Annotated in this window: 110 protein-coding genes, 4 tRNA genes, 2 pseudogenes and 1 riboswitch (1 of these 117 running past the window's edge); of the genes and pseudogenes, 50 read left to right on the top strand and 66 right to left on the bottom strand. The window is 58.4% G+C overall.

Annotated features, from left to right (window positions below; translation table 11 throughout):
- Positions 1-220, bottom strand: partial view of a chemotaxis protein CheV gene (locus H8F22_RS21565; RefSeq protein ID WP_059182310.1) — the start only. The gene continues 713 nt to the left of window position 1, outside the view; 220 of the gene's 933 nt are visible here — the first part of the coding sequence; it begins with the start codon at positions 218-220; the stop codon falls past the left edge of the window.
- 82 nt (positions 221-302) lie between these two features.
- On the opposite strand from H8F22_RS21565, the gene flgA reads away from it, so the two are divergent.
- The 4 genes from flgA to H8F22_RS21545 all read left to right on the top strand — a co-directional run bounded on the left by flgA (position 303) and on the right by H8F22_RS21545 (position 2,914).
- The gene (flgA, locus tag H8F22_RS21560; RefSeq protein WP_081743963.1) at positions 303-1,064 is read left to right on the top strand and encodes a flagellar basal body P-ring formation chaperone FlgA; all 762 of its coding nucleotides are present in this window, start codon (positions 303-305) and stop codon (positions 1,062-1,064) included.
- 167 nt (positions 1,065-1,231) lie between these two features.
- The gene (flgM, locus tag H8F22_RS21555) at positions 1,232-1,558 is read left to right on the top strand and encodes a flagellar biosynthesis anti-sigma factor FlgM (RefSeq protein ID WP_027923951.1); all 327 of its coding nucleotides are present in this window, start codon (positions 1,232-1,234) and stop codon (positions 1,556-1,558) included.
- Positions 1,559-1,607: 49 nt separating this feature from the next.
- Positions 1,608-2,075 (top strand): flagella synthesis protein FlgN, encoded by a 468-nt coding sequence (locus H8F22_RS21550; RefSeq protein ID WP_027923950.1) that lies wholly within the window; start codon positions 1,608-1,610, stop codon positions 2,073-2,075.
- A gap of 92 nt (positions 2,076-2,167) precedes the next feature.
- Entirely contained in the window at positions 2,168-2,914 is a 747-nt protein-coding gene (locus H8F22_RS21545) for a flagellar brake protein (RefSeq protein ID WP_027923949.1), read from the top strand.
- A 67-nt stretch (positions 2,915-2,981) separates the two neighbouring features.
- Here the strand turns inward: H8F22_RS21545 and H8F22_RS21540 are convergent, their stop codons facing one another.
- The 4 genes from H8F22_RS21540 to H8F22_RS21525 form a co-directional block, all read right to left on the bottom strand.
- Complete coding sequence (locus H8F22_RS21540; RefSeq protein WP_027923948.1) at positions 2,982-4,355, bottom strand: MFS transporter; 1,374 nt, start codon at positions 4,353-4,355, stop codon at positions 2,982-2,984.
- Between the two features lie 69 nt (positions 4,356-4,424).
- Positions 4,425-5,666: a glutamine synthetase family protein gene (locus H8F22_RS21535; RefSeq protein WP_194940734.1), complete on the bottom strand. Its 1,242-nt coding sequence runs from the start codon at positions 5,664-5,666 to the stop codon at positions 4,425-4,427.
- Between the two features lie 199 nt (positions 5,667-5,865).
- Entirely contained in the window at positions 5,866-6,558 is a 693-nt protein-coding gene (locus H8F22_RS21530; RefSeq protein WP_059182309.1) for a sensor histidine kinase, read from the bottom strand.
- Entirely contained in the window at positions 6,555-8,159 is a 1,605-nt protein-coding gene (locus tag H8F22_RS21525; RefSeq protein WP_194940666.1) for a tetratricopeptide repeat-containing response regulator, read from the bottom strand. The genes H8F22_RS21530 and H8F22_RS21525 overlap by 4 nt, the downstream gene beginning before the upstream one ends.
- Before the next feature lie 207 nt (positions 8,160-8,366).
- Here H8F22_RS21525 and H8F22_RS21520 point away from each other — a divergent pair, with 207 nt between their 5' ends.
- On the top strand, positions 8,367-12,506 hold the full coding sequence (locus tag H8F22_RS21520) for a CheR family methyltransferase (protein WP_194940665.1): 4,140 nt from the start codon (positions 8,367-8,369) through the stop codon (positions 12,504-12,506).
- Positions 12,507-12,518: 12 nt separating this feature from the next.
- Here the strand turns inward: H8F22_RS21520 and H8F22_RS21515 are convergent, their stop codons facing one another.
- The 3 genes from H8F22_RS21515 to H8F22_RS21505 all read right to left on the bottom strand — a co-directional run bounded on the left by H8F22_RS21515 (position 12,519) and on the right by H8F22_RS21505 (position 14,696).
- A complete protein-coding gene (locus tag H8F22_RS21515) occupies positions 12,519-13,058 on the bottom strand; it encodes a hypothetical protein (protein ID WP_027923943.1) in 540 nt (179 codons plus the stop codon).
- Between the two features lie 131 nt (positions 13,059-13,189).
- Positions 13,190-14,527: a chromate efflux transporter gene (gene chrA / locus H8F22_RS21510; protein WP_027923942.1), complete on the bottom strand. Its 1,338-nt coding sequence runs from the start codon at positions 14,525-14,527 to the stop codon at positions 13,190-13,192.
- 92 nt (positions 14,528-14,619) lie between these two features.
- Positions 14,620-14,696 (bottom strand) — tRNA-Arg (locus H8F22_RS21505).
- 290 nt (positions 14,697-14,986) lie between these two features.
- On the opposite strand from H8F22_RS21505, the gene H8F22_RS21500 reads away from it, so the two are divergent.
- Entirely contained in the window at positions 14,987-15,217 is a 231-nt protein-coding gene (locus tag H8F22_RS21500) for a hypothetical protein (protein ID WP_194940733.1), read from the top strand.
- A gap of 22 nt (positions 15,218-15,239) precedes the next feature.
- Positions 15,240-15,419: a PA3371 family protein gene (locus tag H8F22_RS21495; RefSeq protein WP_027923940.1), complete on the top strand. Its 180-nt coding sequence runs from the start codon at positions 15,240-15,242 to the stop codon at positions 15,417-15,419.
- Here H8F22_RS21495 and phnN read toward each other — a convergent pair.
- On the bottom strand, positions 15,394-15,954 hold the full coding sequence (gene phnN / locus H8F22_RS21490) for a phosphonate metabolism protein/1,5-bisphosphokinase (PRPP-forming) PhnN (protein WP_059182306.1): 561 nt from the start codon (positions 15,952-15,954) through the stop codon (positions 15,394-15,396). The genes H8F22_RS21495 and phnN overlap by 26 nt on opposite strands.
- Positions 15,955-16,339: 385 nt before the next feature.
- Between phnN and H8F22_RS21485 the strand changes: the two genes are divergently transcribed.
- On the top strand, positions 16,340-16,666 hold the full coding sequence (locus H8F22_RS21485) for an Arc family DNA-binding protein (protein ID WP_003178899.1): 327 nt from the start codon (positions 16,340-16,342) through the stop codon (positions 16,664-16,666).
- A gap of 103 nt (positions 16,667-16,769) precedes the next feature.
- Here the strand turns inward: H8F22_RS21485 and mgtE are convergent, their stop codons facing one another.
- Positions 16,770-18,212, bottom strand: a complete 1,443-nt coding sequence (gene mgtE / locus H8F22_RS21480) for a magnesium transporter (protein ID WP_010457218.1) — start codon at positions 18,210-18,212, stop codon at positions 16,770-16,772.
- 318 nt (positions 18,213-18,530) lie between these two features.
- Here mgtE and H8F22_RS21475 point away from each other — a divergent pair, with 318 nt between their 5' ends.
- On the top strand, positions 18,531-19,049 hold the full coding sequence (locus H8F22_RS21475; RefSeq protein ID WP_027923938.1) for a hypothetical protein: 519 nt from the start codon (positions 18,531-18,533) through the stop codon (positions 19,047-19,049).
- Positions 19,050-19,068: 19 nt separating this feature from the next.
- Here the strand turns inward: H8F22_RS21475 and H8F22_RS21470 are convergent.
- From H8F22_RS21470 to ltaE, 7 genes are all read right to left on the bottom strand, one after another.
- Positions 19,069-19,145: transfer RNA gene (locus H8F22_RS21470), tRNA-Arg, on the bottom strand.
- 72 nt (positions 19,146-19,217) lie between these two features.
- Positions 19,218-19,294: transfer RNA gene (locus H8F22_RS21465), tRNA-Arg, on the bottom strand.
- A 107-nt stretch (positions 19,295-19,401) separates the two neighbouring features.
- Positions 19,402-19,492: transfer RNA gene (locus tag H8F22_RS21460), tRNA-Ser, on the bottom strand.
- Positions 19,493-19,554: 62 nt separating this feature from the next.
- A complete protein-coding gene (csrA, locus tag H8F22_RS21455; protein ID WP_002554426.1) occupies positions 19,555-19,743 on the bottom strand; it encodes a carbon storage regulator CsrA in 189 nt (62 codons plus the stop codon).
- A gap of 188 nt (positions 19,744-19,931) precedes the next feature.
- Positions 19,932-21,173, bottom strand: a complete 1,242-nt coding sequence (locus H8F22_RS21450; RefSeq protein WP_027923937.1) for an aspartate kinase — start codon at positions 21,171-21,173, stop codon at positions 19,932-19,934.
- Positions 21,174-21,264: 91 nt separating this feature from the next.
- Entirely contained in the window at positions 21,265-23,889 is a 2,625-nt protein-coding gene (gene alaS / locus H8F22_RS21445; protein WP_027923936.1) for an alanine--tRNA ligase, read from the bottom strand.
- 146 nt (positions 23,890-24,035) lie between these two features.
- Positions 24,036-25,040, bottom strand: a complete 1,005-nt coding sequence (ltaE, locus tag H8F22_RS21440) for a low-specificity L-threonine aldolase (RefSeq protein WP_027923935.1) — start codon at positions 25,038-25,040, stop codon at positions 24,036-24,038.
- 195 nt (positions 25,041-25,235) lie between these two features.
- A riboswitch (FMN riboswitch) is annotated at positions 25,236-25,407 on the top strand.
- A 101-nt stretch (positions 25,408-25,508) separates the two neighbouring features.
- Between ltaE and H8F22_RS21435 the strand changes: the two genes are divergently transcribed.
- Positions 25,509-26,018: a 6,7-dimethyl-8-ribityllumazine synthase gene (locus tag H8F22_RS21435; RefSeq protein WP_027923934.1), complete on the top strand. Its 510-nt coding sequence runs from the start codon at positions 25,509-25,511 to the stop codon at positions 26,016-26,018.
- Between the two features lie 50 nt (positions 26,019-26,068).
- Here H8F22_RS21435 and astE read toward each other — a convergent pair whose 3' ends face one another.
- The 7 genes from astE to H8F22_RS21400 form a co-directional block, all read right to left on the bottom strand.
- Positions 26,069-27,079: a succinylglutamate desuccinylase gene (gene astE / locus H8F22_RS21430; protein ID WP_027923933.1), complete on the bottom strand. Its 1,011-nt coding sequence runs from the start codon at positions 27,077-27,079 to the stop codon at positions 26,069-26,071.
- Between the two features lie 12 nt (positions 27,080-27,091).
- Complete coding sequence (locus H8F22_RS21425; RefSeq protein ID WP_027923932.1) at positions 27,092-27,379, bottom strand: hypothetical protein; 288 nt, start codon at positions 27,377-27,379, stop codon at positions 27,092-27,094.
- Between the two features lie 26 nt (positions 27,380-27,405).
- On the bottom strand, positions 27,406-28,752 hold the full coding sequence (gene astB, locus H8F22_RS21420) for an N-succinylarginine dihydrolase (protein WP_194940664.1): 1,347 nt from the start codon (positions 28,750-28,752) through the stop codon (positions 27,406-27,408).
- Between the two features lie 164 nt (positions 28,753-28,916).
- Entirely contained in the window at positions 28,917-30,386 is a 1,470-nt protein-coding gene (gene astD, locus H8F22_RS21415; protein ID WP_177327614.1) for a succinylglutamate-semialdehyde dehydrogenase, read from the bottom strand.
- Entirely contained in the window at positions 30,383-31,408 is a 1,026-nt protein-coding gene (gene astA / locus H8F22_RS21410) for an arginine N-succinyltransferase (RefSeq protein WP_027923929.1), read from the bottom strand. The genes astD and astA overlap by 4 nt, the downstream gene beginning before the upstream one ends.
- A gap of 84 nt (positions 31,409-31,492) precedes the next feature.
- Complete coding sequence (gene aruF / locus H8F22_RS21405) at positions 31,493-32,512, bottom strand: arginine/ornithine succinyltransferase subunit alpha (protein ID WP_027923928.1); 1,020 nt, start codon at positions 32,510-32,512, stop codon at positions 31,493-31,495.
- Between the two features lie 197 nt (positions 32,513-32,709).
- Positions 32,710-33,930 carry an aspartate aminotransferase family protein gene (locus H8F22_RS21400; protein ID WP_059182301.1) on the bottom strand — a complete coding sequence of 407 codons (1,221 nt, stop codon included), beginning with the start codon at positions 33,928-33,930 and terminating at the stop codon, positions 32,710-32,712.
- 286 nt (positions 33,931-34,216) lie between these two features.
- Here H8F22_RS21400 and H8F22_RS21395 point away from each other — a divergent pair, with 286 nt between their 5' ends.
- Positions 34,217-39,082 carry a leucine-rich repeat domain-containing protein gene (locus H8F22_RS21395; RefSeq protein WP_194940663.1) on the top strand — a complete coding sequence of 1,622 codons (4,866 nt, stop codon included), beginning with the start codon at positions 34,217-34,219 and terminating at the stop codon, positions 39,080-39,082.
- Between the two features lie 2 nt (positions 39,083-39,084).
- Here H8F22_RS21395 and argR read toward each other — a convergent pair whose 3' ends face one another.
- The 7 genes from argR to acs all read right to left on the bottom strand — a co-directional run bounded on the left by argR (position 39,085) and on the right by acs (position 47,122).
- Positions 39,085-40,065 carry a transcriptional regulator ArgR gene (gene argR, locus H8F22_RS21390; RefSeq protein ID WP_027923925.1) on the bottom strand — a complete coding sequence of 327 codons (981 nt, stop codon included), beginning with the start codon at positions 40,063-40,065 and terminating at the stop codon, positions 39,085-39,087.
- 243 nt (positions 40,066-40,308) lie between these two features.
- Positions 40,309-41,073 (bottom strand): ABC transporter ATP-binding protein, encoded by a 765-nt coding sequence (locus H8F22_RS21385; RefSeq protein WP_007943885.1) that lies wholly within the window; start codon positions 41,071-41,073, stop codon positions 40,309-40,311.
- Positions 41,074-41,100: 27 nt separating this feature from the next.
- The gene (locus H8F22_RS21380; protein ID WP_194940662.1) at positions 41,101-42,213 is read right to left on the bottom strand and encodes a M14 family metallopeptidase; all 1,113 of its coding nucleotides are present in this window, start codon (positions 42,211-42,213) and stop codon (positions 41,101-41,103) included.
- A gap of 1 nt (position 42,214) precedes the next feature.
- Entirely contained in the window at positions 42,215-42,913 is a 699-nt protein-coding gene (locus H8F22_RS21375) for an ABC transporter permease (RefSeq protein WP_027923923.1), read from the bottom strand.
- Positions 42,910-43,599: an ABC transporter permease gene (locus H8F22_RS21370; protein ID WP_027923922.1), complete on the bottom strand. Its 690-nt coding sequence runs from the start codon at positions 43,597-43,599 to the stop codon at positions 42,910-42,912. Before H8F22_RS21370 ends, H8F22_RS21375 begins: the two co-directional genes overlap by 4 nt.
- Before the next feature lie 91 nt (positions 43,600-43,690).
- Entirely contained in the window at positions 43,691-44,467 is a 777-nt protein-coding gene (locus H8F22_RS21365) for an ABC transporter substrate-binding protein (protein WP_027923921.1), read from the bottom strand.
- Between the two features lie 699 nt (positions 44,468-45,166).
- Positions 45,167-47,122 carry an acetate--CoA ligase gene (gene acs, locus H8F22_RS21360; protein ID WP_027923920.1) on the bottom strand — a complete coding sequence of 652 codons (1,956 nt, stop codon included), beginning with the start codon at positions 47,120-47,122 and terminating at the stop codon, positions 45,167-45,169.
- 495 nt (positions 47,123-47,617) lie between these two features.
- Here acs and H8F22_RS21355 point away from each other — a divergent pair, with 495 nt between their 5' ends.
- From H8F22_RS21355 to H8F22_RS21335, 5 genes are all read left to right on the top strand, one after another.
- Positions 47,618-47,881, top strand: coding sequence for a DUF2790 domain-containing protein (locus H8F22_RS21355; RefSeq protein WP_027923919.1), 264 nt, complete (start codon positions 47,618-47,620; stop codon positions 47,879-47,881).
- Between the two features lie 188 nt (positions 47,882-48,069).
- Positions 48,070-48,384, top strand: a complete 315-nt coding sequence (locus H8F22_RS21350) for a hypothetical protein (RefSeq protein ID WP_027923918.1) — start codon at positions 48,070-48,072, stop codon at positions 48,382-48,384.
- Positions 48,385-48,901: 517 nt separating this feature from the next.
- Positions 48,902-50,152, top strand: a complete 1,251-nt coding sequence (locus tag H8F22_RS21345; protein ID WP_007943877.1) for a ribonucleotide-diphosphate reductase subunit beta — start codon at positions 48,902-48,904, stop codon at positions 50,150-50,152.
- 81 nt (positions 50,153-50,233) lie between these two features.
- Positions 50,234-51,205: a hypothetical protein gene (locus H8F22_RS21340; protein WP_194940661.1), complete on the top strand. Its 972-nt coding sequence runs from the start codon at positions 50,234-50,236 to the stop codon at positions 51,203-51,205.
- Positions 51,183-51,374: a hypothetical protein gene (locus H8F22_RS21335; RefSeq protein ID WP_194940660.1), complete on the top strand. Its 192-nt coding sequence runs from the start codon at positions 51,183-51,185 to the stop codon at positions 51,372-51,374. The genes H8F22_RS21340 and H8F22_RS21335 overlap by 23 nt, the downstream gene beginning before the upstream one ends.
- Positions 51,375-51,492: 118 nt before the next feature.
- On the opposite strand, the gene H8F22_RS21330 is transcribed toward H8F22_RS21335, so the two are convergent.
- Positions 51,493-53,169, bottom strand: a complete 1,677-nt coding sequence (locus tag H8F22_RS21330; RefSeq protein ID WP_194940659.1) for a DUF6119 family protein — start codon at positions 53,167-53,169, stop codon at positions 51,493-51,495.
- A 476-nt stretch (positions 53,170-53,645) separates the two neighbouring features.
- Between H8F22_RS21330 and H8F22_RS21325 the strand changes: the two genes are divergently transcribed.
- The 5 genes and pseudogenes from H8F22_RS21325 to H8F22_RS32690 form a co-directional block, all read left to right on the top strand.
- Positions 53,646-54,179: a BRO-N domain-containing protein gene (locus H8F22_RS21325; protein WP_194940658.1), complete on the top strand. Its 534-nt coding sequence runs from the start codon at positions 53,646-53,648 to the stop codon at positions 54,177-54,179.
- A gap of 110 nt (positions 54,180-54,289) precedes the next feature.
- Positions 54,290-55,003 (top strand): HNH endonuclease, encoded by a 714-nt coding sequence (locus H8F22_RS21320; protein WP_194940657.1) that lies wholly within the window; start codon positions 54,290-54,292, stop codon positions 55,001-55,003.
- A 190-nt stretch (positions 55,004-55,193) separates the two neighbouring features.
- A complete protein-coding gene (locus H8F22_RS21315; RefSeq protein ID WP_194940656.1) occupies positions 55,194-56,384 on the top strand; it encodes an S-type pyocin domain-containing protein in 1,191 nt (396 codons plus the stop codon).
- Positions 56,385-56,394: 10 nt separating this feature from the next.
- Positions 56,395-56,646 (top strand): pyocin S6 family toxin immunity protein, encoded by a 252-nt coding sequence (locus H8F22_RS21310; RefSeq protein ID WP_194940655.1) that lies wholly within the window; start codon positions 56,395-56,397, stop codon positions 56,644-56,646.
- Between the two features lie 50 nt (positions 56,647-56,696).
- Positions 56,697-56,936, top strand: a pseudogene (locus H8F22_RS32690) (toxin); the annotation flags it as partial.
- Positions 56,937-57,004: 68 nt separating this feature from the next.
- Here the strand turns inward: H8F22_RS32690 and H8F22_RS21305 are convergent.
- Both H8F22_RS21305 and arsA read right to left on the bottom strand, forming a co-directional pair.
- On the bottom strand, positions 57,005-57,403 hold the full coding sequence (locus H8F22_RS21305) for an aspartate carbamoyltransferase (protein ID WP_228758892.1): 399 nt from the start codon (positions 57,401-57,403) through the stop codon (positions 57,005-57,007).
- Between the two features lie 174 nt (positions 57,404-57,577).
- Positions 57,578-59,335 (bottom strand): arsenical pump-driving ATPase, encoded by a 1,758-nt coding sequence (gene arsA, locus H8F22_RS21300; RefSeq protein ID WP_194940653.1) that lies wholly within the window; start codon positions 59,333-59,335, stop codon positions 57,578-57,580.
- Positions 59,336-59,483: 148 nt separating this feature from the next.
- Between arsA and H8F22_RS21295 the strand changes: the two genes are divergently transcribed.
- Complete coding sequence (locus H8F22_RS21295; protein WP_194940652.1) at positions 59,484-60,488, top strand: hypothetical protein; 1,005 nt, start codon at positions 59,484-59,486, stop codon at positions 60,486-60,488.
- Here H8F22_RS21295 and H8F22_RS21290 read toward each other — a convergent pair.
- Entirely contained in the window at positions 60,474-61,646 is a 1,173-nt protein-coding gene (locus H8F22_RS21290; RefSeq protein ID WP_059182292.1) for a hypothetical protein, read from the bottom strand. The genes H8F22_RS21295 and H8F22_RS21290 overlap by 15 nt on opposite strands.
- Before the next feature lie 101 nt (positions 61,647-61,747).
- The gene (locus H8F22_RS21285; protein ID WP_194940651.1) at positions 61,748-62,563 is read right to left on the bottom strand and encodes a sulfite exporter TauE/SafE family protein; all 816 of its coding nucleotides are present in this window, start codon (positions 62,561-62,563) and stop codon (positions 61,748-61,750) included.
- 112 nt (positions 62,564-62,675) lie between these two features.
- Here H8F22_RS21285 and H8F22_RS21280 point away from each other — a divergent pair, with 112 nt between their 5' ends.
- From H8F22_RS21280 to H8F22_RS21270, 3 genes are all read left to right on the top strand, one after another.
- On the top strand, positions 62,676-63,443 hold the full coding sequence (locus tag H8F22_RS21280; RefSeq protein ID WP_194940650.1) for an AraC family transcriptional regulator: 768 nt from the start codon (positions 62,676-62,678) through the stop codon (positions 63,441-63,443).
- 93 nt (positions 63,444-63,536) lie between these two features.
- On the top strand, positions 63,537-63,854 hold the full coding sequence (locus tag H8F22_RS21275; RefSeq protein WP_027923907.1) for a helix-turn-helix domain-containing protein: 318 nt from the start codon (positions 63,537-63,539) through the stop codon (positions 63,852-63,854).
- Positions 63,855-63,865: 11 nt separating this feature from the next.
- Entirely contained in the window at positions 63,866-64,138 is a 273-nt protein-coding gene (locus H8F22_RS21270) for an XRE family transcriptional regulator (protein ID WP_155953731.1), read from the top strand.
- A gap of 43 nt (positions 64,139-64,181) precedes the next feature.
- On the opposite strand, the gene H8F22_RS21265 is transcribed toward H8F22_RS21270, so the two are convergent.
- Positions 64,182-65,711 (bottom strand): amidase family protein, encoded by a 1,530-nt coding sequence (locus H8F22_RS21265; RefSeq protein ID WP_194940649.1) that lies wholly within the window; start codon positions 65,709-65,711, stop codon positions 64,182-64,184.
- 113 nt (positions 65,712-65,824) lie between these two features.
- Positions 65,825-66,901: an MBL fold metallo-hydrolase gene (locus tag H8F22_RS21260; RefSeq protein WP_194940648.1), complete on the bottom strand. Its 1,077-nt coding sequence runs from the start codon at positions 66,899-66,901 to the stop codon at positions 65,825-65,827.
- A 214-nt stretch (positions 66,902-67,115) separates the two neighbouring features.
- Between H8F22_RS21260 and H8F22_RS21255 the strand changes: the two genes are divergently transcribed.
- Together H8F22_RS21255 and H8F22_RS21250 are read left to right on the top strand one after the other, a co-directional pair.
- Positions 67,116-67,733 carry a TetR/AcrR family transcriptional regulator gene (locus tag H8F22_RS21255; protein WP_027923903.1) on the top strand — a complete coding sequence of 206 codons (618 nt, stop codon included), beginning with the start codon at positions 67,116-67,118 and terminating at the stop codon, positions 67,731-67,733.
- A 120-nt stretch (positions 67,734-67,853) separates the two neighbouring features.
- Positions 67,854-68,387, top strand: a complete 534-nt coding sequence (locus H8F22_RS21250; RefSeq protein WP_027923902.1) for a DUF1003 domain-containing protein — start codon at positions 67,854-67,856, stop codon at positions 68,385-68,387.
- A 7-nt stretch (positions 68,388-68,394) separates the two neighbouring features.
- Here H8F22_RS21250 and H8F22_RS21245 read toward each other — a convergent pair whose 3' ends face one another.
- Positions 68,395-69,336 (bottom strand): LysR family transcriptional regulator, encoded by a 942-nt coding sequence (locus H8F22_RS21245; protein WP_194940647.1) that lies wholly within the window; start codon positions 69,334-69,336, stop codon positions 68,395-68,397.
- Between the two features lie 15 nt (positions 69,337-69,351).
- On the opposite strand from H8F22_RS21245, the gene H8F22_RS21240 reads away from it, so the two are divergent.
- Positions 69,352-70,050, top strand: a complete 699-nt coding sequence (locus tag H8F22_RS21240) for a CTP synthase C-terminal region-related (seleno)protein (RefSeq protein ID WP_194940646.1) — start codon at positions 69,352-69,354, stop codon at positions 70,048-70,050.
- A gap of 5 nt (positions 70,051-70,055) precedes the next feature.
- Positions 70,056-70,364 carry an antibiotic biosynthesis monooxygenase family protein gene (locus H8F22_RS21235; protein WP_027923899.1) on the top strand — a complete coding sequence of 103 codons (309 nt, stop codon included), beginning with the start codon at positions 70,056-70,058 and terminating at the stop codon, positions 70,362-70,364.
- Positions 70,365-70,480: 116 nt separating this feature from the next.
- Here H8F22_RS21235 and H8F22_RS21230 read toward each other — a convergent pair whose 3' ends face one another.
- Positions 70,481-70,807 carry a DUF2025 family protein gene (locus tag H8F22_RS21230; RefSeq protein WP_027923898.1) on the bottom strand — a complete coding sequence of 109 codons (327 nt, stop codon included), beginning with the start codon at positions 70,805-70,807 and terminating at the stop codon, positions 70,481-70,483.
- 237 nt (positions 70,808-71,044) lie between these two features.
- Here H8F22_RS21230 and H8F22_RS21225 point away from each other — a divergent pair, with 237 nt between their 5' ends.
- The 3 genes from H8F22_RS21225 (at position 71,045) to H8F22_RS21215 (ending at position 73,936) form a co-directional block, all read left to right on the top strand.
- A complete protein-coding gene (locus tag H8F22_RS21225; RefSeq protein WP_194940645.1) occupies positions 71,045-72,172 on the top strand; it encodes a glycerophosphodiester phosphodiesterase in 1,128 nt (375 codons plus the stop codon).
- A 153-nt stretch (positions 72,173-72,325) separates the two neighbouring features.
- Complete coding sequence (locus tag H8F22_RS21220) at positions 72,326-72,631, top strand: PepSY domain-containing protein (protein WP_027923896.1); 306 nt, start codon at positions 72,326-72,328, stop codon at positions 72,629-72,631.
- Positions 72,632-72,757: 126 nt separating this feature from the next.
- Positions 72,758-73,936 (top strand): GAF domain-containing sensor histidine kinase, encoded by a 1,179-nt coding sequence (locus H8F22_RS21215; protein ID WP_194940644.1) that lies wholly within the window; start codon positions 72,758-72,760, stop codon positions 73,934-73,936.
- Here the strand turns inward: H8F22_RS21215 and H8F22_RS21210 are convergent.
- The gene (locus H8F22_RS21210; RefSeq protein WP_027923894.1) at positions 73,933-74,370 is read right to left on the bottom strand and encodes a hypothetical protein; all 438 of its coding nucleotides are present in this window, start codon (positions 74,368-74,370) and stop codon (positions 73,933-73,935) included. The two genes, H8F22_RS21215 and H8F22_RS21210, sit on opposite strands and share 4 nt — an antisense overlap.
- Positions 74,371-74,481: 111 nt before the next feature.
- Entirely contained in the window at positions 74,482-76,104 is a 1,623-nt protein-coding gene (locus tag H8F22_RS21205; protein ID WP_027923893.1) for a methyl-accepting chemotaxis protein, read from the bottom strand.
- Positions 76,105-76,422: 318 nt separating this feature from the next.
- On the opposite strand from H8F22_RS21205, the gene H8F22_RS21200 reads away from it, so the two are divergent.
- The 4 genes from H8F22_RS21200 to H8F22_RS21185 all read left to right on the top strand — a co-directional run bounded on the left by H8F22_RS21200 (position 76,423) and on the right by H8F22_RS21185 (position 81,020).
- Positions 76,423-77,445, top strand: coding sequence for a transporter (locus H8F22_RS21200; RefSeq protein WP_027923892.1), 1,023 nt, complete (start codon positions 76,423-76,425; stop codon positions 77,443-77,445).
- Between the two features lie 165 nt (positions 77,446-77,610).
- Positions 77,611-79,230: an inorganic phosphate transporter gene (locus H8F22_RS21195; RefSeq protein ID WP_027923891.1), complete on the top strand. Its 1,620-nt coding sequence runs from the start codon at positions 77,611-77,613 to the stop codon at positions 79,228-79,230.
- 204 nt (positions 79,231-79,434) lie between these two features.
- Positions 79,435-80,301 carry a 2OG-Fe(II) oxygenase family protein gene (locus H8F22_RS21190; protein WP_027923890.1) on the top strand — a complete coding sequence of 289 codons (867 nt, stop codon included), beginning with the start codon at positions 79,435-79,437 and terminating at the stop codon, positions 80,299-80,301.
- The gene (locus H8F22_RS21185; RefSeq protein WP_007946102.1) at positions 80,298-81,020 is read left to right on the top strand and encodes a TylF/MycF/NovP-related O-methyltransferase; all 723 of its coding nucleotides are present in this window, start codon (positions 80,298-80,300) and stop codon (positions 81,018-81,020) included. The genes H8F22_RS21190 and H8F22_RS21185 overlap by 4 nt, the downstream gene beginning before the upstream one ends.
- A 229-nt stretch (positions 81,021-81,249) precedes the next feature.
- Here the strand turns inward: H8F22_RS21185 and H8F22_RS21180 are convergent, their stop codons facing one another.
- Positions 81,250-81,687, bottom strand: coding sequence for a multidrug/biocide efflux PACE transporter (locus tag H8F22_RS21180; protein WP_027923889.1), 438 nt, complete (start codon positions 81,685-81,687; stop codon positions 81,250-81,252).
- Positions 81,688-81,777: 90 nt separating this feature from the next.
- On the opposite strand from H8F22_RS21180, the gene H8F22_RS21175 reads away from it, so the two are divergent.
- Positions 81,778-82,632, top strand: a complete 855-nt coding sequence (locus tag H8F22_RS21175; protein ID WP_059182283.1) for a LysR family transcriptional regulator — start codon at positions 81,778-81,780, stop codon at positions 82,630-82,632.
- A gap of 22 nt (positions 82,633-82,654) precedes the next feature.
- Here H8F22_RS21175 and H8F22_RS21170 read toward each other — a convergent pair whose 3' ends face one another.
- From H8F22_RS21170 to H8F22_RS21155, 4 genes are all read right to left on the bottom strand, one after another.
- A complete protein-coding gene (locus H8F22_RS21170; protein ID WP_027923887.1) occupies positions 82,655-83,890 on the bottom strand; it encodes an RNA polymerase sigma factor in 1,236 nt (411 codons plus the stop codon).
- The gene (locus H8F22_RS21165; protein ID WP_027923886.1) at positions 83,890-84,381 is read right to left on the bottom strand and encodes an SRPBCC family protein; all 492 of its coding nucleotides are present in this window, start codon (positions 84,379-84,381) and stop codon (positions 83,890-83,892) included. The genes H8F22_RS21170 and H8F22_RS21165 overlap by 1 nt, the downstream gene beginning before the upstream one ends.
- Before the next feature lie 27 nt (positions 84,382-84,408).
- Positions 84,409-84,753 (bottom strand): YciI family protein, encoded by a 345-nt coding sequence (locus H8F22_RS21160; RefSeq protein ID WP_194940643.1) that lies wholly within the window; start codon positions 84,751-84,753, stop codon positions 84,409-84,411.
- Positions 84,754-84,820: 67 nt separating this feature from the next.
- The gene (locus H8F22_RS21155) at positions 84,821-85,246 is read right to left on the bottom strand and encodes a YybH family protein (RefSeq protein WP_194940642.1); all 426 of its coding nucleotides are present in this window, start codon (positions 85,244-85,246) and stop codon (positions 84,821-84,823) included.
- A gap of 139 nt (positions 85,247-85,385) precedes the next feature.
- Here H8F22_RS21155 and H8F22_RS21150 point away from each other — a divergent pair, with 139 nt between their 5' ends.
- A complete protein-coding gene (locus H8F22_RS21150; protein WP_059182281.1) occupies positions 85,386-85,871 on the top strand; it encodes a GNAT family N-acetyltransferase in 486 nt (161 codons plus the stop codon).
- A gap of 134 nt (positions 85,872-86,005) precedes the next feature.
- On the opposite strand, the gene H8F22_RS21145 is transcribed toward H8F22_RS21150, so the two are convergent.
- The 3 genes from H8F22_RS21145 to H8F22_RS21135 form a co-directional block, all read right to left on the bottom strand.
- Positions 86,006-86,494 (bottom strand): GNAT family N-acetyltransferase, encoded by a 489-nt coding sequence (locus H8F22_RS21145; protein ID WP_194940641.1) that lies wholly within the window; start codon positions 86,492-86,494, stop codon positions 86,006-86,008.
- Between the two features lie 315 nt (positions 86,495-86,809).
- Positions 86,810-87,298 (bottom strand): GyrI-like domain-containing protein, encoded by a 489-nt coding sequence (locus H8F22_RS21140; RefSeq protein WP_059182279.1) that lies wholly within the window; start codon positions 87,296-87,298, stop codon positions 86,810-86,812.
- 67 nt (positions 87,299-87,365) lie between these two features.
- Positions 87,366-88,028, bottom strand: coding sequence for a LysE family translocator (locus H8F22_RS21135; RefSeq protein ID WP_027923880.1), 663 nt, complete (start codon positions 88,026-88,028; stop codon positions 87,366-87,368).
- 139 nt (positions 88,029-88,167) lie between these two features.
- Here H8F22_RS21135 and alaC point away from each other — a divergent pair, with 139 nt between their 5' ends.
- Positions 88,168-89,379, top strand: a complete 1,212-nt coding sequence (gene alaC, locus H8F22_RS21130; protein WP_194940640.1) for an alanine transaminase — start codon at positions 88,168-88,170, stop codon at positions 89,377-89,379.
- A 155-nt stretch (positions 89,380-89,534) separates the two neighbouring features.
- Here alaC and H8F22_RS21125 read toward each other — a convergent pair whose 3' ends face one another.
- Together H8F22_RS21125 and H8F22_RS21120 are read right to left on the bottom strand one after the other, a co-directional pair.
- Positions 89,535-90,887 carry a GntP family permease gene (locus tag H8F22_RS21125; protein ID WP_027923878.1) on the bottom strand — a complete coding sequence of 451 codons (1,353 nt, stop codon included), beginning with the start codon at positions 90,885-90,887 and terminating at the stop codon, positions 89,535-89,537.
- 82 nt (positions 90,888-90,969) lie between these two features.
- Positions 90,970-91,503, bottom strand: coding sequence for a gluconokinase (locus H8F22_RS21120; RefSeq protein WP_027923877.1), 534 nt, complete (start codon positions 91,501-91,503; stop codon positions 90,970-90,972).
- 214 nt (positions 91,504-91,717) lie between these two features.
- Here H8F22_RS21120 and gntR point away from each other — a divergent pair, with 214 nt between their 5' ends.
- A complete protein-coding gene (gntR, locus tag H8F22_RS21115; RefSeq protein ID WP_027923876.1) occupies positions 91,718-92,749 on the top strand; it encodes an HTH-type transcriptional regulator GntR in 1,032 nt (343 codons plus the stop codon).
- A 100-nt stretch (positions 92,750-92,849) separates the two neighbouring features.
- Here the strand turns inward: gntR and H8F22_RS21110 are convergent, their stop codons facing one another.
- A complete protein-coding gene (locus H8F22_RS21110) occupies positions 92,850-93,725 on the bottom strand; it encodes a LysR family transcriptional regulator (RefSeq protein ID WP_027923875.1) in 876 nt (291 codons plus the stop codon).
- Positions 93,726-93,846: 121 nt separating this feature from the next.
- On the opposite strand from H8F22_RS21110, the gene H8F22_RS21105 reads away from it, so the two are divergent.
- The 3 genes from H8F22_RS21105 (at position 93,847) to H8F22_RS21095 (ending at position 95,619) form a co-directional block, all read left to right on the top strand.
- Complete coding sequence (locus tag H8F22_RS21105; RefSeq protein WP_194940639.1) at positions 93,847-94,278, top strand: PACE efflux transporter; 432 nt, start codon at positions 93,847-93,849, stop codon at positions 94,276-94,278.
- 15 nt (positions 94,279-94,293) lie between these two features.
- Positions 94,294-94,926 (top strand): glutathione S-transferase family protein, encoded by a 633-nt coding sequence (locus H8F22_RS21100; protein ID WP_027923873.1) that lies wholly within the window; start codon positions 94,294-94,296, stop codon positions 94,924-94,926.
- A 138-nt stretch (positions 94,927-95,064) separates the two neighbouring features.
- Positions 95,065-95,619 (top strand): hypothetical protein, encoded by a 555-nt coding sequence (locus H8F22_RS21095; RefSeq protein ID WP_027923872.1) that lies wholly within the window; start codon positions 95,065-95,067, stop codon positions 95,617-95,619.
- A gap of 116 nt (positions 95,620-95,735) precedes the next feature.
- Here the strand turns inward: H8F22_RS21095 and H8F22_RS21090 are convergent.
- Positions 95,736-95,903, bottom strand: a pseudogene (locus tag H8F22_RS21090) (fatty acid desaturase); the annotation flags it as partial.
- 338 nt (positions 95,904-96,241) lie between these two features.
- On the opposite strand from H8F22_RS21090, the gene H8F22_RS21085 reads away from it, so the two are divergent.
- The gene (locus H8F22_RS21085) at positions 96,242-96,676 is read left to right on the top strand and encodes a GNAT family N-acetyltransferase (RefSeq protein ID WP_059182273.1); all 435 of its coding nucleotides are present in this window, start codon (positions 96,242-96,244) and stop codon (positions 96,674-96,676) included.
- Between the two features lie 18 nt (positions 96,677-96,694).
- On the opposite strand, the gene def is transcribed toward H8F22_RS21085, so the two are convergent.
- The 3 genes from def to H8F22_RS21070 all read right to left on the bottom strand — a co-directional run bounded on the left by def (position 96,695) and on the right by H8F22_RS21070 (position 98,555).
- Entirely contained in the window at positions 96,695-97,234 is a 540-nt protein-coding gene (gene def, locus H8F22_RS21080; protein WP_027923869.1) for a peptide deformylase, read from the bottom strand.
- Positions 97,231-98,190 (bottom strand): YihY/virulence factor BrkB family protein, encoded by a 960-nt coding sequence (locus H8F22_RS21075; RefSeq protein WP_027923868.1) that lies wholly within the window; start codon positions 98,188-98,190, stop codon positions 97,231-97,233. Before H8F22_RS21075 ends, def begins: the two co-directional genes overlap by 4 nt.
- 173 nt (positions 98,191-98,363) lie before the next feature.
- On the bottom strand, positions 98,364-98,555 hold the full coding sequence (locus H8F22_RS21070; protein WP_027923867.1) for a CsbD family protein: 192 nt from the start codon (positions 98,553-98,555) through the stop codon (positions 98,364-98,366).
- A gap of 200 nt (positions 98,556-98,755) precedes the next feature.
- Between H8F22_RS21070 and H8F22_RS21065 the strand changes: the two genes are divergently transcribed.
- A complete protein-coding gene (locus H8F22_RS21065; RefSeq protein ID WP_027923866.1) occupies positions 98,756-99,133 on the top strand; it encodes a hypothetical protein in 378 nt (125 codons plus the stop codon).
- Between the two features lie 88 nt (positions 99,134-99,221).
- On the opposite strand, the gene fadD1 is transcribed toward H8F22_RS21065, so the two are convergent.
- Positions 99,222-100,922 carry a long-chain-fatty-acid--CoA ligase FadD1 gene (gene fadD1 / locus H8F22_RS21060; RefSeq protein WP_059182272.1) on the bottom strand — a complete coding sequence of 567 codons (1,701 nt, stop codon included), beginning with the start codon at positions 100,920-100,922 and terminating at the stop codon, positions 99,222-99,224.
- Between the two features lie 361 nt (positions 100,923-101,283).
- Positions 101,284-102,972 (bottom strand): long-chain-fatty-acid--CoA ligase FadD2, encoded by a 1,689-nt coding sequence (gene fadD2 / locus H8F22_RS21055; protein ID WP_059182271.1) that lies wholly within the window; start codon positions 102,970-102,972, stop codon positions 101,284-101,286.
- 245 nt (positions 102,973-103,217) lie between these two features.
- Here fadD2 and H8F22_RS21050 point away from each other — a divergent pair, with 245 nt between their 5' ends.
- Together H8F22_RS21050 and H8F22_RS21045 are read left to right on the top strand one after the other, a co-directional pair.
- On the top strand, positions 103,218-104,162 hold the full coding sequence (locus H8F22_RS21050) for an alpha/beta hydrolase (RefSeq protein WP_027923863.1): 945 nt from the start codon (positions 103,218-103,220) through the stop codon (positions 104,160-104,162).
- Positions 104,163-104,204: 42 nt separating this feature from the next.
- A complete protein-coding gene (locus H8F22_RS21045) occupies positions 104,205-104,675 on the top strand; it encodes a MaoC family dehydratase (protein ID WP_027923862.1) in 471 nt (156 codons plus the stop codon).
- Between the two features lie 57 nt (positions 104,676-104,732).
- Here H8F22_RS21045 and H8F22_RS21040 read toward each other — a convergent pair whose 3' ends face one another.
- A complete protein-coding gene (locus tag H8F22_RS21040) occupies positions 104,733-105,200 on the bottom strand; it encodes a ferritin-like domain-containing protein (RefSeq protein ID WP_027923861.1) in 468 nt (155 codons plus the stop codon).
- Positions 105,201-105,404: 204 nt separating this feature from the next.
- Between H8F22_RS21040 and H8F22_RS21035 the strand changes: the two genes are divergently transcribed.
- Positions 105,405-105,641, top strand: coding sequence for a DUF3820 family protein (locus tag H8F22_RS21035; protein ID WP_007949456.1), 237 nt, complete (start codon positions 105,405-105,407; stop codon positions 105,639-105,641).
- 17 nt (positions 105,642-105,658) lie between these two features.
- Positions 105,659-106,840, top strand: coding sequence for an aminotransferase class V-fold PLP-dependent enzyme (locus H8F22_RS21030; RefSeq protein ID WP_027923860.1), 1,182 nt, complete (start codon positions 105,659-105,661; stop codon positions 106,838-106,840).
- Between the two features lie 2 nt (positions 106,841-106,842).
- On the opposite strand, the gene H8F22_RS21025 is transcribed toward H8F22_RS21030, so the two are convergent.
- From H8F22_RS21025 to zwf, 4 genes are all read right to left on the bottom strand, one after another.
- Positions 106,843-107,568 carry an intradiol ring-cleavage dioxygenase gene (locus H8F22_RS21025; RefSeq protein WP_027923859.1) on the bottom strand — a complete coding sequence of 242 codons (726 nt, stop codon included), beginning with the start codon at positions 107,566-107,568 and terminating at the stop codon, positions 106,843-106,845.
- Between the two features lie 214 nt (positions 107,569-107,782).
- Positions 107,783-108,448 (bottom strand): bifunctional 4-hydroxy-2-oxoglutarate aldolase/2-dehydro-3-deoxy-phosphogluconate aldolase, encoded by a 666-nt coding sequence (locus tag H8F22_RS21020; protein WP_007949453.1) that lies wholly within the window; start codon positions 108,446-108,448, stop codon positions 107,783-107,785.
- 17 nt (positions 108,449-108,465) lie between these two features.
- Positions 108,466-109,179 (bottom strand): 6-phosphogluconolactonase, encoded by a 714-nt coding sequence (pgl, locus tag H8F22_RS21015; protein ID WP_027923858.1) that lies wholly within the window; start codon positions 109,177-109,179, stop codon positions 108,466-108,468.
- Positions 109,166-110,635, bottom strand: coding sequence for a glucose-6-phosphate dehydrogenase (gene zwf / locus H8F22_RS21010; RefSeq protein ID WP_194940638.1), 1,470 nt, complete (start codon positions 110,633-110,635; stop codon positions 109,166-109,168). The genes pgl and zwf overlap by 14 nt, the downstream gene beginning before the upstream one ends.
- Before the next feature lie 226 nt (positions 110,636-110,861).
- On the opposite strand from zwf, the gene H8F22_RS21005 reads away from it, so the two are divergent.
- Positions 110,862-111,722, top strand: a complete 861-nt coding sequence (locus tag H8F22_RS21005) for a MurR/RpiR family transcriptional regulator (RefSeq protein WP_172825977.1) — start codon at positions 110,862-110,864, stop codon at positions 111,720-111,722.
- A 79-nt stretch (positions 111,723-111,801) separates the two neighbouring features.
- Here H8F22_RS21005 and H8F22_RS21000 read toward each other — a convergent pair whose 3' ends face one another.
- Both H8F22_RS21000 and H8F22_RS20995 read right to left on the bottom strand, forming a co-directional pair.
- Positions 111,802-112,656: a D-hexose-6-phosphate mutarotase gene (locus H8F22_RS21000; protein ID WP_027923856.1), complete on the bottom strand. Its 855-nt coding sequence runs from the start codon at positions 112,654-112,656 to the stop codon at positions 111,802-111,804.
- 114 nt (positions 112,657-112,770) lie between these two features.
- On the bottom strand, positions 112,771-112,934 hold a 164-nt coding region (locus tag H8F22_RS20995), incomplete at its 5' end, for a carbohydrate porin (RefSeq protein ID WP_194940381.1).

Here is a 112,934-nt window from a genome sequence, read left to right as displayed (position 1 = left end):
CAAGAATCGGAATGGTCGCCCCCCGGATATTTGCCACACCGCACACGACAGGACTGGATTTTGGCATCAGCGTGAGTTTTGGGCATTGCAGCACTTCCCGAACCTTGAACACGTTGATCCCATAGAGTTGCTGGCCGTCGAGACGGAACAACAGCAGCTCCAGGCGATTCTGCCCTACCAGTTGCGTGCGCTGGTTTACCGCATCCATTACACCAGCCATGCACAGACTCCTACACCAACGCTTAAGTGTGTTGCGACGCACGTTCATTGCTAAACGGCACGGCGCTTGCTTTTTAACTCTTATGAACACAGAACTGACATTTTTCCGACGCCTGACATCAAACGCTCGCCACGTGCTTTGCGCGATGTCGGCCGTCTGCCTGTTCAACGCTGGCAGCCCTGCCCTTGCTGACGCAGTTACCTTGCCTGACATGCTTATCGGCGTCACTCAGGGCTTTCTTGAGTTCACCGTAGAAGACTATTTGGCGACCAGTCAAACCGAAGGCCGTTATGAGATCGAGGTCAAGCAGCTCGATCCGCGCCTGCGCATGCCCATGTGCGACAAGGAATTGACAGCCACTCTGGAGAGCCCGGCGATCCCGATTGGCCGGGTCACGGTCAAGGTTCGTTGCGACAGCACCTCGCCCTGGACGGTGTTCGTGCCCGCTCAAGTCCGCCTGTTTCGCGACGTCGTCACCACCACGCGGCCCCTCAAACGCGCCGGCTATATCGAGCCGGGCGACGTCATGCTGCGCGAACGCGACATCAGCCTGATCGGCCAGGGATACTTCACCTCCATCGATCAGACGATTGGACAAAAACTTACCCGACCAACGGTCGCCGATCAGGTGCTGACGCTGGTCCATCTCGAACAGGCCGAAGTCATTTCCAAAGGTGACCAAGTGGTGATTACCGCCCGCAGTGGTACGCTCAGCGTGCGCATGCCGGGCGAAGCCCTGTCCAATGGCGGCTTGCGTGAACAGATCCGGGTAAAAAACCTCAACTCCCAACGGGTCATCAAGGCGCAGGTCATGGCGCCGGGCCAGGTGGAAGTGGCCATGTAGAAACTCTGCGCTTGCGAAAACATGGCGCTGGCCGTGGCTGTTCCCTAAACTGTGCCTCACGCAGGAAATGCGCTGGCGCATGCAGGCTCGTTGATAAATGGGCCTAAAGTTTTTGCAGGAAGAGCCGAAAACATGGCAAGCGTCCAAATTCCCAGAGGTTTTTTATCATGGTCATCGATTTCAGCCGTTTGAACAGTTCCTCGTCACTGACCGGCAGTACGCGTACCAGCGCCAACAAGGACACTGCCGAAGCCGGCAAATCCGCGCCGCTGAATACCCCGGCCGAACAGGCCAGTACCGCCAAAAGCGGGGAATCGGTACACCTCAGCAATGAGGCTCAACAGTTGCAGAAGGTCACTGACAAGCTGCGCGATCAGCCTGCCGTCGACAATGCCCGCGTGGCCGAGTTGAAAGCAGCGATTGCCGATGGCAGCTATAAAGTCGACAGCAACCGTGTAGCCAGCAAACTGCTCAACTTCGAAGCCCAGCGCTAGGCCCCCGGCCTGCGCCAGGCTTTTGGACGCTTAAACCCCAAGGCCAGCCATGCACGACACTAATTTACTGCAACTGATCATCGACGACTTTGCTCCAGCACAACACTTGCTGGAGTTACTGCAAACCGAGTCCCTCGCCTTGCATGGTCGCGACATGCCACTGCTCGAAGACATTCTGGCGCGCAAACAGGCAATGATCATTCTGCTCGAACAGCATGGCCGCAAGCGCAGCGAAGTCCTCGCCAGCCTCAATCTGCCCACCAATCGCAAGGGCCTGGAGCAACTCGCCAGCGAATCCAGCGTCGGTGACCAGTTACTTGCGCAAAGCGATGCCCTGACCGACCTTCTGGCTCAGTGCCAGGCCATCAACGTCAATAATGGTCAGTCGATCCTGGTCCAGCAGGCCGCCACGGCCAATCAGCTGAAAATCCTCACCGGCGGCGAACCACCCGCGCTTTACGATGCCCGCGGATCAACCGCCAAGCTAGCGAAGCCGCGCCCGCTCAGTCAGGCGTGAACCTGTTGATGAGTTCGCACTTTCAAGACGCGCTACATGATGGCAGTATGCTGGCCATGCGCAGTCACATTTTGTCCGGAGAACGATGAACCGTGCCCAATGCCTTAACCGCGGAAGATGCTCCGCAGCCACCCAAGGTGCTCTCCACGCCCATGGAGATCGCGGGTAACCTGCGGCAACTGCAAGAAAGCCATGACCCGCTGATCATTACGTTCCACGAACGTAACCAGCGCTTCCAGAGCTATCTGGTTGAGGTTGACCGTGACAACAACATGATTGCCCTGGATGAAATGGTGCCCCGCGATGGTGAGCGCTATCTGCTGGCAGGCGAATCGTTTCGGGTCGAAGGCTTCCACGACGGCGTGCGCATCGCCTGGGAAAGCAACGGCCCGCTGAGCATCGACGAACTCAGCGACGCACGCTGCTATCGCGGCAAACTCCCTGACGAAGTCGTCTACCATCAGCGCCGCAATGCCTTCCGGGCTGCATTGAAACTGGCGCAATTGGTCAATGTCGAACTGGGCGGTGAAAAGCTCAAGTCGCCCATCAAAGGCAAGTTGCTGGATATTTCCGCCACCGGCTGCAAGCTGCGCTTTGAGGGTGACATCACCAGCCGACTGCAATTGGGCCAGGTCTACGACCGCTTCGTCGCCGACCTGCCCTTTGGCAGCATGACCACCCCGGTGGAACTGCGTTACCTGCACTTCGAAGAAAGGATCTCCACCACCTTCGCCGGCATCCGCTTTCACAACATGAGCGGGCTGGTGCAGCGCCAGGTCGAGCGATTCGTGTATCAGCTTCAACGTGAAGCACGGCGCTTCGATAAAGACGATCTCTGATACACCGCGTCAACAAAAAACGGGCAGCCCCTTGCGGTGACTGCCCGTTTTTTTATGCATCAAAAAATCAAGGCCTGGCTTCAGTGAAACTTTGTTCGCGACCGGCGTCCGGGTCTTCCGGTGGCGTCGGCTCACCTTCCAGTTCCACCTCTGGTTCCGGCTCCGCTTCCGGATGCGGCGGACTCTGCATCTGCTCTTGAACGATCTGCTCGTCGACACGCGGGTCAAGGCACACCACCAGCGGCGAGCTCGACATGCTGTCCGGCATGGCGACGTGATGCAGCGGCGCATCGTCGACCTGATGCAGGTTGGTGACCGCTTTCGGACGGATCCGCCACACCAGCACCAGCGCGAAGAAACTGAAGAACGCGTAGAGCATGTGGCTGCCGAACAGCTTCATCAGCACCCCGGCGACCAGCGGCCCGATACTGGCGCCGACGCCGTAGGTCACCAGCAGCATCGCTGTCAGCGAGACCCGGCGATCACCCTCGACATGGTCATTGGAGAACGCCACCGCCAACGGATACAGGCAGAACTGCACCAGCGAACAGAAGAACCCGGAGATGAACAAGACCTCCAGCGGCACCTTCTGCAGAATCGCCAGCGGCAACGCGGCCAGTGCCAGGCTGAAGGCAAAACAGCGGATCAACAGCGCCCGGTCATAACGATCAGACAGCCAACCCAGCGGCCACTGCACCAGCAGGCCAGCAAAAATACAGCTACCCATGAACAGACCGACCTGCTCGGTGGACAACCCCTGCTGCGACGCATACAGCGGCGCCAGACCGTAGAACGAACCGACGATCAGCCCTGCCCCCAATACCGTGCTCAACGACTGCGGTACACGTTTGATAAAGAAGCGCGGCTCCATCGGCGCGGGGTGCAACGGCGCCGGGTGAATCCGTCGAGTCAGGGCCACCGGCACCAGGCACAGGGCAAAACACAAGGCGACCAGCATCAGCAGCTCCAGGCCCAGGCCTGGATGCATGACCAGAATCAGCTGACCCAGCACCAACCCCAGGTAGGAAGCGATCATGTAGCCGCTGAAGACCATGCCGCGCTGCTTGGCATCGGCCTGCTCGTTGAGCCAGCTCTCAATGACCATGTACTGACACATCATCCCCAGGCCGACGATCACCCGCAGGAACAGCCAGGCCGGCAGCCAGTCGATCAATCCATGACCGAGCACCGCCGCACCGACGATCCCGGCACACGCGGCATAAGCCCGAATATGCCCGACCCGGGCAATCAATCGGTGACCGATCTTGCCGCCCAGCACCAGGCCAAAATAGTTGGCCGCCATCAACGCACCGACCCACAAGCTGTCGACGTGATCGGCCGCCAGGCGCAAGGCCAGGTAAGTGCTCAACAGGCCCGAGCCGATCAACATCATCAGCGAGGCGAAATACAGCGCTCGAAAGGATTTCCAGATTTGGCGCATCGGCGTTCCGAGCGGCTCCTTGCAGTGAAGATCAGGCTACCGAAACGATAGCCCGAAGACGACGAAGCGTCAGGCCTGAGCAGCTAAAACACGCCGTTCCCAGGGAGTAATTTCATCAAAGAAGCTGGTCAGTTCCATGGACTTCGAAGCGACGTAGCCTTCGATGAACTCAGTGCCAAACAGTTCCTTCGCCAATTGGCTACGTTTCAGACGCTCAAGAGCCGCATGCAAGGTACACGGCAACGAAAGATTATCCGGCACGTCGAATTCGCCCTGGATCGCCTCGGTCGGCTCCAGCTCGTTTTCAATGCCATGCAACCCGGCGGCAAGGCTGGCGGCGATCGCCAGGTACGGATTGGCGTCCGCTCCCGGCAAACGGTTTTCGACCCGACGAGCGACCGGTGAACTGGCCGGAATGCGCAACCCGGCGGCGCGGTTGTCGTGGGACCAGCAGGCATTATTCGGCGACGCGTACGGATGGCACAAGCGCTGATACGAGTTCACGTTCGGTGCAAACAACGCCGTGAAATCGGCCATGCCGGCCTGCTGGCCACCGATGAAGTGACGGAAGGTCGCGGTCGGCTGACCGGCCTCGTCGCTGAACACGTTACGCCCGGTGTTGATGTCGACAATGCTTTGGTGAATGTGCATCGAACTGCCCGGTGTGTGCGCCAGCGGCTTGGCCATGCAGACCACCGTCAAGCCATGCTTGAGCGCGACTTCCTTGAGCAGGTGCTTGAACAGCAAAGTCTGATCCGCCAGCAGCAGCGGATCACCGTGCAGCAGGTTGATCTCGAACTGGCTGACACCCATTTCGTGCATGAAGGTGTCGCGCGGCAGGCCCAACGCCGCCATGCAGGTGTAGACCTCACTGAAGAACGGCCGCAAACCGCTATTGGAACTGACACTGAATGCCGACTGACCGTCCTCGCGACGACCGTCCAGGCCCAGCGGCGGCTGGAACGGTTGAGTCGGATCGGGGTTGGGCGCAAACACGAAGAATTCCAGCTCGGTCGCCACCACCGGCGCCAGGCCGTGAGCCGCGTAACGCGCGATCACCGATTTGAGTTGACCGCGGGTCGACAGACTCGACGGTTCACCGGTCAATTCGTCCGCATCGCAAATGGCCAGCGCCCGGGGCTGTTGGCTCCAGGGCAAGCGATAGATATGCGCAGGGTCCGGCACCAACGCAAGGTCGCCGTCATCGCTGCCGTAAAAACGCGCGGGTGGATACCCGCCCATGATGCATTGCAGCAGCACACCCCGCGCCAACTGCAACCGACGTCCTTCGAGGAAACCCTCGGCCGTCATGACTTTGCCCCGGGGAACTCCATTCAAGTCCGGGGTGACACATTCAATCTCATCAATGCCCGCCAATCGCTGTGCGAGTGAACGATGGCCATCGGTAGTCATGACTCAATCCTTTGTTGTGCGAGCCGCGAACGGCGACCCGTACAAAATAGGCTTCGCCTGTTCAGAATTTCAAGCAGCGCCACACAATAAAGAACGCTCAGGGCAGGTAAAGGCTGAATACACCGCCGCCCAACGGGCCGCCATTGCTGAGCCGGGTGCTGCCGACGACGCCATTGCGCTGATGCATCGCGGCGATGCGCCCGGCAAAGTACAGGCCCAGGCCGGTGCTACTGCTGCTGTAGTTGATGCCTTGCACATAATCCGCCTGAAACTCGATCATCTCCGCCGGATAGCCGGCGCCATCATCATTGATGCTCAGCACCAGTTGACCGCCCTCGTCGCTGACGCTGATCAGCAGCGACTCGCGCGCGTAGCGAATGGCGTTGTTGATGATGTTGCCCAGTACCGAGGCGACCAGCTCGCGGTCGAAGAAACCCAGCGGGCTCAACGGGTCGACTTCATAGGTCGCAATAATGCCGCGACTGGCGAACACGTCTTGATGGCTGGCCAGTTGCGCTTCAAGAAAGTCATCCAGGTCATGGTAGGCCGGTTGCAACGGCAACTGATTGACCCCCAGTTTGTACAGGCCCAACAACTGCACGAGCATGCCGTTGAGGTGGGCGAACTCGTATTCGATGACGCCCTGCTCCGGGCTGTGCTGCTCCGGGTCGGGCAAGCGCGCCAGCCACTGGCTGTGCGCCTGCATCAGCATGGCCAGCGAGTTCTTCATGTCGTGCACGGTGGAGGCAATCACCGTCGAGAAATCCAATGCCGGGTTGTCTTGGCTCATCCGCCGAACGCCTTGATTTTCAGTTTCTGATAGCGCGGATAACGCGCGTCGGTGTCGGGCATCAAGCCGACCATTTTCAGGCAGACCCGACATTCATCGATTTCCGCCGATGGCACACTGGTGTCGGTGCCGTGCAGCAGCGACTGCGCCATGTTCAAGGCGATACTGATGTTTTTCGGCTGCATCGCCAGCGCCTTGCGGAACACCGACCGGGCTTCCACCAGGTTGCCGGTCTTGTACACCCGCACGCCCTCACGATTGAGCTCGGCGGCGGCGTTGCTGGAACTGAGGATGGTCGGGTCGTCGGTCAACTTGGCGATGCCCTTCATCACCACCGGATCATCACCGTAGATTTCCGCGCAATTCTTCAGCATCGAGGCGCCCGCGCTGGCTTGGCCAAGCATTTGCAACTGCTTGGCCACCAGCAGCGCCGCTTCGGCACTCATGAATTGCTCCATGCCGTCGAGACGCATCATCGCTTGTTCGGTGAGTTTCTCGGCGGTTTCGGCGTCGTTGAGCAACAGGCTGGTGGCTTTCATCAGCCGCGCACGAATCTGCAGGCCCGGGTCGGATGGGTTTTCCTTGGCCACCAGGCTGAGGGTCGTGTTGATTTCCAGGCGGGTGCGGGTATCCAGGCCTTTCTCACTGCCTTTGCTGATCAAGGCGTGAGCCAGACCGAGGTTGCTTTCCGCATCCTTGAAACGCGACTGCGCGCCCTGGGACACCGCCTGGCGATACGCCCTGGAGGCGGTGTCGAAATCTTCGTTGGCCATCGCCAGTTTGCCCAGCAAGGCTTGCCGGCGCACGGCCAGCGGCGACAGGCGAATGGCTTCTTCCAATACTTTCTGTGCGCCCTTGGTGTCGCCTTCGACCACCAGCACGTCGGCCATGCCGTCATACAGCGCCGGCATCATCGGAAACACTTTCAGGGCTTTTTCGTAGATGCCCTTGGCCTGGCTGACCTGTCCGCGCTTGAACAGCAACTGGCCCAACCCGGCAAACGCCCACGGCAACGGCCGATCAGCAATGATGCTGTCGTAAAGGCGCTCCAGCGCTTCGTTCTGATTCAAGTCGCGCAAGGCATCCGCGCGATAGCGCAGACACAGCGGCGAATAACGGATGTCCTTCTTGCACAGCTCGATGCAGGCATTGAGCACTTCCAGCGGCTTGCCACGGTCGAGGGCTTGCAGGATCGGCTTGAGCAGGTTCTTGCGCTGCTCCAGCCGCTCCAGACGCTGAGCCAGGCCCGAGCGGTTGAACGGCTTGGTCAGGTAGGCATCCGGTTCATGCTCCAGCGCACTGAGCACCATGGCCTGGCTGGTTTCGGCGGTGACCATGACGAACACGCTTTCATGGCTGATCAGCTTCTCGATCATCAAGTCTTCGAGGACCTGCTGACCGTTCTTCTTGCCGTCGCCGAGGTGGAAATCCTGCAGGATAAAATCGTAGGCCTTCTGCGAACACATGCGCAGCGCCTGCTCGCCGGAATCCGCGGTATCCACGTCCTTGACGCCCAGCTCTCGCAGCATGGACCTGACGGAACTGCGGAAATCCGAGAAATCATCGACGATCAGAAAACTCTTTTGGTGATACGACAGCATCGAAGATTTCCAGGCAGTTTTAAGAAGAAGAGCATGACCGTTCGGGTTATCGGCCAGCAGTGCCGATACCTTGAGACGTCGTGACGCTCAAGCGATGGCTAAATATTTGAAGGTGTTATGTAAAAACGGGATTATTCTGTTTTATCGACGCACGTGTTACCCCCGTTTTACGACAACGCCCCATGTCGCCGGTAGAAGGCAGAACAGATGACCAGCCCCCCCAAACAACCGGCCGGCGCTTCCGAGCGCAAGGCCCCACGCCCGAGCGACCTGGACTTCCCGGTGGTCGGCATCGGCGCGTCTGCGGGGGGACTGCAAGCCATCAAGCTGTTTTTCCAGAACATGCCTCAAGACAACGGCATGGCGTTTGTCATCATTCTTCACCTGTCGCCCGACCATCAGAGCATTGCCGACAAGATCATCCAGGAATCGACGAAAATGCCGGTCCTGCAGGTCACCGAGACCGTGCCCATCGAGAAAAACCACGTATATGTCATCTCGCCGGCCCAGCGCCTGGCCATGGATGACGGTTTTCTAAAGGTCAGCAGCAACGCCGCGCGCGAGACGCGGCATGCCTCTATCGACCTGTTCTTCCGCGACCTCGCCGAGGTCCATCGCGAGCGTGCGTTTTGCCTGATCCTGTCAGGCAGCGGCTCCGATGGCGCGGTCGGTTTGTCACGCATCAAGGAACACGGTGGCGTGACCATGGCCCAGGTGCCGGAAGACGCCGAATTCGACGGCATGCCTCGCGCAGCCATCGATACCGGCATGGTCGACCTGATATTACCCGTCACGGAAATGCCACAAAAATTGCTCGAACTGTGGCAAAACGCCAAGGAAATCACGTTGCCCATTGCCGGTGACGCGGAACTGAAAACCTTCCACTCGGTGTCGGAACGCGAGGCCGCTATCAATGAACAAATGCTCCACGACATTCTGATCCAGTTGCGCACCGGCACCGGCCACGACTTCAAGCATTACAAACGCGCCACCGTGTTGCGGCGGATCGAACGGCGGATGCAAGTCACCGCCCAGCCCGACCTGGGCGCCTACTTCCGCTACCTGCAAAACAATCCCGAAGAAACCAAGGCGCTGCTCGGCGACATGCTGATTGGGGTGACCAACTTCTTCAGAGACCGAGAGGCGTTCGAAGCGCTGGAACGGGATGTTTTACCGCAACTGGTCAGCGCCGCCGTGTCGGCGCAACCGGAAAAAGAAGAAATTCGCGTCTGGTCCGCCGGCTGTTCCACCGGCGAAGAAGCCTACAGCCTGGCGATCTTGCTCAACGACCAGCTGCAACTGGACGCCAGCAAGGCAACGATGCAGTTGTTCGCCACCGACATCGATGAACGCGCCATCAGCGTTGGCCGCGCCGGGTTGTATCCGCAAGCGATCATCACCGATGTGCCGCCGACGCGGCTGCGGCATTACTTCGTCAAGGAGGACGATCACTACCGGATCCGCAAGGAAATTCGCGAACGGGTGCTGTTTGCCAAGCACAGCCTGCTGTCGGATCCGCCGTTCTCGCAGATCGACCTGATCGTCTGCCGCAACTTGCTGATCTATCTGGATCGCGAAGTGCAGCGTGAAATCCTGCAGATGTTCCACTTTGCGCTGCGGCCTGGCGGGTTCCTGTTTCTCGGCTCTTCAGAGAGCGCGGACGCTTGCCACGAATTGTTCGCCCCGGTGGATAAACGCAATCGCATCTTCCGCGCCAAGACCGGTACCGCCAACAGCCGTCGCACGCCGACCATGCCCCGCGGCGGTTACGTGCGGGCGAGTACGTCCCGCGAGGCGCCGCCCCGCGCGGTGCCGCGCAAGCTGTCCTTTGCCGACATTCACCAGCGTGCGCTTGAGCTCGCCGCGCCGCCGAGCATGATTGTCGATGCCAACGCCGAAATCCTGCACATGAGTGATGGCGCCGGGCGCTTTCTGCGGCATGTGGGTGGCGAACTGACGCGCAACCTGCTGACACTGATCCTGCCGGAGCTGCGCCTGGAAATCCGCACCACGCTGTTTCAGGTGCAGCAGAGCAACCTGGTGGTCAAGTCCAGGGCCGTACCGCTCAAGCGCGGCAACCAGAGCTACATGATCAACCTCGTGGCTCAGCCTTATAAGGACGAAGAGTCGGATGGCGAGTACGTGCTGGTGATCTTCGAAGAAGTCGAAGTCGACCCGTCCGAACAGACCGCCACGACCCTGCTACAGACCGAAAGCCAGGTGCTGTCCAATCTTGAGCGCGAACTGCAACGAACCAAGTTGCATTTGCAGGACACCATTGAACAATCGGAAGTCTCCAGTGAAGAACTGAAAGCCTCCAACGAAGAAATGCAGGCAATCAACGAAGAGTTGCGCTCGGCCACCGAAGAGCTGGAAACCAGCAAGGAAGAGCTGCAATCGATCAACGAAGAGTTGCTGACGGTCAACTACGAGCTGAAAACCAAAGTTGAAGAAACCGACAAGATCAACGACTACCTGACCAACCTGATCGCTTCCACCGACATTGCCACGGTGTTTGTCGACCGCAACATGCGGATCAAATGGTTCACCCCGCGCGCCACCGACATTTTCAGCATGCTGCCGGTCGATACCGGCCGCTCGCTGCTCGACATCACCCATCGCCTGCACTACGACGGCCTGGCCAGTGACGCGGCGCAGGTGTTCGAATCGTTGAACATGATCGAACGGGAAGTCAGCAGCACCGACAAACGCTGGTACATCGCCCGCCTGTTGCCGTACCGCTCCAGCGAAGACCACATCGACGGCACGGTGCTGACGTTCATCGACATCACCAAGCGCCGCGCGGCGGAAGAAGATCTGCGCCTGGGTGAAGAACGCATGCGCCTGGTGGCCGAAAGCACCCGCGACTACGCGATCATCACCCTCGATGAACAGGGCATCATCACCAGCTGGAACAAAGGCGCCGAGCTGATCTTCGGCTACAGCAAGGCCGAGGCGGAAGGCGCTTTCTACGATTTCATTTTTTCCGCCGAAGACCGTGCCGCCGGGGTTCCTGAAAACGAACTGCTGGCAGTGCGCACCCAGGGCCGCAGCGAAGATGAACGCTGGCACTTGCGCAAGGATGGCAGCCGCTTCTTTTGCAGCGGCGAAGTGACCTTGCTCAGCGGCGACAACCTGCGCGGTTACGTGAAAATCGCCCGAGACCTGACCGGCCACAAACGTCAACACGAAGAACAGAGCCAGGAACTGGCCGAGACGCGCAATACCAATTACCTCAAAGATGAATTCTTTGCGGTCATGTCCCACGAGCTCAAGCACCCGTTGAACCTGATCCAGCTCAACGCCGAATTGCTGCGCCGCCTGCCCGTGACCAAGTCCCTGCCCCCGGCCGCCAAAGCGGTGAACACCATTTGTGATGCCGTCACCAGCCAGGCGCGGATCATCGATGATCTGCTGGACGTCGCCCGAGTGCGCACCGGCAAGCTAAAGCTGCAACCGGTCGCCGTCGACCTGGTCAGTGTGCTGCGCGATATCCATACCGTGGTCCTGAACGAGCAACACGAAACCAAGGTCGAGCTGCATGTGCCTTCAGGGCCGCTGATGGTCCACGCAGACCCGACGCGCCTGGAACAGATCATCTGGAACCTGGTGAACAACGCCCTGAAATTCACCCCGGCCAATGGGCTGGTTCAGCTGATTGCCGGTCAGGCCGGAAACAAGATACGGCTGGATGTCAAAGACAACGGCACCGGCATCGCTGCCGAAAACCTCGAACATGTATTCGATCTGTTTGGCCAGGCTGAAAAGCAACATGCCACGCATTCCCGCGAAGGACTGGGGATCGGGTTGTCACTGGTCCGCCAGTTGACCGAAGCACAACGGGGCACGGTCGAAGTGAATTCCCAAGGGCTGGGCGCGGGCTGTACGTTCAGCGTCTATTTGCCGATGGCCCACACCGATGACGCAGAGAAATCCTCCGCTCAGGTCAACGAAACCGCTGGCAGGTTAAGCGGGCTGACGATTCTGTTGGTCGATGACTCGGCCGAAGTGCTGGAAACCTTGAAGATGCTGCTGGAAATGGAAGACGCCGAAGTCATCGCTTTCGACCGGCCGGTAGCCGCTCTGGACGCGGCAAAACACACGCGCTTCGACTTGATCATTTCGGACCTGGGCATGCCGGTCATGAACGGTCACGAACTGATGAGCGCGTTACGCAAACTGCCTCAGGCCAAGGACGTGCCGGCGATTGCGCTGACGGGTTATGGCACCCGCAGCGACATTCAAAAGGCCCGGCAATCGGGTTTTAACCAGCACCTTGGTAAACCGGTGTCCTACGATGACCTGATCGAAACCATCGAGGCTCTGCGGCGCTCTTCGGTCCTCTGATCGGCCAGTTAACTAGTTCAAATAGGCGCGTTGCACGCAGACGCGCCGGTCAATGGCCTGGCGCAGGCGCTCCTTGTGGTCCGACCAGACCCTCGGATCGACCTTGCTGGCGCGCATCAACTCCAGCATGGCCGTCTTGGCCGCCAGGTATTCCGACCAGGCATCCTCGGAACGTATCTTCAAACGCTCGCGCTCGGTCATCTCCATGCGCCGCAGCGCCAGTGTCGGCTCATCGGTGATGACAGGACTGAGCGTCAATTGCGGCCGATGGGGCGCAACAAATGCCTGAGTGTCCGCCAGCCATTCCCTCGCTCGCTGCGCGCCCCACTTCAACGCCGTGCAATAGTGCTCACCGACGCGCCGATCGTGAAACTCCTCGCAGATTGCCCAGCCGTCGTCATCGTAAATACCCACAAACACCTGGGTGACGCCTTCGACGCTGGTCCGTGCCTGCACGTCAACCTGCAGGCCATTGCCGAGCACTTCTTCATGGGTGTGGAGCGGTAACCGACTGTTGGTCCATAACCAGAATTGAGCCCCCCTGCGTCGCATCGTTTCACCTCCTGAAATCATTTCAGGAGTAAGGCACAGCGATGACAGGTTTGCCATGTAGGTCGTCGGTTGGCCGGACATAAAAAAACCCTGTCGGATGGAGGTATCCGCCAGGGCTTTTTTTATTGTTTCTAACGCAACAGATGCACTGCCAGACCCACAAGTGCACAGGCCATCAGCACCTGAATGACGCCCCGCTTGAAGCGGAACAAGGCAATGGCCGCGGCGATCGCGATCAGTGCCGAGGGCCAATCGAGTTGGCCGCTGAAACCCTTTGGCCACAGCACGTGATAGCCGAAGAAGCACGCCAGATTGAGAATCACACCCACGACGGCGGCCGTAATCGCAGTCAGTGGCGCAGTGAACTTGAGCTCATTGTGGGTCGACTCGACCAATGGCCCGCCCGCGAGGATGAACAGGAACGAGGGCAGGAAGGTAAACCAGGTCACCAGGCAGGCAGCGACGGCTCCCGCGAGAAAAACATGGTCGCTGCCGAACACTTGAGCAACATACGCGCCGACAAAACTGACGAAGGCCACGACCATGATCAACGGTCCAGGTGTGGTTTCGCCTAACGCCAGGCCATCGATCATTTGAGTCGGTGTCAGCCAGCCATAATGCCCGACCGCCCCTTGATAGACATAGGGAAGCACGGCATACGCACCGCCAAACGTCAGCAGGGCCGCTTTGGTAAAGAACCACCCCATCTGGGTCAGGGTGCCTTCCCAGCCAAAGAGCACGGTCAAAATCCCCATTGGCAGGCCCCATAACGCGGCGCCGATCACGGCCAGCGTTGCCAATTTCAACCAACTGAACCGGGCATGCTCCGGGGACGGGGTGTCATCATCGATCACAGCCGGGCCAAAGGACTTTTTGGCAGCTCCATGACCACCGGTCCTGAACTTATCGGGCGCCAGGCGTCCGCCGACATAGCCAAGCACTGCGGCACCCAGAACGATCAGCGGGAACGGCACATTGAACGCGAAGATGGCGGTGAATGAAGCGGCCGCTATCGCCCATAGCCAATTGTTCTTCAATGCCCGAGAGCCGATCCGATGGGCCGCCTGCACGACAATGGCGGTCACGGCAGGCTTGATGCCATAGAAAAGCCCGGCCACCACCGGCACGTCACCGAAGGCGATGTACATCCACGACAACCCGATCAGGATGAACAACGACGGCAGCACAAACAGTGCGCCGGCAATCACCCCGCCCCAGGTTCGATGCATCAGCCAGCCGATATAGGTCGCCAACTGCTGCGCCTCTGGCCCGGGGAGCAACATGCAGTAGTTGAGGGCATGCAGGAATCGGCGCTCGGATATCCAGCGCCGCCGTTCGACCAGCTCTTGGTGCATGATCGAGATCTGCCCCGCAGGCCCGCCGAAACTGATGAAGCCAAGCTTCAACCAGAACCAGAACGCCTCACGAAGACTGATTGCGCCCGGCCTGGACAGCTTTTCTTCAACCATTAGCGCCAAAGCCTCTGGAAACGAACAAGCAGGGAATGTGCGATGCGGGCACTAACGGAAACGGCACCTTGCGCAAGGCGCCATGAAATAGATGGTGTCCCAGGGCAGGTTCGAACTGCCAACCTTCCCCTTAGGAGGGGGATGCTCTATCCAATTGAGCTACTGAGACACACGTCGCCCGCACGAAATGCGGTGCGATGGACGGCGTGCATGTTAACGGGCAAGCCCGGATTTGTCATGTCGTCCGTAGGGCTTTTTAAGTGTAGGCAGACGCCCCACCGGGCTGTGGCTTTGTTTACCGTGCAAATTGCATCCCCTCAAAATGCCATCATTGCAATTTGCAATGCCACCCCTTCTCAACGACAAGTTAATTCCTTGTTTTTAAAGGATTTAATAGCCGTTAAACTATTGGCACGCGGGCTGCTTCAGCTGTTCTCAAGAACAACCGAGGTGAGCCTCATGAATCGCGCCCTTTTACTCTCGAATGCGATCGCCCTGGCAGTCCTGGCGGGTTTTCATTTTGCCCCCGAGAACAGCGCGGTGCAGGTCGCTCAACGTATGCCGCATTACCTGCAGCTGCAAAAAGCCCCGCAATTGGCGGTCATGAGCGATCAGGGCGGGTTTATTCGCCAGGATGTGAGCCAGGAAGGCTCATCGGTATCGCAGGCTTCCGAACGCTTTGTATTTTGAATCACCCTATCAGGAGCACAGCATGTCCAAATCAGCCGCAGGATTTTTGATCCTTGCCTTACTGAGCGGCATTCTTCATTTGGCTTTGGTTCAGGAGGTGGTTGTCACCCTGCCGCTGATTGCCTGCGGCGTTTTCGCCGGGTTGTTTGTATTGGCGCTAATTGCCGGGCGAAAAATCAAGTTCGATCCGGTGCTGCGTTAAATTTCAGCAGATCGAGGAGATGGGCAACGGTCACGGCGAGCTCGCCAGAGTTATCGAGTCGATGGACTGGCATGTTGTCAGCCGCGAACTGTGTGTTGCGGTGTAGCCTGTCTTCTATGTCCGCCAGGCTCTCACGACCACGCCGCACCAGGCGTTCGCGCAACACTTCATCCTTGACGGTCAACAGTACCGGGATCAGATCGGGGTAACGCTGTAGCGCCTCGGCAAGATGAGCGCGAGAACCGTTGACCAATACATGCCGGCCCTCCTTTAGCCACTGATCGATCTGAATCGGAATCCCATAATCCAGGCCATTGGCCTGCCACGACAGCGCGAAGTCACCCGCGTCTTTCAGGTGCCGGAATTCCTCGCGCGAGACGCCGACAGCGTCCTCGCCCACCGACTCGGCCGAGCGCGTTATGACCCGGCGCACCACTTCGCAGTTCATCAACTGCAAAGGTTTTCGAGCCGCTTCAATGAGGCTGTCTTTGCCGGATCCGGAAGGCCCCATCATATAAATCAGCCTGCCATCCATCCTGAATCATCCCCCACAGCGAGTTCGCCCCTAGTAAATCGGCCAATTGCCACTATCCTGTATCAGACAAGGATCAAGGATCGAATCCGCATAGCATGCACCTTCAGACGTCTTCAGACATCATCTGCGGGAGCAAAGGACGCGGTCGGCAATGCGGCTCTGGGCAACTTTTCCAACCAGTCCACATTTCTGACAAGGGGTGCTGGCATTAAGCCTTTACCCGGCTCAATATTTGTCACAGAATTGACGCCAATGATATGGCTTCTTTGAGGCATGATGCGGGCCTCTTTCAATTCAGGTTGAACATTTGGCCAGTAAGCTTGTCCTACCAGACATCCTGCGGCCAATCCCGAGAACCGCTCCCCTGAACTAACCGGTTAAATATATGCGCCCATTGAAACAGGCAATTTATTCCAGCCGTACGGCTGACAAGTTCGTCGTACGTCTGCCAGACGGAATGCGTGAACGCATTGCCGAGGTGGCTCGCAATCATCATCGCAGCATGAACTCCGAAATCATTGCACGCCTTGAGCAGAGTCTTATTCAGGAAGGTGCACTGGGCGAAGAGTTGAGCATGCGCCTGGACAGCCCGGAGCTGTCATTGCACGAACGCGAATTACTGCAACGTTTCCGTCAACTGTCCCACCGCCAGCAAAACGCCCTTGTTTCGCTGATCGCCCACGACGCTGAAATGGCCGCAGACGCGTCCTGAATCACCCCGAAAGCTCAAGCCAGCATTATCGCTGGCTTTTTTTTGCCTGAAATTTGGCCATAAAAAACCCGCCAATTGGGCGGGTTTCTTAAAGCGGGTCAAGTCAGAGCAGGAAGATCGTCGCCAGCCCAAGGAAGATGAAGAACCCGCCACTGTCGGTCATGGCGGTGATCATCACGCTCGCGCCCATCGCAGGGTCGCGTCCAAGCCGCGCCAGGGTCATCGGAATCAAAACCCCCATCAACGCCGCCAGCAACAGGTTGAGCGTCATGGCGGCCGTCATGACCACGCCAAGGGACCAACTGCCGTAAAGCAGATAGGCCACCACGCCAATCACCCCGCCCCAGACCAGGCCATTGATCAGACCGACCGCCAATTCCTTGCGCATCAGCCGCGAGGTATTGCCGGTACTGACCTGATCCAGCGCCATCGCACGAACGATCATGGTGATGGTCTGGTTACCGGAGTTGCCACCGATACCGGCTACGATCGGCATCAATGCCGCCAGTGCGACCAGTTTTTCGATGGAGCCTTCAAACAGGCCGATCACCCGCGATGCAATAAACGCGGTAATCAGGTTTACCGCCAGCCAGGCCCAACGGTTGCGCAGGGATTTCCAGACTGACGCGAAAATATCTTCTTCTTCGCGCAGACCCGCCATGTTGAGAACTTCGTTTTCGCTCTCTTCACGAATCAGGTCGACCATTTCATCGATGGTCAGACGGCCGATCAGCTTGCCGTTCTTGTCGACCACGGGGGCCGAGATCAAGTCGTAACGTTCGAACGCCTGAGCGGCGTCATAGGCGTCCTCGTCCGGGTGAAAACTCACCGGGTCGCTGGCCATGACTTCCGAAACCTGTTTTTCCGGATCGTTGACCAGCAGACGCTTGATCGGCAGCACACCTTTCAGCACGCCGTCGTAGTCGACAACGAACAGCTTGTCGGTGTGGCCGGGCAGCTCTTTGAGGCGACGCAGGTAACGCAGAACCACTTCGAGACTGACATCCTCACGGATGGTCACCATCTCAAAGTCCATCAGTGCCCCGACTTGCTCCTCGTCGTAGGACAACGCGGAGCGAACGCGCTCACGCTGTTGACCATCGAGGGTTTCCATCAGCTCGTGGACGACGTCTCGCGGCAGCTCGGACGCCAGGTCAGCGAGTTCGTCGGCGTCCATGTCCTTGGCCGCGGCCAGGAGCTCGTGATCGTCCATGTCGGCGATCAGGGTTTCACGGACCGAGTCGGATACTTCGAGCAGGATGTCGCCATCGCGATCAGCCTTGACCAATTGCCAAAGCGTCAGACGATCGTCCAGCGGCAGCGCTTCAAGGATGTAGGCAACGTCGGCGGAGTGCAGATCATCGAGTTTGCGTTGCAGCTCGACGAGGTTTTGCCGGTGAACCAGGTTCTCGACCCGGTCGTGATGCGGACCTTCCTGGCGATGAGTCAGGTCTTCGACGACCCGCTGACGCTGCAACAGCTCAACAACTTGAGCGAGGCGGTCCTGCAGGCTTTCTTGCGTTTTCTTTACTTCAACTTCGGACATAGGCGAACTCCACTCCCAGCAGCGGGGCACGCCGGAAGGATCAATCAGTCAATTCATGATTGGTGAAACGGGGTACTGAGTAACTACTGGGTAAGTCCATGGAGGTATTCCACAAGCCCCGGCGGGGCTGACGGGCGCAATGATACACCGCCCAACGGTTTTAAACGTTAAAAAATCGTGGCTGAAACAAGCGCTTGCAAGCCAAACCTGAGCGCCACCCTATCTATCAAGTGCGACGACTCATTCTGAAAAGAAAACACACCATCTTCCAAAAATGTAGCAGCTACCCTTGGTATCGACCGTCAAGGAGGACGCCATATGCCATCGATTGCGTACTATTTTTTGCTGACCACCCTGCTCTGCCTGCCGCCCCTGTTGCACGCGAAGACTGTGCATCGCTGCGAAGCTGCCAACGGGCATGTCACCTTCACCACCTTGAGCTGTACGGCCGGAGAAAGCCTTTCATTGCAGGATGTGCGCACTTTCACACCCGGCAGCACGATGGCGCTCATGCCAGATGCCAACACCGGTGAAACATCAGGTATGAAAAACATCAGGAGAGAACCGATCATCGCGGGTCAGGCAGAAGACAAATGCGGGAACCTGATCAGCGCCAGGGAGCGACGCGAAGCGATCATCAATCAACGCGTCGTCGCAGGCATGAGTCAGCAGGACGTCGAGAGCGCACTTGGCAAGCCAGACAAGATCAATATCAGGAATTCATCAACGAGTTACCGCTACGACGCGAAGCGAGGCCGTAGCGCACAGGTCGAGTTTGATGAGAAAGGATGTACGAAAGGGAAAGCCAAATCCCAGACAGCAAAAAGCCCGCGTTAGACGCAGGCTTTTTGGTGTTTGGTGCACTCGACAGGATTCGAACCTGTGACCGCTCGGTTCGTAGCCGAGTACTCTATCCAGCTGAGCTACGAGTGCATTTTGTGTTTTTAAACCAGACCACAACTGGCTGAAGCAAAGTCGCTCGCATTACTGCAAACAACTCTTAAATGGTGCACTCGACAGGATTCGAACCTGTGACCGCTCGGTTCGTAGCCGAGTACTCTATCCAGCTGAGCTACGAGTGCATTTGTTGCCGCGCATTATAGGCCGTTTAATCTCTATGTCAAACACTTTTTCTAGTAATTTCAACAACTTACCGAAGAAGCCAGATTACAACGTACTACGCAAATAATGGCGGAGAACGGGGGATTCGAACCCCCGACACCCTTTTGAGGTGTACTCCCTTAGCAGGGGAGCGCCTTCGGCCACTCGGCCAGCTCTCCGCAACACGGGGCGTATCTTAACCAACCTTTCCCCCGTTTGCAAACATAAAAAACGATAAAAATTAATGGCTTGGTTCTTCGTCCTTCTCTTTCTTTATACGCAGGTAAATTTCCTCACGGTGCACAGCAACCTCTTTCGGGGCGTTCACACCGATACGCACTTGATTTCCTTTGACGCCGAGCACGGTCACGGTGATTTCGCCATCACCAATAATCAGGCTTTCTGCGCACCGACGGGTCAGAATCAGCATACCTTTCTCCTAACGCATTTCATTTCAGGGACAACAGTCTGCAAAAAAAAGGCACTCGACCCACAACCAGAATGATCGCAGCCCTACATGCCTGAGTATTGACCAGCGCGAGCAAAAGAACAGTTTTAGGCCGCGCCATTCAAAAAAAGACAAAGGGCGCGGTCAGACCGCGCCCTTTGGTAAACGCATCACTCGCCCTGACGGGCCGGTGCGTCCAGTTCGAAAGCTGTGTGCAGAGCGCGCACAGCCAGTTCCAGGTACTTCTCTTCGATCACAACGGAGACTTTGATTTCCGATGTCGAGATCATCTGGATGTTGATGCTTTCTTTCGCCAGGGATTCGAACATGCGGCTGGCCACGCCTGCGTGGGAGCGCATGCCGACGCCGACGATCGATACCTTGGCAATCTTGGTGTCGCCCACGACTTCACGGGCACCCAGCTCGCCAGCGGTTTTTTCCAGCACGGCTTGCGCCGCCTGGTAGTCGTTGCGGTGCACAGTGAAGGTGAAGTCGGTGGTGTTATCGTGCGCGACGTTCTGCACGATCATGTCGACTTCGATGTTCGCGGCACTGATCGGGCCGAGAATCTTGAATGCAACGCCCGGGATGTCTGGCACGCCACGGATGGTCAGCTTGGCTTCATCGCGGTTGAATGCGATACCGGAAATGATCGGCTGTTCCATGGTTTCCTCTTCATCAATAGTAATGAGGGTACCCGGACCCTCCTTGAAGCTGTGCAGTACGCGCAGCGGAACGTTGTACTTGCCGGCAAACTCGACCGCACGGATCTGCAGTACCTTGGAACCGAGGCTGGCCATTTCCAGCATCTCTTCGAAGGTAATCTTTTCCAGGCGTTGAGCCACGGACACCACACGCGGGTCGGTGGTGTAGACACCATCGACGTCGGTGTAGATCTGGCATTCATCAGCCTTCAGGGCTGCGGCCAGCGCCACGCCGGTGGTGTCGGAACCGCCGCGACCGAGGGTGGTGATGTTGCCGTGCTCGTCGACGCCCTGGAAACCGGCGACAACCACTACGCGACCGGCTTTCAGATCGCCACGAATCTTCTGGTCATCAATCTGCAAGATACGCGCTTTATTGTGCGCGCTATCGGTCAGAATCCGCACCTGATTACCGGTGTAGGACACCGCTGGCACGCCGCGCTTGATCAGCGCCATGGCCAACAGTGCAATCGTCACCTGCTCACCGGTGGAAACGATCACATCCAGCTCGCGGGGAACCGGTTGGCCGTCGCCACTGATTTGCTTGGCCAGATCGATCAGACGGTTGGTTTCGCCGCTCATTGCAGACAGCACAACCACCAGGTCATCGCCAGCATCGCGGAATTTCTTAACCTTGTCGGCGACCTGCTCGATTCTCTCGACAGTGCCGACCGAGGTGCCTCCAAATTTCTGTACGATCAAAGCCATTTCAAAGCCGCCTCTGCCCATGAAGGGCGCCCAAATAATCACTCAAACAGCGTTCTGACCCGCTACTAGACCGCGGGTCAGACACACTGCCTTATAAACCCTGCTCTACAAATGGAACGGTCAGGGCCAATGCTGCATCCAGAGCGCCGGCGTCTGTACCGCCGCCCTGCGCCATGTCTGGACGACCACCGCCCTTCCCGCCCACTGCCGCAGCGGCTTGCTTCATCAAATCACCGGCTTTGAGTTGGCCAGTCAGGTCTTTGGTTACGCCTGCAACCAGAACGACCTTTTCCTCATGGACACTGCCGAGCAGGATCACTGCGCGGCCGAGTTTGTTTTTCAGTTGATCGACCAGCGCCAGCAGCGCCTTGCCATCCTGACCGTCCAGACGCACGGCCAGCACCTTCACGCCTTTGACGTCCAGGGCTGCGGCCGACAGATCGTCGCCCGCTGCACTGGCAGCCTTGGCTTGCAACTGCTCGAGTTGCTTTTCCAGCAGACGGTTGCGCTCCAGCACAGCCGACAGCTTGTCGATCAGGTTGTCGCGACTACCCTTGACCAGGTTGGCCGCTTCCTTGAGTTGTTCTTCAGCCGCGTTCAAGTAGGCCAGTGCCGCAGCGCCGGTGACGGCCTCGATACGACGCACACCCGATGCCACACCGCCTTCGCTGATGATTTTCAGCAGACCGATGTCGCCGGTACGGTTGGCGTGGATACCGCCACACAGCTCAACCGAGAAATCGCCACCCATGCTCAGCACGCGCACATTGTCGCCGTACTTCTCGCCGAACAGCGCCATGGCGCCCTTCTTCTTGGCGGTCTCGATGTCGGTTTCTTCGGTTTCAACCGCGGAGTTCTTGCGGATCTCGGCGTTGACGATGTCTTCCAGAGCTTTCAATTGCTCAGGCTTGATGGCTTCGAAGTGGCTGAAGTCAAAGCGCAGGCGCTGACTGTCGACCAACGAACCTTTCTGCTGAACGTGATCGCCCAGCACCTGACGCAATGCGGCGTGCAGCAAGTGAGTGGCCGAGTGGTTCAGCGACGTGGCATGACGCACGTCGGCTTCGACGTGAGCTTCAACCGGCGCGCCGATGATCAGGCTGCCCGATGCCAATACACCGTGGTGCAGGAAGGCGCCGCCGGTCTTGGTGGTATCGCGCACGTCGAAGCGGCTGTTGCCGGCTTGCAGATAACCACAGTCACCAATCTGGCCACCGGACTCCGCGTAGAACGGGGTCTGGTTCAGAACGACCACGCCTTCTTCGCCTTCGCTCAACACGTCAACCGATTGCCCTTCTTTATAGAGAGCCACGACTTTCGCCGAACCGCTGGTCGCTTTGTAACCGGTAAATTCGGTAGCCACATCAACCTTGACCAGGCTGTTGTAGTCCATGCCGAAGGAGCTGGCGGAACGGGCACGGACGCGTTGGGCTTCCATTTCGCGCTCAAAGCCTTCTTCGTCGATGGTCAGGCTGCGCTCGCGAGCGATGTCGCCGGTCAGGTCCATCGGGAAACCGTAGGTGTCGTAGAGTTTGAACACGACGTCGCCCGGTACCACGTCGCCTTTGAGGTCGGCCAGATCCTGCTCGAGGATTTTCAGGCCTTGCTCCAGGGTCTTGGCGAACTGCTCTTCTTCAGCTTTCAGAACACGTTCGATGTGCGCCTGCTGGGATTTCAGCTCAGGGAAGGCTTCGCCCATCTCGGCAACCAGGGCCGCAACGATCTGATAGAAGAAACTGCCCTTGGCGCCCAGCTTGTTGCCGTGACGGCAAGCGCGACGAATGATCCGGCGCAGTACATAGCCGCGACCTTCGTTGGACGGCAGCACACCGTCAGCGATCAGGAAGCCGCAAGAACGAATGTGGTCAGCCACGACTTTCAGGGAAGCCTGAGCGTCGTTGGTGCAACCGATGGCCTTGGCCGAAGCGCTCAGCAGGCTCTGGAACAGGTCGATTTCATAGTTCGAGTGAACGTGCTGCAGCACGGCACTGATCCGCTCCAGGCCCATGCCGGTGTCGACCGACGGCGCTGGCAGCGGGTGCAACACGCCATCGGCGGTGCGGTTGAACTGCATGAACACGTTGTTCCAGATCTCGATGTAACGGTCACCGTCTTCTTCCGGCGAGCCCGGTGGGCCGCCCCAGATGTCGGCACCGTGATCATAGAAAATTTCGGTGCAAGGACCGCACGGACCGGTATCGCCCATGGTCCAGAAGTTGTCGGACGCGTACGGCGCGCCTTTGTTGTCGCCGATGCGAACCATGCGCTCGGCCGGAACACCAATTTCCTTGGTCCAGATGTCGTACGCCTCGTCATCGCTGGCGTAGACGGTCACCCAGAGCTTTTCCTTCGGCAGATTCAGCCACTGGTCGGAGGTCAGGAAGTTCCAGGCGTAGGTGATCGCGTCACGCTTGAAATAATCACCGAAGCTGAAGTTACCCAGCATTTCGAAGAAAGTGTGGTGACGGGCGGTATAACCGACGTTTTCCAGGTCGTTGTGCTTGCCGCCGGCGCGCACGCATTTCTGGCTGCTGACCGCGCGGGTGTACGCGCGTTTTTCCTGGCCCAGGAAGCAGTCCTTGAACTGGTTCATCCCCGCGTTAGTGAACAGCAGGGTTGGGTCGTTGCCCGGAATCAAAGAGCTGGAGGCTACACGAGTGTGGCCTTGCTCTTCGAAGAAGCGAAGGAAGGCTTCACGGATTTCTGCGCTTTTCATTAGGTTCTTCCACGGAGGCTGCGGCCAAAGGCCTGTTCGAAACGTCAACAGACGAAGCGACGGCAAAGGGCCGCATTATATCGGCCCTGCGCGCGGGGTACAGCGTGTTTATACGATAGAAACAGTCAATTGGAGCGCTAACGCTATCACTTGCGCGAAAAGTCGACGAATGCCGCGACGACCTGCCCGATTTGCTCACGATTGACGTCCATGTGCGTGACCATACGCAGACGCCCTGCCGCGCTCAATTTGATCCCGCGTTCGGCGGCGAACGTCTTGATGGCTTCGGCCTTGTCACCCATCGGCACGTACACCATGTTGGTCTGCACCGGTTCGACGTCGTAACCCGCCGCGCGCAGGCCTTCAGCCAACAGCTGCGCATTGGCGTGGTCGTCGGCCAGACGCTGGACGTTGTTGTCCAGCGCATACAAGCCTGCTGCCGCCAGAATCCCGGCCTGACGCATGCCGCCTCCGACCATCTTGCGCAATCGGCGCGCCTTGGCAATCAACTCGACCGAGCCGCACAACACCGAACCGACCGGCGCGCCCAGGCCTTTGGACAAGCACACCGACACGGAATCGAAGTGCTGAGTGATTTCCCGGGCATCAACCCCCAGTTTGACGGCCGCGTTGTAGAGCCGCGCGCCGTCCAGGTGCAGCTGCAAGCCATGTTCACGGGTAAAGCTGCGGGCCCGCGCCAGATACTCCAGCGGCAGCACTTTGCCTTGCATGGTGTTTTCCAGCGCCAGCAAACGGGTGCGGGCGAAGTGGAAATCGTCCGGTTTGATCGCGGCGGCCACCTGGGTCAGGTCCAGCGAGCCATCGGCCTGCAGTTCCAACGGCTGCGGTTGAATCGAACCGAGCACCGCCGCACCGCCACCTTCATACTTATAGGTGTGGGCCTGTTGGCCGACAATGTATTCCTCGCCCCGCTCGCAATGCGCCATCAAACCCAGCAGGTTACTCATCGTGCCTGTCGGCACAAACAGCGCTGCGGCGAAACCCAGACGTTTTGCCAGCTCGGCTTCAAGACGGTTGACCGTCGGATCCTCGCCATAAACGTCGTCACCGGTGGCCGCGCAGGCCATTGCGTCGAGCATCCCGGCGGAAGGTTGGGTGACGGTGTCGCTGCGAAGATCGATAACGCTCATGAATCTGGCCTCGGTAAGCAGGGGAAATCCCTTTCAAGTAGGAATTACTGCGGTCATGACGACGAATAATCAACCCTTGAGCCGGAAAAGACAGCCCAAACCAGCGAAAAAGTCGATAACAATCATCAGATAGCAGCGATGCGCGGCTCACAAATATGTGTTAAAAACGCTGCGCCGCCAGACAATCTGGCGGCAAAACGTTCTCAGGGCGGGGTGCAACTCCCCACCGGCGGTAATTGCGCGCAACGCGCATAGCCCGCGAGCGCTTGGCGACAGGTACGGCAATGACCGTGCATGACGACAAGGTCAGCAGACCCGGTGTGATCCCGGGGCCGACGGTCATAGTCCGGATGAAGAGAGAACGGGATTGACGCCAAAGGGCCGTCCGCTGCATTCGTGCGAGCGTGCGTACCCTGAAATCCCATTCGATTCATATGCCCTGTTTTAACCATAAACAGGAGTCAGAACATGCAACCCACCGCAATCGATAGCAAAAGCAAAAACCATCAGGGCGAGCGCGTTGCGTTCATCCAGGCCTGCTGGCACAAGGAAATCGTCGATCAGAGCCGTAAAGGCTTTGTCACCGAAATGATTGCCCAGGGTTATCAGGAATCGGACATCGATTTCTTCGAAGTCGGCGGCGCCTTTGAAATGCCCCTGCACGCCAAGTTGCTGGCCAAGACCGGCCGTTATTCGGGCATCGTCGCGGCAGCCCTGGTGGTTGATGGCGGGATCTACCGTCACGAGTTCGTCGCCCAGTCGGTGGTCAGTGGCCTGATGCAGGTGCAACTGGAAACTGAAGTGCCCGTGTTCTCGGTATCCCTGACCCCGCACCACTTCCATGCCGGTGAAGAGCACCAGAAGTTCTTCTTCGAGCATTTCCTGCATAAAGGCCAGGAAGCCGCGAAGACCTGCGCGGATACGCTGCACAAGATCCGTAACCTGCGTCGCTCCGAACCCCGGGCGGTAGCCGTCTAAGTCGGAAGATCGTTCCCACGCACCGCGTGGGAACGATCAGTGCGCAAAAGTCAGGCGAGGTTTTCGTCGGTGGTCGGTACGATCAGGATGCCGGCGCGCAAGCCATTCTTCACCTTGGGGTTCGGGAAGATAATCCGGGCGCCCTCTTCTTCGATGATCCAGCGGGTATTGGCGATGTCTTCCGCCAGCAGGTAACCCACGTCCAGTTCGGAAAAGTTCTCGATGTCCGCCGGAAGGTTCAAGCGGAAGCTGTCGCTGTGCTTGATGATTTCCCGTGCCACGCTGTAAAGCTGCAAACCGTCCAGTGCTGCTTCGGTCGGTTCCGGTTCGGCGCCTTCGATGATCTGTTTCAGGCGGGTTTCCAGCTGGGAAACGTTGACCCCGGCGTTCTGCCCGAATGGCCTTGCCTTGCCCAGTTCAAGGGTGAAGGACTCGGCGCCCAGCTTGTCGTAGGTGTAGGAACTGAAAACGATGGATGGCTTGTTCTGCAACAGCACCGCTTCCATGCCGGCAGCACGCAGGCGTGCCAGTTCCTGTCGCGAATGCTGGCGACCTTCCTTCCAGGGGTACAAGGCGAACTGCTCAATCTTCGAGCCGCGAATCGCGGTGTGCAGGTCGTAGTGCAGACGCTGACGATCTGGCAGGCTGAAGAAACTCGCCGCCAGCCGCTCCAGCTCACAAGCGCGCAAGGCTTCGGAGCCGCTGCTTTGCTCGTGACGGCCGTTGAACAGCCGATTGACGTCCTGCTCGACAAAGCGCTCGCCTTTGCGAATCGCTTCCGGGTTACCGAACAGGAACAGAATACGTGCGCGCGGCTTCAAATCACCGCGAGCGATGTCATGCAACAGGCGGTCAAGCAACTCGATTGGCGCTGTTTCGTTGCCGTGAATACCGGCTGACAACAGCAGGTCCAGGCCATTGTCGCGCGCTTCAGGTGGCCGGACTTCCAGCGCACCTTCGCTCAACCAGCGCATCCGCACGCCTTCGACAGTCAGTTGAGTCTTCTCCGCCGGTTCACGGCCGGCGAGGGTCAGTTCAAGCAGTTTGCCGAGGGCGAGCATAGAGCGGTTTCCTTAGTGGTCGTGTGCGCAATCCGGGCCGTGCACGTGGTCTTCGTCGCCGACTTCAGCCGGTTCCATTTCCAGTTGCAGACTTACCAGATTAGTCGCCAATGGACGCAGCAGCAGGTTGGCGTATTCAGCGTCACCTTCTTCGACGTCCACGCCGATCAGCAGTTGGCCACGGCCATCGTGCTGGATCCACAGCTCTTTGCCTTGCCACAGGACCGCGACGCGGGTGCAGGAGGTTTCCAGTTGCGTGCCGTCGGTGTCTTCAAGGATCAGCTGCAGGGTATCGCTCATGTTTTTTACGCTCTCGTTTGAGACTTTCAATTGATCTGGAATGGATAAACCGCGCCCAGTTTAAGGATTTGCGTCAGTTCATCCAGTGCCGTCCGGCATTCAAGCAGCAATTGCGGGTCCGCGAGATCGTTTTCGGTCATGCGGTCGCGGTAGTGCTTGTCGACCCATTCGGTCAACGTGCCGTACAACGGTGCCGTCATGATAACCCCTGGGTTGACCGCCGCCAGCTCGGTTTCATTCAGTGCGACGCGCAGCCGCAGGCAAGCCGGGCCGCCACCGTTCTGCATGCTTTGCTTCAGATCGAAGACTTTCACTTCGCGGATCAGGCCGCCGGAGCTGGTCAGACCTTGCAGGTACTGCCAGACACGCTCGTTGCCACGGCATTCTTCGGGCACGATCAACAGCATCGAACCGTCAGGACGCGACAGCAGTTGGCTGTTGAACAGGTAGGACCGAACGGCGTCTTCCACGGTGACGGCGGAACGCGGCACGCAGATGGACTGGAATTTGCCGCCGACTTTTGCGAGTTTGCTTTGCAGCTCGGCCAGCATCTGCTCTGTGTCGAGGAATGCGTCCTCGTGATAGAACAACACTTCGCCATTACCTACAGCGATCACGTCGTTGTGGAATACGCCCTGATCGATCACCGACGGGTTCTGCTGCGCGTAGACCACACCGTTTTCACTCAAGCCGTGCAGGCGGGCAACGGCCTGTGACGCTTCCAGCGTCTGGCGTGCCGGGTATTTCTGCGGTGCAGGGTAGCGGGTATCGAATGCGCTGCGACCGAACACGAAGAACTCGACGCCGGCTTCACCGTATTCACGGCAGAAACGGGTGTGGTTGGCCGCGCCTTCGTCACCGAACTGCGCCACGGCCGGTAACGCGGCGTGGTGCGCAAAGTGCTTCTGATCGGCGAACATCGCACCCAGCACGCGGCTGGTGGTCGGGTGTTCGATGCTGCGGTGGTACTTGCAGTTGAGGTTGGCGGCGGTGAAATGCACGCGGCCGTCAGCGGTGTCGGCACTCGGGCTGACCGTGGCGGCGTTGGCTACCCACATGCTCGACGCCGAGCAACTGGCAACCAGCAACGGCATCGCGTCTTTAGCGGCTTGCTCGATCACTTGCGCGTCGGTGCCGCTGAAACCCAAACGGCGCAGTGCGGCCACGTCCGGGCGTTCTTGTGGCGCCAACACACCTTGCTGAAAGCCCATTTCCATCAGCGCTTTCATTTTCGCCAGGCCTTGCAGCGCGGCTTCCTTCGGGTTCGAAGACTGCTGGCTGTTGCTCTGGGACGCGACGTTGCCGTAGGACAAACCGCCGTAGTTATGGGTCGGCCCCACTAGACCGTCAAAATTGACTTCATAGGATTTCATCAGCGAGGCTCCACGAGAATCTGTTGTTATAGGCTTCTGGTAACTGTTCTTTTAGACCGGGTCGCGGCCATCGCGGGAAGCCCGGCTCCCACAGGTTCGGCGGTGTTCATACACTATGTATTCGACGCAAATCCGGTGGGAGCGGGCTTGCCCGCGATTGGGCATTACGCCATCTTCACGCCAGGCGTGAGAGCAGCAGGCAACACCAGGCTCGGGGTTTCCAGCGAGGCCACCGGGTAAGCGCAGTAATCGGCTGCGTAGTAGGCGCTGGCGCGATGGTTGCCCGAGGCCCCCACACCGCCGAATGGTGCGCTGCTCGCGGCACCGGTCAGCTGCTTGTTCCAGTTGACGATACCGGCGCGGCTTTCCAGCCAGAACTGCCGGTAACGCGCTTCGGAATCCGACAGCAAACCCGCCGCCAGGCCATAGTCGGTATCGTTGGCTTCGGCGATCGCCGCTTCAAAATCAGCGTAGCGGATCACTTGCAGCAACGGGCCGAACAGCTCTTCGTCAGGACGGTCAGCCACGGCCGTCACGTCCAGAATGCCCGGGGTCAGCAACGCGGCTTGTGCCTGCGGCTGAGTCATTTCCAGCAACGCCACTGCGCCATTGGCCAGCAAATGTTCTTGCGCGTCCATCAACGCTTTCGCGGCGCCAAGGGAAATAACCGACCCCATGAAGGGTGCCGGTTGTTGATCAAACGCACCCACTTCAATCGTCGCGCTGACCGCCACCAGACGCGCCAGCAGCGTGTCGCCCCAGGCGCCCTGCGGCACCAGCAAGCGGCGTGCACAGGTGCAACGCTGACCGGCGGAAATGAAGGCCGACTGGATGATGGTGTAAACAGCGGCATCGAGGTCTGCCACTTCGTCGACCACCAGCGGGTTGTTACCCCCCATTTCCAGCGCCAGGATTTTGTCTGGACGACCGGCGAATTGCTGATGCAGGTGATTACCGGTGCGGCTGGAACCAGTGAAGAACAGACCGTCGATGCCCGGGTTTGCCGCCAGGGCAATACCGGTTTCACGAGCGCCTTGCAGCAGGTTCAACACGCCCGCCGGCAGACCGGCTTCGATCCAGCATTTAACCGTCAGCTCGGCGACTTTCGGGGTCAACTCGCTGGGTTTGAACAACACGCTGTTACCGGCCAGCAGCGCTGGCACGATGTGACCGTTCGGCAAGTGGCCAGGGAAATTGTAAGGACCGAACACCGCCACCACGCCGTGCGGTTTATGACGCAGCACAGCGGTGGCGTCGCCCAGCGGGCCGCTCTTCTCGCCGGTACGTTCACGGTAGCTCTGCACCGAAATCGCAATCTTGTTGACCATGCTGGTCACTTCAGTCGCCGACTCCCACAGTGGCTTGCCGGTTTCTTCACCGATGCAGCGCGCCAGTTCGTCAGCCTTGTTTTTCAGTGCGGCGGCAAAGGCCTCAAGCACGGCAATGCGCTCGTCCAGGGTCCGACGGGCCCAGCCCGGGAATGCCTGACGCGCGGCTTGCACGGCGGATTCAACCTGAGCCGCCGTGGCGCCTTCGCCGGACCACAGCACTTGCTGGGTCACCGGGTTCAGCGACTGGAAGGCTTCACCCTGGCCGGCCAGCCATTCACCCGCGATGTATAGCGAATTCATTATTTCGACTCCCGAGCAGCAGACAACGGAACGGCGCGCACTTGATCGCCGGCGTTGAGTTGAAGACGTTTGGCGGTCAGCGGATCAACCACCAGCGTGCCGGCGGCGAAGCGTGCTGGCGCGGCAGTGATCCGGCAGTCTTCGCGCTTGCGGTTATGAATCAGGAACGGCGTAGCGTCGTCGCCCGGTGTGCCGATGGCCAGCACCAGCGCCTCGCTGTCACGCACCGCGCGAATCTTGCCGGTTTCGCACTCGACGGCCGGGCCGGCGTCGAAGATGTCGACGTAGCCCTGGTAGCTGAAACCTTCGCTCTTGAGCATGGCCAGCGCCGGCTCGGTGTCCGGATGGACCTTGCCGATGACGTTGCGCGCGTCGGGCGAAAGGAAGCAGGTGTACAGCGGAAACTTCGGCATCAGTTCGGCAATGAATGCCTTGTTGCCCACGCCGGTCAGGTAATCAGCCTGGCTGAATTCCATCTTGAAGAAGTGACGGCCCAGGCTCTCCCAGAAAGGCGAACGCCCGGCTTCATCGGAGACACCACGCATCTCGGCGATGATCTTGTTGCCGAACAGTTGCGGGAACTCGGCAATGAACAACATCCGCGCCTTCGCCAGCATGCGGCCATTGAGGCCGGTGCGGAAATCGGCGTGCAGGAACAACGAGCACAGCTCGGAGTTGCCGGTCAGGTCATTGGCCAGGAACAGCGTCGGAATCTCGCGGTAGATGTTCAGCTCTTGCGAAGCGCTGACCGTCAGGCCGACCCGGAAGTTGTACCAAGGCTCACGCAGGCCGACCGCACCGGCGATGGCGGAAATGCCCACCACGCGGCCCGCGTCATCTTCAAGTACGAACAGGTAGTCCGCATCAGCGCGCCCGGCTTCGCCGCGAAAGGTCTTCTCGGCCCAACCGACCCGATGGGCCAGACGTTCTTCGTTGGCCGGCAAGGTAGTCAGGCCGGTGCCGGTGCTGCGGGCCAGGTCGATCAGAGCGGGTAAATCGCTGCTGCGTACGGGACGAACGATCATGCTATCTCCTCAAACGGGCCGCTTGCGCCACCCGTGAAATTTCGCTGCTTTCCAGGTATCTCTCGCTGGAAATCAATGCCGGCGTTAAACCGCCACCAGGCGCACGCTGGCACCTTCACCGACGCCCAAGGCTTCGGCCGCTTCCAGATCCAGGGTCACGGGTTTGCCTGGCGCGTAATCGAGCTCAAGCAACACGGCGCGGTAATCCTGCAACTGGGCATTGGCCACCAGGTACTGACGTCCGACACCTTTGACCGGCTCGCCGATTTTCACCGGTACGACGCGGCTCTGGGCGATCGAACGGATCCCCGTCACACGGGCGTGCAAGGTCGGGCCACCGTCGAAAATGTCGATGTAGTGATCGGTCTCGAAGCCTTCGCGCATCAGGATGTCGAAGGTGATCTGCGCCCGTGGATGCACCTGGCCCATCGCCTCTTGAGCGGAGTCCGGCAGCAGCGGCACATAGATCGGGTAATGCGGCATCAGCTCGGCCAGGAACGTGCGGCTCTTCAGACCGCACAGACGCTCGGCTTCAGCGTAGTTGAGGTCGAAGAAGTTGCGGCCGATGGCATCCCAGAATGGCGAGTCGCCGTTTTCATCGCTGTAACCGACGATCTCGGTCACCACGGAATCGGCAAAGCGCTCCGGGTGGCTGGCGACGAACAGCAGGCGCCCACGGGAATTGAGCTCGGCCCAAGGCGACCCCACCAACTCGCGCTGCACGTAGAAACTGGTCAGCAGGCTGTTGCCGGTCAGGTCGTGGCACTGGGAGAGCACGTGAATCTTGTTATGAATCTTCAGCTCGCGGGAGGCGTGCACGAAGGTTTCATTACGGAAACTGTAGAACGGCTCGGAATAACCGGCCGAGGCCACGATCGCCGAGCAACCGGCCAGCTTGCCGGTGGTCGTGTCTTCGAGGACGAAGAAATAGCTCTCTTCACCGTTGAAGCTGACTTCGGCAGCAAACGAGGCTTCGCTTGCAGCGATCTTGTCGCTCAGGCGTTCAACGTCATCCGGCAAGGAAGTGACACCAATCGGGCTGTCCGCAGCCAGACGCTGTACCTCGCCCAGATCAGCCATTTGCGCGGGGCGCATCACCAGCATGGTGTCACTCCTTTCTCGAAAAACTCTTTGAGGAAAATAACCGGCCCCCTTGTAGGAGCGAGCCTGCTCGCGATGGTGGATCAGCAACATTGATGTCGACTGACACACCATCGCGAGCAGGCTCACTCCTACAGAAAAGCGGGCCTGGCATAAAAATTGGGTTCGACGCCTGAAAGTTCAGGCGTCGAAGGGCCCTATCAGGCTTGTGTCAGTTTGGCGGCAGCACGTTCGAAGCGGTCCAGACCGGCATCGATATCAGCGTCTTCAACCACCAGGCTCGGCGCGAAGCGAATCACGTCCGGGCCGGCTTGCAGAATCATCAGGCCTTCACGTTCGGCGGCGTTGAAGATGTCTTTGGCCTTGCCCTTCCAGGCATCGCTCAGCACGCAACCGATCAGCAGACCCAGGCCACGAACCTGAGTGAACAGGCCGTACTTCTCGCCGATCTGCTCAAGGCGCGCCTTGAACTTGTCGTGCTTGGCATTGACGCCGGCCAACACTTCAGGGGTGTTGATCACGTCGATCACGGCCTCAGCGACAGCGCACGCCAGCGGGTTGCCGCCGTAAGTGGTGCCGTGAGTGCCGACGACCAGGTGTTTGGCCAGGTCTTCGGTGGTCAGCATGGCGGCGATCGGGAAACCACCGCCCAGGCTCTTGGCACTGGTCAGGATGTCCGGGGTCACGCCGTAATGCTGGTAGGCGAACAGCTTGCCGCTGCGGCCCATGCCGGTTTGCACTTCGTCGAACACCAACAGCGCGTTGTGCTCGGTGCACAGGTCGCGAGCGCCTTGCAGATAGGCCAGCTCGGCCGGTAACACACCGCCCTCGCCCTGGATCGGCTCAAGCACCACCGCGCAGGTCTTGTCGGAAATGGCTGCTTTCAACGCCGCCAGATCGTTGTACGGCACGTGGGTGATGCCGGTGATTTTCGGACCGAAACCGTCGGAGTACTTCGACTGGCCACCGACGTTCACGGTGAACAGGGTACGGCCGTGGAAGCTGTTCAGCGCGGCGATGATTTCGTACTTCTCGGTACCAAAACGATCGAAGGCGACGCGACGGGCCAGTTTGAAAGCGGCCTCGTTGGCTTCGGCGCCGGAGTTACAGAAGAACACGCGCTCGGCAAACGTAGCGTCGATCAGCTTATGCGCCAGGCGCAGGGCCGGCTCATTGGTGAACACGTTGGACACGTGCCACAGCTTGTTAGCCTGCTCGGTCAAGGCACCGACCAGCGCAGGGTGTGCGTGGCCCAATACGTTAACGGCAATCCCGCCGGCGAAGTCGATCAGCTCGCGGCCAGACTGGTCCCAGACGCGGGAACCGGCACCACGCACAGGGATGAAAGCGGCAGGCGCGTAGTTAGGAACCATTACCTGGTCGAAATCGGCGCGTTGTACCGCAGCGTGCTCAACGGACATCGGAGTCTCCTGAAGAGGAACACTCGCCTGAAACTGGCGAGCGATGGGGGGATTGTAAGGACAGTTTTCAGCCCGGCCTTGCCGCCAAGCGACAACTTCTTATAGCGCAAACCCCGGTTTCAGTCGGGTTTACGGCAATGCGACATATAGCGTCGCAAAGGCGCAGTTTAAACCGCCGGCACAGGTTATAGGCAGGCTTGTCGAACGGTGCGGTAAATATGTACCGCACCAGCCCCGTCATCGTCTGTTTTGCTGGTGACTCATCCAAACGCTAAGGGAATAGCGCATGAGTCGACACGAACAAGATCGCCCTTCTAACGCAGCCGGCAATGAATCCGCCACGCAGCCGGACGATCACTACCATCACCTGTTCAACAATCTGCCGACCTGGGTACTGGAAGCCTCGCCCGCCACACGCGACGCCCTAAAAAACGCCTCGCCTGCCACGCCGCGGTGGTACGGCACCGCGACATCCGTGCAACACCAGTCGCTGAAAAAGCTCGGCCAGGACCACTGGACCCAGCGGAATCGCCTGGACTCAACCCTGTCCAAACTGCAAAGCGCACGCGCCTTCGCCGAACCTCTTCTGACCGCGGAGCTGAAAACCCGGTTTGATCTGGAACTGGACGTCAACACCACGTTCCTGCGCCTTTACATCCCGCAAACCGTGCCCTGGTTCGGAGTCAGGACGGGCGCCGCACGCACCTGGACGGTGTCGCTGCTTGATGCCGCCCTGCATAACTTCCAGGAATCGGAAGTGGCGGCCGATGCTTACGAATCGGCATCAACGTTCATTACCGCGCCGTCACCCAATGGGCAGTTCGATACGCTGCCAGCGATCAAACAAAAAATAACCGTCCCCGCCTTTGCGCGGCTGTGCCGGGATCTGGACATCGGCGCCCGGTACAACACGTACCTCAAAGACAATCTGGGGCTGACTAACCCGGTGGCCGGCGCGGTGTTGAAATCGAAGGTGATCGGCTCGCACAAAGCGGCACTCAAAGCGGCGTTGCAAATGGCTCAACTGCGCAAGGACATTCCGGAGGATGCCTGCCTCTCGATCCTGCGCCTTGTGGAAGGGCGCTCAGGTGCGCGACTCAATGGTCAACCGCTGTACGGCCATGACCTGAGCATCATGTCCTCCTCCCTGACCGGCATTGTCATTTTCGCAGCGAGTCTGGAGCGCGCACGCAAAGGAACGCGGATCATCGCCTACATTCCCGACGATCCCGAACATCCACTCAAGGAATACCCGAACACCCTGGCGTTCATGAACGAGCTGACCCGCAAGCTGCGTGCCCCGGCTTACCAGACATTCTTCAGCCGTTTCGTCGAGCACAAGGAAAGGGGCCACTTTTTCGCTGATCTCAATCAACGTCTTCAGCGCGTCACCTGGCATCAGCACACGCGTGGCGACCCATTGCCTAGCTGGCGGGAAACGCCCATCGACAGGCCCAACCTGCGGTTTTCAATGACGCCGTTCAGCGCGGACCTGTGGAATCATGTCTATCAGCGCCAACTGAACAAGATCATCAACGATGCCAGCACGCAGGCCGTCGCCACCGCCTCCGCGGACCGAAACGGGCGCTGGGCATTGTGGGATGCCTTCAGCAAAGTGGCGTCGACGCTGCTTGAAATCGCGTCGTTCGTTGCCTTGCCATTCGTTCCGTTTCTCGGCGAAGTAATGCTGGGTTACATGGCCTACCAGTTACTCGACGAAACGTTCGAAGGCATCGTAGACCTGGCCGAAGGGTTGAAAACGGAGGCGCTAAGGCATCTGATAACGCTCGCTGAAACAGTGGTTGAAGTGGGCACATTCGCAGTGGGTGGCGCGATCGCTGCCGGCGCCTTCAGCCGTTTGCTTTCGCGCGAAGCGGTCGCGCTGGTCGACCCGCTCAAACCCGTCGCAACGCCAAAAGGAAAAATCCGCTACTGGAAGCAAGATCTACTCCCGTACGAACACGCCCAAAGCCTGCCTGACGGCGCAACCCCCGATCAACTTGGCCTCTATCGCCACGGGGGCAAGACGCTGCTGCCCCTGGAAGGAAAACTGTACGCCGTGAAACCCGAAGGCACCTCCGGCGCGTATCAGATTGAGCATCCGACCCGCACCGATGCTTATCAGCCTTCTTTACTGCACAACCACCACGGCGCCTGGCACACCGAACTGGAGCAGCCGCTGCATTGGGATCGGGAAACGGTCATGCGTCGCATCGGCCACGATGTCGAGTCGTTCAGCAACGCCGAGCGCGAGCAGATCCTGCAGGTCAGCGGTTTTCACGACAATGCCCTGCGCGAGATGCATGCCGAACACTACCGCCCGCCTTCGCTGCTGACCGACACGATCAAGCGCTACAGGATCAACCGGGACATCGACACCTTTATCGAGCAGATCGGCAGTGATCAAGCCGAGCACTACCAAAAGGCCGATGCGGTCATGCAGCATCAACTGCTGAGCAGCTACGACGACTGGCCTGTCGACACGCCGATGCCGGCAGCGCAAGACCAAACGTCAACCTTCAGACAACAGACCGCCGAACTTGCCCGGAGCCACCGCAAATCGCTGTTCGATCTGCGCTACCGAGCACTGGAAAAAACCGATGACCTGCGAGTCCAGCGACTGCTGGATGACGTGCAGGGGCTACCCACCGATATCGCCGAGGAATTGGTGAGCAATGCATCCGGCACCGAGCTGAAACAACTGCACAACGGCCACCTTCCCCAGCGACTCAAGAATGCAGCGCTCAAAGCCATGGAAGCCGTGCGCGCGACCCGAGCTTGCGAAGGCTTTTATTCCGAAGCGCTGGACACCACCGACACCCACCGACTGGCCTTGCACAGCCTGAATTCGCTGCCTGATTTGCCGGCCGAATTACGCATCGAAGTGAGGGACTACTCGGCCGAGGGGACCTTGCGCGACAGCATTGGCCAGCCCGATGCGCCCATTCAAAAAATACTGATTCGCGCTGAAGACGGCACTTACCAGGTTCACCAGGACACTGGCTCGACGCAGGGGAGTTTTTATCAGGCCCTGTTCCGGGCGCTGCCGGAGTCGCAGCGCAACAAGCTGAACCCTTTGATCGCAGACGCCCGGACACTCAAACAACGCATCGCCGAACACGCACTGGACCAACCGGCCTTACGCAGGCTGTTCGCAAAAAATCCCCATCGAAAACCGTTCTATGACCCAACCACCATGCGCCTGCCCGGTGGTGCCGAGGGCTACAGTCGAATCGACCGCGAGACACCGACGCTCAACGACCGGGTGCGCGAGGTTTACCCCAACCTTCCTCAGGAAGAAATGCAGTCCATTGTCCAGGCATTGCAACTTCATCCCGATGGCGCTCGCGTAGAACTTTCACGTGTGAGGAGGGAGTTGGCCCGACTGCATCAGGACCTGCGCGTCTGGGTCAGTGACTCGCCCACGGCTCATCCTGAAACCGGACGCCCGCTCAGTGAGCTGGAGCAACAAGCCGAGCGAAACAATCGCCGGTTGCTGGCCCAGGAAATCCAGCGCAGCTGGCGGCGACAGTCCGACCGGGATTTCGACACCCCAGAGGGGGTGACCCAATATGTGCTCAGGTTCGAACAGCCGATACTCGGTGACTTTCCGCCACTGAGTGCCGACTTCAGTCATGTGTCGCGGTTGTCCCTGGAAGGCACGCGCAGTGCGCAGGCCATTCCCGCGTTTCTAAGGGGCTTCAGCGGACTGCGCCGCCTGGAGTTGCGCCGATTTTCCCTGACCACCCTCCCCGACGCCATCAGCCGAATGCCCGACCTTCAAGCCTTGGTCTTGAGCGATTGCGGCATCCGGGTCGACGCCGCCACCTGGTCGAAGCTGGCGTCACTGAAAAAACTGGCCATGCTGGACCTTTACAAAAATCCGTTTGAAAGCCTGCCGCGCATCGACACGATGAGTGAGCTGGCGCACCTGGACCTGAGCGACACTCGCATGACGGAGATTCCGGCCGGCGCTCTGCAACACCCGAAGCTCGAAACCCTCCTGCTGATGAACAACCGCATCAGCGAGTTGCCTGCCGGGTTATTCGAAAGTTCGCTGTACGACAAGCGCGGCCTGCACCTCACCCACAACCCGCTTTCGAACAGCGCGCGGGAATTGATCAAGCAACACCACTTCGAAAACGCCTACGACATGGGTGTCTATGCTCCCGAAGCCGATATTGATCGCATCAAGGCGTTGTACCCCAGCATGGAAGTCGAACAGGCCAGTGAGTTTGTCTACGAATTGCCGGGGACTCTGGAGGAAGGCCGCACATACCTTACGCGCCTCGAAGAAGAGCTCACCCAACTGAAAAATGATTTGTCTGCCTGGACCACCGATGTTCCGGACCGGCACCCCGTGACGGGTGAACCGTTCAGCCCCGACCAACTCTCTGCCGAGCAAGCCAACCGTGACGAACTCAAGCAGGCACTTGAGAAGTGCTGGCAGCGTGAATCTGGACTGGATGATTTCAACGACGCACTTGAGCCGACGTTCGAGCTTATGGTCCGCCCGGTTATCAATGGCGAGCTGCCCGCCATGAGTGCAGACTTCAGTCATGTTTCCGCGCTGGAGATCCAAAGCGCCGAGGGTGCAACACGACTGGGGCGTTTCCTCGAGTCCTTTACCAACCTCAAAAGCCTGAGGCTGCGCGAGTGCGACCTCGGTGACATCCCCGATGCGGTCTTCAAGATGGGGCGCCTGCGCTCGCTGTCGCTCCCCGAATGCCGGGTCAGCCTGTCTGCGCAGACGGCAAATGCATTGGCGGGCATGGAGCAGCTTGATTACATCGACCTGAGCTTAAACCCGTTGGGGCGTACGCCGGATCTAAGCCAAATGCCCAACCTGTCGACCGTGTTGCTCAACGACACCGGCATCACTGACATCCCCCATGGCCTGCTTCAGCTGACGGATCTGGACTGGGTCGACCTGAGCATGAATGCAATTACCGAGGTGCCCAGCGACCTGCTGGAATTGCCGGTGGAGGTGGCTGAAAACATCACCTTGAGAGGCAATCCGTTTTCGGAGGAAAGCCTGGCGCAACTGGTCCGCTACTTTGAACTGACCCGTGCGGATTTTGGCGTGGACGAGGTCATCAACCAAGGTGAGATGCAGGTTTCGACTTCAGAGGGTTCCGAGGTCGACGAATAACATCAGCCGCGCTCGGACGGCACCGACGACAACTCGAATGGACTGCTGCTGCGCCGCTGGTTGCGATCTTCCCGCGGCGTGGCACCGAAGAAGTTGCGATAGGCACTGGAGAAATGTGGCCCCGAGGAGAAGCCACACGACAGGCCGATCTGGATGATCGACTTGCTGGTTTGCATCAACATCTGCCGGGCCTTGTTCAGGCGCAATTCCAGGTAGTACTGGCTCGGCACACGGTTGAGGTATTGCTTGAAGATCCGCTCTAATTGCCGACGGGACACGCACACGTGCTGGGCGATTTCGTCCGTGGTCAGCGGCTCTTCGATGTTGGCTTCCATCAGCAGCACCGCTTGGGTGAGCTTTGGATGACTGGAACCGAGGCGGTTTTGCAGCGGGATACGTTGGCGCTCCCCGCCTTCGCGGATGCGCTCGACCACCAGTTCTTCCGAGACTGCGCCAGCGAGTTCGGCGCCATGATCACGGGCCAATACTGCCAACAACAAATCAAGTACCGACAGGCCGCCGCACGCGGTCAGCCGATCGCGATCCCAATCGAACAAATGACTGGTGGCGATGACTTTAGGGAAACGCTCGGTGAAATCGTCCTGCCAGCGCCAGTGCACGGCAGCGCGATACCCATCAAGCAAACCCAACTGCGCCAGCGGGTACACACCCGCCGACAAACCGCCAATCACACAACCGGAACGCACCAGTTGTTTCAACGCACTGCTGAGCGCCGGCGCAAGCGTGGTCGGCGGCTCATCGGCGAGCAAAAACAGCTTCTGGAAATTTTCGAGTTTGCCGGCCCACGGCTCACCCGGCAATTGCCAGGCGCCTTCGGTCGGCGGTTCGGCCTGCAAAAACGACAGTTCGTAAACCACGTCCGGGTGCACACGCTGGGCAACACGCAAGGCCTCCTCAGCCAGCGCAAGCGTCAGTGCTTTAGTGCTGGGCCAAATCAGGAAACCAATTCGATGGGCAGTCATGGCGGGCAATCCGAAACGAGAACAGTGAAGAAGGCATGGGCCAATGCTAGCCCGTAAATGAACGCAAATCTCAAACCTGTAGCGATCAAATGTGGGAGCCGGCTTGCCAGCGATAACGGTGGATCAGATAACATCTCTGATGCAGACATACCGCTATCGCTGGCAAGCCAGCCCCCACAGGGATCGGGGCCGGCCTTCAGGTTGCGAAGCATGCACTATCCCGGTGCACAACGGCAGTCTTGATTACTTCAGGCTGCCCGAGAGGAATTGTTGCAGACGCTCGGACTGGGGATTGACCAGCACCTCACGCGGGTTGCCACTTTCTTCGACGACACCTTTGTGCAGGAACACCAACTGGTTCGACACTTCACGGGCAAAGCCCATTTCGTGCGTGACCACCACCATGGTCCGGCCTTCCTGGGCCAGGGCCTGCATGACTTTCAGCACGTCGCCGACCAGTTCCGGGTCGAGTGCCGAGGTCGGTTCGTCGAACAGCATCACCTCAGGTTCCATCGCCAGCGCACGGGCAATCGCCACACGCTGTTGCTCGCCGCCGGACATGTGGCCAGGGTAGGCGTCCTTACGGTGACCCACGCCGACCTTGTTCAGGTAGTGCTCGGCTTTTTCGCGGGCTTCGGCCTTGGACATGCCCAGCACGTGAACTGGCGCTTCCATGATGTTTTCCAGCGCGGTCATGTGCGACCACAGGTTGAAATGCTGGAACACCATCGACAGGCGCGAACGCATGCGTTGCAGCTGTTTCGGGTCGGCCGCCTTCAACGCGCCGTCCTTGTTGGCGACCAGTTTCAGCTCTTCGTTGTTGAGCAGAATCTTGCCTGCGTGCGGCTGCTCCAGCAGATTGATGCAGCGCAGGAAGGTACTTTTGCCGGAGCCACTGGAGCCGATGATGCTGATCACATCGCCAGCCGCCGCTTTCAGGGACACGCCCTTGAGCACTTCGTGACTGCCATAGCGTTTATGCAGGTCTTGGACTTCAAGTTTGTACATGCGGTCGGTTCTCACAAAAACAGTCAGTCAGTCGTTGAGCAAGCGCCCGTGACGCAGCGCTTCGCGCCCCGCCACCTTGGCCAGCCAGAAACCGGGTTGGGCATAACGCAGCCGTTCAATGGCAAACAGCACCCCGGACGTACCAGCACACACCGTGCTGACCCGATCCGACAACGGATCGATCACTTCAAAAATCTCGTCACCGGCTTCGATCCACTCACCGGGTTTACGCAGGAAACTCACCACACCGGGGTGCGGTGCAAACAGCAATTCGGTGCCTTCGAACGGCAAGCCTTCGCACGCTTCTTGCGCAGGTTTTGGCCATTCGCCGCTGATCAGGCCTTGCTCGGCGAGGAACGCCAGAATGCCTTCGGCGTGAGCCACGGACTCAAGACGACCGGTATCCGCCTGACCACCTAATTCAAGGGTAGTCGCCAGACACGCCAGCGGAATCTGTGCATCCGGGAACAGGCGCGACAGACGCAACCACGGCAGCGAGCAGGCTTCGTCGAAGGAACTGCCGCCGGAATCTTCCGCGAGCAAACCCACCTTCACGTTCAAGTGCGCGGCCAACGAACGCCACTGCGGCCAGTGTTGCGGCAAGGCGTACATGTGCAGTGCCGCTTCGGCGTCGCAGTGCAAATCCAGCACCACATCGGCGGTGCAGGCGTGGCTGAGCAAGACGCGCTGCATGCCTTGCAACTGACTCGCAGCCGGTGGCAATGCAGCAAGCGCATCGCTCATGGCCTGACGGATCATCTGGATATTGGCGTGCGGATCATCACCGAGGTGCCCTGCCAGCTCAGACGCAACCGGCGCGCTCAGCTCAACGAAATCGCGGTTGAAATTCTTGCCGCTGCCGGCCTCGAAACGCCCTTGATGATTGCCCTGCAACAGTTGACCGAGACCCAGTGGGTTGGCCACCGGCACCAACTCGATCACACCGTTGAGCAAGCCTTGGGCTTCGAGCTCGGTCAGGCGCTTTTTCAGCTCCCAGGCCGTGCGCATCCCCGGCAGTTCATCGGCGTGCAGGCTGGCCTGGATGTAGGCCTTGCGCTCGCCACTGCCGAAGCGGAATACCGAAATCTGGCGTTCGCTGCCCAGGTGGCTCCACGGCAATACGTGATCGATGCGTTCCATATCAGTGCTTCCGCGGGGCCAGATAGCCCAGCCAGCGGCGCTCGGCCAGTTTGAACAGCTTCACCAGGATGAAGGTCAGGCACAGGTAGAACGCGCCGGCGGTGATGTAGGCTTCGAACGGCAGGTAGTACTGGGCGTTGACCGTGCGTGCGGCACCGGTGATGTCGATCAGGGTCACAATGGACGCCAGACTGGTGGTCTGCAGCATCATGATCACTTCGTTGCTGTACTGCGGCAGCGCCCGGCGCAGGGCCGATGGCAACAGGATGCGCTTGTACATCTTGTAGCGCGACATGCCCATCGCCTTGGCGGCTTCGATCTCGCCATTCGGGGTGGCCCGCAGGCTGCCCGCAATGATTTCGGCAGTGTAGGCGCTGGTGTTGATGGCAAAGGCCAGGCATGCACAGAACGTTGCGCTGGACAGCCACGGCCACAGGAAGCTTTCACGTACCGCTTCGAATTGCGCCAACCCGTAGTAGATCAGGAACAGCTGCACCAGCATCGGCGTGCCGCGGATCACGTAGGTGTAGAGCCAGGCGCTCATGTTGACGGCGGCGTTCTTCGACACGCGCATCAAGCCCAGGGGCAAGGCGCACAGCAGGCCGAAAAACAGCGACAACGCGAGCAATTTGAGGGTAGTCACCAAGCCGCCGAGGTACAGCGGCAAGGCCTCCCAAATGACGTTGTAGTCGAAGATCATAGATCAGCCGCCCTTACGCCTACCGAGTAGCGCTTCTCAAGGTGACGCAATGCCAGCAACGAAACACTGGTGATGACCAGGTACATCGCCGCCACTGCGAGGAAGAAGGTGAAAGGCTCGCGGGTGGCATCTGCCGCCTGCTTGGCCTTGAACATCATGTCTTGCAGACCTACCACCGAAATCAGCGCGGTAGCCTTGGTCAAGACCAGCCAGTTATTGGTGAAGCCCGGAATCGCCAGGCGAATCATCTGCGGCACCAATACCCGGAAGAACACCTGAAAACTGCTCATGCCGTACGCCATGCCGGCTTCTGCCTGCCCCTTCGGGATCGCCATGAAGGCGCCACGGAAGGTTTCCGACAGGTACGCACCGAAGATGAAACCGAGGGTGCCGATACCGGCGGCCAACGGGTTCAGGTCGATGTAGTCGTTAAAGCCCAGCAGCGGTGCGACGCGGTTGAGCAGGTCCTGGCCGCCGTAGAAAATCAGCAGGATCAGCACCAGATCGGGAATACCGCGGATCACCGTGGAATACAGATCGCCCAGCCAGGCCAGCCAGCGAATCGGCGACAGACGCAGCGCAACGCCGATCAGCCCCAGAACAATGGCCAGGACCATGGACGACAAGGCGAGCTGAAGCGTCAGCCATGCGCCATCGAGGATGACAGCCCCGTAGCCTTTCAACATGATTCAGGTCCTCGAAAGTTGGGATGAAAAAATGGCGCAAACCTCAGAGATCCTGTTGCTTGCGCCATTTCGGACTTGTCGCCGCAGCGTATTACTTGCCGTAGATATCGAAGGCGAAGTACTTGTCCTGGATTTGCTTGTATTTGCCGTTCTCACGAATGGCAGCGATGGCCGCGTTGAGCTTGTCGAGATCAGCCTTGTCATCCTTACGCACAGCGATACCCACGCCGTCGCCGAAGTATTTGACGTCGGTGAACGCCGGGCCAACGAAGGCGAAGCCCTTGCCAGCGTCGGTTTTCAGGAAACCGTCATCCAGCAGCGTAGCGTCTGCCACGGTGCCGTCGAGGCGGCCGGCGGCCACGTCGAGGTAAATTTCGTTCTGCGAACCGTAAGGCTTGATCTCGGCACCCAGCGGGGCCAGGACTTCGCGGGCGAAACGCTCGTGGATCGAGCCACGTTGCACGCCGATGTTCTTGCCCTTGAGCTCAGTCAGGCCTTCGCTGACTTGAGTGCCAGCCTTCATGACCAGGCGAGCCGGGGTGTTGTAGTACTTGTTGGTGAAGTCGACAGACTTCTTGCGGTCTTCAGTGATCGACATGGACGACAGGATCGCGTCGATCTTGCGCACTTTCAGTGCCGGGATCAGACCGTCGAACTCTTGCTCGACCCATACGCACTTGACCTTCATCTGCTCGCACAGAGCGTTGCCGATGTCGTAGTCGAAACCAACGATGCTGCCGTCCGGCGCTTTGGAAGCGAACGGAGGGTAAGCCGCTTCGATGCCGATTTTCAGAGGCTTTTCATCGGCGAAGGTTGGCAGCGACAGCACGGACAGTGCCAGGGCGCCAAGCAGCACGAGTTTCTTCATCTTGGGACTCCATCGGTAAAGGGCAAAAACGGCAGAGTGAGCGACAGCCCAATATGCGAGTGAGTAGAACGACAAAGCGGTTGCTGCGTCGTAGGAATCGCGTGTTGTTTTCAACACGGTCACCGACGAGCGAGTGATCGGCATTCTAACGACAGGCCCGAAGCCGATATTTCTTCAATGCGACAACAAATTACAGATGCACCGAGAAAGCCGCTTGAGCGCGTTGACAGCCCTGCAAAATCATGCAAGAGCAAAAGACAGTGAACCGATCTACATTGCAAATTGCGGGCCTATTATTGGCAAACCCTTCTAATCCGGCAAGCTTGGCGTTATGTCTTATTTTTCCAGGGGGCTCAGGAGGCGTGGGAATGGGGTTTTGCGTTTCTCAATGCCCCGGATTGGCACGAGCGGTTACACATTCAGTTACTTGAAGGAGGATGGGTAACAGTGGGAAAGGACCTACAACTGAGTCCGATAATTATTGGCTGTTGTTTATGGGGTGCCTGACCTGACCCCATCGCGGGCAAGCCTGCTCCCACAGCGGTCTGTGTTGCTCACAAACTCCATGCCCACTAAAGATTCCTGTGGGAGCGGGCTTGCCCGCGATGGGGCCAGGGCTGCCCACGCAAAAATATCAGGCAATAAAAAACCCCACCAGGCTCACCACCTGGCGGGGTTTCATGCCTCAAGACCCGCTACTTAAGCAACGTTCATGGTCTTGTGCGTATCAATCAAATGCTGCACCACTCCCGGATCCGCCAGGGTCGAGATATCCCCCAACCCGTCGTATTCAGCCGTGGCGATCTTGCGCAGAATCCGGCGCATGATCTTGCCCGAGCGGGTTTTCGGCAGCCCAGGTGCCCACTGAATCACATCCGGCGAGGCGATCGGACCAATCTCCTTGCGCACCCAGTTTTTCAGTTCCAGACGCAGCTGCTCGCTCGGCTCTTCGCCATTTTTCAGGGTGACGTAGACATAAATGCCCTGCCCCTTGATGTCGTGCGGCACGCCGACCACTGCCGCTTCGGCGACTTTCGGGTGCGCAACCATCGCGCTTTCGATCTCGGCGGTGCCCATGCGGTGGCCAGACACGTTGAGCACGTCATCCACGCGACCCGTGATCCAGTAGTAACCATCCGCATCACGACGCGCACCGTCACCGGTGAAATACATGCCGCGGAAGGTCTTGAAGTAGGTATCGACGAAACGGTCATGGTCGCCGTACAGCGTACGGGCCTGACCCGGCCACGAATCGAGAATCACCAGGTTGCCCTCGGCAACGCCCTCGATGATGTTACCGAGGTTGTCCACCAGCGCTGGCACCACACCGAAGAACGGACGCGCCGCCGAACCCGGCTTGAGTGCGTGAGCGCCCGGCAGTGGGCTCATCATGTTGCCACCGGTTTCGGTCTGCCACCAAGTGTCGACGATCGGGCAACGGGACTTGCCGACATTCTTGTAGTACCAATCCCAGGCTTCCGGGTTGATCGGCTCACCGACCGAACCGAGCAGGCGCAGGCTGCTGCCATCAGCCCCCTCAACCGCCGCAGTGCCCGACGCCATCATCGCGCGGATCGCCGTCGGTGCGGTGTAGAGGATGTTGACCTTGTGCTTGTCGACGATCTTCGCCACCCGGGTGATGTCCGGATAGTTCGGCACGCCTTCGAACAGCAGCGTGGTCGCGCCATTGGCCAGCGGGCCGTAGACGATGTAGCTGTGACCGGTGACCCAGCCAACGTCAGCGGTGCACCAGTAGATTTCGCCCGGACGGTAGTCGAACACGCGCTCGTGGGTCATCGCCGCATACAACAGATAACCGCCGGTGGTGTGCTGCACGCCCTTAGGCTTGCCGGTCGAACCGGAGGTGTAAAGGATGAACAGCGCTTCTTCGGCGCCCATCTCTTTCGGCGCGCAGACACTGCCCGCCACTTTCATCAGGTCTTCAAACCAGATGTCGCGATGCTGGTTCCACTTGATGTCGCCACCGGTGCGCTTGCACACGATGACTTTCTGGATGCTGCTGGTTTCCGGGTTGGTCAGCGCGTCGTCGACGTTGGTCTTGAGCGGGATCTTCTTGCCGGCACGAATACCTTCGTCAGCGGTGATCACCACTTTGGATTTGCAGTCGATGATGCGACCGGCCAGGGCTTCCGGCGAGAAACCACCGAACACCACCGAGTGAATCGCGCCGATCCGGGTGCAGGCCAGCATGGCGACCACGGCTTCGGGGATCATCGGCATATAGATAGTCACCACGTCGCCGCGGTGCACATCCTGGCCGCGCAAGGCGTTGGCGAATTTGCAGACTTGTTCGTGCAACTCGCGGTAGGTGATGTTGCGGCTTTCGGAAGGGTCATCCCCTTCCCAGATGATCGCGATTTGATCGCCGCGCTCGGCCAGATGACGGTCGAGGCAGTTGTAGGAAACGTTCAGGGTGCCGTCGGCGAACCATTTAATGTCGACATGGTGATCGTCGAAGGACGTCTGCTTCACCGTGGTGAAAGGCTTGATCCAGTCGAGGCGCTTGGCTTGCTCGCGCCAGAAGCCGTCCGGGTTGACGACCGACTGCTGGTACATGGCCTTGTAGGTCGCCTCGTCAGTCAGCGTGTTAGCCAGGACCTCGGGACGAACGGGATACAGGGAAGCCGCACTCATCTTTCTTACCTCGGTGGAATAGTTGTTTTTGTATGGCCCCAGTTGTAGCCGGGCCGGGCCTATAGAACCATTCGACGATGGTAGTAACAAGCCCCTACAAAATGTCCTGAAAAGCCCGCAACCCCAACTACCACGCCTCTTTCAGGGTGTTTCAACCCCCAGTCACAATGCGGTCTGTAGCCGCTGGCGAAGCCTGCGTCCGGCTGCACAGCAGTCGAACGCAGGCTTCGCCAGCGGCTACAAGTCGTGCGTCGTCGTAGATAGATGGGGCTGTTTTCGTGGATTGTTACGAAATCTGTCAAAGGTGTTTATCAAATCCACGGCTATATGATTGAACCCCCTACGCCTAAAATCTGCCACGCCAACAAGGCAATCTGATTAACCAAGTTGCAGCCCCCACGAAGGCAGTTAATCAAACACTCCGGTACCCAAGCTCCACACGCAACCCCACAAAGGTTGCGTGACCCCATTCGACCTCTAAAAGGTAAATTTGAAATGAAAGCTTTATTAGTTCTGGCCCTCAGCAGCCTGTGCGCAACCGCCATGGCAGATGAGGTTCCGACTGATGTCGCACAGCAACAACCGGTAGTTGAGGAATACACTTACTCCACCCATCTGGACATCGCCAAAGTTGTTTCCATGAGCGAAGTACCGAATGTATGTGAAGTTGTCCCGATGAAAATGGAATACGAAGACTCCAAGGGCCAACACCATATTCTGAGCTACACCATGATGGGTAACGGCTGCTCCAATGGCTGATCATTCGCCCGCCTCTTAACGGTTCGACCCATCCGCCCCGCCCTTTCAAGGCAGATGCAGCGCCGAACCCAACACATCTACTTATACGATTGTTTTAAGCATTTATTTGCGCTTTTCAATCAAATTAGTTGGCGTAGCATTCATTCCATACCCAAGGCACAAAACGCCAACAAACCTGGAGCACGACCATGAAAACCAAACTGATCCTCGCCCTGACCCTTTCTGTCCTGGCTGCCAACACTTTCGCTGCTGACGGTTTCGACCGCACCGGCTCGGCTGCCCACACCGCACAAGCAGCTGTCGCTTCTGATGGATACGACCACACCGGTTCGGCTTCCTTTGCCGCCGATGGTGCCGATCACATCGGTGCAGGCAAGCTGGCTTCGGATGGCTTTGATCACACAGGCGCCGCCAAAGTCGCTGCTGACGGCTTCGATCGCACCGGTTCGGCCAAAGTCGCCGCCGATGGTGCTGATCACGTCGGTGCAGCACGCCTGAGCTGATCATCGAGCCTGACTTCACAGCCCGGCTTCGGCCGGGCTTAGTTGTGTCTTGAACCACCGAAAACCGATTCAAAACACAACATGTAGTGAAAAACCGCTTTTTTTGCCTATTTTTTGAACAAAAAAGTAGTGTGTCAAAATTTATGAAAAAAAATCTGCACCGGCGATATCCAGCCAAAGCCCTATAAACCCTCGCTCCGACCGAAAAACCTGCCTTCTCGTCCGCTCCATGCGCGGATTCGCCCCACCACGGCCGCAAAAATTTCCCTATAATGCCGGCTTAAACGGGCCTGCAATATTCCCTTACAGGGATAACAGCCAGTCTGAAGCCCACGCCGACGTCCTCACCGATTTCTGCGCCCCTCAGAGGCTCTCGGAACCCCGTACAAAATTATGTTTATTTGCCTGCGTGTACCGCTGCAAAAAACGCTATCCAACGCGGCCAGTACGGCCGTGTGAAAAACAACCGATCAGTTTTCACACGGGCATCTGGCCCTCACGCAGGAGACGACACGTCATGCTGAGCTGGGACGAATTCGACAAAGAAGACAGCGGCGAAGCCGTGGTAAAAGGCGCTAACGCCGGCCACGCGACCGAAGCCAACATGGACCGACTCGACACCGCTGGTGGTGTCGCCGCTCAAGAAGCTCGCGCCGTTACCGCGAACGACTCTGCCGCCATCGCCCGTGCCAAAGCTGCCCTGGACACCCTCGACGTCGCCGAAGGCCTCGCCGAACTCGAAGGCGCCTCTGCTCGCGTCGCTGTCGACGAAAAGCGCATGATCAACTGCCGCGCCGACCTCAACCAACTCGTACCGTTCAAGTACGACTGGGCCTGGCAGAAGTATCTGGACGGTTGCGCAAACCACTGGATGCCGCAAGAAGTCAACATGACCGCCGACATCGCCCTCTGGAAAGACCCGGAAGGCCTGACCGACGACGAGCGCCGCATCGTGATGCGCAACCTCGGCTTCTTCTCCACCGCCGACTCCCTGGTTGCCAACAACCTGGTCCTGGCCGTGTACCGCCTGATCACCAACCCGGAATGCCGCCAGTACATCCTGCGCCAGGCCTTCGAAGAGGCGATCCACACCCACGCCTACCAGTACTGCATCGAATCGTTGGCCATGGATGAAGGCGAGATCTTCAACATGTACCACGAGATCCCATCGGTCGCGAAAAAAGCCACTTGGGGCCTCAAATACACCCGTTCGATCTCCGATCCGAAGTTCGAAACCGGCACCGTCGAAACCGACAAAGAACTGCTGCGCAACCTGATCGCCTACTACTGCGTTCTGGAAGGCATCTTCTTCTATTGCGGCTTCACCCAGATCCTCTCCATGGGCCGCCGCAACAAAATGACCGGCGTCGCCGAGCAGTTCCAGTACATCCTGCGCGACGAATCCATGCACCTGAACTTCGGCATCGACGTGATCAACCAGATCAAAATCGAAAACCCGCACTTGTGGGATGCCGAGATGAAGGAAGAAGCTTCGCAGATGATTCTGCAGGGCACTCAGCTGGAGATCGAATACGCACGTGACACCATGCCTCGCGGCGTGTTGGGCATGAACGCGGCGATGATGGAGGACTACCTGAAGTTCATCGCTAACCGTCGTCTGTCGCAGATTGGGTTGAAGGAAGAGTATCCAGGGACGACTAACCCGTTCCCTTGGATGAGCGAGATTATGGACTTGAAGAAAGAGAAGAATTTCTTTGAGACTCGGGTTATTGAGTATCAGACTGGTGGGGCTTTGAGCTGGGATTGATTTAACTCAGTACAATTAAAGATAAAGTAAAAGGTGCCCCGCTAAATGCGGGGCTGCTATTTTTCGGACTGAGAAAATAAAATGCAACATCCCATAGTTGGAGATAGCTGGGGGAAAGCACTGGCTCGCTCCTTTATTAAATTTTCAGAATCATGGCTAATAAAATCAATAGTAAAACCATTGGTTTTTATCCTACCGCCGACCCTTTTAACCACTCTCGCAACCCGCCAAGGACTTAGCACCAGCGTAACAAAATATCTTTCACCAGATGTCGCAGCATTTATCAATGATTCTGCCGCCGCAATACTTTTGGGCGCATATATTTACATCATAATAGTAAAATCCATTTACTCCTTAATTAAAAACTACTCAAAACCTTCACGAGAGCTATCTATAAAAGATATTATCGCAATAAATAAAGCATTTGAAATTATCGTATCCGACAAATACAAACGCATGAGTGACGAAGCAAAAAATACAATAAAATCAAACGCCATTTGCCCGACAACTACTTTTTTAAAAATCACAAAACCAGATCAACAAATAGCGCTCCTTATAGGCGGCATCCGAAGTATTTTTGAGCATCTTGACGAGTCCAACGCTCATTTCAGAGTTGGGCTGCTGCGCATTACTAACAATAAACCAACAGACTGGGTCTGCTTCGAGCCAATTTCGCATCCTCCCAGAACAGAGCCGGGTCAGCTCTCAGCTCCAAGCAGTGCGGTGTCTACCGCTATACGAAAAAAATGCATTGTAGTAATTGAGGATATTCAAAGAGAGCTGCTGAAAACCAGCAAAGACAAACGAAGATTTTTAGCTGGAAACACCCAAATAAACGACCAAGGCTCACAGCTTTGCTACCCTATAACCCACGCAAGCACCGGAAAAATAGAGTACGTAATTACAATTGCTGGAAACAAGAAGTCCTGTCTTATCGAAAAGCATGCTGAACTTTACGCTTGGATACTGGAACAGTTTTCACTTCGAATATCCCTAGAGCATAGTCTACTTATTCTTAAGGAGAAGGCGAATGAACATCAACGAGCAGCCTGAAGATAAATCGCAGGAAGAGCCTGCAATAGAAATCAACTACACTCTTGACAATGAGTCTCAAGAAACGGCAAAAAAACTCAAAAAGAAAACTTTTGAGAAGCTCATATCAAAAGATCTAGAGTTAATTAAAAGCCATAAAATAAAAAACTCGACAGAAAATCAAAAATAGACATCGTACGATCTGTTCATGGATTACCGGGAAAGACTCTTTTTATTATCAAAACAATTAAGACTCCGCCCCGGTAGCACTAAGCTAGTCATCGCTCGTCGCCGAATTCGCGATTTAACTATAGTTTCTCGATTAGATGAACCTCTACTGGATACCCCATTAATTCGATCCGTCTGGCTACCGCTCGCAAACTCACCTTACTAAAAAATGGCAAGCCTAACGTTCCAGAGCTTTTGTATCTATGCCTCATAATTCCAAAAACCACTTTATAATCTCTTGGGTTTGGGCGTACTCCTGTGCCAGGCAGTAACGTATGAAAGTTTGATTTAGACGTTAATTTTTGCCTTTGAACAGCGGCAGCCCGCAAGTCCTTCCTAAACTTATCATCTCTTATAAACGACTCTGCAGAGACTAACCCCTGATTCCACAAATGGCTGATAGGCGCTGACGAGTGCCCATCCTTCAAATGGATAAATCTTTTAGTTCGACAAAAAAAATCGCAAGGCTCTAAATTTGAGTTAGGAGCTCCCGCTGGAGAAAGCTTAACCTGATCCAAATTTAACAAATCTAAATTCACATCCAACTCAACAATAAAATCACGCTCATTCTTGGAATGAGTGTTTGCGACAAGTGGAGTCAAAGACACCAGGCGTCTGAATTCGTCCTCAACCGAATTATAAAAACCAGCATCAATCAAATACCAACCTCCGCCAAACAACACATACGTACTGCCTTTCCAGACAGTCTCAAAAACAAAACAATCATAAATTTTACGCTTTTGACTACGATCTCCTTCACCGTTTACAACGACACGGACATCATGATTTGTCTTGATAACATCCATACTGTAAACATCAGTTGGACGTCCAGCTTGGATCTGGTTTACATAGTCCTCTATAGAAACCTCTGAAAAAACCTCCTTCTTACCAGATTTTAAACCGGTCCCAAAATACCCTATTTCGTAACCATCTTCTGGCCCAATAATATCCGGTAAAGCAATATGAATGTCTGACGCATTACCTTTCAGCAACTCAGACAATTCACCATAAGCAATAACATCCAATTCAAGGATAAGTTTCTTATCTGGCACTGGCGAAATAAGATCAACCCAAGCGTAATCTTTTTTATACTCAGAGCTTTGAAAAAGTTCTAGAGCCTTCTTACATTTTTCAACCACACTACTTGGAGATGTGGTAGTAGTAATATTCAGAGCATCCCTCCCAGTTAGAGCCCTAGCAAAAGTTGTATCGCTAGGAATACCCGCAGCGAGACGCAGCAGATCTCGTTCTATATCGAGTCCAAAACCTCCCAGATCCGCTTTTCTGCTAGCCTGAATACGCTTCTGAAAAGTGGTTGAATCCAAGGTCGCTACATCTACTCCTCTTAAGCTGGAGCGTGCGATGCAATTCAGTGCAACACGCAATCCGAACCCACGCTCACAAGCATCTTGATCTAGAGAGTGGTGACCTGTACCAAACGTAAGCACCATTGTTCTATATTCTAATGGTGCAACATCAGAATACACCTGTAAAAACAATACTGCCGCGCAACTTTGATTTTGCAAAGGAGCAAATTCATTTGATGCAAACTCACCTATAAATTTATACCACCCAGGACTTCTCGCTGGGCTCTGATCGACAAACAGCACCCCACTCTCCGAAGGAATGGACTTTAGAGAATGTCCCTCTCTCAGAGCTTCCACATAACTATTTCCTTTTTTCAAAAGCCGAATAGACAAGCTCATTGACTTTTGTTCATCGCCAGCCATACCCCCCCCAAAAAATAATTTTTCCACCGCTATTACCTCTGGCAAAACTTAAACAAGATTAATTTTTGTCCCCGGAAGCATAGTTGATATTTTCAGAAAATCATGGCCAATCGACATTAGTTATCTGTAGGACAGTTCTTACGCACTTAAAGGTGATTTCTAGCTTGATTTTGGCGCTTACCAGCCATACGATTTGCGCCGGTGCCTAAGAAACACCTCACACAGCGGACTGACCGCACCCGACAGAAGCGGCTTTTTGTGCCTACGGTTTCTCCGTGCGCATCAAAAAATCTCTGTTATGCCGGGAGTGGGCTAATACAAGACCCGAAAGGGGAATATGTCCGGCCCTCTGTGTGGGGTTTCTTAACTCCCGGCACCCAGCCCTAAGAAAGCTGACATCACACAGAGGTAAAAGGATATGCCTAAAAATCTCTCCTTCTCTCCGAAGGAAATCCGCGTTAGCTGCTTCATTTTCCATGCGCTTCCATCCCTGGAGGCTTGCCATGTCTGATCCATACATCCCCACAGTCTTCATCCGTCAAAACCTCGAACTTCACGCCCTTCTCCTAGAAAACCAACCCTGGTTCTGCGCCCGCGATCTAGGGCGTTTGATGGGTTTCCACCTGAACGATCGCGTGGTCAGCAAGTTGGACGAGGATCAGCGACACACGCTGCTGATTGACTACCACGGCCAACCAGAAAAACGCCTGATGCTCAGCGAATCAGGCGTCTATGCGCTGCTGGTCTATCACTACGCACCGGGGAATCGCTTGTTGCGCGAATGGCTGACTCATCAAGTGGTGCCGGCGTTGCGCGACGCGGGGCCGTCGAAGAATGCGGATCGACCGATGTTGAGTTTGTTGGATTGGCCGGAGATGTCGTTGAGTCTGTTGCATTGGCAGGATGAAGGTTGGATTCGGCTGCGGGACATGCCTTATCTGTTGCTCAATCGCACACGGCGGCGGGTGCCGGTGGTTAAGCCTTGGTGGCGGAAGGTTTTGGATGCGTTTCAATCTTCGAAGCATTCGGTTGGCTAGCCTTTGCAGGATCAACTGAAAGAAGCGTCGGTCTTTTCTGTAGGAATTTTCGTAGACAGTCGTAATGGCCACTCAGTATCGTCCGAGGGTATTCAGCCCTCGGCGATTGTATGGACACGGAAAAGAGCAACAGCGATTGGACTGACATTGAGATTCAGGCGGCGGTCGATGCCTATCTCAACATGTTGTCCCGCGAGCAGAGCGGTCGGAAAGTCGTTAAGACTGAGGAGAACCGCATCCTACGTGAGGGAGCCTTAGCCGGTCGGACCAAAGGGTCGGTTGAGTTTCGGATGCAGAACATCTCTACCGTGCTGGAGGAGTTGGGTCGAGATCGCATTGCAGGTTACAAACCCGCCAAGAATGTCGGCGCCAATGTAGCGCGCAGCATTCGAGAAGCGCTCAGTGCTCCAAGTACGTTGCCCCCTGAGGATTTCGCCCCGACAGCGGACGAGGCAACGCTGGAACAGCGATCTGCCAAACTCGAGAAACAACCGATTAAAGACGTGCCGAAAGGGATTGAGAGACCAGAACAGACTCAGTCCAGCGGAAAGTCTTTTGTTCGCGATCCTGGGGTGAGAGCTTGGGTTCGCCAGCAGGCTAACGGTAGATGCGAAGGCTGTGGCGAGCCCGCTCCGTTCGAAAAGGATGGCAGGCCGTTTCTTGAGGTCCACCACGTTAAGCATTTAGCGCAGGACGGTTCAGATCGTCCGAGTAATGCCGTGGCCCTGTGCCCGAACTGTCATCGACGTTGTCACCACTCGGGTGACCGGGATGAGTTCACTGCCTCACTGTTCCAGAAGGTGGAACGGTTGAAGTTTGAGTGATTTTTCTTGGAAAATTCTATAGGCACGTGTGCATGAAGATGGCGAGCCATAAGGATTGCGCTGCCCCCCAATAAAAAGAGAAAACGCCTAGAGTCATCAAGGACGCGTCCTACAGCCACGATCAGCCACGTTCGTTAACGTCGCCCAGCCCCTTTCCGGGGCTGCCGATGGATGAACGAAAGGATGATCAGTGGCTGGCAACAAGGACATTCCGCGGATTAAGAATCCGCCCTCCGGTGATGGGCATCACGTCACCTACCGTTACATGACGGCCACCGAATTGGCCGAGCGGGACGCAAGGCAAAAAGCCTACGAGGCCATGCTGGGCAGGCAAGACGCCTTCGAACGCAGCCGTCAGGTCATAGCGGAAAAGCAAAGGCCGGCACAAGCGGGATGTGTCTTCGCTAAGTCCTGCAACCTGCCGGACGCCATCATCGATTACTCGAATCCTTCGGGTGTTGTGCCGACCGACAGTCTCAAGAATTACGGCGAAATTGCCTGGCTTGGCGCTCGTGATGTAGACGATGCCGGGCTGCTGAATCTCGAAACCATCAGTGGCAGTACCGTCTCACTCGACATCGGTCGACTGGCACTTAGAGCCCCCGCTCTCGCTGTACCTTTATTGGCACTTGAGGCTGCCACTGCCGCCACATTGGCCGGTGTCGTCGCGTTGTTCTGGACGCCAAGCCTGGGTGATAGCGCGCTCTATACCGAAGATCAACTGCGTGCCTTGAAACAGGCCAGAACCCGCGTTCGTTTGCAGGTCGAGCAACAGGCTGATGGCAGCCTCAAGGGCTACGGCTTTTACACCGGCAAGAACCGTGATTGGGAAATGGTCGATGTCGTGCAGTTCACACTGCGCGGCAGCCAGCAGGTGGCGGATCTCGGGGAGGGTGTTGAGCTGATCTGGACGCCAGCCGTGGATGGCTCGGACATCCTCGGGATTCCTGCGCTGGAGGCGGCACCCCAGGCGCCGCATATTTGGGTGTATCCGCCGACGCCGGCGGCGGCCAGCATTATTGTGAACCCGGTGTATCCGCCGGAGTACAAGGATTTCATTCTGGTGTTTCCGGCTGATTCAGGGATTAGGCCGGTTTACATTGTTCTCAGTCAATCCGGTGATCATTCGTATTATGACCACCCGAAAACGCTTCCCGCATTCCCAGATACTGCCCGCGTAAAGTCGAAGTCATCTGTTCAAGGGGGAGGAAGGAAACGCGCTCGTTGGGTTGACAGTAAGGGGCGAATTTATGAATGGGACTACAAAAGTAATGCTGTGGAAAAATACGACAAACTCGGGGTCCATTTAGGCGAATTCAACCACATCACAGGCGAGCAAACAAAACCTGCGAAACCAGGCAGAAAAACTTCAAGAAATTAAGGAATACAGCATGCGCTACCTTTTAATAACTGGCTTTTATCCGGATGACAAGCAGGACGACTCCTTGCAGTTTGAGCTGGATATCGAGGGAAGTGAACTCAATGAAAAAGTTGCCCAATTGATTGAATCGAAGCCACTTAACGAAGTGGAACCAGGAGAGCTACTTTTAAACGAAAATCAGGTACTAGCACTATCAAGACTTCTGGGCATCAGTTTCCCAGAGGGTTTAGAGTACTTTATGGGTACTTGCTCCAAGCAATGAAACCCAATGTGACAACCCTCCGGTGATGGGCATGACGTCACCATCCGAACCTGATTCTGCTAGCTGCTCGCGAAGCGGACGATTCAGGTGCTGTGCCACTGAAAAAGATCAGTGGCACAGCGATTCCCGTCGGTCTGGGCTCTCTCGCCTTGGCCGGCTCAGCATTCGCCGCAGGCACCGTCGCAGCAGCGCTGGTTGGTCTCGTAGCGTTGGTCACACCATCGAATCTGGGCGACAGCTCGCTTTACACCGAACACCAACTCCGTTCGCTCAAACAGACCCGCATCCGCGCTCCGTTTGAAAAGGCTCTAAAACGTTGTTACCCAGCCTAAGCCGATGGCCACCCATGCTCCCTCGTTCACTTGTTCATCATCTCGCTATGATGTGCGTCGCCTTCCATCGCGTCCTTGCCATGGTCGGAAAGCTGGGCATCAAACCACTGGTGAAGCGCCGCTACCAAGGCTGGATCCGAGGTCTTGAAGGCCAATTCGGCTCCGCCTTCGATGTCTTTGTAGGTGATCGCCATTTGCCCAGGCTTGGCCGCTTTCAGGTCCGCCAGGCCAGGCATGTCTTGGCCATGGATGTGCGCCGGTCCTGAGAAGTCGCCCTTGAGAAACCGCTCGCGGATGTCTTGAAGGTGCTGGCGAATCCATTGCACTTGGGCAGCATCCGCAGGCTGTTTGGCGACCACTTGCTGAATGCCGCCTTCAGCGGTCTTGGTGAAGACATGGGTCGTCGCTGCGAGACTGAACGGCATGACATCCTTGCCGCGACCTGCAACCTCGGCTTGCCGTTGTGCGTCATCGTTCGAATGGTTCGTGGTCTGAGCGTAAAGGTTCGCAGCAAGAGCCGAGAGAACGATTGAGGCGATGGCGGTTTTTAGCACGGTCTTTCTCCGATGTGGGAAGGGCGTTGAGCCGATGCTGACGCGTCAATCCAGCAGGCGCTTGAGCGCTGCGACCCCAACAGGTGGCTCCGCCGTCCAGGGCACCACGATGACATCGTGGCTGGTTTGGCCTGCAACCCGCGCCATCTGCTTGCGCTCACTGTCCAGGCGCGCTCGCAGCAGCGGGTCATCGGTGTCTGTCGCCAATAGAGACTTATTGACCACCCAGGCAAACGGTTCGATTTTGGCCCTGCGCAAGTCATCCTGCAGTGCCGCCGCCTGAGACACCGGTGTGGCTTCGGGCAACGTCACCAGGATGATTTTGGTGTAGTGCGCATCTTGCAGGCGCATCAAAGGCGTGACGATGTGGTCCGAGGCGCCGTTGAATTCCCGAACCATCTGGCGGTGATAGGCGCCTGTGGCATCCATCAATAGCAGTGAGTGACCCGTGGGGGCGGTATCGAGCACCACGAACGACGTTCTGGCTTGAGCAACCACGCGGGAGAACGCGTGGAAGACCGCGACCTCTTCGGTGCAGGGGGATCGTAGATCCTCGATGAGCAAGGCTATTTCATCGTCCGTCAGGGTCGGCGCGCGGGAGGCCACGATCTTGTCCACGTATTTTTGGGTCTCGACCTTGGGGTCGATGCGGCCAACGTCGAGCCCTTGCACATCGGCGTTGAGGGTCGCCGCCAGATGCGCCGCAGGGTCCGTGGTGCTCAGGTGCACGGACTTGCCGTGCTGCACCAGACCCAGGGCGATGGCGGCGGCAATGGTGGTTTTGCCTACTCCCCCTTTGCCCATGACCATGATCAACCCGCGTTCGTCCTTCGCAAGCTCGGCAACCAGTTCCGAGAGGGTGTGATGCTCCAGGGGTGAGCGCGTTTGTGTTGCAGCCGTTGTTGGCCTGGCAAGTTCCGGGGAAAGCAGACCGCGGAGCGCGGGCAACCCAACGGAATCTACAGCCTTGAGCGAAATGTAGTCGGCTGAAAGCTGGCGCAGCGACGTGGGCATCTCGTCGAGCGCCTGCTGGCCGATCGCTTCGATGGCGGCTGCGATCGGGTCATTCAAGTCGCTGCGTTTGAACACAGCGTTCACCACTAAACGCTGGTTTTCCAGACCCAACTCACGGAGCTCGTCGGAGGAGCGCGCGGCCTCGCCCAGTGCGCCTTTGTCAGGGCGAGCCACTAGCACGACGGTGGTCAGGGCTGGATTGTTGAGCGCCGCCAACGCCTGATTGAAAAGTTGCTCCTGCATTTTCAACCCCGAGTGCGGCCCCAGGCATGACGCACCACGATCATTGCCTTCCAAAAATCCGCTCCACGCTTTGGGCAGGCTCAACAACCTGAGCGTGTGCCCCGTGGGTGCGGTATCGAACACCACATGATCATAGGCCGCGCCGCCCTGTGACAGGAGATGGGAGAACTCATCGAACGTTGCGATTTCGGTCGTGCACGCTCCCGAGAGTTGCTCACGCACCAGAGCAATATCTTGATCGCTGGCCTGGGAGCCCATTTGCTCGACCACCCGGGCCCGGTAGTCGATGGCAGCGGTCCCGGGGTCGATGTTGAGCACGAACATTCCAGGCACATTCGGTACCGCTACAGGCTGATTGCTCAGCTCGACACCGAGCATCTCATCAAGGTTCGAGGCCGCGTCTGTGCTGACCAGCAGCACCTTCTTGCCTGCATCAGCCAAGGCGATTGATACCGCTGTGGAAACCGACGTTTTGCCAACCCCGCCCTTGCCAGTGAAGAACATATATTTGGTGGGTTGGCCGAGCAGTTTGATGGTGGACTGCATGGCACGCTAGCCTCGCTGCGGAGCACAATTGAGGCTCAGAGTTTAGACCGATGTTCAGCACATCCAACTTTATCTGGAAAACAGTCAGTGCAACCCGCCGCAGCTCCCGCTATTAATACCCTTCCCCACTCAAGGACCCGAGCCTGCCATGAAATTCGACCTCGCCTATTGCCTCAGCCTCGACGACAAGCTGTCGATCTATGACGTGCGCGATCTGAATTTCGACGAAACCATGGCGTTCGACTCCGCCAAAGAGCACTTCCAGTGCCCCAACGATGCCTGTCGCTTGGCGTTCGATGCGGCCAATGTGCTGACAACCTTCAACGCCAAAAACGTGAATTACGTCCGCACCCCGCACTTCAAGAACACCCCCAGCACCCGGCACATGGCAGATTGTCCTTATGCCAGTCTCAAAGCCTCGGCGTCTGGTGTGGACGCGGACGGTGCGGAAACGGATGACAGTCGCGAGGAGCATTTCCCGTCGGAGTTGTTACTGACCCGGCGTCAGTATGTGCGTCAACCATCGAACCCGGCGGGGACGGCGGATGAAGTTCGAGACATCCCGAAAACCGTTTCGGCGGACCATCACACAGAGCACCCGACCCGCGAATCAGCACCCGACAAAACCAGTGTCTTCGCCCACCCGGTGGAGTGTTTTGTGTCGAACTTCGAGGACAAGGACCTGCTCAAGCGCATGCCGCTGAAGATTGGCGAGCACACGGCGCCTTATGGGTCGTTCTTCAAGAAGATCGAATACCTGACGGACAACAAGGGGCTGATTTACTGGGGCAAGATCAAGGAGATCAAGGATTACACCCAGAGCTTTCGCATCGATTTCGAACAGAAGGTCTGGTTCAAGCAGGCGGATGAGGCGAAGAAGAAGCCGTATTCAGTCAACGTTTACCTGAGCAAGAAGCTGATCGACAACTACCGCAAGCGCAAAGCGTTTCTGGAAGAGATCAAGCACGCCATCGAGAGCGGCAAGGATTTGTATTGCTTCTTTTATGGCGTGACGCCGGAGTTGAAGCAGGTGCCAAGCAAGAAAAACCCCGAGCAGACGTTCGGGGTGTTCAGTGCGAATATTGAGAACCTGGATCACTTTAATATTCGGGAAGCGCCGGGGTTGGCGGGTACGCAATCAGGGCAGCTGTAGCGCAACGCCGCCGGGGTGTTGCTTGATCAGGCTATACGGCAGGACACCCCAGCCCACATTTCCACACACTGCGGCCACGTGAGGAAAGGACGGATCTAACTTGATCCCCTGCTCGGTGAAATACCAGGAAGGAAAACTCCAGCGGTCCTCGTCATCGTAGTCGCAGTCGTCGTCCCCTTCTGGCGTGACCATCATTTGATTGGGATAGAGATTAAGCAATTGAGCCACCAGCCACGGCGCCAGCTCTTTGCCGCGGTAATCAGAATAGGCACTGAATGACTCAGACGAAGAAATGTAGGCGTCGTAGTTTTCCTCGTAGTGCAGCGGTTTTCCCTGTCCCACCCACAGCACGTCATCAAGCGTCAGAGATTGGCCCGTTTTAGCATCCAGGTTGAGTGAGTCATTGACCTGATCCGGGTAAGCACCGCCACAGAAGTACTCGGTTGAGACACGGACGCTCATGACGTTCGGCGTCATCCACAGAGGCTGGCTCGTCTGTGCGTAGTAGGCGTCAGCGTAGTTAGCGAAGCATCCGTAATACCCCACAACCTCCTGCCACAAACGGCCCATCAATTGCTGATTGATACGCTTACGCTCCTCAGCGTTGTAGCCCGAAACCACTTCAAACAGCTCGGCTTTAGATTGTGGGTCGCGCCACCATTGCAGCGTGTAACCCATGAAGGTTTCAGTCTTGCCTTGTGTCAGCTTCATACCCTGCAAGCGTAGGTATTCATAAGGCGCCTTGTCGTGAAGCCTGGCGAGATAGGGCAAGGTGTCGGCGGGAATCTGAGGAAGGTTCGCTGGCTGCAGATCAATCTTCAAGACTTTGCCTTTAGGGCTAGTCCATTCTCCGGACCAGCCGCTGGACTTTGGTTGTAAGCGAATTGTCGGAAAAGGTTTGTGCTCTCCATATCGCTGGTCACCCTCTTCCAGCACAAGTGCTTTTCCTTCCTTTGAGCCACTAAGCACCAAGTCCTTGCGGTACTTTTGGTAAAAGTAACGACCCTCACTGCCATCGGCGCTCACCTCCAGCACAATCGGCATTTTTCCCAGAGTCCCGGTATAGACCTGCCTGCCGCTGTCGGCCCACAACATCGTAGAAAACGTGGAGCACACCAATACGACAATGCCAGCAAGACGAAACAGTCCTTTAAACATCAAATCATCCTTGAATGCAGCAAGTATTGGCTCGCAAGAAAGAGCGGCGGATTATGGCGAACCCGTGTTCGAGAATCGATAAAAAGCTGACTTGATAACGATCAGCTCAGGCACATGCTGACCATCACCAACACCAGCAACCCCACATAGACCTGCGCATGCACCCGATCCGGTATCCGCCCGATCCACGGTGTGGCAAACCGAATCCCCACCAACGATCCCATCGTCAACACCGCAAACGCCAGCAGATCCACATAGCCGATAAACCACGGCCCCAGATCAAACTCAGCAAACCCCGCCATCGCCATGTAAGTCAGCGTCCCGGCCAACGCCACCGGCAGGCTCAACGGATTGGCCATGGACGTCGCCTGACTCATGCTCAGCCCGCACCGTCGCAACAACGGTACGGTCATGACGCTGCCACCCACGCCGAGAAACGTTGCGATCACGCCGATTCCTGCGCCACCACCCGACACTTCTGCCCTCCCCAATCGTCGTGGGATTGCGGTGTCGGACGCTGTCAGAAAACCACGTCGGAACAGGCAATCCACAATGGTCACGCCCAGGTACGCGATGAAGGCATAACGAATCACCTCACCACTTACCCACATCGCGGCGAGCGCTCCGAGGATTGCGCCCAGGCCGATGAACCCGCCCAGCGGCCACAAATAATGACGAATGAGATTACCGGCGCGACGGTGTTTGCCGGTGGCGATCAATGCGTTGACGATCATCACACAGGTCGAAGTCGCCACGGCAATGTGCATCGCCGATTGGCCTATGGGATCGTCGGCGCCATGGCTAGCCATGAGCATGCGATAAAGCAATGGCACGACGACGAAGCCGCCGCCAAAACCGAACAACACCGCAGTGACGCCAGTCATGCACCCGAAAAATGCCAGCAGGAGATAAAACATTGCGCGTCGTCCGTTGGTTGAGAGCGGTCGACGATAGAGCGATGCGCCTTGGCCTGCTTCAGCAAGTCAGCCAATAATGTTCGCGTTTACGCCAACTGCTGGAAGCCGCTCGATGCGCAATGTTTCGATTGATCTACTGGATGACACGCCTCGCCCGGTGGTGGCGATCGGCACGGATTATTCCCACGGCCATGTGTTGCCTCGTCATACACATCGGCGGGCGCAGTTGTTGTATGGCGCCACCGGGGTGATGCAGGTCAGCACGCATGACGGCAATTGGGTGGTGCCGCCACAGCGGGCGGTGTGGATTCCGGCGGGGGTGGCGCATGAGGTGTTGATGCTGGGGGTCAGCACATGCAGTTTGTACATCGAACCTGGTGCGGTTCACCTGGGGTCGCGTTGCCAGGTGATCAATGTGTCGCCGTTGATGCGGCACTTGTTGATGGAGGCGGTGGAGATCCCACTGGTGTACGACGAGGCCGGGCGCGATGGCGCGCTGATCGACTTGCTGCTGCATGAACTGGCGCGCAGTGCTCACTTGCCGTTGCACATTCCTTTACCGGTCGATGCGCGGTTGCTGGGGTTGTGCCAAGGCTTTTTGCAGCGGCCCGATGCTCATCAATCGCCGCAGCAATGGGCCGATCAATTGCACATCAGCTTGCGCACGTTCAATCGGCTGTTCCGCCAGCAGACTGGCCTCAGTTTCAGCCAATGGCGCCAGCGGGCCTGTGTGGTGTTGGCCCTGGCGCGGTTGGCGGCGGGGACGCCGGTGACGCGGATTGCGCTGGATTTCGGTTATGACAGCCCTGCGGCATTCTCGACCATGTTTCGCCGCCTATTGGGGCAAGCACCGTCCGTCTGGATGGAGGGGGCGACATAGCAAAAATCAAAAAATGAGTTTGATCCGGGCGCAAAACAACTGTACAAAACAACAGTACTTTTTGGATTAGCACTCTCGAGCCCGGAGAACACCATGGCCTCTATTGCGATGAAAATCACCCTGGAACGTATCGCCCTTTTCCAATTCACCCCGGCCCATTGCGCCCAGGCCCGAGCGATGCTGGGTTGGAGCGTGGAAGAGCTTTCGGAGGAATCCGGTGTCTCCGTGGACGCCATTGTGCGATTCGAGGCCGAACGCGATGTGCTGGATGTCACCCGGCTGGCGTTGGCGTATCGGTTTGAATCGGAAGGCCTGGTGTTCTTCCCCGGATTTGCGCCGGGTCGAGGGATGAATGTGAAAGGGTCGACGCCTGATCCGGTGGGTCGGGCGGACTACGCGATGGTTGAGTGAGGAGTCAGCAGATGAATGGAATCAATGAATGCGACAGGCGCGGTCATCCGTCTTTGGGTGATATCGATGCGGGGCAGATGAGGGCAAAGGCCGAATACCTCATGAAGATTGGCATGCTGCTGGATATCGGTCAGTTGGGCAAGGCGGAAGCGGCGCAAAGGCTGGGGCTGTCAGCCGGGGAGCTGGATGAAATTCTCGGTGGGAACGTTCGCGATCTGACAGTGGCGAAGATTGTGGGCCGCTCCATGGCGAGCGGCCCGACGGTGGAGGATCAGGCGTTCTGATGCCTGACTTGATCACGCTGAAATGACCGTCCCCGTTGAGACCCTACTGCTCTTCAAAAGCCGGATTCTGGCGTTCTAACGATGCTTGCTCATAGCTGTAAGCCAGCGCCAGCAGTTGGGGTTCACTCCAGCGCTGGCCGAAAAAGAACACAGACGTCGGCTGCCCATCACTGCTCATGCCCGACGGGACGGTAATGGCGGGGTAACCGGCGACGGCGGCGCTGAATTGCGAGTAGCCATCGGCATCGGCGAACAATGCGTCCAGGTGATGTTCAGTCATTTGCTCATCAATGGCAGCCTTGAAACTGGCATTGAGGATGCCGAACATCTCGGCGGCCTGCGAGGGGGTCATGTCCAGTTCGTTGATGTCGTTCAGCATTTGCTGCCCGTAGCCTTCGGCGCCCGGGTTAAGTTCGTTGAAGTCGATCAACTGTTGAAGCGTCTGAATCGGCAAGCCTGAACGACTGGCCAGGTACTCGGGCAGTTCATGTTTCATGCCTGCCATGAGGGCGTTGAAGTAGCCATCGATATCAGGCAGTCGAAGTGTCAACGGCACCAGGGTCGCGCCTTGCTCTTCCAGTGTGGCCAGGGCCATCAGGAATTCAAAACCAGGTCGAAGAACAGTGCCGTTCGTGCCGACGTACTCAGTCGGGTAACCGATTCTTTTGCCTTGCAGCGCGTCGGTGGTAAGCAGCGCGGTGTAGTCAACGCCGACGGGGGCATCGCGGGTGACCGGGTCACTGGCGTCAACGCCTTGCAGGGCATTGAACATCAGCGCGGCATCGCGGACGGTCCGAGAGAGCGAGCCCGGCGTGTCTTGCAGACGTGTGATGGGAATGATGCCCGATCGGCTGAACAGACCCAACGTAGGCTTCACGCCCACCACGCCATTGGCCGAAGCAGGGCACGCGATGGAACCGTTGGTTTCGGTCCCCATGGCCAACGGTGCGAAACCGGCGGCAACACCGGCGGCTGATCCCGAGCTGGAACCGCAGATTTCGCCGTTCAACACGTGGGGATTTTTACCTTGGCCACCTCGGCCACTCCAACCGTGGGGCAAGCCCATTTCCCGGACGTAAGCCCATTCGCTCATGTTGGTTTTGCCGAGAATGACGGCACCTGCGTCACGCAGCTGTTGGACCACAAACGCGTCGTTCGCAGCAGGCTGACCGACCATGGCCAAAGAACCCGCGCTCGTTTGCATCTGGTCCGCCGTGTCGATGTTGTCCTTGAGCAGAACGGGGATGCCGTGCAGCGGGCCACGCACTTTTCCGTCCTGACGCTCTTGGTCCAAGGCGCTGGCAATGTCGATGGCCTGGGGGTTGAGCTCGATAATCGCGTTGATCGACGGCCCTTGCTTATCCAGCGTGTGAATGCGCGCCTGCAAATATTCCACCAGGGCGACTGAGGTGAGTTCGTTACGCGCCATTCGCTCGGTGAGCTCGCTGACGCTCGCATATTCGAGCGGCTGGGCAGTGACGGAGGCGTTGTTGTCTGCCAATGCAGGCCCGGAGACCGATAGCAGAATGATCTGCGCCAGCGCCGTCATGCGGTTTTTTAAAATGTCCTTCATTTACAGCATCCTTGTTATGGCTAATCACGGGCGAGTCATTTCACCCGCCGCACAGCCTACCGAAACCGTAGGAAACGGCTGTCAGTCACAAGGAGCTGTCAATGTAGGAAATGTCACCCTGACTTGTAGCCGCTACAAGCCAAACGCCCTTCTTCCTTCACCGTACTTTCCATTTCCGACCACCATGCGGCCCCTCGCTGTGGGTACATGATGTTAAACGCCTCGCCCATTTGCGGCGTAGTGATCGACACATTGCGCTCCCAGGCCAACGCCAAAATCCGGTCGAAGGGCTCGAACCAGGGGTGCATCGACAAGTCGAAGGTGCCGTTGTGAATGGGCAGTAGCCAGCGTCCTTTGAGGTCGATGTGTGCCTGCAGGGTTTCTTCCGGCTGCATGTGAATGTGCGGCCATTCAACGTTGTAGGCGCCGGTTTCCATCAGCGTCAGGTCGAACGGGCCGTACTGTTCGCCGATGCGTTTGAAGCCGTCGAAATAGCCGCTGTCGCCGCTGAAGTAGACCCGAGTGTCGCCGTCGATCATCACCCACGAGGCCCAAAGGGTGCTGTTGCCGTCGAACAAACCGCGCCCGGAAAAGTGTTGTGAAGGGGTGGCGATGAACTGGATGCCGTCGACCTCAGTGCCCTGCCACCAATCGAGTTGGCGCACTTTGCCGGCCTCCACGCCCCATTTGATCAGCGTGTCGCCGACGCCCAGCGGGGTAAGGAAGTACTTGGCCTTGTCCGCCAGTTTGAGTACCGCGCGATAGTCGAGGTGGTCGTAGTGATCGTGAGACAGGATCACCGCTTCAATCGGCGGCAATTCTTCCAGGCTGATCGGCGGCTGGTGGAAGCGCTTGGGGCCGGCCCATTGCACGGGTGAAGCGCGCTCGGCGAAGACCGGGTCGGTGATCCAGAATTTGTCCCGCAGCTTCAGCAGGACGGTGGAGTGGCCGAGGCGGTAGACGCTGTGGTTGGGCGCTGCGATCAACGCCGCCTGGGTCAGGGCTTGTACCGGCACTGAGGCCGCTGGGCGGCTATTGCGCGGTTTGTGGAAGATCATGCTCCACATGATGCGCAGCATTTTGTGAACGCCTTCACGTTGCACGGGCACATGGTTTTGAAAGCGCCCTTGTGCCTGATGGGAAGCTTCAGGCGTAGGGGCGTTATCCGCAGCGGAAGTAGAAGTGGCCATGACTGAGTGACTCCAGAAAAACCGCAAGATGGCAGTTCTTCACGGTGGGACGATAAATGGCCAAAGCACGCACGCATCAGCCGGAGATCTATTTTTCGCTGGGCAGGATTAACAAAACGTTACACTGCACAGTGTAGTTTCTAGGTTGCATCAAAGCCGATGACAAGTAAACTACCGAGTGTAACTTTCCTTTGCCTCCTGCCGAAGCGTACTTATGACAGCTCCACAGCGCCTCACCGACCGAAAACGTGCAGCCATTATCCAGGCGGCGATTGTCGAATTCCGTGCCAACGGTTTCGATATCACCAGCATGGACAAGATTGCCGCCACTGCCGGCGTGTCGAAGCGCACGGTGTACAACCACTTCCCGAGCAAGGAAGAGTTGTTTGCCGAAATCCTCAATCAATTGTGGGCGCGGGTACTGTCAGATCAGGAAACGTCCTACCGCCCTGACCTGCCCTTGCGCGACCAGATGCGCGTGATGTTGCAGGCGAAAATGCAGACGCTCGGCGATGACAATTTTCTCGACCTGGCGCGGGTGGCCATCGCCGCCACGATTCATTCGCCCGAGCGTGCGCAGAACATGGTGGCCAGAATGGGCCAGCGTGAAGAAGACCTGACCGTGTGGATTCGCACGGCACAGGCCGATGGTCGATTGAAACCGGTCGACCCCGCGTTTGCCGCCCAACAGATTCAGGGGATGCTCAAGTCCTTTGCGTTCTGGCCACAGATTTCCATGGGGTTGCCGGGGCTGTCACCGCAGATGCAGACCACCGTGGTGGAGTCGGCGCTGGACATGTTTCTGGCCTGTTATCAGGTCTGCGAAAAATGACACGGTCCCGCCCTTCCCCTGCAGGGCTCAGCGCTCAATAAATCAGTGCGATGTGTTTCAGAATGAAACTGGCGTGGGGGCTATAGTGAGCGTCAGTCCCAGCGCCATGCAGAGAGCATCATGACCACCCCAACCGCTGATAAAAAACCCGTCGTCGATCATTTACGCTTCCATCGCGCTCACGCCCACCTTGCGCCTACTTTCGGCAACGACAAATTTGCCCTGCGCGCCGAAGCCTTCGCGCGGTTCTTTGGCACGCCGACCTTTCTCGGGGCGCAGACGCTGATCGTGGCGGTGTGGATATGCCTCAATATCTTTGGCGTGACCCATTTCGACGTCTACCCGTTCATCCTGCTCAACCTGGCGTTCAGCCTGCAAGCGGCTTACGCCGCCCCACTGATTCTGCTGGCCCAGACCCGTCAGGCGGCGCGTGACAAAGCGCAATCCGATGCCGATGCGCAACACCGTGAGGCCATCGCCGTGGCCAACAGCGAACGTCAGGCCGAAGCTGCAAAAAACAACGCGCAATTGATGGAGTTGCTCGAACAAAACACCCGGCTCACCGAGATGACCAAGACCCTCACCGAGCGCATTGAAAACCTGACCTCGGAAATGCATCAGCACTTCGTGCGCAAAGAGCCGCCCAAGGTTTAATGCGCGCTCAAGGCAATCGCAGCGCCTGCCCCAACTCATCAAACAGCGTCACCACAGAGCGCAAGGCGCGGCAGTCTGGACGGGTCAGCAGCCAGAGCGCGGTGTCGTAACCGTCCAGAGGAGCGGTCAGTGGCTGCAACGTGTCGCCGATCAAAAAGTCCGGCAAGGCCGCCACCCCTAACCCGGCCCGCACCAGCTCGGTCACTGACAGCATACTGTTGCAGCGATAGGCCGGCGTGACGCCCGGCAAGTGCTGACGCCGCCAGGCAACGGTGGGATGGTCAGGCAGGAAATCGTCAGGCGCGATCCAGGTCAGCGAAGCCAAATCTTCAGGGTCGACAGACTTCAGATACCGCTGACTGGCGCACACCCGATAGGAAATGTCCGCCAGACGTCGACCAACCAAATGCTCGGGCGGTGTGCGCGTCAGGCGCAACGCGATGTCAGCATCGCGGCGGCTGAGGTTGGCGAAGTCGTTGGAGGTGCTCAGCTCAATGGTTAGTGCCGGGTAGGACGGCATGAACTGCGCCAGCGCCGGCAGCAGCAACCCTTGCAGGACCGAATCGGTGCAGGTCAGGCGAACGGTGCCGCTGATGACTTCCCCGCCCTGCTCCACCCCGATTCGCGCCGCGTCCAACGCTTGTTCTGCGCGCTCGGCCTGCTCGGCCAAGGTTTGCGCGAGCGTCGTCGGCAAATACCCGGCGCGGCTCTTTTCGAACAGTTGTTGCCCCAATGCCGCTTCCAGTCGGCGGACGGCGCGAAACACCGTTGAAACGTCGACTTTCAGCAGGTTCGAGGCCCTGGACAGCGAACCGCCACGCACCAGCGCGAGGATCAGGGCCAGGTCGGGATAGTCCAGCCGATAGTGCGTCGCTGCATTGATCATTTGGGATAACGCCAATATTGAGTGCGTGAACGCCAATCTATAGTGGCTGCCAGGAATCAACAAGCCGAGAGAGCACTCATGGAAACCCCCTTAATCCGCATCGCCCTGATCGGCGACTACGACCCTCAAATCACCGCCCACCAAGCCATTCCCGTCGCCCTTGGCATGGCTGCCGAAGAGTTGAAGCTGGACGTGCAATTCCAGTGGCTGGTCACTGACCAGATCAACGCCGACACACCGCTGCAAGGTTTCGAGGGTTTCTGGTGCGTGCCCGGGAGTCCTTATCGAGACATGGACGGGGCGTTACGGGCGATCCGCTTTGCCCGAGAGCAGCAACGGCCGTTCCTCGGCACCTGTGGCGGGTTTCAACATGCGGTTTTGGAGTACGCCCGCCATGTGTTGGGCTGGGAAGATGCCGAACACGGCGAGACGCATCCTGATGCCGCACGGGCGCTTCTGACCCCGCTGACCTGTTCGCTGGTAGAAGCGGTGGACAGCATTCATCTGGCTGTAGGTTCGTTGATCGCCAAGGCGTACGAAACGACTGCCATACGCGAAGGCTATCGCTGTCGCTTCGGTGTGAATCCTGAGTTTGAACGAGCGCTATTGGTCCAGCAGCTGCACGCCGTTGGCCATGATTCCCAAGGGGACTTGCGGGCGGTTGAGCTCAAGGGACATCCGTTCTTTGTCGCCACGTTGTTCCAGCCGGAACGTGCAGCGCTCAAGGGCGTTCTGCCGCCGCTGGTCCGCGCTTTCATCAAGGCTTGTGTGAGGTAGAAACCATGACGACGCCTTACTACGCGGTGATTTTCACCTCCCGGCGCACTGAAGGTGATCACGGTTACGCCGAGGCCGCCGAACGCATGGTGGAACTGGCTCGTGAGCAGCCGGGGTTTCTGGGTGTGGAATCAGCTCGGGGCGAGGATGGGCTCGGGATTACGGTTTCGTATTGGGCCAGTGAAGCGGCGATTCTGGCGTGGAAACATCATCCCGAGCACAGTCAGATTCGTGAGCGTGGGCGGTCGACGTGGTATGCGGAGTGTCAGACGCGGGTGTGCAGGGTTGAGCGGGATTATCGGTTTCAGCTCTGAGCGTTGTGGTGTCCTTTTGGACGCCATCGCGAGCAGGCTCACTCCTACAGGGGAACGCGTTTCAACTGTAGGAGTGAGCCTGCTTGCGATGAGGCCAGCCAAGGCTCCGCAAACCTTCAACCCCGGACAAGACTCCGCACCGCCGCAATCTGCGGCACGTCCCGCCGCTGCATATACACCCGCAACGGCTCGGTGATGTTGATGCGGTCATCAATATTCTGATCCAGCAGCAACTGAATCAACTCACGCTTGAGCGTCATGACCGGCCCCGGCCCTGGCGCCCAGACAAACTCGCTCACCGGAATGATGCCGTCATCGGCCACGTCCATGCCGAACGCGTCTTCGCTGAATCGAACGATGTAATGACCCGTCTTGCGATTGAGGCCGACGAAGCCGTTGAGTTGGTCGGCAGCCTGGCAGATGAGTTCGGAAGTGATGCGCATATAAACCTCACAAAAAGGTCGTTAACGACCGGTGATCGATGGTTTACACGCAAGGAAATCGACGCGGGTTTCCCTCTGCCGGGGAAACTGCCGCGGCCAAGAGTACTGCAAAGCAGCGCACACCGGCGCTGAAAAAATGAGCTTTAAACACGTTTATGTCGGTCTGGCGATAGCGCGAGCGGCGCTCAGTTGTTAAAAGGGACGTCTTTGAAAATCTCTCTGCGAAAGGATCTCGACATGCCGGTTACCTTCACCAAAAGCGCCCTGCTGCTGAGCCTGATGCTCGGCCTCGGCCAGGCACAGGCCGCCAGCGAGCCCAGCCCGACCGCTCTGGCCAGCCGTTTGGGCATTCCGCACCCGGCGGTAATCGCCCACCGCGGCGCGTCGTTCGATGCCCCCGAGTCCACCGCGGCCGCCTATAAACTGGCCCGCGACCTGGGCGCCGATTACCTGGAAATGGACCTGCAACGCAGCAAGGACGGCGTGCTGTTTGCCCTGCACGACAACAACCTGCAACGCACCACCGACGTCGCCACCCGGTTCCCGGATCGCAAGAACAGCCCGGCCAACGCGTTCACCATGGCCGAGCTGAAAACCCTCGACGCCGGCAGTTGGTTCAACACGGCTTACCCGGATCGCGCGCGTCCGTCCTACGCCGGGCTGAAAATCCTGACGCTGGACGAGATCATCGACATCGCCCAAGGCAACCCGCTGCACAAGCCGGGCTTGTACATCGAGACCAAAGAGCCGAAGCAATTCCCCGGCATCGAGCGCGACCTCAAGGACAAGTTGCAGGACCGAGGCTGGCTGAGCCCGGCCGGTTCGAAACTGGGGAAAAGTGATCTGGCGGTCGGCCAGGGCAAAGGCAAGGTCGTGCTGCAGACCTTCGAGAAGAGCAGCCTGGAACTGCTGCAAAAAGAAATGCCGAAAGTGCCGAAGATCCTGCTGCTGTGGGTCGGCGAAGGCAGCATCGAGCCGAAATCCAAAGTGACGTTCGCTGAATCTGGCGACAAGGACAAAGCCACTTATTACGCCAGGCAGGAACCGAAAGACAAAGCTGAATTTCAGCAATGGGTCGAGTACGCCAAGGCCCAGGGCGCTGTCGGCACCGGCCCTTCCGCCGCACTGACCCAGGGTGGCGATCAGAGCTATTCGGACCTGGTGCAGCCGTGGATGAACCAGTTCACCCACGATCAGGGTTTGTTGGTGCACGTGTACACCATTGATGATGCGGTGGATTACCAGAAGGTGATGGATGCCGGGGTGGACGGGGTCTTTACTAACCGGGCCAGTGAGTTGTTGAAGTTCTATAAGCGGCCGGCGGCGGGGACGGTTGCGCAGTTGCTGCAGAATAACGGGTATTGATTCGGGACCGCAGTGCGGCTATCGCGGGCAAGCCACGCTCCCACAGGAATTGGGCAGCACTTGTGGGTGGTGGCTTTCTGGAATTAAGGATGAATTAAGTTGCCATAGTTAATCTGGCGCCACTTAAACAGAACAACCCAAGGAAAGAACTTCATGAAAACATTGACGGCCCTGTTCACCGCCGCTGCCCTGACCCTCACTGCTGGCCTGGCCCAGGCTGATGTTCGTGTCGATCAGATCCATGAACTGGTCAAGAGCGGCAAGATCAAGCCGCTGGAAGAACTGAACCAGGCAGCGCTGAAACTGCATCCGGGTGCGACCATCACCGACACGGACCTGGACAACCACTTCAACGGCTACGAATACGAAGTTGAACTGCGTCTGGCTGACGGCACGGAATGGGACGTCGATTTCGATGCTGCGACCGGCAAAGTCCTGAGCAACAAACAGGACAAGTAACCCGAACTGATAAAGCCGCACGATCTCCAAATCGTGCGGCTTTTTTACGTCCCGAATTCAGCGCGAGCCAACGCGCCGCCAGCCCGATAGAATCGGTCCACGGTGTTCACGCAGGGATTGATCGATATGGGGCAAACAGCGGCAGCAGACATCGCCACGATCGGTCGGATCAGCGCGGTGCCGGCGATTCTCCAGGTCATCCGCGAGTTGACGGGCCTGCGTTTCTGCGCGGTGGCGCGCGTGACGGAGAATTCCTGGACCGCTTGCGCCGTGCTCGATCAACTGGATTTTGGCCTGCAGGTCGGCGGTGAGCTGGAGGTGGCCACGACCCTGTGCCACGAAATTCGTCAGGCCCACCAGTCGGTGGTGATCGACAAGGCCAGTGAAGACCCGCTCTACCACAGTCACCACACGCCGCGTATTCACCAGTTTGAAAGCTACATCTCAGTGCCGATCTTCCGCACCGACGGACGCTTTTTCGGCACCATTTGCGCACTTGATCCCCACCCTGCACCGCTCACATCCAGCACGATCCAGAGCACCATGGAATCCTTCGCCCGGATGCTGGCGCTGCAAATCGAAGCCGAAGAAAACCAGCAGCACACCGAAACGGCACTCAAGCAGGAACGTGAAACCTCGCAATTGCGCGAACAGTTCATCGCCGTGCTCGGCCATGACCTGCGCAACCCGTTGTTCGCGATCAGTGCCGGCGCCGAAATGCTCCTGCGAAAACTGCCTGAGCCCGCGAATCAGCAACGGGCCCGGCATATCCTCACCAGCGCCCGACGCGCCACCCGACTGGTCGATGACGTGCTGGATTTTGCCCGTGGCTCCTTTGGCAGCGGCATTCCGGTGAACATCAAACCCTGCGCGGATCTGGGCGCGGCTTTACGGCATGTGATTTCCGAGGTCCAGAGTGTTCACCCGGACCGCGTCATATCCTCTTCCATCGGCGATTTGCACAATGTCCCGTGCGACCGCGAGCGGGTCGCCCAGTTGCTGTCCAATCTGGTGGCGAATGCGGTAATCCACGGCGATCCCCAAGGTCCTGTCGAGGTCAATGCGCAGATCAAGGACAGGCACTTCCTCCTGAGCGTAAAAAATCAGGGGCTGATTGCCGAGAACGCATTGGCCTACCTGTTCCGCCCCTACTCGCGACCTGCCAGCGATACGCCGCAGACCGGCCTCGGATTGGGCTTGTACATTGCCAGTCAGATTGCGCAGTCCCACGGTGGAAAACTGGACGTGGTTTCGACCGCGCTACAGGGCACGACGTTTACCTTCACACTGCCTGTGCAGGCTTAGGCGCTGGTACTGACCAGCGACCCCGACGTGCTGGAATCAGCGTCCTGCAACGCCTGCAACAACGCCGCCGTTGCTGTCTGCAACGAACCTGAGGTGGTCGCCACCTGCGACTGAGCCGCCGCGACATCAGCGGCTTTGGCGTCGGCATCTTCCTGTTTTGCCTGGGCTGCTTGCAGCTGTTGCTGTTGTTCCTGCATCTGCTTTTGCAGTTCGGCGATTTGCTTGCGCAAGGCTTTCACCGCATCGGATTCTTCGCTGCTGCTGGAACTGCTGTCGCTCGACGCGGGAGCGCCACCGGCGGCCACTTTGCTGTCGTCGGAAGGCGTCTCGGTAGTGGCGGTGACGGAGGTGTCGGCGGCGGGATCGCTGATCGCGGTTTTGCTGGTGGAGGTGGTGAGGGTCTGGTTGATCGAGACAGAGGTGATGCTGACCATGGGATGTATCCAGTGTGGGATTTGGGTATCTCCCACATCGACATGGCCCGGCCGCACTTGAGATCGACTGTGTACCGACTCGGTAAGCGAGCCGGTACACAGCCGTCGGCCTTACGCGCTCAAACGCGCCGTCACTTCATTCAACTGCGACGACACCCCGTGCAGGTTGTGGCTTGCCGCTTCGGTGCGTTGCACGTTGTCCAGATTGGTACTGGCGATGCTGGTGATCTCGGTAAGGTTGCGCGAGATGTCCTCGGCCACCGAGGTCTGCTCTTCGGCAGCGGTGGCGATCTGGCGGTTCATGTCGCGAATCGCTTCGACGGCCTGGGTGATCCGCTCCAGCATGGCGCCGGCCTCGGTCACTTGCTGCACGCTTTCTTCACTGCGTGACTGCCCGCTTTCAATCGCCTGCGCCGCGTCCACCGCGCCGGTTTGCACGGTCTGAATGATCTGGTTGATCTCGATGATCGACGCCGCCGTGCGCTGGGCCAGGCTGCGCACTTCATCGGCGACCACCGCAAAACCGCGCCCGGCTTCACCGGCACGGGCCGCTTCGATGGCGGCGTTGAGCGCCAGCAGGTTGGTCTGTTCGGCGATGCCGCGAATCACTTCCAGCACCTTGCCGATGCGGCCGCTGTCGGTTTCCAGCTGACGAATGACCGTGGCGGTGTTGGCGATTTCACCGCGCATCTGGGTGATGGTATGGATGGTGCCCTGCATGACTTTTTCGCCCTGTTGCGCGGACTGGTCAGCGTCGTCGGCAGCGCGTGCGGCGTCGGCGGCGTGACGCGCAACTTCTTGCGCGGTCGCGGACATTTCATTCATCGCCGTGGCCACCTGATCAGTGCGGTTGAACTGCTCGTTGGTGCCACCCGCCATCTGGCTGGCGATGGCGTTCAGTTCGCCGCTGGCGCTGTCGAGGTCCTTGGCGCTGCGCTGCAAATGGCTGAAGGTGTCGGCGAGGAAATCGCGCAGGGTATTGGCGGCGACCGCCAGTTTGCCCAGCTCATCCTGACGGGTGCTGGCCACGCGATCGGCGAATTTGCCCTGGCTGAGTTGCGCCACGTAGTCGATCAGTTTGCGAATCGGTTCAACCAGATTGCGGTTGACCAGCCACAGGCTCAACAGACCGATCAGCAAGCCCGAGGCGAGCATCACGATGATCCCCAGCAACACGGTGCGGTCAGCGTCGGCACTGATTAGCTTCGACTGCTCGGCGCCCTGTTTGCGCAGTTCGACAACCAGTTCGCTCATCTGATCACTGGCCGCGCGGTCCACGCCTTTCACAGCGGTATCGCCAGCAGTCGGGTCGGCACCGGCTGCGACGTAGGCATCGCGACCCTTTTGATAGGCAGTGCCCAGCAAGCGGTGTTCATCACGCAGGCGTTCGATGCGGGTCTTGAGTTGCGGCTCGATGCCCTTCTGCCCGGCCAGTTCACCGAGGATGCTTTGCACATCGCGCTGACGGTCTTCGAATTGCTTCCAGTATTTGTCCAGGTCCGCCGGTTGCTTGCCGCGCAGCAGGACGTTTTTCCATTCCTGAACCTGCACCTTGAATTGCAGGTTGGCTTCATCGATCAACTGGGAAGTGTGCAGCGGGCCGTCAATCAGGTTCGCGTAGCTCTGAACACCGCTGGACAGGAAATGAAAGCAAGCCAAAGCGATCAGCAACATCGCCAGCAGGCTGCCGCTCAACAAGGCGAGGATTTGTGCTCTCAGGGATTTTTGCAGCATCGAGTGATACTCATGACAGGGGTGAGACACGCCGCAACATGGCGTGAAAGGTGTCCGGACGTCCCTGTCTGCGACTTGGCTCGTGGCCAAAGGCGCGCACGTTAACGTAAGCGAGATCGGCGTGCCAGAGCGGTTCTTTAATCCAATCCGACCGTCGGTAGAGCCACTATTTGGCCTTCATTGATCCGTCACACAACCGTCAAGAATCCTTGCGATGATGCGGCTCAGGTGAACCTGTAAACCCGCCACAACTCGACCCTGCAGCCGCAGGCTTCGCCAGCTGCTACATAGAGCGATAGCGCCCCCTTGCGAGCACTCATGAACCACAGCATCGACCAAAGCCATCGCGACACGGACCTGTTCGGCCTGCTCTACGGTTTCAGTTTTCGCCCCGGTGAACGTGGTCGCGAGATCGATTCGGCCAAAGCGCTGCAATACCTGCAACAACCCGACGACAGCCAAGAATTCCTCTGGCTGCACCTGAACCTGGCGCATGCCGCGTGCGAGCGCTGGATGAAAAGTCATCTGGAATTGCCGGAGGAATTTTTCGAGGCGCTGCATGAAGGCTCGCGTTCGACGCGCATCGAACATGTGGATTCGGCGTTGCTGGCGGTGGTCAACGACGTGGTGTTCAACCTCAGTAGCATGGTCTCCTCGGATGTCTCGACCCTGTGGGTGTGCGCCCGCAGTCGGCTGATCATCAGTGCCCGTCTGCAACCGCTGCACTCGGTGGACAAGCTGCGCTCTTCGGTGAAGGCCGGTGAATGTTTTCGATCGCCGCTGGAGTTGCTTGTGCATTTGCTGCGCGATCAGGGCGAGGTGCTGACGCAAATCGTGCGCAAGACCAGCTTGAGTGTGGATCAGATCGAAGATGAACTGTTGTCGTCGCGGCTGTCGACCAACCGCGCCGAACTGGGTGCCAACCGCCGCGTGCTGGTGCGTCTGCAACGCCTGCTGGCGCTGGAGCCGGGGTCGTTGCTGCGCTTGCTCAATCGGCCACCGCAATGGCTGCAGAAGGAGGACGTCAAGGAGCTGCGCAAGTCCACCGAGGAGTTTGCGCTGATCATCAACGACCTCACGGCGCTGGGTGAGCGGATCAAACTGCTGCAAGAAGAAATCGCCGCCAACCTCAACGAGCAGAGCAACCGCACGCTGTTTACGCTGACGGTGGTGACGGTGCTGGCGTTGCCGATCAACATCATTGCCGGTTTCTTTGGCATGAACGTCGGCGGCATCCCTCTGTCCGGCGACCCGGAAGGGTTCTGGATCCTGGTGGCACTGGTCGCAACCTTTACCGTGCTGGCCGGACGCTGGGCGTTTCGCAAGCGCCAGGATTACTAAGTCTCCCCGCAACCTGCAGTAGCTGGCGAAGCCTGCTGCTACAGGTTGCGGGGGAATTCTGATTAACGGAATAGCAAAAACCCTAAACCCTGATCTGACGCAGTCTCTCTGTAACAATTAGCAACGACTATCCCTGATACACCTCCCTCATCAGGATTGTTCGTTATGGCTACGCCTTCCTACCCTGCCGATACTCAGGCATCCGCTGTCCGTAGCGCCAAACCTCAACTCGATAAAAAGCCTAGCCTGCTTACCCTCGTGGTGTTTTTCGGGGTGCTGGCCAGCGGGCTATTGTTCACCGCTTACAGCCTGATGCACGACATGAGCGAACTCGGTACGGTGGTCACCACTTGGACCCCGTTTCTGCTGTTGGGCGTAGCACTGCTGATCGCGCTGGGCTTTGAATTCGTCAACGGTTTCCACGACACCGCCAACGCGGTGGCCACGGTGATTTACACCAACTCGATGCCGCCGAACTTCGCGGTGGCGTGGTCCGGCTTCTTCAACTTCCTCGGCGTGCTGCTGTCCAGCGGTGCGGTGGCGTTCGGCATCATCGCCCTGCTGCCCGTGGAGCTGATTCTGCAAGTCGGTTCCTCCGCCGGTTTCGCCATGATCTTCGCCCTGTTGATCGCGGCGATCCTGTGGAACCTCGGCACTTGGTGGCTGGGCTTGCCGGCCTCGTCGTCGCACACCTTGATCGGTTCGATTATCGGCGTCGGCGTGGCCAATGCCCTGATGCACGGTCACGACGGCACCAGCGGTGTGGATTGGGCGCAGGCGACCAAGATCGGCTACGCGTTGCTGTTATCGCCGCTGGTGGGCTTCGGCTTTGCCGCGCTGTTGCTGCTGGCCTTGCGTGCGTTCGTCAAGAATCGGGCGCTGTACAAGGCGCCGGTCGGCAACACGCCGCCGCCGTGGTGGATTCGCGGGATGTTGATCGTGACCTGCACCGGTGTCTCGTTCGCCCACGGTTCCAACGACGGCCAGAAAGGCATGGGCCTGATCATGTTGATTCTGGTCGGCACGCTGCCCATGGCCTATGCGCTGAACCGCACCATGCCGGCCGACCAGGCGCTGCAGTTCGCCGCCGTAGCAGAAGTGACCCAGCAAGCGCTGGTCAAGGCGGCGCCACAACCGGCCCCGGCCGACCCGCGTCCGGTGCTGTCCGAATACGTGCGCAGCAAGGAAGCCACGCCGCAGCTGATCCCGGCACTCGCCGCCCTCACCGGCAGCATCGGCGCCCAGGTCAAGGGTTACGGCTCGCTGTCCAAAGTGCCGGCCGAGGCCGTGGGCAACGTGCGCAACGACATGTACCTGACCAGCGAAACCATTCGCCTGATGGACAAGAACAAAGTCGGTAATTTCGACGCCGACACCAGCGGCAAACTGCAACTGTTCAAGCAGCAGATCGACAACTCGACGCGTTTCATTCCGTTGTGGGTGAAAATCGCCGTGGCGATTGCTTTGGGCCTGGGCACCATGGTCGGCTGGAAGCGCATCGTGGTGACGGTTGGCGAGAAGATCGGCAAGACCCACCTGACCTACGCCCAGGGCGCCTCGGCGGAAACCGTGGCGATGCTGACGATTGGCGCGGCGGATATGTTCGGCCTGCCGGTGTCGACTACCCATGTGTTGTCGTCGGGTGTGGCCGGGAGCATGGTCGCCAACGGCGGCGGTTTGCAGATGAAAACCATCCGCAACCTGCTGATGGCCTGGGTGCTGACCTTGCCCGCGGCGATCATGTTGTCGGGCAGCCTGTACTGGTTGTTCACCAAACTGTTCTAAATCGACACAACCCCCTGTAGCCGCTGGCGCAGCCGGACGCAGGCTGCGCCAGCGGCTACAGGGATTTTTTTTGCCGGGTAAAAAGCATTTCGTCGCAAATACAGGCGATTACGCATTTATTGATCCACTACCCGCCCGTTAGCACTTCAGTTTGCTAACGTGTTGCCGATTCTTAAGAGACTCGATGCATTCAGGAGTGGGATCGTGAATCTGTATATCAATCAGCTTCAGCAAAAAGCTGACTTCAAAGAAGCCATCTACGCCGGCGACATCTTCCTGAACACTCAGCTGCGCGCGGCCAAAGAGCTGTGTGCATTTGCTCAGGAAAGCATCACCGCCGCTTTCGACGGCGAGACCAACCACCAGGCCCTGCACACGCTGATGCCGGTGGAAGAATTCGTGGTGTTGGTAACACGCCTCAAGGGCCAGTTCACCAACAGCCAGCGCGCCAAGGACCTGATCCTGTCGTTTATCGACGAGATCGGCGTCGACCCGCGCGAGTACATTTTCGACGTACCGCGCATTCGCGTGGTGCCCAACTATGATTACCTGCACGCCGGCGTCAGCTACGCCTACAAACCGCACCGCGACACGTGGTACGGCAGCGTCGATTGCCAGATCAACACCTGGATGCCGGTGCACACCATTCGCCCCGACCAGACCATGATGATCAATGCCGGTTACTTCGACGTGCCGGTGAAGAACACCTCCAGCGAATGGAGCCTCAACGACTGGATCAGCAACCAGCGGCACAAGGCCAAGGACAACCTCAAGGAGGAAGTCCGCGTGCACCCGGTGCCACTGGAGGCGATCAATACCGCGTCTGAAGTGCGCATCGCCGGCAACACCGGTGAGATGCTGATTTTCTCCGGCTCGCACTTGCACGGCACGGTCGCCAACCACACCGATCAAACCCGCTTCAGCGTGGATTTCCGCCTGATGCACCTCGATGACCTCAAGCACAAGCGTGGCGCAATCAACGTCGACAGCGCCTGCCCTGACGTCGGCGCCGGTTTCAAAGATTATTTCCACGCCCACGACTTCTCGAATTTCCAAGGAATCCAGCAATGACCAAGCGTCGCATCACGCCTGCCGAGGCCCAGTACAACGAAACCCGTGCCAACGTTCTGAAACGGGTCGATGCCGAATACGTGGCCGACGCCCCGTTCGTGTTCGCCAACCGCATCGGCGTGACCGCTGCCCTGTCGCGCATGGAACTGTTCAAGAAAGTCGCTGAAGTACCGGGCGCGATCATCGAGTGCGGCGTGTACAAGGGCAACTCGCTGATGCTGTACATGCACTTGTCGATGATCCTGGAACCGTACGCGATCAACCGTTCGATCATCGGCTTCGACACCTTTGAAGGCTTCCAGAGCATCGACAAGAAAGAAGACCCGGCCGACGTCAACGAGACCATGTTCTCCGACACCGACCAATCGCTGATCCAGGACATGATCGACGCCAATGACCTGCTGCGCCCGGTCAACCGCATCCCGCGTTGCGAACTGGTCAAGGGCGACATCGTCAAGACCGTGCCGGAGTGGGTCAAGACCCGTCCTGACCTGGTCGTGGCCATGCTGATCCTCGACACCGACCTGTACGAATCGACCAAAGTCGCGCTGGAAACCTTCCTGCCGTACATGCCAAAAGGCGCGATCGTGGTGCTGGACGAAGTGGCTTACCGCAACTTCCCGGGCGAAACCAAAGCCCTGCGCGAAGTGCTGGACCTGAACAAGATCGAGCTGAAGCGTTTGCCGTTTGATTCGTGCGTGGGTTACTTCCACGTCTAACGCATACCCCGGGGCTGACACAAAACCCGGTGGGAGCGAGCTTGCTCGCGATGAGGTCATCACATTCAACATCACTGTTGACTGAACCACCGCCATCGCGAGCAAGCTCACTCCTGCACATAATCTCCTTCAGGTTATGGACTGGATCACCCAGCCAGTCCATAAACCCTCTGACCCGCGACCGCTGCTTGCCGTCCACTTCATACATCCCCCCCTCCGACCGCGTTATTCATCCTTCGCAAACAGTGCGCGTCACCAACCGCTCCCGCACCACGTCATACACCCAGTGGTAAAGGTAGGTGTACGGCAGGAAAAACAGCAGCACACCGATGTCGAGCAGGAACGCTTCCCACAGGCCGATCTTCAGCCACCAGGCAATCAGCGGCACACCAAAGGCAACCAGACCACCTTCAAACAACAGCGCATGGACCACCCGGACCCACGCGTTATGCGCCATTTTGTAGTGCTTGAGCACACGGTCGAACAGGCCGTTGAAGACCACGTTCCAGGCCAGGGCCAGGGCTGCAATGAACAGGGTGACCATACCCATGTCGAGCAGCGGTTTGTCCATGATCCAGGCCAGTAACGGGGTACAGATCAGGATGGCCAGCAGTTCGAAACCCACGGCTTGGAAAATACGTTCAGTGATGGATTTGTTGGCGCTCATGGCCAGGTTCCTCTGAGTGACTGTGGTTGCCATGATCCTTCATCACACCGATACTTCATAACCAATAACCATCGATCAAGGCGATAGTTCATGGCCTCTCACGAAGTGTTGCTGGCGTTTGTCCAGGCGGCGACTCAAGGCTCGTTTTCCGCAGCGGCGCGCAAGCTGGGCCGTAGCCAGTCGACCATCAGTGCGGCGGTGGCCAGTCTTGAAATCGATTTGAATCTGGTCCTGTTCGACCGCAGCAGTCGTAAACCCAGCCTGACCCCGGCCGGGCACGTGATGCTGCAACGGGCCGAGGAGATCCTGGCCGCCACCAGCCGCCTGGAAATGACCGCCAGCCAGTTGTCACAAGGCGTCGAGCCGAAACTGACCGTGGCGATTTCCGATACCTATCAATCCGACCGCTTCGAAGCGGCGCTGGGGGCGTTTGAACAGCGTTATCCGGACCTGGAGCTTGAGTGCCTGATTGCTGAATGCGATGACTTGATTGCGCTGGTGCAACGGGGGCGGGCGCAGGTGGCGTTCGCCGAAATGCAGGACAGTTATCCGCCGGATCTGGTGAGTTCGACGGTTGAGGAGCGCACGGAAATTGCGTTGTTCGTCTCCCCGGCGCATCCATTGGCGGCGCTTCATCATATTGATCAGGATGTCCTGCAACAGCACCGGGAATTGCGCCTGGCGACCATCGTCAATCCGTATGAAAGCCGGGCGAAGGGCCGTGTGTGGTCGGCGCCGAGTTATTTGATGCTGCTGGAAATGGCTCAGGGTGGCTTTGGCTGGGCGCCGTTGCCGCGCTGGCTGGTGGAGCGGTTTGGGCCGGGGTCGTTACAGGAACTGAAAGTGCGCGGCTGGCCGAAACCGGTGTTTGTCGATGCACTGTGGTCGCGCCAGCATCCACCGGGGCCGGCGGGGAGTTGGTTGTTGCACAAGATGCTGGAATAGCGATGGGGCCCTCCAGATCACATCACTCCAACGCCTTGATCCGCGCTTCAAGAAACCGCCGCTCCGGCATTTGCTGGGTCAACTCCAAGGCTCGCTCATACGCCGCCCGCGCCTCCTCCACCCTGCCCAACTGCCGACAAAACTCCGCCCGCGCCGAATGCGCCAGGTGGTAGTCCTGCAATTCACCTCGATCCAGAATCGCTTCAACCAGGGCCAAACCCGCCAACGGTCCATCGCGCCTGGAGATCGCTGCCGCCCGGTTCAACTCGATCACCGGCGACGGCACCACCCGCAACAGCAGGTCATACAGACCGACAATCTGCAGCCAGTCGGTGTCCTGCGGTGTCGCCGCCTCGGCATGCACCGCCGCTATGGCCGCTTGCAGGCAATAAGGCCCGAAGCGCTGCCGGGTCAGCGCCTGTTCGACCAAGGCGCAGCCCTCGGCAATCATCCCGGCGTCCCACAACGAGCGGTCCTGCTCATCCAGCAGGATCAACTCGCCGGTCGCCGACGTCCGGGCCTGGCGTCGTGATTCGTGCAGCAACATCATCGCCAGCAAGCCCATGACCTCCGGCTCGGGCAGCAACTCCAGCAACAATCGCCCCAGCCGGATCGCCTCGCGCGTCAGGTCTTCGCGCGTCACTTCAGCGCCGATGGACGCCGAGTAACCCTCGTTGAACACCAGGTAAATCACCCGCAGCACGCTGTCGAGGCGCTCGGGCAGTTCCGCCAGCGTCGGCACTTGATAAGGGATTTTCGCATCACGGATTTTTGCCTTCGCCCGCACGATGCGTTGAGCGATGGTGGCCGGCGCCGACAGGAACGCCCGGGCGATTTCTTCTGTGGTCAGGTCGCAGACTTCGCGCAAGGTCAGTGGTACCTGAGCGTCGGAGGCGAGTGCCGGGTGACAGCAGGTGAAGATCAGGCGCAGGCGATCGTCTTCCACGTCTTCGTCACTCCAGTCGGCCTGCTCCAGCGCCTCCAGCTGCGCGATCAGCATCGGCTGCGAAGCAATAAAACGCGTGCGCCGACGCAAGGCATCGATGGCCTTGAAGCGCCCGGTGGACACCAGCCAGGCGCGCGGATTGGCCGGCACGCCGTCACGCTGCCAGCGTTCGACCGCGATGAAAAAGGCCTCGTGCAGGGCCTCTTCGGCGAGGTCGAAATCGCCAAGCAAGCGGATCAGCGTCGCCAGGATCCGCCGCGAGTCTTCGCGGTAAACCTGCTCGACCCGGGCCTGCACCGCCTCGCCAGGCATCAGTCCGGCATGCCTTCGGTCACCAGCGTTTCCAGGCGATCAAGGCTTTGCCCCCAGCCGTCATGAAACCCCATGGCTTCGTGGGCCTGGTGATCCTCTTGGGACCAATGCATGGCACGCGCGGTGTACAGGGTTTTGCCGTCCCGCTCTTCGAGCGTCACTTCGGCCGCCATGAACGGTTTGCCCGACGGAATCCAGCCTGGGATAAACGCGTCGGTGAACACCAGCCGCTCAGGCGCGACAATCTCCAGAAACACGCCCATCGTTGGGTACTCGCTGCCGTCCGGGGCGCGCATCAAGGTGCGAAACTGGCCGCCGACCCACAGGTCCATTTCACACTCTGGCGTGGTCATGCCGTGCGGCCCCCACCATTGGGCGAGCAAGGTCGGCTCGGTCCAGGCGCGGAAGATCTTCTGGCGTGGCGCGTCGATCAGGCGGCTGATGGATAACTCGAACTCGGCAGACTTTTTTTCAGCTGATTGCGGGCTCATGCACAACTCCTTTTTGGTTGTTGTTATTCAAGGATTCAATTGACGAACGGGACGCACCTCGACGCAGCCGACCCGGGCCGCCGGGATGTTGCCGGCGACCTGGAGCGCTTCATTGAGGTCCTTGGCATCGATCAGGTAGAAGCCGGCCAACTGCTCCTTGGTTTCGGCGAACGGACCGTCGGTGATCGACATCTTGCCGTTACGCATGCGCACGGTGGTGGCGGTCTGCACCGACTCCAGTGCCTCGGCCGCGAGCATCCGGCCGCCGCTCTGGATCGACTCGGCGTAGGCCATGCACTCGGCGTCGTTCGGGCTCTCGGGCAGCGAGTGCAAGGTGTGCTCGTTGCTGTAGACCAGGCATAGGTATTTCATGTGGCTCTCCTGAATCGAACGGATCAACTATGGCTGCAGATTGACGCGTTGGCGAAATTCCCGACGATCAGGGCTCCAGATTGAACAGCGCAGCGCCACTGGCCATGTCGAACGGGGCCGACCAGTGTTCGTGGACAATCCGCCATTGCTCGGCGTCGCGACGGTAGCAAGCGGTCACGCGCATCCAGCAGGCCTGGGTTTCACCCTTGTCGTTGGTGCCGCCACAATGGGCCAGCCAATGGGCGAAGGCGATGTGCTCGTCCGCCAAGATGTTCATGTGAGCGAAGTCGAACTTATGCGGGCCCTGGCACATTTCCATGCACTCCAGCCAATGCGCGCGGTAGGCGGTTTTGCCACGAAATTGCAAGGCTTTGACCGCGTCGTAGGAGACGATGTCCTCGGCATACAGGGCCATGATTTCGTCGACATCCTTGGAGATGACGGCCTGGCGATAAGTGTTGATCAGGGTCTCGATTTCGTGAGTGGCACTCATGGTGGTTCTCCGTGTTTTTTGTGTGAAGACACCCTTAGTCGTTTGGCAAAAAGCCAAATCGACAGTCGAAATAAAAATAATCCATCGGCGCAAACTCGCTAGAATCCGAGGCTCATTCATGTGGGAAAAGGACACTCCAGTGACAGCCCGTCTCGTGCCTTACGAAAGCCTGAACGCGCGCCAGCGCCAGCAGGTCGAGGCCATCGAAGTACACAAGGAACAAATCAGGTTCAGCGGCGACATTCACGGTGCATTGCACACCTTGCTGTCCAAACCCGGCCCCGGCGTCAAAGGATTTGCGCTGCTGGTCGAGGATGCTCCGGTGGCCTTCCTGCTGCTCAAGCGCCCGCCGGTGTTACCGGCCTGGGCCGATGAACACAGCGCCACGCTGCATGCGTTGCAAGTCGATCAACGTGCTCAGGGAAAAGGCTATGGCAAGGCTTGCCTGCAAGCGCTGCCCGAGGTGGCGCGACAGGCGTTTCCGGAGATAAAGGGGCTGGAATTGTCGGTGGATGCGGACAATGAGGCGGCCATCGCGCTGTATGCAAAATTCGGCTGGGTGGATAGCGGCGAGGCCTACAAGGGCCGGATTGGGTATGAGCGGCGAATGGGCCTGGTTTTCTGAGGCTCTACTGACCCAACACCAGGCCCATGTTGGAGTGAGCCTGCTCGCGATGGCAATTTGTCAGTCACCTCACTGTTGAATGTGTAGACGCTATCGCGAGCAGGCTCACTCCTACGGGGGGATCTTCGTAGGTCTTACAAATCCAGCACCATCTCATGCCACGCCATCCCGCCATGGTCCGAAGCCGACGGTTTGATGTAGGCAAAGCCAAACCCGGCATACAGCGGAACATGCCACTCCTTGCACATCAGGTGGATATGGGTTTTGCCCAGTGCACGCATCCGCTCAATGAACTCGCCCATCAACCGCTTCGCCAGCCCCTGCCCCTGATAGTCCGGGTGCACCACCACCGACATGATCACCACATGCGGGCCGGCCGGGTCGTGGCCGATCAGCTCCTTGAACGCTTCATCCGACATCTCCACCTGAAACGCCGCACCGGAATTGATGAAACCGGCTACAACGCCGTCGACTTCAGCCACGATGAAACCCTCGGGCCAGGTGGCAATGCGGGTGGCGATTTTCTCGCGGGTGGCGGCCTCGTCACCTTCGTAGGCAACGGTTTCGATGGCGTAGCAGCGGTCCAGGTCAGTGGCGGTGACGTTGCGGATGAGGGTGTTCATGGCGGCTCGGAATCAGCGTGGGAAAGGCTGCGAATCATAGTTGAATAAGGTGTTCATATCGATCACTGCCGGCGCCGTAAAGCCTGCGCATAGGCGCTTTCATTGCTCAAAGGTTCGGATTATTGATGGAGCCGGTCTCAGGACATCAATAGGGGGAACACACCATGAGCAGCGTTCAGATCGGTCTTCTTATGTTGTTGGGCATCAGCACGTTTGGCTTCATCACCTTGTCGATCGACCTGATGCGCGCGCGCCGGATGAAGCAGGGTAAATGACACGTCGAGAGGCGGACGCATGGTCCGCCCCTCGCTGTAATCATTCGGATTTGAGCGGCAGCCAGATTTCCAGCACGCCGGTGTTGAGCTTGGGGTTGAAGTCTTCGCTGTAGCGTTCGAACTCCGGGGCGTCCGCCGCCTCTTTGCCGGACTGCGGCAACCAGGTTTTCCAGATGTACTGAAAGGTCTGGGGCAAGGTATCCAGCGATCCCTTGTGCTCGAATACGGCGTAGTGCTGCGGTTGAACCTCGATCCAGCGGTACTTATCCGGCAGGTCGTCGAGCTTTTCGATTTCGACGCCGGCGATGTATTCGAATCCGCCCTTGCCATCCGGATTGCAGCAGATGCCGTAGGTCACTTCGCCTTTTTGACCGGGAATCTGGCCAATCTCGGGAATGAATTTTTCCCAAAGGTCGGGGATCTTTTTTGTCGTCTCCGCTGTAAATAGGCCACCCAGCCCTGCAATGAGCAAAAAATGCCCATGTACGAAGCGGGGCTCGGCTGGTTTCACGCCTGTTTGCTCATCCATGGCTCAACTCCTGTGGCTTAAAAATGGGTTCGGCTGGGAGTATAGAAGCCAAACCCGATTCGCCCAGTTACAGGGCGTGCAACTGTTCCACGGCCGCCGAGCCAACAAACTCGTTGTACCCCGATAGGATCACGTAGACCGCGAAATAGCAGAAGATCGCTGCCGATGCCATGTATGAGTAGCGCAGCAGTTTGTCACCCAGCAACTTGCCGCCATGGCTCGCGGCAAAGCACAAACCGGCACTCCAGAGCAGCCCGGCACAGAGGAATCCGCCGAGAAACAGCGCGGAGCTGAGCGCACCACCGCCACCGGAACGGGCGATCAGCGTGCCGCCCACCGCCGCGAACCACAGGATGGCGCTGGGCGAAGACATGGCGAGAAAGATCCCGCGGAAAAATTCTTTGCGATGGGAGTTCTGCCCCACCTCTTCGGCTTGCGCCAATGCCGCTTCGTGGTGAATCGCCGAATAGATCATCTTTGCCGCAAAATAGATCAGCAACGCCGAACCACCGATCCACAGCACCCAGCGCACGGTTTCGTATTGCAGCAAAACGGTCATGCCCGCCAGCGCCAGCACGGCGTAGATCAGGTCGCCGACACAGGTCCCCAAACCCAGCGCAAAGCCCTGAAAATAGCCGCGTTGCATGGCCAGGGTGATCATCGCGATGTTGGCCACGCCGATATCCAGGCACAACGAAAGGCTCAGCAAGAAGCCGCTGCTAAATTCCATCAACCGATTTCCTTCGGAAAAATTTGTTTACACACTCGCTGGACAGTGTGCCACGACTGCCCTTATCTTCCGCAACAGGCCACCGCAGTGGCCAGCGTCGCTCGGACGGTTCCGGGCGCTCACGTTATCCGAGGCAACAATGGCCGAACAAGGTTCGCCGCGCCGCTTTGCGCGCATAGATCGACTCCCCCCTTACGTATTCAACATCACTGCCGAGCTGAAGATGGCCGCCCGTCGTCGTGGCGAAGACATCATCGACTTCAGCATGGGCAACCCTGATGGGCCTACTCCGCCGCACATCGTCGAAAAACTGGTGACGGTTGCCCAGCGCGAAGACACCCACGGCTACTCGACGTCCAAAGGCATTCCGCGCCTGCGCCGGGCGATTTCCAATTGGTACAAGGATCGCTACGAGGTCGACATCGACCCGGAAACCGAAGCCATTGTCACCATCGGTTCCAAGGAAGGCCTGGCGCACCTGATGCTGGCCACCCTGGATCAGGGCGATACCGTGCTGGTGCCGAACCCGAGTTATCCGATTCACATCTACGGTGCCGTGATTGCCGGCGCCCAGGTGCGTTCGGTACCGCTGATTCCGGGCGTGGATTTCTTCGCCGAACTGGAACAGGCGATTCGTGGCTCGATCCCGAAGCCGAAAATGATGATCCTCGGCTTCCCGTCCAACCCTACCGCGCAATGCGTGGAGCTGGACTTCTTTGAACGGGTGATCGCCCTCGCCAAGCAGTACGACGTACTGGTGGTGCACGACCTGGCCTACGCCGACATCGTCTATGACGGCTGGAAAGCTCCGTCGATCATGCAAGTGCCGGGCGCCAAGGACATCGCGGTGGAGTTTTTCACCCTGTCCAAGAGTTACAACATGGCGGGTTGGCGGATCGGTTTCATGGTCGGCAACCCGGAACTGGTCAACGCCCTGGCACGGATCAAGAGTTACCACGACTACGGCACGTTCACCCCCCTGCAAGTCGCGGCGATTGCGGCGCTGGAAGGCGATCAGCAATGCGTCAAGGACATCGCCGAGCAGTATCGGCAGCGGCGCAACGTGCTGGTCAAAGGCCTGCATGAGCTGGGCTGGATGGTCGAGAACCCGAAAGCGTCGATGTACGTCTGGGCCAAGATTCCCGAGGCGTATGCGCACCTGGGCTCGCTGGAGTTCGCCAAGAAGCTGCTGGCCGAGGCCAAGGTCTGCGTCTCGCCGGGCGTGGGGTTTGGTGAGTACGGGGATGATCATGTGCGCTTCGCGCTGATCGAAAACCAGGACCGGATTCGTCAGGCCGTGCGCGGGATACGCGGGATGTTCAGGGCGGATGGCTTGGTCACCAAAAACTAGCGCCTGACACATAACACTGTGGGAGCGAGCTTGCTCGCGATGAGGGCTTAACATTCAACGAAGAGGTTGAATGTTAGTCAGTCATCGCGAGCAAGCTCGCTCCCACATTAGTTTCGGGGTGATCACAAGAGCTGTGTCACCACCTGTGTTTTTGCTTAAACAAACATCGACAGCAGCAGGATAAAGCCCAGCGCAACCACGGACAGGATAGTTTCCATCGCGGTCCAGGTCTTGAAGGTTTCTGCCACGGTCATGTTGAAGTACTGCTTCACCAGCCAAAACCCCGCGTCGTTGACGTGAGACAGGACCAACGAACCGGCACCGGTGGCCAACACCAGCAGCTCACGGTTCACACCCGGAATCATCCCCACCACCGGCACCACAATGCCCGCGCCGGTAATGGTCGCCACAGTCGCCGAACCGGTTGCCACGCGGATCACCGCCGCCACCAGCCACGCCAGCAGGATCGGCGAGATCTGTGCGTTCACCGCCATGTGGCCAATCACGTCACCCACGCCGCTGGTCACCAGCATTTGCTTGAAGCCACCACCGGCACCGATGATCAGAATGATCGCGGCAGTCGGCGCAAGGCTCGAATCGAGCCATTTCAGAATGCGTTTCGAGTCGATGCCCTGACGGTGACCGAAGGTGTACAGCGACAGCAGCAACGCCAGCAACAGCGCCGAGATCGGGTGGCCGATCAGGTCCATGAAGGAGCGGGCGAAATTGCCTTCTGGCAGTACCACATCGGCAAAGGTCTTGAGCAACATCAGGAACACTGGCAGCAGCACGGTGATCAGCGTGATGCTGAAGCTTGGCAGGTCGGCCGAGTCAGGCTCGCGCGCCAGTTGATCCACCAGTTCCTGGTTAGGATGGCCGGGGATGTATTTGGCAATGAATGTACCGAAGATCGGGCCGGCAATGATGGCCGTTGGCAGCGCCACAATCAGACCGTAGAGAATGGTTTTACCGATGTCGGCACCGAACACGCCAATGGCCAGCAACGGCCCCGGGTGCGGCGGAACCAGGCCGTGCACGGCGGACAGACCGGCCAGCAGCGGGATACCGATCTTGATGATCGACACGCCGGTACGGCGCGCAACGATGAACACCAGCGGGATCAGCAGCACGAAACCGATTTCGAAGAACAGCGGAATGCCGACCAGGAACGCCGCGAACATCATCGCCCACTGCACTTTGTCTTTGCCGAACGCGCGAATCAGCGTCTGGGCAATCTGATCCGCCCCGCCCGACTCGGCCATCATTTTGCCGAGCATGGTGCCCAGCGCGAGGATGATCCCGACAAAACCGAGCACGCCACCGAAACCGTCCTGGAACGCTTTGATAACGGTACCGATCGGCATGCCGGAGGTCAGCCCGAGAAAGGCAGCGGCGATGATCAGGGCAATGAACGGGTGGAACTTGAACTTGGTAATCAGGAATATAAGCCCGATCACCGTGACCACTGCATCAAGCAGCAGGAACGTCTCGTGGGACATGCCAAACATTAGGGGTGTCTCCTGGTTGTTGTTGTTATTAAAGCGGGTAATTCGCGAGCCATCAGGACAGCGCTATCTTTTTTGGCAACACTCATACGGCCTGTTTCAGGCCGTGTGCCTGCCACCAGACATGCGCCTGCGACGCCAGTTGCTCGACGCTGTAGGTCGATGCATCCAGCGCCAGGGTCAACGGCTCGCCCACGGGGGATTCGAGGGTGGCGAACTGGCTGTCGATCAGGGTCGAAGGCATGAAGTGCCCTGGCCGGTGCGACACACGCTCGGCGGCGACTTCAGGGGTCAGCTCAAGAAACACGAAGCCCAGGCCCGGCAAAGCGCTGCGCAACACTTCGCGGTAGCTGTGTTTGAGGGCCGAGCAGGTCAGCACCGGGCGTTCGCCCTTGGCGTCGACGCGGCGCAGTTCATCGCACAGGCTGTCGAGCCAGCCGGCACGGTCCTGGTCGTTCAGGGGGATACCCGCGCTCATCTTTTCGATATTGGCGGCAGGGTGGAAAGTATCGCCTTCAATGGCAGTCGCGCCGCTGAGTTGGCACAAGGCCTCGCTGACGCATGTCTTGCCGCAACCGGCAACGCCCATGATGACCAGGGCGGTGATGGGATGATTCATGTAACACCTCAGCGCGCAGACAGCGCTACCTTTGACAGCTATGACACTCGATCAAAAGTAGAAGTTGCCGACGCCTTCTTGTCATTTTTGTGGGTTGCAGCATTTTCGTCCCAGTGCCAAAAAGCGAGGTTCAGGCAAAACTCGCTTACGCATTTGCAGCCGCTTCGGGACAGCGCTACCTTAGTGCCTTGAATTTTGTTTGGCAAGCCGCCCGATGACCTCCCCTAAAAACGATAAAAATACCCGCACCACTGGCCGCCCTACCCTCAATGAAGTAGCCCGACTGGCCGGGGTCAGCCCGATTACCGCCTCCCGTGCGTTGCGCGGCGTCAGCACCGTGGCCGCCGAACTGGTAGAAAAAGTCCAGAAAGCCGCGCTCGAACTCAACTACGTGGTCAACCCCGCCGCCCGCGCCCTGGCCTCGGCGCAGAGCCATTCGGTGGTGGTTTTGGTGCCATCGCTGTCCAACCTGTTGTTCATCGACACACTGGAAGCCATTCATCAGGTGCTTCGCCCCAAGGGCTTCGAAGTGCTGATCGGCAACTTCCATTATTCACGCGATGAAGAAGAAAACCTGCTGCGCAACTACATGGCCTATCAACCTCGCGGCTTGCTGCTGACCGGTTTCGACCGCACTGAAAGTTCGCGACGGATGATTGAAGCCAGCAACATTCCCTGTGTGTACATGATGGAACTGGACAGCGCGGCGGGTGTGAATTGCGTGGGTTTCTCGCAACTGGCCGCCGGCGAAACGGCGGCCGAACATTTGCTGTCCCGTGGTCGCAAGCGCCTGGCCTACATTGGCGCGCAACTGGACCAGCGCACCTTGCTACGCGGCGAAGGGTTCCGCAAAGCCCTGCAGAAGGCCGGGTTGTACGACCCGGGTCTGGAAGTGCTGACCCCGCGTGCCTCCTCCGTCGGATTGGGCGGCGAGCTGTTTCTGCAACTACTGGCCAGTCACCCCGATGTCGATGCGATCTTCTTCGGCAACGACGACCTGGCCCAGGGCGCACTGCTTGAAGCCCTGCGCCATGGCATCAAGATCCCGGAACAAGTCGCCATCCTCGGTTTCAACGACCTGCCCGCCTCGGCGCACATGGTGCCGCGCCTGAGCAGCATCAATACGCCGCGCGAGGCCATTGGCCGACGTTCGGCGGAGTTGATGTTGACGTTGCTGGCGGGGAATTCGGTGGCTAAACCGGTGCAGGATATGGGGTTTGAACTAAAAATCCGGGAAAGCACATAACCCCCCTGTAGGAGTGAGCCTGCTCGCGATGGCGGAGTGTCAATCAACAGGGATTTGACGGAGAGACCGTTATCGCGAGCAGGCTCTCTCCTACAGGGGATCAGCGTTGGCACAGCGATTCGACAAACGCCAACGCGCCTTTCTGCAACGGCTGGCTCTTGAGCCAAACGGCATGCACCGGCAACTCCAGACCATTCTCGATGTTGCGAAAGTTCAGGCGCTTGAGCCTTCCGGCATCGAGTAGCGGCTGGACCACAGACACCGGAAAGTTACCCCAACCCAATCCCGCTTCGACCATCTCCAGCGCCATCGCCAACGTGTCGGTGCGCCAGTAAGACTCGCCCACCAAGGGCCGGGTTTCGCTGATCGGCAGATCGCGGCTGGCGACGATAATTTGCCGGACATTGACCAGATCCTCGAGAAACAAATCCCGCCCTTGAAACATCGGGTTGTTCGCCGCGAGCGTGGCGACCATCCGCTCCGTGCCGACAAACTGAAACCGCTCCAGCGCATTCATGCTGAGCCCGGCGAAGGCCAGGCACACGCTGACCCGGCCGCTGTGCAGCATGGCCAACACATCATCCTGCGGCGCACTGAGCACTTCGACTTCCAGCAGTGGATGACGCTCGGCAATCACCTTGATCGCCGCCATCAAACGCCCCTTGTCGATGTCCGCCACCACGCCGATCGACAACTTGCTCTCCAGCCCCAGCGATAACTCGATCGCATGCACTTGCAGGTGTTTGAGTTGCTCGGCGATCAGTCGTGCGTGCGGCACCAGTGCACTGGCCATGGCGGTGGGCACCGGTTCGCGATGACTGCGGTCAAACAGCGGATAACCCAGTTCAGCCTCCAGGTTGGCGATGCCCATGCTCACGGCCGACGGGACTTTCCCCAGCGCCCGGGCAGCGGCTGAAAACGAGCCGCGTTCGATCACCGCAAGAAACAACTCGATGCTGTCGCTGTTGAAATTCATCCACCGTCCTATCAATAAAACTGAAAGCTACTGACTTTTTCTGTCACGACTATTGAAGCTATCTTTCGCCGCCTTCGCCAGTGCTGCTGGTTTCAAGTTCGCAAGAAAGAGGCAAATCCCCATGCAAGGCGTTAAACGCAAACTGGTCTATGTATCGTTGTATGAAGTCATCGGCATGACGTTTTCGGCACTCGGCCTGGCGCTGTTGTCCGGCACTTCCCCAGGCAGCACCGGCCCCTTGGCGGTGATCACCACCACCCTCGCCGTGACCTGGAATTTCATCTACACCTCGCTGTTCGAGCGTTGGGAAAGTCGCCAGTTATCACGCACCCGCACCGTTAAACGGCGCATCGTCCATGCCGTGGGTTTTCAACTAACCTTGATAGTGTTTCTCATCCCGTTGATTGCCTGGTGGATGAACATCAGTCTGGTGCAAGCGTTCCTGCTGGACTTGGCATTGATTATTTTCATCCCGTGCTACACCTTTGCGTTCAACTGGTTATTTGATCGCACGTTTGGTTTGCCAACGTCGGCGCTGCCGGATCCGGTTTGAAAACGGAGTAGCTCAATGGAACATGCACTGAAGATTCTCGGTAAGGCGTCGTCGATCAACGTCAGAAAAGTCCTGTGGACCTGTGAGGAACTGGGCGCTACCTACGAGCGTGAGGACTGGGGCAGCGGTTATGCGTCGACCCACACGCCGGAGTTTCTGCGCCTGAACCCCAATGCACAGGTGCCGGTGATCATCGATGAGGCAGGCGTGTTGTGGGAGTCGAATACCATCTGCCGCTACCTGGCCGGCAAACACCAAAATACCGATCTGCTGCCGCATGACCCGGCGGCGCGTGCGCGGGTGGAGCAGTGGATGGATTGGCAAGCCACTGAGCTCAACCCTTCCTGGAGCTACGCGTTTACCGCGTTGGTGCGCAAGGACCCGGAGTTTCAGGACCCGCACCGGATTGCCGTCGGCGTGCGAGGCTGGAACCAGAAAATGGCCCTCCTCGAACACCAACTCGCGACCACCAAAGCCTATGTCGCCGGGCCTCGTTTTACCCTGGCCGACATTGTCATCGGGCTGTCGGTCAACCGCTGGCTGATGACCCCGATGGAGCGGCCGGACTTCCCCGCCATCGACGAATATTTCCAACGCCTGGCACAACGCCAGGGTTTCCTGAAACACGGCTGTAACGGCTTGCCGTGACGGCGCGGTCGAACGCTGCCGCCTGACGGCAACTCCTGACCGCTATTACCCCCTCAAGCCCCGTAAATATGGGTATCAAGCGACGGCACGCTAATTGCTCCTGCCCTCCGGTCAGCAATTACCTACAGGCTATTCATCATGTTGGTCAGTGCAAAACAAACACAAATGGTCCCTCTGCCCAAGCGTCCCGGCGAAGACCCGAGTGCTGAAGCCGCCGCCGGGCTGCAAAGCGGCATGCAGGGCGCGATGCTGCAAGCGCTGCAAACCAATGTTCAGGCGCAGGTCCAGGCGTCCGCGACCCAACAAACCACGCAGCAAGTGAACGAGGCGAGCAAGATCAGCGACAACATCGATGAAGCCTTTGCCAAGACCCGCGTGGCGCTGCAAGCAGCCGATCCGTCGAAAGTGCCGGCCGACATTCAAGGCAACTCCACCGACAGTTCGGCAATGACCGACTTCAAGGACTACATGAGCAAAACGCCGGAACAGCGGCTGCGCGACAGTATTCTGAAAGACATGGGCATTACCGAAGAAGACTTGAAAGCCATGCCGCCGGAGAAACAACAGGCCATCGCGCAAGAGATTGCCGATCGCATGCAAGACAAGATGAAACTGGCGCAGGCCGAGAAAGAAACCAGCAGTAGCGAAAAAAGCGGCACTCAAGTAGTCGACAAGTTTCTGGCATCGCTTTAACCCGCGAGCATAAAAAAGGGTCCCTCTACCGGGACCCTTTTTCATTTTTACCGTGGTCAGTTCAATTGCAAGGTCGAGTTGAACTGTCTGATTGCATCGACGACATGCCGCGAGCCTACAGTGCTCAACCAGAGCCCCAATCGGTCACTGGCCAGAACAATACTGAACCAGCCGCCGTACACGCCGATCAACAACAGCCAGGTCGGCCATTCGGTGCGGGCCGTCAGGCGTTGACGCAGGGTGTCGATTTCTTCTCGGTGGGCGGTATCGAAGTACTGGGGCATGGCGTTGTTCAGATCGGGGACCAGTCCCCTTCTGTGCAGTTGCCTTGGGAAATCTTGCAGATTATTCGGTTATTTCGTTAAACCTGCAGCAGGAGCCCGATTGCCGGGCTCCCTTGTCGCGGGATCAGTGACCGAACACATCCACCTTCTTGGCCTTCTTGTCCGCGCGCTTTTCATCGGCGGTTTTCGCCGGCTTTTTCTTCGCTGCTTTCTTTGAATCCATGCCTTTGGCCATGATACGTACTCCACTCATACGGGATGTGAGATCAGGTATACACCTATCCCTGCGCGTACGTTCTTTTATAATCGCCCGCTTTGCACACCGACAGTCCAGACCCATGCCCGACACCCAGTACACCCTGCTCGACGAGCCGTTATGGCCCCTGATGAACAAATTTTATCGCGCGCACCAATCGCCGATGAAAGCCGTGCGCGATGCTCGGTTATGGGTGGCACGACGCAATGAGATTGTGGCGGCGCTGTGTTTGCGACCGGTGGCGGGCGGGTATTGGTTGACGGGGTTGTTTGTTGACCCGACCTGTCGCGAACAGGGGATTGCCGGCGAGTTGATTACGGCAGCGGTCAAGGACCTCGACCTTCCGGTGTGGCTGTTTTGCCATCCGGATCTGCGTGGCTTTTATGAACGTCGCGGCTTTACCTTCGATCCGCAGATGCCGTACGCCATGGTGGAGCGGTTGAGTCGTTATGCGCGCAGCAAGCCGATGATTGCGATGGGGCTGGAGCTAGGCAAACCGCTCATTCAAGACTTGTGAAAATCCAATGTGGTGGTCTTAGTCGTCAGCGTTCGGATCAAGGTCCGGGAACATGACTTCGGTAAACCCGAACTTGCTGAAGTCGGTAATGCGCGACGGGTACAAACGGCCGATCAGGTGATCGCATTCATGCTGCACCACCCGCGCATGGAAGCCTGAGGCGATGCGCACGATGGGTTGGCCCTTGGGGTCGACACCTTCGTAGCGAATCTGCTGATAACGGTCCACGGCGCCGCGCAGGCCCGGCACGGACAGGCACCCTTCAAACCCCTCTTCCAGCGTCGGGCTCAACGGTGTGATCAGTGGATTGATCAGGATGGTTTGCGGCACCGCCTCGGCGTCCGGGTACCGTTCACTGTGCTCGAAACCGAAGATCACCAGTTGCAGGTCGACCCCGATCTGCGGCGCAGCCAGGCCGACGCCGCCAACGCTTTCCATGGTCTGGAACATGTCGTCGATCAACTGCCACAACTCGGGGCTGTCGAACATCTCGGCCGGTACCGGCGGGGCAACGCGCAGCAGGCGCTCATCGCCCATTTTCAGAATTTCACGGATCATTTGGTGACTTCGTCAGTGGAGGGATGGACCGAGTGATCGCGCCCCAATCCCGAAACGTGGTGTTTTTGATGGTCGTGGCCGTGTTCGCCAGGAACCTTCTCGCCGGGGTCCTTGCCTTCGCTCGACATGTGCTCGATGACCGCGTTCATCTCCGCGCCGAGCAACAGCACCGCGGCGGAAATGTAGAAGTACAGCAACAGCACGATGATCGCGCCGATACTGCCATACATGGCGTTGTAGTTGGCGAACTCCTTGACGTACAGACCGAAGCCCACAGAGGCACAGATCCACACCACCACCGCCAGTACCGATCCCGGCGTGATAAAGCGAAACTCCTGTTTGACGTCGGGCATGACGTAATAAATCACGGCCACCGCGACCATCAGCAGAATCACCACCACCGGCCAGCGCACGATGGTCCAGAGGGTCACGATGAAGTCTTCGAGGCCGACCTGCGCGGCGATCCAGCCCATCAACTGCGGACCGAGCACCATCAGCGCGGCGGCGACCAGCAGCATGCCGGCGATGCCGACGGTGTAAATGATCGACAACGGGAAGCGCTTCCACGCCGGCCGGCCTTCGACCACATCGTAGGCCGCGTTCATCGCGCTCATCATCAGCCGCACACCGGCGGAAGCGGTGTACAGCGCAATCACGATACCCACCGAGAGCAATCCACCCTTGGATTGCTGGAGCTGGTCAATGACCGGGTTGACCTGTTCCAGCGCCTGGGGCGGCAAGACCAGTTCCGATTGCAGGCGCAGCCAGGAGAAAAAGTCCGGCAGGTGCAGAAAACCGATCAGGGCAATCAGGAACAAAATGAAGGGAAACAGCGAGAACAACATCTGATAGGCCAGCGCCGAGGCATAGGTCGACATTTCATCGTCGATGAACTCGGTGACCGTGCGCACCATCACACGGTGCAGGGGCAGGCCTTTCATGTCCGGGAAAATCATTAGCGTCTCCTTTCGCCGCAAGATTGGGGTTGAAGTCGTGGCGACTCAGGGGCCGTTTGCTACATCAAAGTAGCCTACTTGGCGACTTTGAAACAATTTCCGCGCTCAAGTTCAGGCTGACACAAAAACGGCCATCCGAGGATGGCCGTTCGTGATCATCGTCAAAGGCCGAATCAAGCCTTGTCGACGCCTTTCTTGATGGCGTCTTTGGCTTTGCCTATAGCTTGCTGAGCCTCGCCTTTCTTTTCCTGCACTTTGCCTTCAGCTTGCAGGCGGGTGTTGTCAGTGGCCTTGCCGACACCTTGCTTGACGTTGCCGACGGCTTCGTTGGCCATGCCTTTTACTTTATCGCCAGTGCTGCTCATGGTGTTGCTCCTGTGAACAAATCAATGAGAAAAGTCGTTACACAAGGATTGACCGGGGGCGTTTGCAGGGAGTTTCATTTATTTTGTACGGCACATTTCGTCGATCTTGGCAGGTTGGGCTTTATGTTTGCCGACCAACCCCCGAGAATGCGCAACGTATTCAGGCCATGGCGCTGAAGATCCAATCCCGTAGGAATGTTATGAAACTCGATAAAAAGCAGGCCATTGCCCGCAGAAACCAGGAACTTGGCGGTGCCGTGCTTGGCGTCAATAACTGCCATTTCACCGAATTGAACCGCAACCGCAACATCTGGTGGTTCGATATCCCGGTCGCGCGCCTGGCCATTGGTCAGTACGAATGGGTTCACTTGCTGATGCACACGCCGGACACCGACGAGCTGCTGCACCTGAAAGTGCCGACCGTGTTCCTGCGCGAGAAGCTTGAAGGCCTGGTGGTGCGCAATGAAGGCAAGCGCAAGGCGGCCTTGAGCCTGGAGCTGAGTGCCGACAAGGACTCGTTCCTGCAGGACATGCGCCCGGCGGGTACCAACGTCAATTTCGCACCGTTCCGCCTCTGAAAGCAAAAGCCTGCTCGCGATAGCGGTCTGACAGTCAAAGAAGATTTGGCAGACAAAAAAAGCCCCGCATCTGCGGGGCTTTTTGTTGTTACGCGCCGACCTTTTTCGCGGCGATTTTCTTCAGTTCTTCGTCGCGCAACTCGCGGCGCAGAATCTTGCCGACGTTAGTGGTCGGCAGCGCGTCGCGGAACTCGACGGCACGCGGCACCTTGTAGCCGGTGACGTTCGCACGCATGTGCTCCATCACTTGCTCTTTGGTCAGCGTCACGCCCGGTTTGGCGACGATGAAGATCTTGATCGCCTCGCCCGACTTCTCATCCGGCACACCTATGGCCGCACATTGCAGCACGCCCGGCAGGGTCGCGAGCACGTCTTCCAGTTCGTTCGGGTACACGTTGAAACCGGAAACCAGGATCATGTCTTTCTTGCGATCGACAATACGCATGTAGCCGTCCGGCTGGATCAGCGCGATGTCACCGGTCTTCAACCAGCCTTCGCTGTCGAGGATTTCATCGGTGGCTTCCTGGCGCTGCCAGTAGCCTTTCATCACCTGCGGACCTTTGACGCACAGTTCGCCGATTTCACCCAACGGTTGCTCCACGCCAGCATCGTCGATGACTTTGCAGCGGGTCGAAGGGACCGGAATACCGATGGTGCCGATCTGGATGTGCTGGATCGGGTTGACGGTGGCCACTGGACTGGTTTCGGTCATGCCATAACCTTCGCAGATGGCGCAGCCGGTGACCGCTTTCCAGCGTTCGGCGGCAGCCAGTTGCAGGGCCATGCCACCGGACAGGGTGACTTTCAGCGCCGAGAAGTCCAGCTTGCGGAAACCTTCGTTATTGCACAGCGCCACGAACAACGTGTTGAGGCCGACAAAACCGCTGAACTTCCACTTCGACAGTTCCTTGACCATCGCCGGCAAGTCGCGCGGGTTGCTGATCAGGATGTTGTGGTTGCCGATCAGCATCATCGCCATGCAATGAAAGGTGAACGCATAGATGTGATAAAGCGGCAACGGCGTGATCAGGATCTCGCAACCTTCATTAAGGTTGGAGCCCATCAGCGCCTTGCATTGCAGCATGTTTGCCACGAGGTTGCGGTGGGTCAGCATCGCCCCTTTTGCCACGCCGGTGGTGCCGCCGGTGTATTGCAGCACCGCGACATCGCTGCTGGCCGGGTTGGCTTCAGCCACTGGCTGGCCATGGCCCTTGCTCAGCACGTCGTTGAATTTGATGGCCTTGGGCAAGTGATACGCCGGGACCATCTTCTTCACGTACTTGATGACGCTGTTGATCAACAGGCGCTTGAGCGGCGGCAGCAAGTCGGCCACTTCGGTGACGATCACGTGCTTGACGCCGGTTTTCGGCACGACGGTTTCCGCCAGATGCGCCATGTTGGCCAGGCAGACCAGGGCTTTGGCACCGGAATCGTTGAACTGGTGTTCCATTTCCCGCGCGGTGTACAGCGGGTTGGTGTTGACCACGATCAGCCCGGCGCGGATGGCACCGAAGACGGCGACCGGGTACTGCAACACGTTGGGCAACTGCACGGCGATTCGATCGCCCGGCTGCAAGTCGGTATGCTGTTGCAGGTAAGCGGCAAAGGCACCGGACAATTCGTACAGTTCACCGTAGGTGAGTGTCTTGCCCAGGTTGCTGAATGCCGGCTTGTTGGCGAAGCGTTGGCAGGATTGCTTCAACACTGCCTGAATATTCGGGTACTCGTCTGGATTGATCTCGGCAGCGATCCCAGCTGGGTACTTATCCTTCCAAAAGTCTTCGATCATGGAAGCCCACTCCTCAGCAACGCGAATTCAGCACCGCATTTGATGCGATTATTATTGGTGTGTGTTTTATCGGTGAGTCTGGCTTTTTACTAGGCCGAGAAGTCACAAAGCGCGCCGAGAGTAGCAGCTTTGCCAAGGGTCGACCAGAGCCAAAAGCGGCCTCTATGGTCACAATTGTGACTCAAGAATAACCGGCAGTCATTTTAGAGCAAAAAACCTATAAAGCCTTGGAAGCCCCGAAAACAGGAGCTTTCCAGCCCCTAAAAGCATCGCGGGCAAGCCATGCTCCTACAAGGATCAGCGATGATCTTGTGGGAGCGTGGCTCGCCCGCGATCCGCGCAAAGCGCGGCCATTCAATGATTAAGCGATATCGCGCAACTCCCGCCGCAGAATCTTCCCGACCGGCGTCATCGGCAACGACTCACGCAACACGATGTGCTTGGGCACTTTGTACGCCGTGAAGTTTTCCTTGCAGTACGCCTTCAGCTCTTCAAGGCTGACCCCCGCTTCACGGGCCACTACAAACAACTTCACCGCCTCCCCGGAACGCTCGTCCGGCACACCGATGACCGCACAATTGGCGACTCTCGGGTGAGCCATCACCACGTCTTCAATCTCGTTCGGGTACACGTTGAAACCCGAGACGATGATCATGTCTTTCTTGCGATCGACGATGCGCACAAAACCGTCCGGGTCGATTACCGCAATGTCGCCGGACTTGAACCAGCCCTCGGCATCCAGCACTTCGGCGGTGGCTTCCGGTTTCTGCCAGTAGCCCTTCATGATCTGCGGGCCCTTGATGCACAGTTCGCCGCGCTCGCCCAATGGCTGCTCGACGCCGTCATCGTTGATCACTTTGAGCGTGGTGCCCGGCACCGGCAGGCCGACCGTGCCGATCCGCGATTGATCGCCGTACGGGTTGGTACAGGCCACTGGCGACGTTTCGGTCAGGCCGTAACCTTCGGTGATGCGGCAACCGGTCATCTGCTCCCAACGCTCGGCGGTGGCCTTGACCAGCGCCGTGCCGCCGGAGTTGGTCAGCTTGAGGCTGGAGAAATCCAGGGTCTTGAAGTCCGGGTGATCCATCAAGGCGACGAACAGCGTGTTGAGCCCCAGCAACGCCGAGAACCGCCAGTTCTTCAGCTCCTTGATGAAGCCGCCAATGTCGCGCGGATTGGTGATCAGCACGTTGTGGTTGCCGGTCACCATCATGCACATGCAATTCGCCGTGAAAGCATAGATGTGGTACAGCGGCAGCGGCGCGATCATCACCTCCTGCCCTTCGCGCAGCAGCGGTTGACCGTCAGCGCCGAACTGCCCAAGGCATGCCCGCGCCTGTTGCATGTTCGCCACCAGGTTGCCGTGGCTCAGCATTGCGCCCTTGGCCAAACCGGTGGTGCCGCCGGTGTATTGCAGCACGGCGATGTCGCCGAGGCTGACTTTCAGCGGCTTGATCCCCAGGCCACGTCCCATGTGCAGCGCGTTCTTGAACGAAATGGCCTGCGGCAACGAATACGCCGGGACCATTTTCTTGACCTTGCTGACCATGGTATTGACCAGCCAGCCCTTGGCGGCAGGCATCAGGTCGCCCATTCGCGCTTCGATCAGGTACTGGATGTCGGTGTCGGGCAGCACTTCCTGGACCTTCTGCCCGAACATGTTCAGGTACACCAGCGCCCGCGCGCCGGAATCCTTGAACTGATGACGCATCTCCCGCGCGGTGTACAACGGGTTGGTGTTGACCACGATCAGCCCGGCGCGCAAGGCACCGAACACGGCAATCGGGTAATGCAGGACGTTGGGCATCTGCACCGCGATGCGATCCCCCGGCACCAGGTCGGTGTGGGCTTGCAGGTACGCGGCGAAGGCCAGGCTCTGGCGTTCCAGTTCGGCGTAGGTCAGGGTCACGCCCATGTTGCTGAAGGCCGGGCGATCAGCAAATTTCTTGCAGGAACGCTCGAACACCTCAATCACCGACTTATAGGCCCCAAGATCGATGTCCAGGGGCACGCCGGCCGGGCGTTTGTCATTCCAGAAATCAGGTTGCATTGTTCTTGTCCTCTTTACCTGAGCCTATCCGGGCCGCTTTTCTGTCACTTCTAAAAAACCTGAAGCGAAAGGCGGGGCTCCACGGACACTAGCAGTTATGGCGATTCAGGCAAATACAGCCAACGCCGTCATTGACCGCGTGAATCTTCCTGCCGTGGCGCGGCCTGATCAGACGGCAAGCGCGGGATGCGCTATACAATGCAACCACGCCCATGCCACATGCAGCCCCATGCAAAGGAATCGCCATGATCCACGACACATTCTGGCTGACCGCGAGTGACCACAGCCGCCTCTTCGTCAACCAGTGGCTGCCCGCCTCGCCGTTAAAAGCCGTGATCCTACTGGCCCATGGCATGGCCGAACACAGCGCTCGCTACGCCCGGCTGGCGGAAAAATTCTGCGAGCAAGGCTACGGCGTGTATGCACCGGATCTGCGTGGACATGGCAAAACTGCCGAAAACGGCACACTGGGCCATTTTGCCGATGACGATGGCTGGTGCAAAGTCGTCGGCGACCTCGCCAGCCTCAACCAACACATCGGCCAGCATCATCCTGGCGTGCCCATTGTGTTGCTCGGTCACAGCATGGGCAGCTACATCGCCCAGGCTTATCTGCTGCATCACAGCGCCAGCCTGCACGGCGCGGTGCTTAGCGGCTCGAACTTCCAGCCCGTGGCGCTCTATCGCGCGGCGCGGCAGATCGCCCGCCTGGAGAAGTTGCGCCAGGGGCCCAAGGGCCGTAGTGCGCTGATTGAATGGCTGTCCTTCGGTTCGTTCAACAAACAATTCAAACCGGCGCGCACCCGTTTCGACTGGCTCAGTCGCGACCCGGCAGAAGTGGATAGGTACGCCAACGACCCGCTCTGCGGCTTCCGTTGCACCAACCAGCTGTGGATCGATTTGCTCGGTGGGTTGCAGCAAATCAGCAAAGCGTCCAATCTCGCCCAGATCGATCCGGGCCTGCCGCTGCTGGTGATTGGCGGCGAATGTGATCCGGTGAGCGAAGGCAAACGTCTGAAAGATCTGGCTGACGCCTTGCGTGCGGCAGGCAGCCAGAACCTGCACCTGACGATTTACCCGCAGGCGCGGCATGAACTGTTCAATGAGAGCAACCGCGAGGAAGTGATCAACGACGTGTTGCAGTGGATTGCCCAGGCCCTCAGCCACCGCCGGCCACCCCGGTCGGAATAGTTTTTTTGTGGATTCATTTATTCGTCACAGGAATCGAGACAGATGACCCAGGTTACCAACACCCCTTACGAAGCCCTCGAAGTCGGCCAGACCGCCAGCTACAGCAAAAAGGTCGAAGAGCGCGACATTCAGTTGTTCGCTGCAATGTCCGGCGATCACAACCCGGTGCACCTGGACGCCGAATTCGCGGCAGGCACCATGTTCAAGGAGCGCATCGCCCATGGCATGTTCAGTGGCGCGCTGATCAGCGCCGCCGTGGCGTGCGAGCTGCCTGGGCCGGGGACGATCTATATTGGCCAGCAGATGAGCTTTCAGAAACCGGTGAAAATCGGCGACACCCTGACCGTACGCCTGGAAATCCTCGAGAAACTACCGAAGTTTCGTGTACGCATTGCCACTCGCGTGTTCAACCAGAACGATGAGTTGGTGGTCGACGGCGAAGCCGAGATCCTGGCACCGCGCAAGCAGCAGACCGTGACGTTGCCGACATTGCCGGCGATCAGCATCGGCTAATCGACCAGGCATAAAAAACGCCAGACTGGCTGGCGTTTTTTGGCAGGCAACGAACGCTTACGAGCGTGCGCGAGCCTGGTTACGCAGGGCTTTCACCTGGTCATGATTGCGTTGCACGCCGTGGTACTGACGTTCAACCAGATCACGAATACCCACCAGGTTGTGTTTGTTGATTTTCTCCATGGCTTCGCGGTAAGCCTTCAGCGCGTGGTCTTCACCGCGTTCGGCTTCGTTCAGAACGGCTTCTTCGTCTTTGCCGGTGAACATCGACTTCACGTCGACCCAACGACGGTGCAAGTCGCCGCTGACACTGGTAGAAGTTTCCGGATCACCCCCCATCGAACGCACGGCTGATTGCAATTCAGCAGCGGCGGTGGCGCAATCGGCAGAACGCTGAACGAACAGCGTTTTGAGTTCTGGGTGCTTGATGTCTTCAGCGCAAGTCTTGAACCCTTCCTGACCGTCTTTGCTGGTTTCAATCAGGTCGTTGAGTACAGAGATGGCTTCTTTATTCATGTCGGTCATTTTTCAATTCCTTGCGGGTTGATGAAAGATGCAATGACTGTTGCACCCTGCATGCCAGCTTCTGACCGATTATTTATTCGTTATTTTTCAATCAGTTATATAAAACAGCAAAATCTGTATCCGTTTTTTTTGCATGATCTGTCAATTGGCCTGCATGCAGAATGCCTGTATTTTCCAGACGCATAGAATCAAGACGACCCACTGATGAACCCTGAAAAACTCGAACTGCTGATCACTCGCGAAATGCCCTTCGGCAAATACAAGGGCCGGATCATTGCCGACCTGCCCGGCCAGTACCTGAACTGGTTTGCCCGGGAAGGATTTCCCCATGGAGAACTCGGTGGCTTGCTGGCCTTGATGCAGGAAATCGACCACAACGGCTTGTCGGAACTGCTAGAACCCCTGCGCGCCAAACACGGCAAACCTGCGCCCCGCCATTGATCCTGACCGAGTAGCCCATGCCCGATAACACCCGCCGCGCCCGTGATGAATCCTTCTGGAAGACCTTTGCCGATCGCTACGCCGTCGAACCCGGCCCGATCAACCTGGAAAACGGTTACTTCGGGCGCATGTCGCGAACGGTGGTCGAGGAATACCAGCGCAACATCGAGCTCATCAATCGCAGCAACTCGGTGTATGTCCGCCAGCGCTTCGAACAGGGTGAAATCCTGCAGATCCGCGCGCAACTGGCCGAGTTGGTGGACGTGCCCGCCGAAGCCGTCGCCCTGACCCGCAACGCTTCGGACGGCATGCAATCGTTGATCCGCAACTACAACCGCCTGCAACCGGGCGATCAAGTGCTGTTCAGCGATCTGGAATACGACACCGTCAAAGGCGCGATGCGTTGGCTGGCGCGCAATCGCGGGGTCGAGGTGATCGAAATCAATCACGCCCACCCCGCCAGTTTCGACAGTTTGCTGGCCAGCTACCGCGACGCTTTTGCGCGTTATCCCAAACTCAAACTGATGGCCCTGACTCACGTCACCCACCGCACCGGCCTGGTGATGCCGGTGCAGGCGATTGCCGCCGCCGCCAAGGAACACGGCGTCGATGTGATCCTCGATGGCGCCCACGCACTGGGGCAGATTGACTTCAAGCTCGATGAACTCGGTGTCTCGTTCGCCGGCTTCAACCTGCACAAATGGATCGGCGCGCCGCTGACCCTGGGCTTCATCTACATCGCGCCCGAGCGCCTGGCCGATATCGACCCGGACATGGGCGAGGTGCATTTCCCGGTCACCGATATTCGTGCACGCACGCCGTACAGCACGCCCAATATTCCGGCGCTGCTGACCTTGCCGCTGGTGTTCGAAGAACATCAGGCCATGGGCGGGTCCGCCGCCAAAAGTGCCCGGCTCAACTACTTGCGCAATCTGTGGGTGCGCGAAGTGCGCGAACTCCCGGGGATCGAAGTGATGACGCCGGATGATCCTCGCTTGTATTGCGGCATCACGTCGATGCGTTTCACCCGACAAGCCGATCAACAACCGATGGTCGAGCGACTGCTCAACGACTACAACCTGTTTACCGTCATGCGCAGCGGTGCCGCGAGTGGTCCGTGCATTCGCATCACCCCGGGCCTGACCACCACCGCCGTACACATGCAACTGCTGGCCCGGGCGCTGAGCGAACTGCGCTGAGGTCATACGGTGTACTTGTCGAAATCCTCGGGCTTGATGTGCGATGACACCGCGAAGGTGTCGATGCCTATGGTCGTGGCGCCGAAGAAGCCATCTTCATTCGAATCCCGGCTGAGGGTGTGCACGTTCAAGGTCGACGCTTCGCCGCTGTGGTGCTTGTAGTAAACGTCTTCATCGTTGGTCAGCGCCAAGGACTTGCGACCGCTGTACTCACGTGAGTTGAGGACCGAGCGCGACGCCACCTCGGGCAAGTACAACTGACCGACCCAGGCGACATGCCGTTCTTCCAGGTAATTGTTGCCGGCGGTGATGCGCACGGCGACGTGAATGTGCAGCGCACGGCCGGCGTAGAACCCCGGATAGACCGTGGTAAACCGCACGACGCCTTGCCTGTCGGTGAACTGCCCGCCTCGCAGGTAGGTGTCGTCGTCGGTGCGCGGGACCGAGCCGATGTCACCGTTGTCCACTTCCTTGTCTGGATCAATCCTGCTCCAGCCCGAATAAAACCCGCGCGCATTGCAATGCCAGATATCGACCAGCGCGCCGGTGACAGGTTGCCCGGTCATGGCATCAACGATTTGCAGGCGCAGCACCAAGGGAACACCATCGGCGCCTTCGCTGATGTTGCGCCGGATCAGTTTTGGATTGCGGAAATACGGGCCGGGGATCTGCTCAGGAGATAGCAGGTAAACCGGTGATGCGGGTGCAACTGAGGTGTTGTCGTCCATGACGTTCTCTCTTTCATAAGAAGCGTGCAGATTAACGTCGGGCGAGTGGTGAGATGCGGTAACTATGTATCGCTCGAGGAAGACCTGTAGCAACTGCCGAAGGCCGCTATAAGGAATTTCGATGGCCAGTTTTTTGCGGGCAAAAAAAAACGGTGCACCGACCAAGCGCACCGTAAAGCCGTAGAACACACAACGAAGTGTCAGGTAAAGCGGATCAGTCCAGCAGCGCCAAGGCCTCGGCGGTGCATTCCTGAATGCGGGCCCAGTCGCCGTTCTTGATCCACTCCGGATCAAGCATCCAGCTACCGCCCACGCACATCACGTTTTTCAACGCCATGTAGCTCTTGATGTTGGCCGGGCCGACGCCACCAGTCGGGCAGAATTTCACTTCGCCGAATGGACCGCCGAGGGCCTTGATGGCCGCGACGCCGCCGCTGACTTCCGCCGGGAACAGCTTGAAGCGGCGATAGCCCAGGCCATAGCCTTCCATGATGCCGGAGGCGTTGCTGATCCCCGGCAACAGCGGGATCGGGCTGTTGACGCTGGCTTCAAGCAAATCACGGGTGATGCCCGGTGTGACGATGAACTGCGAACCGGCCGCTTCGGCGGCGGCGAGCATGTGGCGATCGAGCACGGTGCCGGCACCGGTCATCAGTTCCGGACGCTGTTCGCGCAGGATCTGGATGGCCTTGAGGCCGAACTGCGAACGCAGGGTCACTTCCAGGGCGGTCAGGCCACCGGCGGCCAGGGCGTCGGCCAGTGGCAGCACGTCCTGCTCGCGAGCGATGGTGATCACCGGCAGAATCCGCGCCTTGGCGCAGAGGCTGTCGATCAGGGCAACTTTGTCCGCCATGGATACGGTCGGGGATGGGGTTGTCATAGCGGCTGTTCCTTGGCTCATGGGCACCAGTAAATCTCTAACGTAGGTTGCAAAAACGCGCGAATCGGCATGGCGGCGACATCGTCGACGGCCAATGCGGCACTCAGTGTGGTCAGCTTGGATTGACCGGAAATCGATAGCACTTTGTGTTTGGCCGAGGCCAGCAGCGCACGGCTCATGGTCAGGCGCTGATGCGGCACGGTCGGCGCCAGCATCGGGTAGCAGCGGCGTGTGCCGTCGACTTTCAAGGCGTCGGCCAGGTTCGGGCTGTTCGGGAACAACGAGGCGGTGTGGCCGTCGTCGCCCATGCCCAGCACCAGCACGTCGATCACCGGCAGTTCGGACAACAAACGGTCGGCCTGCTCGGCCGCCTGTTCCAGGTTGGCGCTGGCGCTGTACAGACTCAGGAACTGAGCCTTGGCCGCCGGGCCTTGCAACAGATAACGCTTGAGCAGACCGGCATTGCTGTCGGCATGTTCCACCGGCACCCAACGCTCGTCAGCCAGGCTGACCACCACGTTCGACCAGTCCAGTGCCTGCTTGGCCAGGTGCTGGAAAAACGCCACCGGACTGCGACCGCCAGACACCACCAGCGTGGCGGTGCCCTGGGCCTCGATCGCTTCGCTCAGTTGCTTGGCCACCGACAGTGCCAGCGCTTGTGCCAACAGCACCGGGCTCTTGAACTCATGGGCGCTGACGCCCTGAGGCAGTTTCAAATCAGATATCGCCATACCACGACCTCCCGTCCCGCGTGATCAGAGCAATGGAGCTCATCGGTCCCCAGGACCCGGCCGCGTAAGGCTTGGGCGCATCACCGGATTTTTTCCACCCGGCGATCAACTGGTCACACCACTTCCACGCGGCTTCGATTTCATCTTTACGGACAAACAGGTTCTGATTGCCGCGCATCACTTCCAGCAACAACCGCTCGTAGGCATCGGGAATCCGCGCGCTGCGATAGGTGTCGGAAAAATTCAGCTGCAACGGACCGCTGCGCAGCTGCATGCCCTTGTCCAGGCCTTGTTCTTTGGTCATCACGCGCAAGGAAATGCCTTCGTCCGGTTGCAGGCGGATAATCAGCTTGTTGCTGATTTGCAGGCGCTGCTCGGGGGCGAAGATGTAGTGCGACGGTTCCTTGAAGTGAATGACGATCTGCGACAGCTTCTGCGGCATGCGCTTGCCGGTGCGCAGGTAAAACGGTACGCCGGCCCAACGCCAATTGCGGATATCGGCACGCAAGGCGACGAAGGTTTCGGTGTCGCTCTGGGTGTTCGAATTGGGCTCTTCCAGGTAACCCGGCACCGGCTTGCCTTCGCTGTAGCCGGCGATGTATTGACCGCGCACCACCTGAGTGGTCAGGCCTTCCGGGCTGATCGGCGCAAGTGCCTTGAGGACTTTGACTTTCTCGTCGCGGATGCTGTCGGCGGACAGGTCGGCCGGTGGGTCCATGGCGATCAGGCAGAGCAGTTGCAGCAGGTGATTCTGGATCATGTCCCGCAGCTGCCCGGCCTTGTCGAAGTAACCCCAGCGGCCTTCGATCCCGACCTTCTCGGCCACGGTGATTTCCACGTGGGAGATGTAGTTCTGGTTCCACTGGGTTTCGAACAGGCTGTTGGCGAAACGCAGGGCAATGAGGTTTTGAACCGTCTCTTTGCCCAGGTAGTGGTCGATGCGATAGGTGCGGTTTTCCGGGAAAAACTGCGCCACCGCGTCGTTGACCTTGCGCGAGGATTCCAGGTCCGAGCCGATCGGTTTTTCCAGCACCACGCGGGTGTTTTCCGCGAGGCCGACTTTGGCCAGGTTCTCGCAAATCCCGCCGTACACAGCGGCCGGCGTGGCAAAGTAGGCAATCACACGCTGGGCGCTGCCGGCCATATCGGCCAGGGCGATGTAATCGTCAGCCTTGAGGAAGTCCACGTGCAGGTAGGTCAGCCGCGCCAGAAAGCGCTCGACCACGGCTTCGTCCAGCTCTTTGGCGCCCACATAACGACGCAGTTCGGCGCCGATGAATGCCAGGTGCTGCTGCTCGGTGCCGGGCTCGCGGGCCAGCGCGATAATGCGCGTATCCTCGTGCAGAAGGCCTGCGCCATCGAGTTGATAGAGGGCAGGAAACAGCTTGCGCAAAGCCAGGTCGCCGAGGGCGCCGAACAAGGCAAAGGTGCACGGTTCAACCGTAATCGAAGGCATGATGTTTGTTCTTTTATCAAGTTAAGCTACAAATACCTTTTTTTAAGGCATCGCTCAAGAGAAAATGTAGTAATAACCACAACATTTTCGCAAAATACAGAATCCGAGTGGTAGCCGCTCGGAGCCATCAGTAGGATAGGCCACCGTTTGGGGCCGCATCCAAGGCCCTTTTGGCATAGCCGAACTCTAATTTCCGCAGCTGACCCAAGGAACACATATGGACCGCGTGCGAAATTTACTGGAACAGATCCAGAATCGCCTTGAAGACCTGAACAAGGCGGAACGTAAAGTCGCCGAAGTGATCCTGCTCAACCCAGAGCAGGCCACCCGGTTCAGCATCGCTGCGCTCGCCCAGGCCTCCAAGGTCAGCGAGCCGACCGTCAACCGCTTCTGCCGCTCGTTCGGCGTCAGCGGCTACCCGGAACTCAAACTTCAGTTGGCCCAAAGCCTGGCCAGTGGCGCGGCGTATGTCAGCCGCGCGGTCGAGGCCGATGACAACCCTGAAGCCTATACAAAGAAGATTTTCGGCAGCGCCATCGCCTCACTGGACAGTGCCCTGCAGGCGTTGGACCCGAACCTGATCAGCCGCGCCGTCGACCTGTTGATCCAGGCCCGGCAGATCCACTTCTTCGGCCTCGGCGCCTCGGCCCCGGTGGCGCTGGACGCGCAGCACAAGTTCTTCCGCTTCAACCTGGCCGTCACCGCCCACGCCGACGTACTGATGCAACGCATGATTGCGTCGGTGGCGCACACCGGCGAATTGTTCGTGATCATTTCCTACACCGGCCGCACCCGCGAACTGGTGGAAGTGGCGCGCATCGCCCGTGAGAACGGTGCGTCGGTGCTGGGCCTGACCGCCGAGGGTTCGCCGTTGGCCAAGGCCAGTACGCTGAGCCTGAATATTCCACTGCCGGAAGACACCGACATCTACATGCCGATGACTTCACGCATCATCCAGCTGACCGTGCTGGACGTGCTGGCGACCGGCATGACGCTGCGTCGCGGGGTGGATTTCCAGCCGCATTTGCGCAAGATCAAAGAAAGCCTGAATGCGAGCCGGTATCCGGTTGGGGATGAGTTCAACTAACCTGGCATCTCCGCAGCCTGACAGGGCCTCATCGCGAGCAAGCTCGCGATGAGGCCAGCCGCACCACCGCAATCTTGAGCTAAACGCCAACCCGCGCCTGCAAACTCAAATGCGCCCTCTCTCCTGGCGCCAGGCTCAGGCGATGGGCGCCGCCACTCGCCGCTTCCACACACACGAATTCTGAAATCTCATTCCAGCTCACCCCCAGCAATGGCCGCGAGCCGGGATGCCAGACCACCGTGTCCGAATGGTCACCGGTATCGATGCACAATTCACGTTGCCAAGCGTGGTCCTTGAGCTGCAACTCGCCGTCGTGCTGGAACACGCGCTGGCAACCGCCATCGACCCGCAACTCCCCCTCCTGCTGGCAAACCTGGCGATTCAAGTGATCATACCCCTGCGCGCCCTCGAGCCCAGACAGCGCTACCTCACCCACGTCACCAATACGCCAGTAAGCGTGCAACGCCTGACTCAATTGGCACGGCAAGGTGTCTTGATGCTCGGTGCTCAGGCGCAAATCCATGCGTTCGCCCAAATGGGCGTGCAGGTCCACCTGCCAGTCACACAACTGCAGTTGCCAGTGCAATCGCACGCCATCGTCATCGTGGCTGCTGTCGAGCAGCTTCCAGTCGATCAGCCGTGCCCAACCATGGGAAGGCCAAGCGTTTTCGCTTGGATGACGGCCATACCAAGGCCAGCACACAGGCACGCCACCACGAATCGCACCGACCTGCGGCCACTTCGCCGCGCACCAGAGCCAGGGCTTTTGACCCGCAGGCTGGAAATGCAGCAACTGCGCGCCCTGGCGACTGAACACCGCCTGACACAGCGGATGATCGATCACCAACACGTCGCGCTTCTGATAGCGCTCCCACGCAAACACCGGACGTTCGCGCAAGGATTTGAAGAAGCGTTGTAGCGGATGCTCATGCATGTGCCACGGTCCTGAAAATCATCTGTTGCCGGGGCGCGCCCCCCCCAAAAAAAAGCGGACAGCCTGGGCTGTCCGCAAATATGCGCACATAGAGAGGAGCTTATCGCAACAGCGTTAGAACACCGACTGAATTTTCAGGCCGGCCACCAGTGCGTTATCGACTTCATCAACACCGCCCGGGTGAGTGATGTATTGCAGGTTAGGACGCACGGTCAGCCAGTTGGTAACGTGGAAGCCGTAGTTGATTTCGTAGTTGTACTCGGTGGTCCGCAGTGGCG

It is taken from the genome of Pseudomonas mucoides (assembly GCF_015461845.1).
GTDB lineage: Bacteria > Pseudomonadota > Gammaproteobacteria > Pseudomonadales > Pseudomonadaceae > Aquipseudomonas > Aquipseudomonas mucoides.
This window is presented reverse-complemented; position numbering and strand designations above follow the sequence as displayed.

Coding starts and splice junctions, on each gene's coding strand:
- flgA (WP_081743963.1), top strand. CDS start 303: ATGAACACAGAACTGACATTTTTCCGACGCCTGACATCAAACGCTCGC.
- flgM (WP_027923951.1), top strand. CDS start 1,232: ATGGTCATCGATTTCAGCCGTTTGAACAGTTCCTCGTCACTGACCGGC.
- H8F22_RS21550 (WP_027923950.1), top strand. CDS start 1,608: ATGCACGACACTAATTTACTGCAACTGATCATCGACGACTTTGCTCCA.
- H8F22_RS21540 (WP_027923948.1), bottom strand. CDS start 4,355: ATGCGCCAAATCTGGAAATCCTTTCGAGCGCTGTATTTCGCCTCGCTG.
- H8F22_RS21535 (WP_194940734.1), bottom strand. CDS start 5,666: ATGACGGCCGAGGGTTTCCTCGAAGGACGTCGGTTGCAGTTGGCGCGG.
- H8F22_RS21530 (WP_059182309.1), bottom strand. CDS start 6,558: ATGAGCCAAGACAACCCGGCATTGGATTTCTCGACGGTGATTGCCTCC.
- H8F22_RS21525 (WP_194940666.1), bottom strand. CDS start 8,159: ATGCTGTCGTATCACCAAAAGAGTTTTCTGATCGTCGATGATTTCTCG.
- H8F22_RS21520 (WP_194940665.1), top strand. CDS start 8,367: ATGACCAGCCCCCCCAAACAACCGGCCGGCGCTTCCGAGCGCAAGGCC.
- H8F22_RS21515 (WP_027923943.1), bottom strand. CDS start 13,058: ATGCGACGCAGGGGGGCTCAATTCTGGTTATGGACCAACAGTCGGTTA.
- chrA (WP_027923942.1), bottom strand. CDS start 14,527: ATGGTTGAAGAAAAGCTGTCCAGGCCGGGCGCAATCAGTCTTCGTGAG.
- H8F22_RS21500 (WP_194940733.1), top strand. CDS start 14,987: ATGAATCGCGCCCTTTTACTCTCGAATGCGATCGCCCTGGCAGTCCTG.
- H8F22_RS21495 (WP_027923940.1), top strand. CDS start 15,240: ATGTCCAAATCAGCCGCAGGATTTTTGATCCTTGCCTTACTGAGCGGC.
- phnN (WP_059182306.1), bottom strand. CDS start 15,954: ATGGATGGCAGGCTGATTTATATGATGGGGCCTTCCGGATCCGGCAAA.
- H8F22_RS21485 (WP_003178899.1), top strand. CDS start 16,340: ATGCGCCCATTGAAACAGGCAATTTATTCCAGCCGTACGGCTGACAAG.
- mgtE (WP_010457218.1), bottom strand. CDS start 18,212: ATGTCCGAAGTTGAAGTAAAGAAAACGCAAGAAAGCCTGCAGGACCGC.
- H8F22_RS21475 (WP_027923938.1), top strand. CDS start 18,531: ATGCCATCGATTGCGTACTATTTTTTGCTGACCACCCTGCTCTGCCTG.
- csrA (WP_002554426.1), bottom strand. CDS start 19,743: ATGCTGATTCTGACCCGTCGGTGCGCAGAAAGCCTGATTATTGGTGAT.
- H8F22_RS21450 (WP_027923937.1), bottom strand. CDS start 21,173: ATGGCTTTGATCGTACAGAAATTTGGAGGCACCTCGGTCGGCACTGTC.
- alaS (WP_027923936.1), bottom strand. CDS start 23,889: ATGAAAAGCGCAGAAATCCGTGAAGCCTTCCTTCGCTTCTTCGAAGAG.
- ltaE (WP_027923935.1), bottom strand. CDS start 25,040: ATGAGCGTTATCGATCTTCGCAGCGACACCGTCACCCAACCTTCCGCC.
- H8F22_RS21435 (WP_027923934.1), top strand. CDS start 25,509: ATGCAACCCACCGCAATCGATAGCAAAAGCAAAAACCATCAGGGCGAG.
- astE (WP_027923933.1), bottom strand. CDS start 27,079: ATGCTCGCCCTCGGCAAACTGCTTGAACTGACCCTCGCCGGCCGTGAA.
- H8F22_RS21425 (WP_027923932.1), bottom strand. CDS start 27,379: ATGAGCGATACCCTGCAGCTGATCCTTGAAGACACCGACGGCACGCAA.
- astB (WP_194940664.1), bottom strand. CDS start 28,752: ATGAAATCCTATGAAGTCAATTTTGACGGTCTAGTGGGGCCGACCCAT.
- astA (WP_027923929.1), bottom strand. CDS start 31,408: ATGATCGTTCGTCCCGTACGCAGCAGCGATTTACCCGCTCTGATCGAC.
- aruF (WP_027923928.1), bottom strand. CDS start 32,512: ATGCTGGTGATGCGCCCCGCGCAAATGGCTGATCTGGGCGAGGTACAG.
- H8F22_RS21400 (WP_059182301.1), bottom strand. CDS start 33,930: ATGTCCGTTGAGCACGCTGCGGTACAACGCGCCGATTTCGACCAGGTA.
- H8F22_RS21395 (WP_194940663.1), top strand. CDS start 34,217: ATGAGTCGACACGAACAAGATCGCCCTTCTAACGCAGCCGGCAATGAA.
- argR (WP_027923925.1), bottom strand. CDS start 40,065: ATGACTGCCCATCGAATTGGTTTCCTGATTTGGCCCAGCACTAAAGCA.
- H8F22_RS21385 (WP_007943885.1), bottom strand. CDS start 41,073: ATGTACAAACTTGAAGTCCAAGACCTGCATAAACGCTATGGCAGTCAC.
- H8F22_RS21380 (WP_194940662.1), bottom strand. CDS start 42,213: ATGGAACGCATCGATCACGTATTGCCGTGGAGCCACCTGGGCAGCGAA.
- H8F22_RS21375 (WP_027923923.1), bottom strand. CDS start 42,913: ATGATCTTCGACTACAACGTCATTTGGGAGGCCTTGCCGCTGTACCTC.
- H8F22_RS21370 (WP_027923922.1), bottom strand. CDS start 43,599: ATGTTGAAAGGCTACGGGGCTGTCATCCTCGATGGCGCATGGCTGACG.
- H8F22_RS21365 (WP_027923921.1), bottom strand. CDS start 44,467: ATGAAGAAACTCGTGCTGCTTGGCGCCCTGGCACTGTCCGTGCTGTCG.
- acs (WP_027923920.1), bottom strand. CDS start 47,122: ATGAGTGCGGCTTCCCTGTATCCCGTTCGTCCCGAGGTCCTGGCTAAC.
- H8F22_RS21355 (WP_027923919.1), top strand. CDS start 47,618: ATGAAAGCTTTATTAGTTCTGGCCCTCAGCAGCCTGTGCGCAACCGCC.
- H8F22_RS21350 (WP_027923918.1), top strand. CDS start 48,070: ATGAAAACCAAACTGATCCTCGCCCTGACCCTTTCTGTCCTGGCTGCC.
- H8F22_RS21345 (WP_007943877.1), top strand. CDS start 48,902: ATGCTGAGCTGGGACGAATTCGACAAAGAAGACAGCGGCGAAGCCGTG.
- H8F22_RS21340 (WP_194940661.1), top strand. CDS start 50,234: ATGCAACATCCCATAGTTGGAGATAGCTGGGGGAAAGCACTGGCTCGC.
- H8F22_RS21335 (WP_194940660.1), top strand. CDS start 51,183: ATGAACATCAACGAGCAGCCTGAAGATAAATCGCAGGAAGAGCCTGCA.
- H8F22_RS21325 (WP_194940658.1), top strand. CDS start 53,646: ATGTCTGATCCATACATCCCCACAGTCTTCATCCGTCAAAACCTCGAA.
- H8F22_RS21320 (WP_194940657.1), top strand. CDS start 54,290: ATGGACACGGAAAAGAGCAACAGCGATTGGACTGACATTGAGATTCAG.
- H8F22_RS21310 (WP_194940655.1), top strand. CDS start 56,395: ATGCGCTACCTTTTAATAACTGGCTTTTATCCGGATGACAAGCAGGAC.
- H8F22_RS21305 (WP_228758892.1), bottom strand. CDS start 57,403: ATGCCGTTCAGTCTCGCAGCGACGACCCATGTCTTCACCAAGACCGCT.
- arsA (WP_194940653.1), bottom strand. CDS start 59,335: ATGCAGTCCACCATCAAACTGCTCGGCCAACCCACCAAATATATGTTC.
- H8F22_RS21295 (WP_194940652.1), top strand. CDS start 59,484: ATGAAATTCGACCTCGCCTATTGCCTCAGCCTCGACGACAAGCTGTCG.
- H8F22_RS21290 (WP_059182292.1), bottom strand. CDS start 61,646: ATGTTTAAAGGACTGTTTCGTCTTGCTGGCATTGTCGTATTGGTGTGC.
- H8F22_RS21285 (WP_194940651.1), bottom strand. CDS start 62,563: ATGTTTTATCTCCTGCTGGCATTTTTCGGGTGCATGACTGGCGTCACT.
- H8F22_RS21280 (WP_194940650.1), top strand. CDS start 62,676: ATGCGCAATGTTTCGATTGATCTACTGGATGACACGCCTCGCCCGGTG.
- H8F22_RS21275 (WP_027923907.1), top strand. CDS start 63,537: ATGGCCTCTATTGCGATGAAAATCACCCTGGAACGTATCGCCCTTTTC.
- H8F22_RS21270 (WP_155953731.1), top strand. CDS start 63,866: ATGAATGGAATCAATGAATGCGACAGGCGCGGTCATCCGTCTTTGGGT.
- H8F22_RS21265 (WP_194940649.1), bottom strand. CDS start 65,711: ATGAAGGACATTTTAAAAAACCGCATGACGGCGCTGGCGCAGATCATT.
- H8F22_RS21260 (WP_194940648.1), bottom strand. CDS start 66,901: ATGGCCACTTCTACTTCCGCTGCGGATAACGCCCCTACGCCTGAAGCT.
- H8F22_RS21255 (WP_027923903.1), top strand. CDS start 67,116: ATGACAGCTCCACAGCGCCTCACCGACCGAAAACGTGCAGCCATTATC.
- H8F22_RS21250 (WP_027923902.1), top strand. CDS start 67,854: ATGACCACCCCAACCGCTGATAAAAAACCCGTCGTCGATCATTTACGC.
- H8F22_RS21240 (WP_194940646.1), top strand. CDS start 69,352: ATGGAAACCCCCTTAATCCGCATCGCCCTGATCGGCGACTACGACCCT.
- H8F22_RS21235 (WP_027923899.1), top strand. CDS start 70,056: ATGACGACGCCTTACTACGCGGTGATTTTCACCTCCCGGCGCACTGAA.
- H8F22_RS21230 (WP_027923898.1), bottom strand. CDS start 70,807: ATGCGCATCACTTCCGAACTCATCTGCCAGGCTGCCGACCAACTCAAC.
- H8F22_RS21225 (WP_194940645.1), top strand. CDS start 71,045: ATGCCGGTTACCTTCACCAAAAGCGCCCTGCTGCTGAGCCTGATGCTC.
- H8F22_RS21220 (WP_027923896.1), top strand. CDS start 72,326: ATGAAAACATTGACGGCCCTGTTCACCGCCGCTGCCCTGACCCTCACT.
- H8F22_RS21215 (WP_194940644.1), top strand. CDS start 72,758: ATGGGGCAAACAGCGGCAGCAGACATCGCCACGATCGGTCGGATCAGC.
- H8F22_RS21210 (WP_027923894.1), bottom strand. CDS start 74,370: ATGGTCAGCATCACCTCTGTCTCGATCAACCAGACCCTCACCACCTCC.
- H8F22_RS21205 (WP_027923893.1), bottom strand. CDS start 76,104: ATGCTGCAAAAATCCCTGAGAGCACAAATCCTCGCCTTGTTGAGCGGC.
- H8F22_RS21200 (WP_027923892.1), top strand. CDS start 76,423: ATGAACCACAGCATCGACCAAAGCCATCGCGACACGGACCTGTTCGGC.
- H8F22_RS21195 (WP_027923891.1), top strand. CDS start 77,611: ATGGCTACGCCTTCCTACCCTGCCGATACTCAGGCATCCGCTGTCCGT.
- H8F22_RS21185 (WP_007946102.1), top strand. CDS start 80,298: ATGACCAAGCGTCGCATCACGCCTGCCGAGGCCCAGTACAACGAAACC.
- H8F22_RS21180 (WP_027923889.1), bottom strand. CDS start 81,687: ATGAGCGCCAACAAATCCATCACTGAACGTATTTTCCAAGCCGTGGGT.
- H8F22_RS21175 (WP_059182283.1), top strand. CDS start 81,778: ATGGCCTCTCACGAAGTGTTGCTGGCGTTTGTCCAGGCGGCGACTCAA.
- H8F22_RS21170 (WP_027923887.1), bottom strand. CDS start 83,890: ATGCCTGGCGAGGCGGTGCAGGCCCGGGTCGAGCAGGTTTACCGCGAA.
- H8F22_RS21165 (WP_027923886.1), bottom strand. CDS start 84,381: ATGAGCCCGCAATCAGCTGAAAAAAAGTCTGCCGAGTTCGAGTTATCC.
- H8F22_RS21160 (WP_194940643.1), bottom strand. CDS start 84,753: ATGAAATACCTATGCCTGGTCTACAGCAACGAGCACACCTTGCACTCG.
- H8F22_RS21155 (WP_194940642.1), bottom strand. CDS start 85,246: ATGAGTGCCACTCACGAAATCGAGACCCTGATCAACACTTATCGCCAG.
- H8F22_RS21145 (WP_194940641.1), bottom strand. CDS start 86,494: ATGAACACCCTCATCCGCAACGTCACCGCCACTGACCTGGACCGCTGC.
- H8F22_RS21140 (WP_059182279.1), bottom strand. CDS start 87,298: ATGGATGAGCAAACAGGCGTGAAACCAGCCGAGCCCCGCTTCGTACAT.
- H8F22_RS21135 (WP_027923880.1), bottom strand. CDS start 88,028: ATGGAATTTAGCAGCGGCTTCTTGCTGAGCCTTTCGTTGTGCCTGGAT.
- alaC (WP_194940640.1), top strand. CDS start 88,168: ATGGCCGAACAAGGTTCGCCGCGCCGCTTTGCGCGCATAGATCGACTC.
- H8F22_RS21125 (WP_027923878.1), bottom strand. CDS start 90,887: ATGTTTGGCATGTCCCACGAGACGTTCCTGCTGCTTGATGCAGTGGTC.
- H8F22_RS21120 (WP_027923877.1), bottom strand. CDS start 91,503: ATGAATCATCCCATCACCGCCCTGGTCATCATGGGCGTTGCCGGTTGC.
- gntR (WP_027923876.1), top strand. CDS start 91,718: ATGACCTCCCCTAAAAACGATAAAAATACCCGCACCACTGGCCGCCCT.
- H8F22_RS21110 (WP_027923875.1), bottom strand. CDS start 93,725: ATGAATTTCAACAGCGACAGCATCGAGTTGTTTCTTGCGGTGATCGAA.
- H8F22_RS21105 (WP_194940639.1), top strand. CDS start 93,847: ATGCAAGGCGTTAAACGCAAACTGGTCTATGTATCGTTGTATGAAGTC.
- H8F22_RS21100 (WP_027923873.1), top strand. CDS start 94,294: ATGGAACATGCACTGAAGATTCTCGGTAAGGCGTCGTCGATCAACGTC.
- H8F22_RS21095 (WP_027923872.1), top strand. CDS start 95,065: ATGTTGGTCAGTGCAAAACAAACACAAATGGTCCCTCTGCCCAAGCGT.
- H8F22_RS21085 (WP_059182273.1), top strand. CDS start 96,242: ATGCCCGACACCCAGTACACCCTGCTCGACGAGCCGTTATGGCCCCTG.
- def (WP_027923869.1), bottom strand. CDS start 97,234: ATGATCCGTGAAATTCTGAAAATGGGCGATGAGCGCCTGCTGCGCGTT.
- H8F22_RS21075 (WP_027923868.1), bottom strand. CDS start 98,190: ATGATTTTCCCGGACATGAAAGGCCTGCCCCTGCACCGTGTGATGGTG.
- H8F22_RS21070 (WP_027923867.1), bottom strand. CDS start 98,555: ATGAGCAGCACTGGCGATAAAGTAAAAGGCATGGCCAACGAAGCCGTC.
- H8F22_RS21065 (WP_027923866.1), top strand. CDS start 98,756: ATGAAACTCGATAAAAAGCAGGCCATTGCCCGCAGAAACCAGGAACTT.
- fadD1 (WP_059182272.1), bottom strand. CDS start 100,922: ATGATCGAAGACTTTTGGAAGGATAAGTACCCAGCTGGGATCGCTGCC.
- fadD2 (WP_059182271.1), bottom strand. CDS start 102,972: ATGCAACCTGATTTCTGGAATGACAAACGCCCGGCCGGCGTGCCCCTG.
- H8F22_RS21050 (WP_027923863.1), top strand. CDS start 103,218: ATGATCCACGACACATTCTGGCTGACCGCGAGTGACCACAGCCGCCTC.
- H8F22_RS21045 (WP_027923862.1), top strand. CDS start 104,205: ATGACCCAGGTTACCAACACCCCTTACGAAGCCCTCGAAGTCGGCCAG.
- H8F22_RS21040 (WP_027923861.1), bottom strand. CDS start 105,200: ATGACCGACATGAATAAAGAAGCCATCTCTGTACTCAACGACCTGATT.
- H8F22_RS21035 (WP_007949456.1), top strand. CDS start 105,405: ATGAACCCTGAAAAACTCGAACTGCTGATCACTCGCGAAATGCCCTTC.
- H8F22_RS21030 (WP_027923860.1), top strand. CDS start 105,659: ATGCCCGATAACACCCGCCGCGCCCGTGATGAATCCTTCTGGAAGACC.
- H8F22_RS21025 (WP_027923859.1), bottom strand. CDS start 107,568: ATGGACGACAACACCTCAGTTGCACCCGCATCACCGGTTTACCTGCTA.
- H8F22_RS21020 (WP_007949453.1), bottom strand. CDS start 108,448: ATGACAACCCCATCCCCGACCGTATCCATGGCGGACAAAGTTGCCCTG.
- pgl (WP_027923858.1), bottom strand. CDS start 109,179: ATGGCGATATCTGATTTGAAACTGCCTCAGGGCGTCAGCGCCCATGAG.
- zwf (WP_194940638.1), bottom strand. CDS start 110,635: ATGCCTTCGATTACGGTTGAACCGTGCACCTTTGCCTTGTTCGGCGCC.
- H8F22_RS21000 (WP_027923856.1), bottom strand. CDS start 112,656: ATGCATGAGCATCCGCTACAACGCTTCTTCAAATCCTTGCGCGAACGT.